This is a genomic window from Planctopirus hydrillae (genome assembly GCF_001707835.1).
Taxonomy (GTDB): domain Bacteria; phylum Planctomycetota; class Planctomycetia; order Planctomycetales; family Planctomycetaceae; genus Planctopirus; species Planctopirus hydrillae.
Window position 1 is genome coordinate 403,701 of record NZ_LYDR01000063.1, and the last position, 115,343, is coordinate 519,043.

The window sequence follows — 115,343 nt, forward strand, 5'->3', positions numbered from 1 at the left end:
CCGGCTTGACCGTAAGGGCAATCTCGCAAACAATCTGGAAATGTTCGTAAGAAAAATCCGTGAGGAAACTTCACGCTCTTGAGAGCCTGGGTTCCTCCCCATCAGACTGTGACCATCTTCCAGGAAATTGTTTCATGAGTGTTAAGCTGGCAGGCGACCTGCAGTCGGGCAATGTGGTGATCGTCGAAGGAAATCCCCTTGTTGTTTTGAAAGCCCAGTACAACAAGTCAGGTCGCAATGCTGCCGTTGTCAAACTGCGGATGAAGAACCTGTTGACAGGTCGCGTCTCAGAAACGGTCGTCAAAGCCGACGAGAAAATGGAACAGATCATTCTGGACAAGAAAGAATGCACCTATTCCTACTCAGCACCACCGGTTCACGTGTTCGTCGATGGCGACTACAACCAGTACGAGATCGATGCCGAAACAATGGCTGATGTTGAAAAATACCTCATGCCAGAAATGACCGATGTCGTCGAAGTGACCTTCTACGAAAGTAAGCCCATTTCTGTGGTCTTCCCGAAGGTCATCATTCGCGAAGTCGAATACACCGAACCAGTGACGCGTGGCGATACTTCTGGAAAGATTACCAAGGCCGCGGTTCTCAAGCACTCAAAGTACGAGCTACAGGTTTCCGCCTTCGTAGAAATTGGCGATAAGATTGAAATTGATACGGAGACCGGCGAGTTCCGCCGCCGCTGCTAATCGATACATCTCGCAAAAGAATCGTTTTGTCGGGTGTCATGACTGCGTGTTTCGACAAAGCGGGATTCGGCCTTTCGGCGAAAAACAAAAAACTCGATCTGCCATGGCGGGTCGAGTTTTTTTGTGGATCGATCGTTCCGAGTCATTCTTGAGTGAACTGCCATTCAAACTTACTTGGCGACAGGGAAACCTTCTTTGACAAGCTCTTTGTAACCCTGCTGAAGTGGCCTGACGTCGTACCCATAATCCTTCAGCACGCCGGCGGCTCCGAGCGATCGGGCTCCCACTGCGCAGTGCGTGTAAATGATCTGATTTTTGGGCAATACTTTCTCGACATCGGCCTGCGTCATCCCTTTTTGCAGTTTACGAAAGGGGACCAGCAAGGCTCCTTCGAGATGCCCACGATCCCACTCCGCCTGATCACGTACATCGACCAGCAAGGCTTTCTTTTCCTGAATCTGCTGTTTGACCACAACAAGGGAGTCAGTTGTGTAATCGGCACCCTGCGCATGGCTGTCGATCGCAACGAACATGGCCACAACGACCAGAAAACTTGTGACAATCTGATTCATATCGACTTTCCTTTCGCTACGCTCCAAGAAACGCTCAGGAAGCCACCTCAGACGAAGTGGGTTCCTCCAATCCAGCAGACCGGCGACCAATTCCCACCAGCCAGACGAGGCTCATCAGCAGCTTGAGAGTCACCCCCACAACATATAGCAGCGTGAGAAATGCCCAGAAACCTCCAAAAAAGACGCTGAACTTCCAATTGGCGGGCAGAAAAAGCCACTTCGAATCTGTCTGGTTGTGGTTGATAAAGTTCTCGACCTGAGTTTTGGCTCCCTCAATACTGACAGGAGAAACGGATATCGAAAAGGAACTTTCTCCTGCGCCGACAAACGTGAGTGTTCCTTCGCCATCAATCTGGCCCCGCCCCTGATTGTGTCGACGCCGCTCTTCAGGAGTTCTTTCCCGTGCAGCCCGCACTCTGGTTTCGACAGCCAGCAAAGGATCAATCACGGCTGTGTGAAAGGGGATCACAAAGAGCAGACACGTCGATGCCCGCGCGACGGGCCGTCCTTCCCGGTTCTCCAGAATCACATACGAAACAGGCGCAATCATCGTGATGAGCGTCGGCACAATCACAAATCCGATAACTCCAATCAGATGACTGATCCAATTTCCTTGATGACCTGCAGCTTGTTTCGACATCATTACAAATCCTGCAATTCTGAGGTTCCCCTCAGATCAATCACGACAGTTCATGAATTCTTTGCCAGCATGACTCAAAAAAGCGCGCAGATCGAGCGATAACTCAAGACCTTGATCGGCAGCGTCTTCGAATACCCAGTTGGCAGTGAGTTTTCTCTGCTTGTTTACCACAATTTAATGGCCGAAGTGAATTCATGGCTGCACCCACTGTCGAACTCGTCTCGGGAGATCTTCTCAAACAACCGGTGGATGTGATTGTCAATTCGTGGAATCGAAACTTCATTCCCTGGTGGCTGCTTTTACCTCAAGGTGTGTCTGGTGCCATCAAACGTCAGGCCGGGAAAGCACCATTCCGTGAGCTCAGCCGTGCTGGAATCATGCCCCTGGGCTCGGCAGTCTTAACGTCGGCTGGGCGTCTGCACTTTCGAGGCATCATTCATGTTGCGGGGATCAACCTGTGCTGGCTGGCGAGTGAGTATTCCATCCGCCAATCGACTCGTAATGCCGTACAGCTCGCAGAACAGCAGGGCTTTGGCTCGATGGCCATCCCCCTGATAGGTGCCGGATCTGGAGGTTTTCCTGCCGATAAAGCTCGTCGCCTGATTCTCGATGAGCTGGCAAAGCTCGACTTGAAGAGCCCCCTCCTGGTGAAAGTGGTGACATTCGCTGCGGAAAAATGACGAATCGTGCCACATAAATCTGGTGGCAGAGCATTGATTCAGAATCTGAAGAGAGGATTCTTCGACAGTCTTCTACGACGACCTGTTTCTCTGAAAGAAAACAAGTTGATTGTTAAGAAACAATGAGAATCGTTATTTTTGTATGGTCGTCGACATCAAAGCGTGGGTAGAGTTTCGTCCATCCCTTGAACCTTAACCACAGCTCTGAACGAAATTCTTGTGTCAAACGCCGCTTCTTCAATGCGAACCTCACGAAGTCCCTGGCAGGAATTCTTCTGGGGTCTCTGGACCGTCGTGGCTGCCTTTGGTTGTTACTTTTCCATGTATGCCTTTCGCAAACCATTCACTGCCGGGAGTTTCAATGAGCCGTTGTTGGCTCAGATGGACTTCAAAAGCGTGCTGGTGATCTCGCAAGTCTTTGGCTACATGCTCTCCAAGTTCATTGGCATAAAAGTCATTGCCGAAACTCCGCCACATCGCCGGGTGCTGGGCATCCTGATTCTCATCGCTCTCGCACAACTGAGTCTGATTGGCTTTGGTTTAACACCACGCCCGTGGAATCTGGTCTTCATGTTTTTCAATGGCCTGCCACTGGGCATGGTTTTTGGACTGGTGCTGGGCTGTCTTGAAGGTCGTCGTTCGAGCGAAGCACTCACCGCCGGTCTTTGTGCCAGTTTTATCCTCGCTGGAGGAGTCATGAAGTCTGTAGGAACCTGGCTGCTCAGGGATCGCGGCATAAGTGAAGACTGGATGCCCGCAGCGGCCGGGGGGTTATTTACAATTCCCCTGGGAATCTGCCTCGTCATGCTCGCTCTGGTTCCTCCACCATCGATCGAAGATATCGCCGCACGAACCGAGCGGAGCACCATGAGTGGCCAGGATCGCTGGGCGTTCTTCAGCCGCTATGCGCCGGGTCTGCTGCCCATCATTGTCTTCTATCTGCTGGTCACGATTCTGCGGAGCCTGCGTGATGACTTTCAGCCGGAGATCTGGAAGACTTTGGGGAGCACTTTCACATCCTCGACATTCACCAAATCCGAGACTCTCGTGACGCTGGGAGTGATCGCTGTGAATGGAACAGCGGTATTGATCCGCAATAATCGGCTGGCATTTTTTACCGCCTTAGGAACCTGTGGTGTCGGACTGGGGCTTCTTGCTGGCTCGCTGATTGGGCATCACCTGGACCTGATGAACGATTTCACATTCATTGTCCTTCTAGGGCTGGGGCTGTACCTCCCCTATGTGGCCTTTCACACCACCGTCTTCGAACGCCTGATTGCGATGACTCGCGATAAAGGGACTGTCGGATTCCTGATGTATGTCGTCGATGCCATCGGGTATTTGGGCTTTGTCGGGATTGTGCTCCTGAAGAACTATATCTCGCGAAGCACGAACGTTGTAGAACTGCTGATCATTTCCAGTTGGGCAAGTGTGGTCATTTCAACAATTGCCCTGGTGATCAGTTGGGTCTACTTTTCAAAAGTTCAACCTCGTCAGTCAAAATTGACCGAACTCGAAGTTCGCATCTCCAGTTGATGATGCCCGGAACTTCTTTATCACTTTTTGAGTGTTCGAATCATGCCCACGACATCACCCAGTTCCTCTCGAGATAGCAGCGGTCGCATGGAACGATTGCGGCTGAGTGAAGCTTTTCTCCCTACAGCCTGCACTGCCGCCGTTTTCTCTGGTGAGACGCACCATCTCGAACTGAATCAGATACCGCTTCCCATGTTGGGTGCCGGGGAAATTCTGGTGAAGGTCACGGCCTGCACGCTCTGCGGGAGTGATCTCCATAGCGTGGAAGGCCGTCGCAAAGTCCCGGTACCAACAATTCTCGGGCACGAAATCGTCGGGCAGATTGCAGCGATTGGCGGAGATTTTACTCCCGCGGATCTCGCCAATGCTCCACTCCATGTGGGAGATCTCGTGACGTGGGCCGTCGTGGCCAACTGCGGCAAATGCTTTTACTGCGAACGCGATCTTCCCCAAAAATGCCTCCATTCGGTCAAGTATGGTCACGAAGCATTTCGTCCTGGCAAAGAACTCCTGGGAGGGTTGGCCGAATACTGCCTGCTGGTCCCTGGGACAGCCATCATCAAATTGCCACCCCATTTACCCACTTCGGTGGCGTGCCCAGCCAGTTGTGCGACCTCGACAATTGCCGCAGTTCTCGAAGCGGCTCAACCGCTTAAGGGCCGCAGTATCTGCATTCTTGGAGCCGGGATGCTGGGACTGACGGCCTGTGCGATGTCCAGATCGCTGGGGGCCACCCATGTCATTTGCGTTGATCCTCAACCCTACCGGCGAGAGTTGGCCTTGAATTTCGGGGCCACCCACACGTCCGATTCGATGCAACTGGCAGAGACTCTCCGTTCGGCTGGTCTTCCACATGGGGTTGATGCCGTTGCTGAACTCTCTGGGAACAATGCCGCCTTTGAAAGTGTCTGGCCTCTCGTGCGACTGGGCGGCACGATTGTTCTGGCTGGTTCCGTCTTCCCGTCACCTGCGATTGGTATGGCACTCGAACAGCTTGTCCGTCGTCAGATTACCATGCGGGGTGTTCACAACTATGGCCCCAGGCATTTGCGAACTGCAATCGAATTTCTGGCCAGCGAACATCAGAACTACCCCTTTGAGTCGCTGGTCAAGCAGTGGTTTCCTCTGGAACAAATCAGCGAAGCCATGACGGCAGGCAAAGAACCCTCGGCAATCCGCATCGGGATCACCATGACTCAGAAGTAGCTTAACAAATTTCAAAGTAACGGTTGACGCAGGATGAACTGACTGACTGAATCATCCTGCAAGATTTACCCTTCCACCAGCTCTGGCAAAACGCCCCAGCGCCATGAGAGGGAAGTAGAGGGGGTAATAGTGGTATCGCAGGTAAAAGACCCGGGGAAAGCCCGTCCCTGTGAATTCTTCTTCGTCCCATATGCCGTTAATTTTCTGATTTTTGAGCAGGAATTCCACGCCCCGCTGGCATTCGATCGAGTTCTGCTCACCGGCTGCAATCAAACCGAGTACAGCCCATGCCGTTTGTGAGGCAGTCGGCGTGCCTTGTCCCCTGAGGGACGGGTGATCATAAGTAGCGGGAGTTTCACCCCAGCCGCCACAGGCCTGCTGCTTGCTTTTAAGCCAACCCGCCGCACGTACCAGGCGAGGATCATGGGCAGGAATACCAATGGCAGTCAGGCCCACCAGAACCTGCCATGTTCCGTAGATGTAATTGACGCCCCAGCGACCATACCAGGCATGATCGTACTCCTGATCATTCCAGATGAACTCCAGCGCTCTTTGCACAGAAGGATCATTGAAACTGATCCCCACGGCTGCATACGCTTCGAGGACTCGAGCCGAAATATCGGCATTCGTCTCATCGAGCATGGCGTTATGGTCAGCGAAAGGAACTTTTGTCAGTAGTTCCTTGTTGATATCCGAATCGAAAGCTCCCCATCCGCCATCCCTCGACTGAAGTGCTTTAAGCCACTGCACACCTCGCCCCATGGCTTCCAGAACAGGTCGATGACATTCCAGTTGCTTAAGTGCCTGTTCGCGAGAGTTACTTTCTGCGCTCCAGCCTGTCTGGACAGGAAGAACTCCGTTGGAAATCGCTAAGGGTGTCGCCTCTTCTGGTAATGTAGAAGCCAGAGCGATCAGCACCATCGCGGTATCATCAACATCGGGATAAAACTCGTTATTGAACTCGAAATACCATCCTGAGACAGGAGTCTCGGGATGAGCTTTCGACCAGTCACCGGCATGGCGGACTTCTTTACTCAGCAGCCAGTTCCTCGCTTTACCAAGAGCAGGATGATCGGGTTCGACTCCCGACTCCCGCAAGGCAATGATCGAAATTGCGGTATCCCATACGGGAGACAAGCAAGGCTGCAGGCGTAACGAATCCCGCTCGCGGAGCATCAGTCGATTCAATTCGTCCCGCTGTTTTTGAACCATTGGATGCTGATCGTCAAACCCGGCACATTTGAGCCCGATCAACGTCCAGACGATCGGAGGAAAGATCGCTCCCAATCCATCGCTCATCTCCTGCCGATCCAGGATCCACTGCACACACTTGCGGACTGCGCGCGACCGCAAAGGTTTGATTCCATAACTTTCGATGGACTTCAGGCATTGATCGGCAAAAAAGAAAAATCGACTCCAGTTCATCCAGCCTTTGGAGTTCGACTCATGATTCACACCGCGAATAAAGCGGGGTAACTGCTTCTCCTTCGAAGCATACAATTCATCGATGGTGATCTGATGGCCGCCCGCGTCTTTCAATTCCACGGCAGGTTGAAAGGCCCAGAGTAAACTCAGTGGGACAACAATTGTCCGCGACCAGGCCGACATTTGTGAAAGACTGATCGGAAACCAATCGGGTAACAAGACGACTTCTGGCGGAACAGCCGGGCACATCGAATAAGGAATGAGCCCCAGCATCGCAAGATAGAATCTCGTGAAACTGTTCACACGCTCAACGCCACCTGCCTTGAGAATTGCTTCACGAGCCCTGATTAAGGCGGGTTCATCGGCTGCATGACCTGTAATTCGCAGGGCCAGATAAGCTTTGACAGCACAACTGACATCGATGGGGCCACCAGGAAAATTGCTCCAACTGCCATCTTCATTCTGCTGGGCCAGCAGATAGTTCGCCGCGGCCTGTGCATCAGAAGATTGCCCTTCATTCAGAAAGGCCAGCAGGAGGATGTACTCCGATTCGAGGATCGTATCTCCTTCAAGTTCAGCAACGAAAAATCCTTCGGAATGTTGCTGATCGAGAAGATACTGGCGAGTTCTCGCGATCGCGGTCTGTAGTCCCACACAGGTTTCCCGCGTTTTTTCGACAGGCGCCGAATGTTCGAATGCTGCCAGCAGGTCGACTCGTTTCGCACCAAAAGTACCTGAAGTCATTTCAGGAGCCCCTCCATCCCTGGGCAGATCCTAGTCATTGTGAATTGAATATCTGGTCTGGATTCTCCAGTGCCGGCTATCCTAAGCCACTGCATCCAATGCCGCAAGAAAACTTGAGCATGTTCCACAAACCACTCAGGACTTTGGCTCGACTTCTTGCTGGGCACAACTGGATTTCGCTTGTTCTTACGGCATATCAACTCACCAGAGTGGCGATTGACGCGTGGAAGGCCATAATCCCAGAGTAATCCTCTACTGTTTCGGCCTTCGCGGAACCTGACTCATCGACTGACTTGTGCAACTCGTGAGTTCGTTGTTGCGCAGACTTCTGGTAAAGCAGTAGCGCTCCATGATCCATCCTGCGGAAAGACAGACTTTCATGAACCAGCCTTACGATGCTTTGTTGATCGTTTCCTTTGGAGGCCCGGATCGTCCCGAAGATGTCCTGCCGTTCCTGGAAAATGTGCTTCGAGGCAAACCTGTTCCCAGAGAACGCATGCTGGAAGTTGCCGAACATTACTATCACTTTGGTGGCAAAAGCCCGATTAATGACCAGGTGCGGGAGCTAATCTCTGCTTTGAAAATTGAGTTCCAGAAATCTGGTATCGATCTCCCCATTTATTGGGGTAATCGCAACTGGCACCCGATGCTGACTGACACAGTTCGTGAAATGGCTGAGCAGGGGGTGCAGCGTGCGTTGGCATTCTTTACCTCGGGCTACAGCTGTTACTCCGGCTGCCGGCAGTACCGGGAGAACATCATTGCCGCCCGAGAAGCCGTTGGACCTTCGGCACCTCTTATCGAAAAAACGAGAATGTTCTACAACCATCCCCTCTTCATCGAGGCGAATGCCGATCGGCTACGAACTGCGATATCTGCCTGGAGTGATGAGGAGCGTCAGCAGGCCCATCTGACATTCACCGCTCACAGTATCCCGATGTCGATGGCGGATCGATCCAACTACACGTTGCAACTGACTGAAACCTGTCGGTTGATTGCGAACGCCCTGGGATTCGAAAGGGACCGCTGGTCACTGGTCTATCAGAGCCGGAGTGGACGTCCTCAGGATCCCTGGCTGGAACCAGATATTCTTGATCATCTGAAATCCCTCAACGAACGAAACATCCGAAATGTCGCGGTCGCCCCGGTGGGTTTTCTCTCGGATCACATGGAAGTCCTTTATGACCTCGATGAAGAAGCCAGCCTGCTCGCTAAACAACTCGGTTTGAACTTTGTTCGGTCCGGAACTGTGGGGACTCATCCTCAGTTTATTTCGATGATTCGAGAACTTGTCGAAGAAAGGATCGGCCGACGAAGCTGCCGCCAGGCGATTGGCCACTTCGGACCCAGCCACGATGTCTGCCCGCCACACTGTTGTGAATACCCGACAGGCCGACCAACAGCCGCGGCAAACATTTCCAGTCGTGACGGTTCCAACGGATCGACAGCACGACAGATCTGACAACCACGACAGTAAAACACTCAAAAACTGATTTTGATCCTCCAGCACGCAATCCATCGGCTCAATCTGCCGATAGTTCCCATGAAGCAGTGCTGACCGCTGGGCCACATACCGTTTGACAGCTCTTCGCGACTGTCAAGCTCTTGTGCTGCTCCGGTCTGATTTCGTCTGCCAAACTGGTCTGCCCGATCTGGTTCATCTCAGATTTATGCGGGCATTCCAGGCAGATGCCTTCAAGCATGCTTCGCTCGGACTATCGAAGCCAGTGTGCAGGGGGTTCAAACATAATGGACGAGGATATTCTGCAGGAGTTCCTGGCAGAGAGCTGGGAGAACCTGGCCCAACTCGACACTGAAGTGGTCGCTCTCGAAAAGGAACCCAGCAACAGTCCACTCCTCGCCAGTATTTTCCGCACAATTCATACAATTAAAGGAACCTGCGGCTTCCTGGGTTTTGAACATCTGGGAAAAGTCGCCCACGCCACGGAAAACGTCCTTGGCAAAATGCGTGACGGTGAACTTGACGTCACAAACGAGGCGATCTCTCTCGTGCTGGATGGTGTCGACACAATCAAGCACCTGCTGGAAACGATCGAAAAGACTCAGGCCGAACCTGAGCTCGACACCTCGGCACTGATTCATAAACTCGATTTACTCGCCTCATTGAGTTCCCCGGTCAGTCAGCCACGACATGCTCCGGCTCTAACTTCTACACAACCTCACGCCCTGTCTGGGGAATCCACTTCCAACCAGCCGGTGAACTTCCAACGTCCAGAATCGACCGGTGAACGGAACACGGAATCAATGAGCCCGGCCAACGCCGTGACTTCATCAGCCCCTGTTGTTTCTGCAAACACCTCTAAAGCCGCGGAAGTTGACCCAGGTTCAAATCGAACCGGCAAGCCAGCAACTTTGGCGACAGCTTCAAATGGTACGAATGGAGAAAGTGATTCCGAATCCGAAGGACGACGCTCTGCTGCCGTTGACCTGTCGATTCGAGTGAATGTTGAAGTTCTCGATAAACTGATGAACCTGGTCGGTGAATTGGTTCTGACTCGTAATCAGCTATTACAGATGGTTCGCGGCGAAGACGAGTCGCGCTTCCAGGTGCCAGTCACGCACCTCAACCGAGTGACAACCGACCTACAGGAAGGGGTGATGAAAACCCGCATGCAGCCGATTGGCAATGCATGGAGTAAGCTCCCCAGACTCGTTCGCGATCTCTCGCAAGTGACATCGAAGCAGATCGAACTTGAAATGCACGGCGCGGAGACGGAACTTGATCGCACCGTTCTCGATGCAATTAAAGATCCTCTAACGCATATGGTGCGAAACTCGGCCGACCATGGTATCGAGAAGGCCGAAATTCGCCGTAAACAGGGTAAAGCAGAGTCGGGCACCATTCGACTGAAGGCCTTTCACGAAGGGGGCCATGTCATCATTCATGTTGAAGATGATGGCGCTGGCATTCATGTCGAACGAGTACGACAGAAAGTCCTTGAAAAGGGTCTGGCGACTGAATCCGATCTGGCGCATCTTTCGGAAGAAGAGATCCTTCAGTTCATCTTTCTGCCTGGCTTTTCCACAGCCGAGACCGTCACGAGTGTCTCGGGTCGTGGCGTGGGCATGGACGTTGTCCGTACAGCGATTGAGCGTATTGGTGGAACAGTCGAACTCCGCTCTCAATGGGGGCAGGGGACAACGATTCGCATCAAGATTCCACTGACACTGGCCATCATCTCGGCTTTGGTCGTCTCGAGTTCCGGGCAGTCGTTCGCGATTCCACAACTAGGAATCGTTGAACTCGTAAGACTTTCAGTCGACGATCTCATCCGCATTGAAAAAATTCACGACCAGCGAATTTTCCGCCTGCGTGACCGATTGCTGCCTCTTTTACGACTCAGCGATGCACTCAAACTTCCTTCTTTGCCACCAGACAACGAAGGAGACATGAGTATTGTCGTTGTACAAGTGGGAGATGAGCAGTTTGGCCTGATTGTTGACGAAGTTTTCGATACGCAAGAGATCGTCGTCAAACCCCTCGGGAGCATTCTGAAAGATCTGCGAGTCTACCAGGGAACGACCATTCTCGGTGATGGTCGAGTCATTATGATCCTGGATGTCGCGGGGACAGCAGCAGCTTTGGGTGGAACTGCCAGCAGAACCCAGAGAGAGCTGCGGAATCTTCAGCAGGATGCTGCCAATGGAGAAAATGACAAAACCAGCCTGCTCTTATTCTCGACACCTCATCAGGAAACTATGGCCGTACCACTCGGCCTGGTGGCGCGGCTGGAAGAATTTTCCCTCAAACAGATTGAGCAGGTCGGCGAGCAACTGGTTGTTCAGTATCGCGGAGATCTCTTGCCGCTGATCCCGATTCGTGGAAACAGCCGTGATGTCCAGAGGCTCGATCCTCAACCGGTGGTTGTCTTCAGCGATAACTCACGCATGATGGGTCTGATGGTCAACAAGATCGAAGATATCATCGAAGAGACCATCACCATTCGTATGCAAGGGAAACGCCCCGGAGTTTTTGGCACAACGGTCGTCGGTGGCAAAGCAACCGAGATTATTGATATTCAGCACTATCTCACCCAGGCCAATCCTCATTGGTTTCATCGAGAAGATGAGCGAAACCGCCTGCGTGTTCTGGCCATTGACGATTCCCCATTTTTCCGTCAACTGCTGCAAACCGCGATTGAAGCCGACGGCCATAAGATCATTACGGCCTCTGGGGGTCATCAGGCGCAACAGATCATCGAGCGGGGTGAACAGTTTGATGTCATTATCTGCGATATTGAAATGCCCGAGATGACGGGTTGCGAGTTTGCGCAGTGGTACTGCAGGCGAGATCAGCAGAAACAATCTTCACTGATTGCGATGACTTCTCTTCTGGGCGAAGAACATCGCCAGCGGATTCTGAAGTCGGGCTTTGATCATTTTCTCGCCAAGTTTAATCCCCAGGAATTGAGTTCTTCGATGGCACAAATCTGCAGGATGCAGCCTCATTCGGGAGTTTCCGCATGATTGCTCCAGTTGATGGAACTCCCACCGTCGAATCACACGCCTTGAATCAGAAGCAGTTCGTCACCTTCTGGGTGAACGAGCAACTCATGGGCATTCCCGTAGGTATTGTGCAGGAGGTTCTGAACCCCCAGACAATCGCTTCCGTGCCTTTGGCACCACGGGAAATAGCCGGGCTGTTGAATCTCCGCGGCCAGATTGTCACTGCCATCAACCTGAGGCGGCGTCTGGGACTTCCTGATTATTCGCAATCGGAGGGAAGCATGAATGTGGTGCTCCGCTACCGAGGCGAATCCTTCAGCCTGCTGGTCGACAGTGTGGGCGATGTGCTGGATATCGCCGAGATGCCTATTGAAGCTCCACCACGCACGATTTCATCCACCTGGAAAGCTTATACCGAAGGTGTGGTCCGCCTGGAAAAGAATCTGCTGCTATTACTCAACGTGACGGCCATTCTGGCAATTGGCGGGCCGCTGAAATCGGAACATTCGCCGATGGAACCACGACCTTGACGAATGGATGACCGCCTCGCTTTTCAAACTCAATACTCAAACTCGTCTGTTTCGAACTCAGAATTTTTGAATATCGAATTATTGACCTCAGTGGCTCCCCATGAATCGTCCTCAAGTTCTGGCATATCCTGTCGCGCAGGTCGAGCAGAACGTTGATGCGAAAGCAGTTGCCAGCGTCTTCCCGCAGCATCTGCAATCCGTCTGGACAGCAGGTAATGGGATCATTGCAGGAATCCAACCCGAGCTTCTCAAGAATGCCCTCGAAAAAGGCATTCCGCTGTTATCTCGTGTGATACTCGATGAAACACTGTTCGAAGCGTTTGCCAACGATCTTAGGGAACAAACACGGCAGATCCCGTGGACAGCCACAGAACTTTTCGCCATTCAGACAGCCCTCCTGAGATCGCTGGCTGAGGTGGAGGCCCATCGCTGGAATGCCTTCCGGCAAAAAACCTGGGAACTGGCCTTGCATCGGCTCAGCCAGATATTGCTGCAATCTTCGGGTGCTGCAATGCCATGCCTGGGTCCCGACAGGCCGGCGCATGCTGATCAAAGGGATGGCATACAGACTCAAAACCCCACAAAAGAAGTAACTTCCAACGGCGCGATTCCTTACACATCACTCACCAATCCATTGACTGATTCCACCTCTCATCAATCCGAACTGAAGCTCCAGGATCCGACCATGACGACTGCACAAATTCTCGATCAGATCGCTCATTCAACCAATGGCATTGCCCCTCATGATCTGGCTCGTACAGAATCGAGTCGTATGCTCGTTGAAGCCGCACCGATGGGCCTCATGCATATCAGCAAGAGTGGGCAGATCATTACGATGAATCATCGCTGCCTCGAAATTCTGCGATCGATTGCTGCGGATCTACAGCTTGTTCCCGATGAACTGCTCGGCGGCCCGGCAGCAGTTTTATACGAGAGGTTGCCGCAATTGGGACAGCTCTCGGCCAATCTTTACTCTGCCCAGCGATTCATCCACCGAACTTCAACAAAGTTGATTCAGGTCGATATTCACCCTGCCACTGTCCCTGGTGGTATCCGCGATGGTCAGGTTGTCAGCTTTCAGGATGTCACTGAAAAGAGACGACTTGAACTTGCGGCTGCGGAAGCTCAGGAGAATCAGGTTGCGACCAATCGCGTCCTGGTTGAACTGCAGACAGCGGAAAGCCCGGAAGATGCCGCTCGAAAGGCACTTGAAGCCGTTCAGAAGGGTTTTGGCTGGGCCTACGGTTCGTACTGGGCCATGGATCGAAATGCGAATCTACTGCGATTCGCTCAGGAATCGGGTACTGTGAATCCCGAATTTGCCAGTCTGACACAGATCACCACGTTTGCTGAAGGCGCGGGGCTTTGCGGACGTGCCTGGCGGCAACGGGAATTGATCTTCGTTCGCGATCTGGCACAGGTTCCAGACTGTGTGCGTGGCCCGGTAGCGATGCGTGCCGGTGTCAAATCGGGTGTGTGCTTTCCGCTGATTGTCGACGATCAGGTCGTCGGCACAATGGATTTCTTTGCCACGGAAGAACTGGAACTTTCGACGGCGAGAATTGAGACTTTGCGATCCGTCGGCCGGATGGTCTCTAACCAGATCCAGCGATTGAAAACAGCCTCAATCCAGGCCGAAATCGCCAAAAATGTCGAAGCGACAAATCGCGTTCAATTGGCTCTATCGCACTCGAATTCACCGGCGGAAGCTGTCCAGATCGCCTTGAAATCTGTCAAAGATGTCTTTGGTTGGGAGTATGGCTCTTACTGGATGATCGACAACAAAGACCAGCTTTTGAAATTCTCTGCCGAAGATGGAACCGTCTCGCAGGAGTTCCGCCGTGTGACGGAGACCTCCAGTTTTGCTCGCGGCGTGGGCTTAAATGGTAAGGCGTGGCTGAACAAAGATCTGGTTTTCGTTCCGAACCTGGCGACTGTGACAGATTGCGTCCGCGCACCATCTGCTCAAGTTGCAGGTGTCAAGTCGGGCGTGGCTTTACCTATCACTATGTATGGGGAAGTGATTGGCACAATCGACTTCTTTGTCACTCGTGAAATCACATTGACTAAAGAACGTGCCGAAGCCCTGCGGGCTGTCGCTCGTGCACTCTCCAGCACGTTGCAGCAACTGGATGCTTTCCGCATGAAATGCATGGTCGAATCCATGCCTTCCAACATGATTCTGGCAGATTCCAATTTCAAGATCACTTACCTGAATCCTGCATCGATCAATCTCCTGCGCACTTTAGAAAAATATCTGCCAGTTAAGGCCGATGCAATTCTCGGGCAAAGCATTGATATCTTCCATAAAGATCCGGCCTACCAGAGAAACATCCTGAATAACCTGGGTGGAAAGTCGCGCCAGGCCCAGATTCAGGTCGGGCCGGAATGGCTCAATCTGGTCATCAGCCCCGTAACAGATGCTTTAGGTAAAGCTGTCGGCTCAATGATTACCTGGGATGTCGTGACCGAGAAACTTCGCATGGAAAACGAAGTCACCCGCATTCAGAACATGATGGAAAACATGCCCATCAATGTCCTGATGGCCAGCAGTGAAGGGGTGCTGGAATACTTCAATCCCGCTGCATCTCAAAATCTCAAGCGGCTCGAGAATCAACTTCCGCGAAAGGTCAACGAACTCAAAGGCAAGCCTTTCGATCTCTTTTCCCGACAGACGGAACTGCAGTCACGTATTCTCGGGAACCCAGGGAATCTGCCCTTTACCACCAGAGTTCAACTTGGCACAGATCATCTCGATGTCCAGGTGAACGCGATTTACGACAAAAAAGGGGACTATGTCGGGCCAATGGTGACCTTTACCATCATCACCGAGCAGGTTCAGATGGCGGACACCTTCGAGAAAGATATTCGCGGGATTGTCGAAATCGTGACTTCATCAGCGACAGAAATGCAGGCCAGTGCCAAGTCTCTCGCTGCCACATCTGACGAAACGGCACGACAGGCACAGGTTGTTGCTGCTGCCAGTGAAGAAGCCACCCGAAACGTCGAAACCGTTTCTTCGGCCTCAGAAGAACTCAGCAAATCAATTTCTGAAATCGCCAGACATGTTCAGGATGCATCAAAAATGACAGCCACCGCTGTCCATGATGCCGAGAAGACAAACGCCACCATTCGCGATCTGGGAGTGTCGAGTAACGAAATCGGGCAGGTTGTGAAAGTGATCACATCGATTGCTCAACAAACCAATCTGCTCGCGTTGAACGCGACGATCGAAGCGGCCCGTGCAGGAGAAGCAGGCAAGGGCTTCGCTGTGGTGGCCAATGAAGTCAAAGAACTGGCACGACAGACAGCCAAGGCCACTGAGGAAATCAGCCAGAAGATCAACGCCATTCAAAATGCAACGGGTGTAGCGATCACTGCGATTGGCTCAATTGGAGAATCGATTCGGAAAATCAACGAGATCAGCACCACGATTGCCAGCGCGGTTGAAGAACAATCGGCCGCAACCAACGAAATTTCCCGTAATGTCTCAGAAGCAGCCCGTGGAACAGCCGAAGTCTCATCTAATATCGCCGGGGTTTCACAAGCTGCCGACGAAGGTGGTAAGGGAGCCGGAGATATCCTGACTGCGGCTGAAGGTCTGGCGATCGAGTCGAATCGGCTGGATCAGGCCACGACTCAATTCCTCCAGAAATTGCGGTCCCACTAACAGCAGTCAACTGCCGGGAACATTCTCACTCAAACTCTGAGAATGTTCTCTGGCGGTTCTGACTGACTTGGAAAACTTGCATACGTCGATGACCACGAGATTGAAATTCAGGCTTATCCAGAAAAACGGGATGCTTGCTGCCCTGAAAAGGTCTGCTCTATGAAAACCTTGCTTCTAGTCGATGATTCGCGTGCCGTTCGTCTGGCAACCAAACGCATGGTGACTCCATTGGGGGTTAACATTCTTGAGGCAGAAGATGGCAGTCAGGCCTGGGAGCGCGTGCAGAGTCATCCGGAAATTGATGCCATTCTGCTCGACTGGAATATGCCCGTCATGGATGGCATCACGTTCCTGCGTAAACTGCGCGAAGACAAATCGCAGCCTCAACCGGCCGTGATCATGTGTACGACTGAAAACGATCTGCCACGGATTCTGGAAGCCATGCAGGCGGGTGCTAACGAATACATCATGAAACCGTTCACGGAAGAAATCGTGCGCGAAAAACTTGCCGGAACAGGGATTCTATGAGTTTACGTCCAGTGAAAATTCTGGTCGTGGATGACTCCGCCGTGATCCGTGGCCTGATGGCCAAAGTCATTGAATCGACCGAGGGTTTGCAGCTTGCTGGAACAGCGATGCATGGCGAAGCCGCCCTGGCATTTCTGAAACGCAATCCTGTAGACATTGTAGTCCTCGATGTCGAAATGCCTGTGATGAATGGACTCGACGCCCTGCGTCAGATCCAGATTCAGTTTCCCGGCACACATGTGATCATGGCCAGTGCTCTCACGACGGCCGGCGCGAAAGTGACGGTTGAAGCCTTGGCGCAAGGCGCTGCAGGCTGTGTCGCGAAACCGCAGGCAAAATCGGCCTCGGATGCGATCCAGCAGGTCGGAGCCGAACTTGTACCACTGATCCGGGCACTGACGAACAAACCGGAGGTAAACAGTCCGGATGGGGCGATTGTTGCCGAAACCGAGATTCGTTCACACTCCGAAACCAACGTACCTCGCACGAACATTGCTTACCCGACTCCGTTGAAAACCGAGACGGCCACTCGATCAACCGGCAGTTCGGTACTACGCAGAATGCCTCGGCCTGTGCAGGCCATTGTGATTGGCACCAGCACAGGTGGCCCCAAAGCTCTCAGTCAGATCATGTCGAGCATTGATGACACAATCTGGCAACCCATACTGATCGTTCAGCACATGCCAGCGGCATTTACGCCGATGCTGGCCAAACATCTGGGAAGTGATTCGCGAAGAGTCTGTGTCGAAGCACAGACGGGCATGCCGATTCTCCCCAGGCAAATTTATGTAGCTCCTGGTGATTATCATCTGGAAGTTGTTCGCAAAGGGGCGGATATCGTCGCCCAACTTCATCAGGCAGCACCGGAACATTATTGTCGCCCATCGGTGAATCCGCTCTTTCGGACAGCAGCCGATGTCTGGGGAAAGCATCTGGCAGCAGTCATGTTGACTGGCATGGGTGATGACGGAATTGAAGGGACACAGGCCGTCCATCAGGCGGGTGGTTACATCTTGGCACAGGATGCTGTCTCGAGCGTGGTTTGGGGAATGCCGGGAGCTGTCGTGAAAGCAGGCCTTCACGATGAGATGCTCTCGCTGTCCGAGATTGCAGGTCGTCTCCGGCAGATTGCATTGTGGAAAGGGGCAGCATGACCATTGATTCCAACGACTATGATTTCCTATCGGCTCTGGTCGCCAGACGATCAGGCTTGGCCCTGGGAAGCGGAAAAGAGTATCTCCTCGAAGCGCGTCTCATTCCCATTGCCAATTCGCTGGGTATGCCCAGCCTCGTTGAGCTGGTTCGTCATCTCAGAGTTCGCCGGGATGAAAGTCTCGAGGCCACCATCACGGAAGCGATGACGACGAATGAGACATTATTCTTTCGAGATAAGACACCTTTTGAGGAACTCAAAGAGCAGATTCTTCCTGAGTTGATTGCTAATCGGCAAACCAGCCGCAGGCTGCGGATCTGGTCAGCGGCAGCTTCCACTGGCCAGGAAGCTTATTCGCTCCTGATGACGATTCGCGAGTCCTTTCCACAATTGTCGACATGGCGTATCGAAGTCATTGGAACCGATATCAGTCAGCAAGCGTTGTCCAAAGCCAGGCAAGGAATCTACTCGCAGTTCGAAGTTCAGCGAGGTCTACCCATTCAACTGCTGGTCAAGTATTTCCAGCAGGTACCAGAAGGTTGGCAGATCTCCCAAGAACTGCGAAATGCCGTCACCTTCAAGCCGCTCAACCTGCTGGAGAATCTCTCTTCGCTGGGTGAATTTGACATTATCTTCTGCCGCAACGTTCTCATCTATTTTGAACAAGCCAATAAGACCACCATTCTCGACCGTATGGAACGACAACTCCGGCCGGATGGTTACCTGGTCCTTGGTGCTGCCGAGACTGTCCTGGGTGTGACGAATCGATTTCAGCGAGTCCGAAGCTGTAAATCTGCCGTGTATGCACCGACCAGACAGTTTCAGACCGTTTAATCGCCGTTCAAATTGGTGGAACTCTGAGTGATCGCGGTGGAGTTTTCCCCACACATCTCGCAGATGATGTTGGCTGAACGCATTGCTTGCCACCTGTGTATGAGGCACGCGAGTCAGCGTGTCATCGGCACGTTCACACGTTCTGAAGAAGCAGGAAACTGGCTGAGTGACAGTTGACGCTGCTATCACCTCGAACGGTTTGCTCGTTAGTTCTCGAATGGAGAATTCACCACGAAGGTCGCGAAGAGCACGAGGGTGATGGTTTTCTCAACACGAGGTTAATGCCTGAGTCAGTCACCCGCGGCTCAATCCTGTAGTGGCGCTAAATTCTAATGTGCTCTCGATTCACTTTTTCGAGAAGTTTGCCATGCAAATATTCCACAAAGTCGGATACTCTAATATGAGTTGTTTGCGATTATTCGTGGTTCAGTAAAAGGGTGATTCGTGGCTGTTCCTGAACGTGTGGTGGTTCTCGGAGCAAGCAGCGAGCAGCACGAGCAGATTCTGCAGCATTTGCGTGGCTTCCCGGTGGATGTTCTCCCACCCGCGACACCATTTTCCCATCTCTCGAAGGATGATCTACCCGATGGAGTGCTGGTCATCGGCACAATGGCTTCGCTGGCCATGCGGCTGAATGAAATTAACGCTCTGGTTCAGCATCTTCCCGACGGGCTCGTGGTACTCAATCATCAGCAACAGGTTCTCTGGTGGAATCGCCGGATCGAAGAGCTGGCTGGAACGAACGATCTTTCGGGGCGGGATTTTTTTGGAGTTTTACAAAACCCGCAAATTGAAGGGCCCGATTTCTCACCCCTTAATCAGGCTCTGGCCACCAGTGAAACCACTCGAACAAAGCTGCGGTTGAGCGACAAGCAGTATCTTGAAATTCTCGTTTCACCGGTCCTTGACGATCATAATGAGCTTCCTCTGGGACTGGTCGTTACGGTTCATGACATCTCGAACGATGTCCTCGAACGCGAAAAACTCAATGCAATCCACCAGGCTGGTCGAGAACTGGGCGATCTTTCTGCCGAAGAACTCATCGAGATGTCGGTGGAGGACCGCATTGAACTTCTCAAACAGAAGATCATTCAATTCACGCAGGATACGCTCAATTACGAAACGATCGAGATCCGTCTGCTGGATCGGAACACGAAATCGTTAGATCCATTGCTCCATGTCGGGATGACTGAAGAGGCTGCTCACCGGAAACTTTTTGCCAATGCGACGAATAACGGAGTGACAGGTTTCGTTGCCGCTACCGGGAGCAGCTATCTTTGCGAAGAAACATCGAGCGATCCTTTGTACTTGCCCGGTGCGCTGGGAGCCCGTAGTTCGCTCACAGTGCCCTTGATTCTGCACGATGAAGTGCTGGGAACCTTCAATGTCGAAAGCTCGAAAGCAGGAGCATTCTCCCATCGCGATCTGCAGTTTCTGGAGCTGTTTGCACGCGAAATCGCGATCTCGCTGAATACACTGGAGTTATTCGCCGTTGAGAAAATGACGGCACAAAGCGAGAGTATGAATCTGGTCCTGAGAGAGATTCATCGTCCGCTCTCTGAAATTCTGGGTGATGCCAACTGGATTCTCGATGGGTTTATTGGTCACCAGCCCGAGATCTGTGAGCGATTGCAGCGGGTGATCAATCACACCCGTGGTATTCGTGATCTGATCATGAAGATCGGAGAAGCGGCTCAACCGGCACTTCCTCACGCACCAGTGGCCTATCAACCGGCCGCCCAAAGAGCACGCATTCGCGGCAAGAGAATTCTTGTTGTCGACCAGGATGATACGATTCGCCAGGCCGCAAATGATCTTCTTGTTCGGTTTGGTTGCGTGGTGGAAGCTGCCAGCAGCGGCATTGAAGCTGAACGACTCGTGCGTGGATATCATTATGACGCTACCATTATTGATATCCGTCTGCCTGACATGACAGGGTTCGACTGCTTCGTGCGAATTCGACAGTTGAATGAGCATCTGCCCGTCATCCTGATGACAGGCTTCGGCTATGACCCTTCACATTCGATCGTCAAAGCCAGACAGATGGGTTTGAAATCAGCACTCTACAAACCATTCCGCCTGGAACAGCTTTTGAGCGAACTGGAAAAGGTGATGACTCCTCCAGCCGAACCCACCGCTTAATGATGGTGGATCGTTTGGCAGGTTGAAGTTTTAAATCCTCGATGTTCCAAATTTACACGTACTGAATGAAAAACACCCGGCAAGCCATGGCTCACCGGGTAATCTGATTATCAGTACTCAAAACTCATCGTTAAGAGTCAATTCGGGTTAGTAGTTCCACTCGACACCGAAACTCCAGGCTTGTGTCCAGAACGTGCTTCGGCTGTCACCAATCGTGGTCTGGAGTGGGGCACCCCGCCAGACGATGTTCTCTTCTGGCCGGTAAACTTCTCCCAGCATGGTGAAGGTATAACCAAACTGGAACTGAGCCTGCTCGAAGAACGCCATGCGTTTAATCAGTGGAACATAACTGAGAAGTGGTGCTCTCAGCAGGACAGATTGTTCGAGCATGGGCGAGACAATGGTGGTCGTATCGGAATCATTGAAGACCTGATCCACACCTGTCGCCGGAGGCACGTTCCCTGAACCTGTCTGATTAAAAATATTTTTATACTCGATCGACCGCTTCGAATGGTTGGCCAGAAGACCAAACTTCGTATTCGAGATGATTTTGAATTTGTCTTTTCCCAGATCAATCCGGAAACCGACTTCAGGACCCGCGAACTGCGATTGAACGACCGACCGGAGAGTTGAGTCGAGCAGCAGAACATCTGTGGGGTTGTCTGGAGCGATAATCGCTGCTGGGCGCGGTCTGCCAGTGGTGGTCACAACCGCCAGGTCAGTCGTACCTACTGTGTAGTTCAGACCGCTGTCGACACCATGAAAACCAAATGTTTCACGTAAACCGAAGTAGCGAATCCCGTAAGTGGGCCGGATACGGAATCCATCTCCCTCTTTCCAGGGATTGGCCATACCACCAACATTCGCTCCGTAGAACTGACTGGTGTGGTTGATCTCGAACAACAGATCGTACTTTTGGACACCGGTATTATTGGCGTTATCAAGGTTGGTATCACCGTCAAACAACGGGAGAGCACCCACAATCTGCAATCTTTGCGTGATGGGAATTGTATAGCTGGGTGTTGTGGTCACAGAAGTGGGCGTTGGAGTAGCGATTCGCTGTTCGCCAGTCGCACCTTCATCTAAAAAGAAACCCGACAACGTCCAACCACTTTCGTCGGCCTGCTCGCCTTCAAGAGTCAAGCGAATGCCACCCGAAGTTGCGTCATTCAGAACGCCAGTGTAGGTGAATGGAGTGATGTTGCTCGTCGTCGCATTGGTTCCGGTTCCTGTACCAGTTCCCGTCCCGGCAGTTGTTGTGGGACGGTAGATTGGCAGAATACCTTCAGAACCCATCAGTCGATTATTAGGCTTCTTGTAGACCCCATAGAGCCCTTCGACTGTGAAGGACATCTGTGATGGACCCCACTTTGAGTTATCGAACCAGAAGCCGTTTTCCTGCTGAATCTGCTGGAAAGGGGGCCCCTCGAATGGAGAGACTGCGGGCCATGGGTTCATCCCCGGCTGGAACGATGGAGGTGCCATTCCCGGTCCATACCCTTCCGGCGCATATCCTCCAGGCGTGGGCTGATAGCCTGCCGAAGGATAGTAGCCGCTCAAATCCGGGTTCATAGGACCATCTTGTCCCATGGTGACCGAGCCCGACGCCAGCATCAGCCCGCCAAGCAGGTATTTGAAGCCGCGAAGTTTGTTAAACCAGTGCCGTGTCTGCATCAGATCGTCCCTGACGATGCACCGTAAATTGAAGCGAGGCAACCACCGTTGCTTCCGCTGCTCATCGGCGAATGCCGCCGATAATGAACCATCGCGCTGGATGGGCCTGCCGGTAGTATCGGTTCGGCAACTTGGCAGACTGTATCGATTGTGACTTTGGTAGCGGGAAAAGCGGTTCTGTCGCGTTTAACGACCAGCAACTTTCGCCATTCGAGCGGGGAATCCCTGAGGTTGATCACCCTCAGGCGACTTTTACCGGTATCTCACAACGCCTGCTCATATCGACTTGAAGGACGTCCTCTCCGGAAATCGCTGGATGCGAAGCATGCCCAGAGGCGGGAAGAAACGGGACTTTCCTGTCTGATGAGCGGATTTACGACATCATCAGATGACGTTCGAAGCTGATGCCGAACTTCTTCATCTTTTTGTAGAGCGTGGTGCGGTTGATTCCTAAGGCTTCAGCCGTCAATTGCCGGTTCCACCCATGAGATTCCAGCGCATCGATAATGAGCTGCTTTTCCGGAGAGGCCAGCGCCGTTTTCAGGCTTGATCCCGCAGAGACATTTGTGACGACCCCCAGCAAGGCAGCCGGTTCGTCGCGACGCATGTTTTCTGGCAGATCCTGCAGGCCAATCACAGAGCCCTTACACAGAACCACAGCACGTTCGACGACATTCACAAGTTCTCGAACATTCCCGGGCCAACGATAACGGGCCATCGCAGAGAGTGCCTGCTCGCTGAAACCGGTCACGTTCTTACCTGTCTGTGAGACAAATTCCTTCAGGTAATGCTCGGCCAACAGCGGGATATCGCTGATTCGTTCGCGCAACGAAGGCTGTGTCAAAGTCACCACATTGATTCGATAGTAGAGATCCTGTCGGAACTCACCCTTGGCGACAGCCTCTTCGAGATCAACATTGGTCGCCAGAATCAGCCGCACATCGACTTTGTGGGTTTTGTTGCCACCGACGGCTTCAAACTCGCGGTCCTGGAGCACGCGCAAAAGTTTGACCTGCAAACTCGGCGATGCCGTCGCAATTTCATCGAGGAACAATGTTCCTCCATTCGCCTGCAGGAATTTCCCTGCTCGATCGTGCGAGGCCCCGGTAAATGCACCTGCCACGTGGCCGAAGAGTTCGCTCTCCAGCAGAGTATCGGGCAGTGCCCCACACGCGACTTCCACAAAGGGCTTGTCTCGACGATTACTGAGTTGATGAATGGCTCGGGCAGTGAGTGTCTTTCCTGTTCCGCTTTCGCCAAGCACCAGCACGGTCGTTCGCGTGTCGGCGACGCTCTCAATAATGTCGTACATCTTGAGCATGCGGTAATCATGCCCCACAATGTTCGACAAGCCGAATCGATCATTCAGTTGCTGCTTGAGCTGCCGGTTCTCAGCGACAATCTCTCGCTTGCCCAGTGCCCGCTGAATGGAGAAGTTCAACTCTTCATCGATTACAGGCTTGGTGAGATAATCAAATGCCCCCAGCCGAATCGCATCGACAGCGCTTTCAATCGTGCCATAGCCTGTCAATAGAATGATTTCTGTATCCGGGACAGCTTTGTTGGCCCATTCAAGGACAGCAAAGCCATCTTCATCGGGAAGATTGACATCACAGATCACGATGTCGAAGCGATACTCCTTCATACGGGCCATGGCATCCCGTGCGGTGAATGAAGTCTCAGTCCGATGTCCCAGACTGCGCAGATAATCGGCCATCGATTCCGCGAGCTGACGGTCATCATCCACGACAAGCAGGGATCCTTGAGTCATCGACATTCTCTACTCCAGCACTCTATCTCAAAAGGAGGCATGGCTTCATCAGGAAGAATGCTCGCTGCATTTTCAGCGAACACGTCACCTGCCGGAAGCTGGTTGGTGGATTCAAACATCAGTCGAGAGCGGAGCATGTCGAGGGTATGCAAACCTAGGTTACAGGTTGTACAGCGTCAACAAATTCTCACGTCACTCAGTCGCTTTCACGAAACAAACCACTCGATTTTCCAACAAGCAAGGCCACAGATGCACCCACAAGTCACCATTCGTACCAGGGGTACCACATGATTGATCAACGTCTGGTTGCTTCCGCATTACCAATCACGGCTTATTGAGCAGTTGATCCATCATCTTGATGGCAGCAGGGCCGACCAGCACGACGAAGATGCCTGGGAAAATGAAAATCACCATGGGGAACAGCATTTGTACGGCTGTTTTTTGAGCTTTCTCTTCGGCGATCTGACGCCGCTTAACACGCATGGAATCTGACTGCACGCGTAACGCCTGGGCGATTGAAGAACCAAACTTATCGGCCTGTATCATGATGGCCACAAGTGCCTTCACGTCATCGACACCAGTCCGCACACCCAGATCATGCAGCATGTCCCGACGGTTTCGTCCCATCTGAAGCTGCAGATTACACATCGCCAGTTCACCGCAAATCTCCGGCGCCGTATCCTTCAATTCTTCGGCCACACGCCGCAATCCGGCATCCAATCCCAGACCGGCCTCGACGCAGACGACCAACAAATCCAACACATCGGGCAGTTGCAGAAATATCGCCTGTTTCCGCTTACTGATGAGATAAGCCAGAACACCTTCCGGGAGATAAAAGCCGGCGCCAGCAGCAATGATTAATGTCGTCAAACCGGCTTGAGTTGTCCCGTAGCGGTACATTCCCAACCCACCACCCAAAACCAGACCCGCGACCAGGCATACGGTCTTGATAGCGAGGTAAATCATGGGTGCCTGAGGGGAATGAAAACCCGCATTCGCCAGGCGAATTTTCAGTTGGCTTTGCTCCAGCTCCGACTTAGGTTCCAACGCCTTCGACAGAGCCGGTGCGGCTTTCTCAAGAAGATTGGACATGCCATTTTTCTGGCCGCGCTGCTGTTCTCTCAATAAAGGATTGTTGAACTCATCCAGTCGCTGGCTGGCACGGCTCTGCTCCCGGCTGAACAACTGGAGAGCCGCAAACACAGCCAACGTGATCGAGGCAAAGATTGCCAACGGGACAATCGTAGCGAAATCAATCATCATGATTGGCAAACCTCAAACGGGGCTCGAACAGAACTTCTTGAGTGACAAAATCCGACAAAATGACCACTGGCTGATGGAGGACTCTCCAGATAACCAGGAACGAGTTACACCTTGATATCGATAATTTTCTTGATGGCGACGGCACCCAGAATCTGCATCACGATCCCGACAGCAATCATCTTCTTGCCCAGATCTGTGGTGAAGAGCACCATGACGTAGTTGGGATTCAGGTAATAGACCGCAAAGAAGATGGCAATCGGCATGGCCATCAGCACGGCACCACTCAAGCGGCCTTCGCCAGTCAGCGCCTGTACGGTGCCCAGAATTTTGAATCGCTCGCGAATCACTTCACTGATCTTGTCGAGAATCTCAGCCAGGTCGCCACCGGTTTGCCGCTGGATTGCCACGGCTGTCACAAAAAATTTGTAATCCAGGTTGGGCATTTTCTTGAGGGACTCTTTCAAGGCACTTTCGACGGGAACGCCAAGATTCTGAGTTTCATAAGCACTGCGAAAGACTTGTGAAATCGGTGGAGGCATTTCATCGCAGACCAGATGCAGACCTGATGCCAGGCTGTGACCTGATCGCAATGCCCGGCCCATCAATTCCATGGCATCGGGGAGCTGTTTCGCAAACTGCTTGAATCGCTTCTTGCGACGAAACGACAGCCAGATGAACGGAAAGGTGGCTGTCAGCAAGCCAAACAGCGGGAGGAGTGGGGTGGGTGCATTGCCAATCAATCCCAGAGCGGCACCTACAATTCCACAGGAAACACTGATCAGCAGAAATGATCTCAAACCGATTGGAGAATCGGCCTGTTCAAAGAAAAGACCGATCCCGCGAAATCGCTCCATCAGCAAACCCAGAGCACCGTCAATGGTCTGAGAGCTGAGTTTAACAAGTTCATCCTTGGTGATTCTCGTTTGCTCTTCGCTGGTTTTCAGACCGGCAAGTACATCGAGACGGTCTTCTGCACGTTTGGAATTTCCCCCCATGAGCAGTGAAGCGATAGCACCCACGAAGGCAGAAACACCCACGAAAACAGTCAGCGATATCATTAGTGGGCTCATGAAACAATTCCCTCGGAGAAACTCAATCACGCACGAAGTGGGCCGACAAACCTTTGTTCAACAACCTGGATCGAAGCTTGTTCAAGACAGTCCATTTTTTCAGTCGTGCCAATCACGGCCTCACTGGCGGAATCATTCCTGATGATTAGCGCCCGCCGAGTGCTCTCTGCTGGAAAATGTTGGCTGGCAAACGAATACCAGCCTGCTCCAGTCGAGACATGAACGATGGCCTGACTCCCGTAGATTCAAAGTGGCCAAAAGCTCGACCCGTCTCGTCTATTCCATCCTGTACGAAAACGAAAATGTCCTGCATCACCACGGTGTCCTGCTCCATATTGAGGACTTCTGTGATGTGTGTAATCTTGCGTGGGCCGCCCTGCAGACGATTCGTCTGAATAATCAGATCGACTGCCGCTGCAAATTGCTGGCGGAGTGCTCGCAGAGGAATTTCGACACCACCCATTGCGATCATCGTTTCCAGTCGTGAGACAGCATCGCGCGGTGTATTGGCATGGATCGTCGTCAGCGATCCTTCGTGGCCAGTATTCATGGCCTGGAGCATGTCGAGAGCTTCGGCTCCACGGCATTCCCCGATAATCACTCGGTCCGGACGCATACGCAGTGCGTTTTTCACAAGATCTGTTGCCGTGATTCGTCCCTTACCTTCGATATTGGCAGGACGTGTTTCGAGCCTCAGCACATGTTCCTGCTGAAGCTGAATTTCAGCAGCGTCTTCAATCGTGATGACACGCTGATCATTCGGAATAAAGCTCGACAAAGTATTGAGTAGTGTGGTTTTACCAGAGCCTGTACCACCACTGATGATGCAGTTGAGACGAGCCTTCATGGCTCCTTCCAAAAGCATGACCATCTCGGGTGTGAAGGCACCAAACTTCAGCAGGTCTTCCAGAGCCAGTGGCTTGGAACCAAATCGACGAATCGTGAGCGATGGGCCATCCAGGGCCAGTGGAGGAATGACGGCGTTGAGTCGCGAACCATCCGGAAGACGGGCATCGACCATCGGGCAGGTTTCATCCACACGTCGCCCCACGCGGGAAACAATGCGGTCGAGAATCTGCAGCAGATGATCGTTATCGCGGAAGGTGACTTCCGACTTCTGAATCCGTCCACCCTTTTCGATAAAAACATTCTTCGGGCCGTTGATCATGATGTCAGCGACGCCGGGTTCTTTGAGAAGAATCTCCAGCGGACCAAAGCCAAAGGTTTCATCAAGAACTTCTTCAATCAGCCGTTCACGTTCGGAACGATTGAGCAAGGGGTTCTCGGTGTCGCACAGGTGTTCGACAACCAGTCGGATTTCTCGGCGCAGAGTATCACCCTCGAGGTCTCCCAGGCGGGAAAGATCGAGTTTTTCCACGAGCTTGCCGTGGATTAATCGCTTGAGTGCTTCAAAATCCTGCTCCGAGGATAAACCGCTGCGGTTGCGTGGGGGATTGAAAGTGGCAGGGGGCATTTGACGCATCACTCCGAAATCAAGAGACAGTTTCCCAAGATTGGCAGACTGATCCGACCATCAGTCATAGGAAACTTAGCTCAGAAATTCCGTGTGTGACGATCAGTTGCCAGAAATCATCAAATGCTGTCTTTCAGAGACAGATCCATCACCATTTGATGGCGAATTCCATCACTTGAAAAAGTGGAAGCCCATCGAAGCTCTACCAAAAAGAACAGCAGGTCTTGAGACAAAGCTGTCTTAAGACCTGCTGATGGAGAATCGATCGATGGCGAGCAAGACAATTTCGAGTGGTTGTGCTCAGCTTGTGAAAACCGTTACCACCCGAAGAATCGATAACTTCGTGCGATCCGGATCAAACCGTCAGTGACATAGAGACTGGTCGCCTGGCGTTTTCTTCATGCAATGCACGGGCATGGGCTACTGACGTATCGATGGACAGTCTCAATTCGACTGACCAGCAGCCATCAGCCGGAGCAAAGAACTCCCAATGAGGTACAACGGATGTACTCTGGTGGACGAGTTCGAAGCCTCCTTCCGATTGACTGACGGTTTGTACTGGCATGATCCAGAACTCGGCTGGCATCGTCGTATCCAGATTGACATCGATCCCGAGCCACTCATCGACCAGACCCATCGATTTTCCCGCCTGCAAACTGTGAGTTGAATCGAGAGTACCAATTGATCGACCAGCGGCATCGTACAGGTAGCGATCGGGTGCCGACCCCGCAAGCCCGGCAAAGTTGAACTCCACGCCAAAATGCAATGGCAGATTCAACGGGAGATTTGAAAGTTCATAACGAATCTGAATTTCACCTGGGCATGATTCATTCATCGCAATGATTTTGCGGACAGTGGCCTGATGTGGACCAACGTGTCCGTCACGCGTCATGACCGCTTCCACATGGGAATCGGATCGTCGCACAATCGCTTTATAGGCACCCTGGGCAAAGTCCCCTACGATCCCTTCGCCACTGGCGAACGATTCGACAGCCAAACCTGGTTGCAGAAAGTGATCGACCAATGACTTGCGAGCCCACTGATCGTATTGCAGCTTCTGATCCAGCCCCGCCTGCTTGAAGCTCACACCGCCATTGGGATCAACCCCACCACCATGCTCTGTCACATGGGCTGAACCTGCACACTGTCGAATTTTATGATGATAGGGCTCGAAACGACGATTTAATGTCGAAAGCAGATTATGTCGAACAGCCGTGACATCAAGTTCGTACATCTGACCACCTTGCGCAGGTGCCAGAAAAGCCTTGAGCTTGTCACTCTTCAGACTGATCTCAAATCTTGAATCGCAGTTGTAATCGTCAATGGTCACTTCCACCCACGGATGTGATTTCCCGGCAATCTGGTCGAGTTTGTGATCGGCAGCAATCAGATGGCTATAGACGGCATTACGCAGATGGGGCAGGTAAAGACCGCCAAACGCACCATGCCAGTAAGGACAATTGCACTGGGCTCGATAAAGATCAGCGCGGGCGGCTCGAAGATCCGCCACATGTTCCTTATCGCCGTAAAGTTCTTCGTACTCGGCTAATCGTTGACTGACCCCGAGCATGCGTGTGTACATTTCGTTGGTTTCGGGATATTTCACCAGAAAGTTTCGCCAGAAACCGGCCCTGACAAATGAACCCAGTTGTGGCCAGTCGTGATGCTGGCGATAGCCGTTCATGGCGTTGTGGTATTGAACCTGACGCTCAGCAGGGAGTGCCCATTCCATCATCTCGCGATAACTTCCATCGGGAAGATATGTTCGCCCCAGCGGAGAAACATTGCGGACTGTTTCATCCATCGTGGTCACTTTCAGCCAGCTCGATTGCTCTCTGAGTGCCGTGAAGAAGCGCCGCATCCAGCCATTGGTGTAAACGTGATCCCACGAGCCGGGCCAGACACCAAATTTTTCGCCATCGTCGCCAAATGTCAGCACAGCTCCAGGATGTTTCTCCGCAACCTGACGGCAGTGCTCGATGATCTCATGAGGATCGGCATAGGGGAGCAGGTAACGTAAACGCTCACTTCCAGGGAACAGACAAAGCTTTCGACCGGCATCTTCCGTGAAGTAGTAGCCATGCAGATCGTCATTCGAGATCCCGGCAGCCCGGAAATGGGCATCATCGAGCAGTATGTACTCGACACCGGCATCGATCAGGTCGGCAGCAAAGGATTGCTCCCAGACTCGCTCAGGGATCCAGGCACCACGCACGGGTGCATCGAAGCGTCGTTCCAGAAACTTCTTGTAACTGGCGGTTTGACCAACCCGATCTCGCCTCGGAATTGCGGCCAGAATGGGTTCAAAGTATGGCCCACCCAGCAATTCAATCTGCCCGTTATCCACGAAAGCCGCCAGTCGCTCGATATAGCCGGGCTCATGCTTCATCAGCCAGTCGATCAGACTTCCCGAGTTATGCAGGACAACTGCAATCTCCGGGAATTCTTCCAGCAGATCGAGTAACGGGAAATAGGCCTTCTCACAGGCGTGCCTGATGACATGATCAAAGTTACCAACCGGCTGGTGATTGTGAATGGCGAGAATCAGACGGGTACTGACAGGCATGAAGTGCTCCAGGCGATGGAGAGATGACGGCGGGAACAGCAGCGAGAGATTCATCGATCGATGTCTAATCGACTGCCGTTGTGTGTGCGGAATCTCTCTGGAATCATGCTTTGCGGTCAAGACCGTCTCATGCGCGATTGATTCAAAGTGGCTCAGTCAAGCCGGTTAAGGCGGCATATTCTGCTGGAGTATTGACATTGAACCATGGAGGAAGATCACCAGCGGCGAAATCAGCCAGAGATTCGAGGATCAATTTCCCCTCGACAACAACTTTCGGACGAAACCGCAGTGCCCGAAAGAGAGACCTTTCTCCTTCCTTGACCAGGTGCGGAAGGCCGTTCAAAAACCGGCTCGAAATCAGGGCAGGGAAGGGGGCTATCTCATTTCGATCCAGCGAACCGGGCAGGCGATAGCCAATCGCTTCCACTTCATCAAAGCGATCGCTCATTCGCGCAGCACCGATTTGCCACAATATTTTCACAAACCGTTCATCCACCAGTGGAGTATCACAACCGACCACAAAGACCCAGGCACCTGGTGGGAGCGGATGACGGGAAACATGCCCACACAGTGCCATCAGCGGCCCTGCAAACGACTGCTCGTCGTAATCCACATCATGCGAGCATGGTTTACCAGAGGCTGATAAAACTGAACTGGGGGCCTCATTCGCCAATACCCAGATGGGTACACCTAAGGGCGACAACGTACGAGTTAATCGTTCCAGAAAAGTCTCACCATGGAAAACCAGGTTCGCCTTGGCAACACCCATGCGCGATGACTTCCCCCCAGCCAGAATGATGATTCGATGTAAACGGGAAGTCAGTTCCAGCATAGGGGCACATACTCCTGAGAATAATCACCATGGGAACTGTTCTTATACTTGAAGACGACTGAAAAGAATCAGAAAAGACGAAAAGAGCCGCTCATCTTGAGGATGAACGGCTCCTTCCAAACTTACTCATTCATTTGACCAGAAATCTTGAGACATGTGCCAAAGCGAGGCTTGGGAACACAGTCTCGTGATCGCTGGCAAAATACTGCGGCTACTTGATGAAGAGCATTTCCTGATAGGTTGGCAGTGGCCAGTGGTCGTCAGCGACATAGGTTTCGAGCTCGTCGACAATGCCACGCAGTTCCACCATCAGCGGAATGACGTTGTTCTTCAGGTAGAAGGCGGTTTCCTTCGGATTCGCCACGCCGTGACCACCACCTCCACCATGGGAAGCAGCTTCTTCCAGCTTGGCGACTGTCGCGACCAGCGATTTGTTGAGAGCCACAACCTTGTTCAGCAGTGTGGCGTCGAACTCGACTCCCACAGCTTTCAAGCTGGCACCGGAAGCAGCGAGTTCACCGGCATAGCGGGTTGATGCGGGGTAGATGACCGTCTTGGCGATCTCAGCCATCAGGTTGGCTTCGACGTTGATCGTCAGGCAGTACTGCTCGTAGTAGATCTCCTGGCGGCTGACGACTTCTTCCTTCGTCAGGACAGCGTACTTCTCGAACATAGCGATGTTTTCAGGTGTCGCGATGTATTCGAGAGCGTCGACAGTCTGCTTCAGGTTGGGCAGACCACGCTTTTCAGCTTCCTGATGCCAGGCTTCGGAATAGCCGTCGCCATTGAAGATCACGGCGCCATGCTTCTCGACAATGCTCTTGAGGAGCGTCTGGGCGGCAGGAGCGAGCTTGGCTGGATCGCCACCAGTGGCCTTTTCCAGTTCTGTGGCGATGTAGTCGATCGACTCGGCCACAATGGTGTTGAGAGCCACCAGCGGGCCGGAAAGTGACTGACTGGAACCCACAGCACGGAATTCGAACTTGTTGCCAGTGAATGCGAAGGGGCTGGTACGGTTGCGGTCACCAGCATCTTTGGGCAACTGTGGGAGCGTATCAACACCGACGGTGAGAGTCCCCTTACCCTTGGACGATGTTGGGGCGCCACTCTTCTTAATCTGCTCGAAGACATCGGCCAGCATATCGCCAAGGAAGATCGAGATGATGGCTGGAGGAGCTTCGTTGGCCCCCAGTCGGTGATCATTCCCTGCATGAGCAATCACTGCACGGAGCAGGGTCGAGTGGAGATGAACCGCGCGAATCACAGCACCACAGAACAACAGGAACTGCATGTTCTGGTGAGGTGTTTCGCCTGGATCAAGCAGGTTGCCCTGAGCTGAGTTGCCCAAAGACCAGTTGAGATGCTTGCCCGAACCGTTGACCCCGGCAAATGGCTTTTCGTGCAGCAGGCAAGACATGCCGTACTTTGAAGCGACATTCTTGAGAATCATCATGAGCAGTTGCTGGTGGTCAGCGGCGACGTTGGCGTTCTCATAGATGGGAGCCACTTCGTACTGGCTGGGAGCCACTTCGTTGTGACGGGTCTTGACGGGAATACCGAGCTTGTAGAACTCACGTTCGCACTCGAGCATGTAAGCCAGAACGCGTTCGGGAATCGCACCGAAATACTGATCGCAAAATTCCTGCCCCTTGGGTGGCTTGGCGCCGAAGAGTGTCCGCCCGGCATTCACCAGATCGGGACGGGCGAAGAAGAAATTCCGGTCAATGAGGAAATATTCCTGCTCTGGCCCACATGTGGCTGTGACCATAGGAATATCTTTGTGACCCAAGAGTTTCAGCAGACGCTGAGCCTGAATATTGAGTGCTTTCATCGAGCGGAGAACCGGGGTCTTTTTGTCGAGAGCCGGGCCGGTCCACGAGACGAACGCAGTGGGAATACACAGGGTGGTGCCGTTTGGATTTTCGAGAATGTAAGCCGGGCTGGTCACGTCCCAGGCGGTATATCCACGAGCTTCGAACGTGGAACGCAAACCACCGGACGGGAAGCTGGAGGCGTCGGGCTCGCCTTGAATCAATTGAGCACCAGAAAACTCGGCAATTGCTCCACCCTTGTTGTCGGGTGAGAGGAAGCTGTCATGCTTCTCAGCCGTGATACCAGTCAGAGGATAGAAGACGTGGGCGTAGTGCGTAGCACCCTTGGAAATTGCCCAATCCATCATGGCAGCGGCGACAACGTCAGCAATGGAGTTATCGAGAGGTTCACCACGCTCGATGGTTCGCTTGACGGACTTGAACACCTGCTTGGGCAGACGCTTCTCCATCTCAGTAATGCTGAAGACATTGCAACCGTAGATGTCGGCGGCTGGTGTCTCGTCGAAATTGAGAGGGGGAGAAATGGGCTTGTAATTCAAAACAGCGGAAATGGCCTGCTGACGAGCCTGGCTGCCACTCATAAGTCTCGATTCCTCTTTTAACACAAACAGTTTTGGAGCGACTGGGAAATTCCCATTGAGATACGCTGCAATCGGTGTACCGAATCTGTATAGACTGCACAAGGGGCGGCATTCTCTTCTCGCTGCTCGGGAGTGCTCAACCCTGTTGCACAGCAGCCCGCTTTTTAGGCACAGTCAGGTGCGGAACTTTCTGCCTCCGGATCGGTTCAAGATTCTGACGTTTCAAAGCAGAAATATTGCCAGCGAGATCGCCTCAACGCCATTCTTCAAAATCGAATGCCTTTTCGATGCGCAAATATTGCGTACGGAAGCATGAAAATAAAAAACTTACAAAAAAAGATGTACCTTCTGTGAAAATTTTGGAAGATTAGCGACTTGCCGTTCATCAATATCAGGCGTCGAGTAGCTCAAGTCCCAATTAACGTCATCCCATCAATTGCACCTCTTCGACGGGATGCCATCTGTTATTGCAAATCGCAGCCGGGCGGAGAGTTGAGATCAGCCCCTTGAGTTTGAAGGGATTTCATGACTGCGCTGGCCCGCACAATTCTCTGGATTCTGGCCTTTGGTGGCTTATGTGTTGTCGCGGGATCTTCTGCTCAGTGGTGGGAAAAGAACGTCCGGCTGGTGGGCGCAGATGAGCTGGAGCCACAACGGTTTTTCTCTCTCGAAGTCTCTCCAACCACTCCGCCTTCACTCCCCGCTCAAAAACGAGTGACTGTCACGTACTGTGAAAGATCCACGGGATCTCTTCTGGCCGATATTCACGTTCCCACTCGGCTTCAATGCCCATCAACAGGCTGGCCAGTGATCATTTCCTTTCACAGTGGCGGTTGGCGGAATGGTCATCGCGGTCATGCTCCGATTGCCGAACTGGTTGACCGCGGTTTTGCTGTAGTGTCGCATGACTTCCGCAGCTCGGATGTCGCAATTTTTCCGGCACAGCTTGAGGACAGCATCGCACTGTTAAAATGGCTGGAAGAACATGCCGGCGAACACCACCTCGATCATCAACGGATCGCATTATTCGGCGCTTCCTCTGGCGGACATCTGGCTTTGCTCACCGGCCTCTGTCCAGAAGTTTCGTCTCAGGTTCAGGCAGTCTGCTCCCTTTACGCACCGACCGATTTTCAGTCCCTGGAATCAGGCGCAGGATCTCAGGATGAGATGAATCACTTTGCCTTATGGGCACCAGAATCACTGCTGCTCGGCGGGCCAATTCCGGAACATCCGGCGGAAGCTCAGTCAGCCAGTCCCTTGTGGCAAGCTGCACAAATCAAAAAATCGCCTCCCATTCTGCTGATGCACGGAGTGGATGACGATCAGATTCCGTTTGAACAATCGTTGAGTTTGAGTCGGCTGCTGCAGGAGAAGCATCAACCGGTCACCTTGTGGAAAATTCGATCTTTGCCGCATGGCACCTGGCCGACGAGTCGCATTCAGTCGGGAGTCTACAAGTTTTTCTCAAAGCATCTGGGAGTGACGACGAAGCTGGATCAACAGCCGCAAATCGCCAGGTATCGTGCGATCATTAACGAGCCAACTCCTCCCTGCAGCCCCATGCGCTAGTAACCTCTTGAAGGTTCATCTGAGTGCAAAGTTTATTCTCCAGACAAGCACACCACTCGACTGATTGGCCTAATCAAATCCTTTCAGCAGACTGCTGAATAAAACGAAATTCTTCGAAATTACGACCGTGATTGTCTATCCTTTTCAAGACGCCGCCAACGTGGGATGATCGAAACAGCTTCGAACTGACAATTCTCCCATTGGCTGAATCTATGCATAGCTGGCTTTATCTTCTGGCGGTTATCGCGGGGGCTGCAACTGCCGTTCAAGCGGCAGTCAACACGCAATTAAAGGGGCACGTTCCTGTCCCGATGCAGGCCACGCTCATCTCATTTTCCACAGGTGCAGTCGTGTCCCTCTTGTACTGCCTGTTGACACGCGCCCCAACACCCGACTGGTCGCGGCTTTCCCAAGCCCCCTGGTGGGCCTGGACCGGTGGTACTCTGGGCACGTTGTTTGTGTGGTCAAGTATGACAGTCGCACCTCGACTGGGAATTGCCCAGATGGTTACGATCGTCCTCTTCGGCCAGATGCTGACAGCACTGCTTGTCGATCATTTTGGCCTCCTGGGCATGCAGGCGATTCCTTTGAGTTTCACTCGCATTCTGGGAGCCGTGTTTGTCCTCTCTGGTATGGCGCTCTTCACCTGGCGTTGATCCCGTCCCGTCCTCAATTCAAAGATCGCATTCAAATGAACAACTTCCAGACGCTCAACATGACACAATTTCGACTCCGTATTCTCGCATTCATCACATCGAACGTGACGATGGCTTTGCTCATTGGAAGTCTTGTTCTCAGTCCGTTTTCAGCCAGAGCCGGTGGGATTGATGATCAACCTCGAATCATTCTCTGGCCTGAAGGAGCACCTGAAGCCAAAGCAGGGGCTCCAGCCGACATCCCTTACTTGTCCGTTTATAAAGCTGACCCCTCTAAAGCGACTCGATGTGCTATTGTCGTCTGTCCTGGCGGGGGGTATGGCGGGCTCGCCAAATCCCACGAAGGTCACGAAATTGGCCAGTGGCTGAATGAACTGGGAATCAGTGCTTACGTCCTCACCTACAGGCACGCCCCGGCTTACAAAGATCCTGTCCCACGCCTGGATGTCCAGAGAGCGATTCGTCTGGTTCGATCTTTGAACTCTCCACAAGCTGGAATGCACGATGCCGATAAAGTGGGAGTGTTGGGTTTTTCTGCCGGTGGACATCTGGCGTCGACCGCTGCCACCCAGTTTGATCTGGGGCTATCGGATTCCCCGGATTCGATTGACCGGCTGAGTTCACGGCCTGATTTTGCCATCTTGTGCTATCCTGTGATTTCGATGGAACAGGGTGTCACTCATGGCGGTTCACGAAGAAATCTCCTGGGCGAATCCCCTTCCGATGAAGATGTGCTCCGGATGTCCAACGACTTGCGGGTCACGTCACAGACACCACCGACTTTCCTCTGGCATACTCAGGAGGATGCAGCAGTTCTTCCTGAAAACAGCCTGCGATTCTACTCTGCAATGGTGAAACACCGCGTCCCCGGCGAACTTCACATTTTCCAGAAAGGCCGCCATGGGATTGGCCTCGGGAAGGGGCAGGGAACCGCTGCCGCCTGGCCGGAACTTTGCGCCAACTGGCTAAATTCACTGGGCATGCTCAAAAAGTAATTGCTTGATTCACCATCCTGGCCTCGAACAGGTTCAAGGCCAAGAAATCTCTTGATGACAGTGGACTGACGAAAATGCTTTGTCAGTCCACTGTTTCATTTCACTCTTGCTGAGGCGGCCGTTCTGGATCGATATTCAAAGCCACGGCACCATAAGCCAGCAGGCTATCCCTATGAGCAGCCACATCATGGATCCTGAGAAAATCGACTCCCAATTGTGCCAGAGCCAGACTGACACCTAACGTTCCGTATTCTCTCTCGTTGACCTCGCGCCCGGTGAGTTGCTTGAGAAACCTTTTGCGAGAATGCCCCACCAGCACTGGTCGCCCCAGTTTTCGAAAGTGCGGTATGGCTCGCAGCAGCGAGAGATTATGTGCCGCGGTTTTGCCAAACCCGATCCCGGGGTCCAGACAGATCGACTCGGCTGAAATCCCGCTATCGATCAACTGGTGGATTCTTCGTTCAAAAAACTCAAAGACTTCCTGCACAACATCTGTGTAGACCGGATTGTGCTGCATGGTTTGCGGAGTGCCTTGAATGTGATTGATGATCACGCCGGCCTTAAAATCTCGGGCAACGGCCACCATCTCCGCATCGAACGCTAACCCGGAAATGTCGTTGATGATCCAGGCACCGGCTTCAAGGGCTTTCCTCGCCACCTGAGCTTTGGTTGTATCAACAGAAATTGCCTGCGGGGAATGCTTTCGAACTTCGCGAATCACTGGAATGACGCGTCGGATCTCCTCGTCCTCGGCGACGGATAATGAACCGGGGCGTGTCGATTCACCCCCAATATCCAGTATGTCCGCACCTTGACTGGCGAGAGATAGAGCCTGCTGAACCGCCGTTTCTGTCGAGAAAAATGCTCCACCATCAGAAAAACTGTCGGGAGTGACATTCACAATTCCCATCAGTCGAGGCTGACAACTTTTTTCGAAGACGTGCTCGCAACAACACCATCGCATGTCAGGAGAGGTGTACATATCCATCGCTTCCATGATTCAAACAGGCCTAAGAGGGCCAACTAGCGTCAACTCACAGTTGATTATAACAGTCTGTCAATTCGACACTTGCGCGATTTTCTGGGAAATCTCGAACGATCTCGAATCATCATTGTCCCAGTCCCTCTGGTGTGCCCAAAAAAATTGTCATCAACGGCACGACAATATCATCCCAGACAATGCGTACCTCCCATTCATCCCAAACATGTTTTTCGGTTCATTTCATTTGACATCCGTATCCTTCCCGCTATCCTGCTTTGGCGTAACCGGAAGAGTTATCCAAAGTTACTCAATGTAAAAATGTTTCGCTCGAAAAGTCATTGATTGGCAGATTTTGCCGATCGACGGGCGAGTCACCAGGGGGGTCGGGGCTGTCTGCACCGACAAATCTCGTTCAACGTCTGAGGAGGTCTGTGAAGATGGCTGGTATGTTCAAGTCTATGGCGGCTGCTGCCGTCGCTGTTGTCCTGTGTTGTGCAAGCGCTGCCGACGCCGGTCTGTTCCGTCGCTCAAGCGATTGCTGTGCTCCAGCTCCTAGCTGTGCTGCACCTGCTCCAAGCTGTGCAGCTCCTGCTGCATGTGCACCAAGCTGCGCTGCTCCAGTTGCTTGCGCTCCTGCTTGCGAACCAACCCCTTGCTGCAAAGTGAAGAAGGTTCGTTGCAAGAAGAAGCGTTCCAGCTGCTGCCCAAGCGAATGTGCACCAAGCTGTGCAGCTCCTAGCTGCGCCGCTCCAGTCGCCTGTGCTCCTACATGTGCCGCTCCTGCTCCAGCTGCTTGTGCTCCAGCACCAGTCGCTTGTGCACCAGCTGCTCCAACATGTGCTGCACCAGCTCCTGCCGCCTGTGCACCAGCTCCATGTGCTCCAACATGTGCAGCTCCTGCTGTTGCATGTGCACCTGCTGCTGCTCCATGTGCTCCAGTGGCTCCTGCTGCCCCAGTGGCTCCATGTGCTCCAACATGTGCTGCACCAGCCGCTCCTGTTGAAGCTGCTCCAGCTGCCCCTGTTGCTCCAGCTCCACCAGCCGAAGCACCAGCACCAGCTGCTAACTAAATTTGTGTTGATAGGTCGATCTGTAAAGACCGCCAATTCACATGAATTGATCATCGAGTGGGGAGTCGCAATGACTCCCCACTCTTTTTTTATGCCAGCCAAGACCCTGAAGCATGAGATGCAATGACGACTGTTCCGGCAGCGAATCACAATTCTTTGTTCAATTTCAATGTTGAAAGTGAACAGAATCTGATTGCCCTTAGCAGCGCAAAGTTCGGCACTCACCACTCTCAATCAGACGAGAGCGAGTCCTCTCAATGACTCACTCGCAAACCGGCACGAGAACTTTCTGGCCGGTAAATGACTGATGGTGGTCGTCGACGAATGCGACTTCTTGCGACGAGGGCCTCATCAAGGCGATGCTCTGCGTGATCCTGCTAGAAACCGCTGAAGATCGGCCTCACGAGCCATAATCGTCCGACAAAAGCCAGTCGGGGTTCGATCATACCGAACCTGAGTTGCCTCCGAAGCATGTTCGTGCAACCACGAGATGAACTCAGGCGTGGCAAAATCACCGGGTAAAGCGATCTCGTCGCTCTTGACGGTGCGGATTTCTGTCACAAGAGAATCCAGCCGGCTGTCAAAGCCATTCGGACTAGGCATGACAACCTGCCGCTGCTTTCTCAGGGGTTACACAGGTCGAAGCTCCCTCGCAGCAACTGGTTTTGGGCTGACCTTCCTGCACGGCCTTCCACGCGAGAAAAGAGTCATGATCACCGATCACGACTTCCATCCCCAGGTCAGCGACCATCTTGAAATCATCTTCAGCCGGCTGACCTTTGGTCGTGAGATAATCGCTGACGAACATACTGTTGGCAGCATACAGGCTCATTGCCTGCATCGACCTCAGATTCACTTCGCGTCCGCCGGAAACTCTCAGTTCCACAGCCGGATTGGCAAAGCGGAACAGACACAAAGCTCTCAAGCACTGGCGGGGATTCAATTCCTGGCGTGCTTCGAGAGGAGTTCCATCAATGGCATGCAGAAAATTGACCGGAGTCGATTCCACACCCAATTCCCGCAGTTCAAAGGCGACATCGACCAGATCGTTCAGGGTTTCGCCCATGCCGACAATCAGACCACTGCACAGTTCCATGCCGGCTTCGCGAACCACCTTCAGCGTTTCCAGCCTGTCATCATAGGTATGAGTCGTGCAGATCTTGTCGTAAAACTCGCGACCTGTGTTGAGGTTATGGTTGATCCGATCGACCCCGGCTTCCGCCAATGTTCGGGCCTGATCGGGCGATAACAGCCCCAGGCAGCAGCAGATATGCAGCCCATAGGTCTCTTTGATTTTCTTGACAACGCTCGCCACATGCCCCACCTCCCGGTTGGATGGACCGCGTCCCGAAGCCACGATGCAATAGGTTCTGGCCTTGGCTTCAACGGCTCGCGCTGCTCCTTCCATGAGCTTGGCTTCATTCAGCATGGCGTACTTAGGAATCTCAGTTTCTGCAATCTTGGATTGAGAGCAGTAACCGCAATCCTCCGGGCAGAGACCACTCTTGGCATTTTTCAGGAAGTAAAGCTGAACTTTATTCCCAAAATACTTACGCCGCACTTTGTAAGCAGCTGCCAGCAGTTCCACGATCTCATCGTCTTCTGAATCGAGAATTGATAGAGCCTCCTCACGGGTCAGCACGTGCCCGCCGATGACTTTGTCAGCCAGATCACTCCAGCCAATCTTTGTGGAGCAGATTTCTTTCGAAGACTCAGTTGCAGACATGGAGACACTCTCGACAGCGGACATACTGATTACCCGTCTCCGGAACACTCGCCGGCTGGCGACACTGACCAGTCGATGAAGACTTCCCGAGCCTGTTGTGATTGTTGAATGATGATCAATTCAGCCGATCCTCACGAGGATCAAGCTGACGAAGCTCGCCAATGGCGAACTCGCCCTTCACATTTTCCATCAGAGTGTAACTGGTTGCTCTCAGACAATGAATCCACGAACCAGTCCGGCTGGCACTGTCGTTCATTTTGACGGGCTGCGGCTCGATTCGCGAATGGCGTAAAGGTTGGAAAACGTTCTCAAATATAGAGTTCCGTTCGAAATCACTGGTGAAGATGAAATCGATTCCGGGATCTCGTTCTCAGCAACAACTTCAAATTTCCGGCCTGTTTTTACGACGGTCACTTTGCCATCGCGTGCCGTGAGATAGATATGGCCGTCGGCATACACAGGTGATGCCCGGTGTCTTTGGCGATGTGTTCGCTCAAAGTAGACCTCCTTGCCCGTATCCGCTTCCAGCACATTGAGATTCCCGTCGTGCATGCAGAGGTAAACCAACCCATCCAGAATCAGCGGTGAAGGGACATCAGGAGTTCTTTCCCATTGCCACAAATGGGCTTCGGTTTTGAAGAGGTCTTTGCCGGGCTTGGGCTTAATGCCCATCACGGGCCCTCGTTTTGCCGTGGGAATCACCAGCAGATCGCCAGCAGCAACGGGAGATGCTACAAACCGGAGTGTGCGATCATATTTCGCAGTCGGGTTCAGTCCGCTCATCCGCCAGACTTCACTCCCATCCGTCAGCCGGTGCCCGACGGTGTAGTCGGCTCCGTGGGTCACGAGGATGGTTTCATCACCCTCGCCGAAGAATACAGGCGAGGCATAGGAATGTTCGTTTTCATCACTGCCATCACTCGGGCGATCGACAGCCCATTTTTCTTGACCAGTCAGTGCATCCATGGCCACGACGCGTGCTTCACGGGTTTTCGGATCCCCATCACCATGCAGCAGTTGGAGGTAAAGCACACCATTTCGTAAGAGTGGTGTGGAACTCATGCCAAATTGAATGTTGAATTTGCCATATCGATCCTGGACATTGAATTTCCAGACTTCCTTGCCATCCACAGTCAGGCAGGCCAGCGTTCCATCACCAAAAAATGCCCAGACATGCTGGCCATCAGTCACGGGAGAAGGAGAGGCTGCGTTCCCTTCATCTCCACGTGCTGTCAGAGTGCTGTTGGAGACCGTCTTCACCCATTGCACAGCACCATCTTTGGCACTCAGACCCAAGACCTGAAGATCTCCACTCTCGGTGACCGTGGTCAAAAAAATCTGATTGCCCCAGACGACCGGTGTCGAACCCGCAGGCCCTGGCAAGGGAGTTTTCCACAAGACGTTCTTGTCCGCAGACCAGGTGATCGCGATATCTTTTTCGGAAGAAATTCCGTTATTGAGAGGCCCACGCCAATTCGGCCAGTCTTCTGCAACAACTGCAGCACCGCTCAGCAGCAGGGCAACACTTGCCAGAGCGCCGAGTTTTGCCATGGAGGAAGATCCAACTTGCGAAAAAAATGACAGGAGCCCACGATCAGTTTTGACGTACTTCACAGCAGAACCTTCTTCGAAGTGACAACATTTCGGCGCCATGCGTGTCCTCACAAATATCTCAGATCTTTTTGCTATTCGATACATCAGAACGAGAATTCCCCTCAGATGAAAGCCGTCACTTCGCTGCCAGAAAGGAGATTGCCTCCTGATGGCCTTCCGTGAACAAGTGACTTTTGTTTCGTTGATGACGACGAGCGAGTTTTTTGATGATCATCTTGCACTTGAGCACATTTGCCGGCTTGCGAGATCTTCAGGAAAAACCGAGGCAGTCATCGGTGTTTTGAGCACTGATTCATTTGAGCACTGAATGGTTTCTGAGCAAATTCTTCACGGCTCCATAACTTTTTCTCAATCGGAACGACCGCTGCGATCGATACATGCCCTACGGGGCGGGAATGGAGTGAGAGCATCGATGAACAGGTTCAAAATCCTGTCTGGCGGCAGAAGAAGGATGGAATCGCATGAGTCCCTGCCAAAACTGCCATGCCGGCTGCTGTCGCAGTTTTGCAGTTTCCATCACGGGAGCGGATATCATCCGCATCGAACGTGAGCTCAAACTCAATTTCTGGGATTTCGTCTGTCGCTGGGAAGATCGCGAAGGGCTGATCACAAGGGGACAGGCTCCTCAGTTTTATTTTGACGATGAGCCAGAGGTTCCTTTTGCCATCTGCCTGATGCACAGCCAGAGCCAGTTTTTCCCACAATCGACCAAGTGTCGATTTCTCATGGAAGGCGCACCGGATCGAGATTTCCCTCTCGGTGAAGCCCGATGTGGCATCTATGGCTCTCGACCATCGGCCTGCCGTATTTTTCCGACGAGACTGAGCTCCTCGGGACAGATCGCGGAAATTTACGACATCCCCTCTCATGGTCGTCACGAACAGTTGCCCATTTACGAGCTGTGTCCACGCCCATGGATTCCTGCCGATCTTGACCCGGTTCAAACCGTGGAAGATCTGGTCGTTGCTCGCTTTGAACAGCTCTTTTTCCAGCAACTGGCCAGAGTCTGGAATAAATCTCCACAAAGCTGGGCCTCGTTTCCGGATTTCATTCGCTTTGTATACGAGAAACGACTGATCCGGAAAACGGCCGACGAACTGGAAGCCGAAATTCCCGCCACGATCCCTTTCTTCCGGGCGGCGTAATTCATCAACTTCGCACCGGCAGGCGGCCCTTTCGTGCTGATTACTGCCGTATTGGGCTCACGCAGCCGCAGCGGACTTATTCTCTCCAGTTGATGATTTCACTTCCTGTGGCATGACAAAGCGCGACATGTTGCAGGCCGGTATCGAAAATGTCATCCTTCCCGAATCTCAATTCCATCAAAGGGAAGCGGACATGCCAACACATCGATTTCGAATGATTCCTGCGTTTCTCGTGGCAATCGTGATGGGACTGACAGGTGTCAGCCCACTTTTTGCAGAAGAACTTTCCAGCGAAGAAGAGTGCCGTCAGGCCGTTCAACTCGCTATGAATGCTCTGCAGGAAGGCAATGTCCGTGAGTTTATTGCTGCTATTGAAAATTCCACTGGTGAAGTGAACGAAGAAAAACGACTTCGATTTGACGCCCTCACACAAAAGATCCATCAGGAAAAGATCAAATACGCGGCACGTTATGGCGAACCACTTGGTAAAGTCGAGTTGCTGAAGACTGAGAAAATCTCTGATCGATTCATCCGCTACACAGTGCTCGAATATCACGAACGCTCAGCAGCGGTCTTTCGCATCACTTACTACCGACCACGCGAAAACTGGACATTTCATTTCCTGAACTGGACGGACGATCTCAACCCGCTCTTCGAGAAGGCGCCCTGAGCTTTTCGCCCCATATGAATGATGTTGGTGAGTACGACGAAAGCCTTTCATGGCCTGTGGTTGACCATCGGAATACGGCCAATCTTTCAACAGCCAATTGAACGGCAATACAAGTTCTGTTTACATATGAGATTCGTTCACGTTGACGCTCAACACGAACTCGAAGAACTCAATCTCCACAATCACATCTGATTTTTAAGGGATATCGCATGGGCGGAGGCGCACCTGCTGCTGCAGCCAAGTACAGCACAATTCGTCTGGGTGCTGGCGTCATCAAGGATTTCCCGATCAACAAACTGTTCCGGGCCATGATTGATCTCGGTGGTTCGGATTTGCACCTCCAGGTGGGTAAGCCCGCGATTCTACGTATCAAAGGGGCACTCAAACCTCTCGACATGCCACCCATCACAGAAGAGCAGATGAAGGAACTCTGCTGGCCACTGATGGATGAACGCAACAAAGACATTTTCATGAACACAGGGGGTGCCGACTACGCACATGTGGTGGAGCATAAAGGTGAGCCCTGGCGTTTTCGTGTGAATCTCTTCATCCAGACTGGCAAAGTCGGGATGGTCAGTCGAAAAATCGAAAGGTCGATTCCCAACTTTGAAGGACTCTACCTGCCAGCCATCATGGAAGAGTTGTGCAAGTACGACCAGGGCATGGTCTTGCTGGCCGGTGTGACAGGCTCAGGAAAGTCCACCACCATTGCTTCGATGCTCGACTGGATCAATCACAATTACGGCAAACACATCCTCACAATCGAAGATCCTGTGGAATTCGTTTACACGGCCGACAAAAGCCTGATCAATCAGCGTGAAATCGGGCCTGATGTTTCCGACTTCCACACCGCGATGAAGCATGCCGTGCGACAAGACCCTGATATCATGCTGGTCGGTGAGTTGCGCGACCGGGATACTTTCGAAACCGCCATTCATGCGGCCGAAACCGGCCACCTCGTGTACGGCACGATCCACGCGTCATCGGCTCCATCAACAATTGGCCGTATTCTGGACCTGTTTCCGCAAAGCATGCACTCGGCGATCCGCTCGTCGATGGGCTTCAACATGAAGGCAATTGTGGCCCAGAAGCTGCTTCCCACGATTCGCGATAAACCCAAGCGCGTGCCGATCTGCGAAGTCATGCTCTTCAACGGCACCGTCCGCAAGCTGATTCTCGAAGAGCAGGATGAAAAACTTCCCGCCGCTATTCGAATTGGTAAGGCCGAAGGGATGCAGCAGTTCAACGATAGCCTGTATCACTTCATCACCAAGGAGTTTGTGAGCCGGGCCGAGGCCTTTGAAATCAGCCCGAACGTGGAAGAACTCAAAATGATGCTCAAGGGGATCGACGTGAAGGGCCCCGGGATTCTGTAGGATCGCTATCAAAGGAGAAAGGCAGATATCGCCAACGTCGTCAAAGCCTTCCCTTAAACTCTGCAGGCGATTTTTGCGTTTCGACCGGTTCAGGCCCTGGCGAGCTCTTGCGATTTCTGTGGAGTCGATTTTGATAGATCCAAAGCCGACGGAAGTCACCCTTGAGACAGATCCTCGCTTTGCCTTTGGTGCCAACTGGTGGAGATTTCTCTCTCGCCTGACCGAACCGCAGATTGCCACTGCTGAACAATCGATTCAAAAGCTGTTCCATCGTGAACGGCTCGATGGTCTGACGTTTCTCGACGTTGGCTCGGGGAGTGGGCTGTTCAGTCTGGCTGCGAACCGCTTAGGGGCAATTGTCACCTCCATCGACTTTGATCCTCAGAGTGTGGCCTGTGCCGAGGAATTGAGACGCCGGTATGGTTCAGGCAACGGGTGGACGATTCAGCAGGGCTCGGCTCGCGACCAGAAAATGATGGCCAGCCTCGGGCAGTTCGACATCGTTTACTCCTGGGGTGTACTGCATCACACAGGAGATATGTGGTCAGCCATTGCGATCACGGCTCAGGCCACGAGGCCCGGTGGTCACTTCTGCCTGTCAATCTACAACGATCAAGGAGCTGCCAGTGACCGCTGGAAGACTGTAAAAAAGCTCTATGTGGCTTCACCGTCTTTCATCAGGCTGTTGATCGTCCTGGCAGTGGTCCTCGCCTACGAATGTTATGCCATTCCCGTGAACCTCTTCCGCAGCCTGATGCTGGTGATCCGCTTCAGGAATCCACTCCCGATCTGGCAAGCCTGGTTCCAATCGCGGTTCGGCCAAAAGGAGCGTGGCATGTACTACTGGACCGACATGGTCGATTGGGTGGGAGGCTGGCCTTTCGAAGTGGCCAAACCCGAGGAAATCTTCCGGTTTTTGCGCGATCGAGGCTTCACTCTGTTTGAGATGAGGACTGTGGGCGGCCGGCTGGGCTGCAATGAGTTTGTCTTTCGCCGCGATGACTCAACCGATTGAATCCACATTCGCTGGTCAGTCCCGAGATCACTCCTGAAAATCCGACAGCCGGCGGCGGAGTTCCTGCGGCACCAGATGTCCGGCGTTGAGATCGTCAAGGTAAGCCGCAGCGTTGGCTGCCAGCTCATCGTCTTCACAGGCACTCACCAGTTTGGCGAAGCCACTCTCTTCTTTGAGATAGGCGTGTGCCCATGCTGATTCCAACTGCACTTCCATCTCGGGATGCTGATCAGCCAGTTTAAAAAGTGCAGGGCGGTAGGACGCACTGATAAACGGAATGGCACTGGCAGCCGCCTTCCCAGCGACACTTCGACTTTCCAAAGGTGCTGCGGCATCCAGCCATTCCGAAAGTCGCTGGATTCCTTCTGGCGAATCATAAGGATGCGTCAGAATCTGATCGGCTCTTGCCAGTTGATTTAGCCAGAACAAACTGGCGACAGCGGCTGTATCCTCTGTCGACTTTGGGGAGAGAAGTTTGACGAGCTTCGGGATAATCGGATCCTGTTCTCTCGGCCACTGAATAAAGCCATCCCAAACCCAGAGATTGCAAAGCCTGGCATCACCACTCGCTGCCACAATGGCATCCCAGCCTTCGGAGGTTCCGAAGCGGGAAAAGAGCATCAGCAGATAACCGAGCAGGTCATCATCGGAAGGAATCTTCTCAGAGATTTTTTCAAAAATATCAAGGAGGTGGGGCATTGCATGCCGGGCAAGGTACATGAAAGCCTGAGTCGTCTCGATCCGCTCGAAAGCTACCAGCAGGGCTCGCACATCACCAAATTCAATCAATTGATCTTTCAGCCATTGTGCCTGCCGCTCCAGCAATGAAACCACCAGGGCTGCATCTGCAATCGTGGTGATTGCCGCTTCCGCAATTTCGGCTGCCGGGAATTCACCGCCATCATCCAGCCATTCATTGCAAAGTGCCTGCCACGTTGGCCTAGACATCATTCCACCCCCGCATCTCTTCCACCCTTTGGGTCATTGTCGAGCCCGCCCGGATGAATTCTTACTTGAAAACCTGAACAGGACAATCGCGGTTGTGGAGGATACTTGGCATAAGCCACATCTTGCTGATGGCGAGTGCAGAGCCAGAAGACAGATTGTCTCCCGGAAACGATCTTTCGAACATGCTCACAGTCGTGACATAAACTCTTCAAAATTCAGCAGTCTCCCACTCAGGACTGGCGAACCCATCGATTTTGAACCGTAATTGGAACCGAACGCCGCATTACGATCTACCGACTGCACAAATTTCATGTCGAAAAATGACAAACCTTTTTAGCAGATGACCTTTGGCTCGAGTTGTGACGATGTTCATAATCTATGTGTGAGGGATGCCCATTTTCTCTGCAAAACTCATATCATTCATGCTCAACTTCATCGATCAGTCAGTCTCGGAGCATCTGTTGACCAGCCCGGAACAAGCATCAGATAAAGAACGCATTGCCCTCGCAATTCAACAGCCCTGGGCCGAACTGATTCTTCAGGGGAAGAAAACCATTGAAATCCGCTCGACCATGACGAATCAGCGAGGTCGCATCTACGTCTATGCATCCCGAAAACCTTCTCAGCTTCCTTGCGCTCTGGTCGCAGCCGCCGAACACCATCTTGAGATCGAACAACTCCCGAAAGGGGTAATCCTCGGGACAGTCGAATTGATCGATGCTCGACCAGCGACAGCCGCCGACGCCGTCGCTGCCTGCGTCACACCTGAGCTTCTCGTGGACCGACAAGCCTGGATTCTGCAACATCCGGCCCGGTTCCCTCAAGAACTTTCACCGCGATTTCTCCCTTATGGCATCTGGTTCTACCCTTTCCAAAGGAAGCCGGCAGCGGGAGACTCATTGCTATAGAATTCTCACCGAGTTGGTCATGATGCGTACTGAATGACATCAACAGAATTAACATAAATTTCCGATGGGCTGACTCTCGAAATGAACTCTCCGACCTTCGCTGTCAATACACCCATCGCCTGGCTGAATGGCGAATATCTTCTCGAATCATCCGCTGCGCTTCCCGTAACGGACCTGGGTGTTGTCGGTGGTCTGGCGGTTTCCGAAATGTCGCGAACTTTTGCCGGTCAGATTTTTCGATTGACCGATCACCTCGAACGATTGCGGCAATCTTTGAAACTCGTTGACATTGCGTTGCCTTATTCTGAGAGTCAAATCTGCGAGACCTGCACGCAGGTGGTCACTCACAACTTCAAGGTCGTTAACACTCCAGAAGTCATCGATTCAAAAGAGATTCCGCAGGAATTAGGGGTCGTGATCTTTGTCACCGCCGGGCCAAATCCCACCTACATGGGACAGGAGTATGCCAGGCAACATGGCCCGAGTGTAGGTATCCACACCTTCTGCCTGAGGCGACAGGCTTACCACGCGATGTACCGGGATGGGGTCTCCCTCGTCTGCCCGCCAGTTCAGGCATTACCTGCCGAGATTGTTCCCCGAACGATTAAATCAAGAAGCCGTATGCACTGGCGGATGGGTGAACTTGCTGCGCGAAAAATTGATCCGCACGCTTTCAGTATTCTTGCTGATGATGATGGTTCATTAACCGAAACTGCTGCCGGGAATCTGGTGATCATTCAAGACAATTGTGCCATCTCTCCACCCGAAGGCCAGGCACTCGAAGGGATCAGCCTGAAAGCCACACTCGAGTTTTGCCACCATGCTGGGCTTACAGTCGAACGTCGGAGAATCTGGCCCAAGGATCTCATGATGGCTCAGGAGGCGTGGCTCACCAGCACTCCCTTTGGCATGGTTCCCGTCACGCGATTTGATCGGCATACGGTCGGCGCAGGACCAAAAGGCCCGTGGTACCGGAAGATTCTCCATCAATGGAGCGAAGCCACAGGATGCGACCTTGCCCAGTGGCTGGGTAGCGAAAACCAAACTGAATTTGAAAGTTAAGTTGACGCCAGCTTCTGCTTCCAGCGAGCAACCTGCTGGGCGACAGAAGCCGTTCCCCCCGAACCTTCACTGCGGAAACGGCGGACGGCATTCACCACACCCAACGCTTCAAAAACATCCTGCTGAACCTGTGGTGCAATCGATTGAAAATCAGCCAGAGGTAATTGTGCCAGTGTGCAAGCCTTCGATTCAGCGAGTCTGACCAGCTTGCCCACAGTCTCATGGCCTGTCCGCATGGGCACACCCTTCTGGATCAGATACTCCATGAGTGTCGTTGCATCCAGAAAACCTTCTTCTATGCGAGCCGAAATCGTCTCTTTTTTCAGCTCGGCATGCTCGACAATAGCAGCCGCCAGTTCGAGACTGGTTTCGACCTGATCGAGAGCATCGAACAAGGCCACCTTATCTTCCTGCAGATCGCGATTGTAGGCCAAGGGCAGCCCCTTGATGAGCACGAGGACATGCTGCAGATCACCCACCACTCGACCCGCTTTCCCACGAATCAGCTCCAGGACATCGGGATTTCGCTTTTGAGGCATGATCGACGAGCCGGTCGTATAGGCGTTCGGCAATTTGATAAAGCCAAACTCGGTCGTACACCACAGAATCCATTCTTCTGCCCAGTTGCTCAAATGCGTGGCGATCAATGTGAGATCAAAGACCGTCTCGGCGACAAAATCACGATCGCTGGAAACATCAAGGCTGTTCGCTGCGGGCCGGTCGAATCCCAAAAGTTCGGCTGTCCGCTGACGGTTGATTGGCAACGTCGTGCCAGCGAGAGCAGCGGCCCCCAGCGGAGATTCATTGAGGCGCACGCGAGCATCCCGCAGGCGAGTTCGATCACGCTCAAATTTCTCGCACCAGGCACACCAATACTGTGAGGCGAGGACTGGTTGAGCACGCTGCAGATGCGTGTAGCCGGGCAAAATCACCCCCTCATCATGCTCCGCACGCCCAATAAAGGCTCGCTGCAATTCAACGAGCAATCCATCAAGCCGATCAATTGCGTCTCGGACATAGAGCTTAAGATCGGTCGCCACCTGATCATTGCGACTTCGGCCCGTATGCAGCTTGCGACCGGTATCTCCTAACCGTTCGATCAAAGCCGACTCAATATGCATGTGAATGTCTTCGAGCTCGATTCGAAAGGGGAACTTCCCTGCGAGAATCGTGGCCAGAATCTCATCGAGTGCCGCATGAATCTGGTCTTTTTCCTGCTCGCTGATCAGGCCGACTTCCGAGAGCATCTGCGAGTGAGCCTTCGAGCCGCGAACATCGACCTCTGCCAGCCGGGCGTCGAAGCTGATCGATTCGGTGAAACGTTCCACGCGAGGATCCGTCTGCCCATCAAATGCACCACCCCAAGCTTTAGCTGCCACGTTCGCTTCTTTCGACTGCCAGAATGAGTATTGAAAACCTGAGCCTGCTGGTGAACCTTCAAATGGGGTTCACGGCAAGCGACCGATTTGGTGAAGTGGATTCACTTCTCAGGTTCATTTGCCATCTTAGCGGGTGACAAGGCACTTTTCCCCTCGGATGACCCGGCACATTCGAGCCACAACCGCGGATCCAAAGCCGCTCAATTCCTGACCTGATGTGGCAAAAAATCAACGGAAAACCCGTTCCGTCAGAATTTCTGGCTCCCCAACAGATGTGACAATGGGTAATTTAGATGAAATGTATTTGACAAACTGCTGAACATCATTTCGTGAGCGGATCTCCACCAAATGTATCATAAACTTCTGTGCTGCATAACTTTGTGCACGACGACACTTCTCTGGGCACAGCTTCCAGCTCAGGAAATCGCTCCCGAAATCACTCCCCAGCCTGTCGTGGCACCACTCACTCCGGCTCCCGTGCTGGTCGCACCGGTTTTGCCTGACTCGATTTCATCACCACCAGCAGCCACCCCAAATTTACCGGCCGTTGCTCCAGAATATCGACCCGCAGCCACTCATGAGAATCTGGCGGCCCCGCCATCAAAAGAAATGTCCCCAACGAACATTGTCACGGTGAACTACACACCAGATGGTTCTGCCGTCCATACGTTCGGAGCAGGGACTGCTTCCGCCTGGACAGTCACCATAACTCCAGGATTCCCATCGACTTCTGGATTGTCATCCCTCCCGGGCCGACTTGCTCCGAATATGCTGATTCCCCCAGCACCTGCAGCTCAATCGACACCTGCTACAGCCGAAAATTCTCCGACGGTTGCCGACCATCCCTGTCTGAACTGTGACATGCCTCATCCAGGGACCGGCGCGCTGACGGGCGTGATGCGAGCCCATCACTACACCGAAGTGTACAATCAGATTCCCTTCAGCCGCTCGGAATACGATGCCAATCCTGCGTATCGCCATGATGCCACCATGGAACTGCTGCTGGGCCAGATCCGGCCAGTCACCTACCAGACAACCAATGTGAACGTCGCCACGGGCGGTTGGAGTCCATGGATCAATTATTACCGAGGTTTCTGGGGTTACCCTTGGGGTTATCAGCCTTTCGGTTACTATGCACCCAGATATCGGACATACGTCCGCTGGTAGACTGCAAAGTGATCGAAGGATCTCGGGATGGTTCTCGGTAATCAGGAAGCAACAACTTCCTCTCCACAAAAAATATCGCCACCCTGTGTGGTGCTGGTGAGTGGTGGGCTCGATTCCGCCACAATTCTCGCCATGGCCAAAGCCCAGGGGTTTTCTCCCTTTGCGATCTCATTTGATTACGGCCAGAGACATCGCTTCGAACTCGAGGCGGCCAAAAAAGTCTGCGAAGCACAAGGCGTCGCCCGGCATGTCATCATCCCACTCGATCTCCGATCGATTGGCGGATCGGCACTGACGGCCAACATCGACGTTCCCAAAGATCGTACAGATGCCGAATTGACCAGCGGCATTCCCATCACCTACGTCCCCGCTCGAAACACAGTATTCCTCTCGATTGCCTTGGGCTGGGCCGAAGTGATCGGGGCACAGGATCTATTTGTAGGTGTTAATGCCGTGGATTACAGCGGCTACCCCGATTGCCGACCGGAGTTTGTCGCTGCTTTTGAGAAGCTGGCGAACCTCGCCACCCAAACGGGTGTCGAAGGCCAGCCCTGGAAAATCCATGCACCATTAATTCACCTCACGAAGGCCGAAATCATCCGGCAGGGAGTCGCCCTGGGTGTCGATTACTCTTTAACTCATAGCTGCTATGATCCGACTTCTACAGGACTTTCCTGCGGCCACTGTGACTCCTGTCTGATTCGCAAGAAGGGGTTCCTCGAAGCACACATTCCAGATCCCACCCGTTATGCCGACTGATCTATCCACTCTTCCTTCTGCTAAAAAAACAGGTCGCAGTTCTGTGAGCCTGCGTATTGCCGAAACCTTTCTTTCGGTGCAGGGGGAGGGTGCGCTGACGGGGGTGAGATCGTTTTTTATCCGCACGACGGGCTGCAACCTGCGCTGCTGGTTTTGCGATACTCCATATACCTCGTGGTCAGCCGAGGGAAACTGGCAAAGCGTTGATGAGTTGCTCTCGCAGGCCATCTCCAGTGGAGTGGAGCACGTCATTCTGACTGGAGGTGAACCACTCCTTCAGCCGGCGATTGTGGAACTCAGCTACGCGATGAAGGCTGCCGGGCTGCATATCACTGTGGAGACAGCGGGAACGGTCGACCGTCCCGTGATGGCAGACCTGATGTCGATCAGCCCGAAGCTGGCGAATTCTGATCCTGCCTATGCCCCCAATTTCACTGTGAATCCGACAGCCGGGAGGGGCGGCAGCGGCGCGGTCGCTCGCAGACACTCTGAGCTGCGATGGAACATCGCCACGCTCACGCGTCTGACCACTGACTACCCGTATCAGCTCAAATTTGTGATCGATACTCCCGCAGATCTCGATGCACTTTCAGAGGCTCTTGCCGAACTGCCGCACGTTCCGCCGGAACATATCTGGCTGATGCCCCAGGGGATCACACAGGAAGAACTGGCCATGCGTGGCGCCTGGCTCAAACCACTGGCCGAATCGCAAGGCTACAACTTCTGCCCCCGCCTCCACATCGAATGGTTCGGCCACCGCCGCGGCGTGTGACATTTCTCGACGGGTAGGGCACTTATTCCAACAAAATCCTCTCGTGCTGCTGGCACACAGGTCGCTCAAACACCAGCAACCTGTGCCAACCCACGGGCTGCTTCACGGCACATCCGCGACCTGGTAACCACACGCCTTTAGCTCTTTGAGGACATCGAGCTTCCACGCTTCATTTGAATCAAGTGGAACATACACGACTCCGCTGATGTCATTCGGTGTCTCGATTTCACCCTGTACGAGCGCGCAGACGTTCTCCCGACCAAGTTTTGCCATAAGGTATCCGTGCTCGAAGACAACATTCTGGCGAGCGCGATTCTTCGGGGGAATCTTGGTTTCATGCACGCCTCGGCCATGGTCACACGCGGTGTATAGGACGAGCGCGAAGTCGGCATCATTCGAGTAGTGTTCGATCTTCTCGATGATTGTCATCCCCGAGCTTGCCTGTTCGTGCAGTATAATCGCCTCGATTCCTTGACGCTCAATGAAACGTGTAACTTCTTGCTTGACCTCATTGTTACGGCCGTGGACTATAAAAACCTTGCGTTTGTTTCGGGTGACAGAACTCTTCTGCTGTTGCCTGCGCAAGTTCGTGGCGTTTTCGAGCGACTTCCGGTCGTTAAACTCAAGCGAGTCAAGCAGTGGCGTGAACTGCTCGGACAAGTACGTGCGACGCTCAGCGTACGAACTGAACTTCGGCCGAATGAAGTCCCAGAACGAGTCTAGGTTTCGGTGCGTTTTGAGCCACGCTGGAAGCACGTCTGCAATCGCTGGGTTAGAGAGAAGCTGATGCCTAAGGGTCTCATACTCGCTCGATTCGGCAGACCTTCCCGTCGCGCGCGCAACCAGCAGGTTGACGAGGTAACTCACCTTCTCGAAATCCGTCGTGAGAAACTCAATGCTCATAGTTGTGTGTTTGTAGTACATCGCATGGTGCACGGGTTGACTGTACGCGGTCCACCTGGGTGGCCACGCCATAAGAGGTTAGCGAGATTGAGATGAGCTTGCCAAAAGTTTTTAACCCCTTGGCAGAGTGATCAAGTCTAAAACTCTGCTTACTGACGGGATGGTTAAGCCAAAGAAGAGCACTGGCAAAGCCACAACTCGTGCAACACCCCACCTGAGATCCCAAGGAACTCGCAGGGCACTTCTTCGTGCAAAAACCTCGTCTGCCGCTGGCACACAGCTCGCTCGAAGACGAACCACCTGTGCCACCCTGCGTTCTTTGTCAATTGACTATCAAGTATTCGTCTGACTATCAAGTATTCGTCCACTGCTTGATGTAATCTTCAGGCCAGTACTTCATGGGGACAATCGTTGCCACATATGGTTCGTTTGGATAAACGATCAAAGGTAGAACTTTAGAGCAGATTCTTTGCTCGGGCATATGCTTGCGAACAAACATGATCGTTGAAATCTGAAAATGATATCTAGGATAAATTTCACGTGGCACAGGAAGCCCGAACACTCGGATACGTTGGTTTGTAAGGTAATCCGCAATCTCTTTAGAATCGCTTTTTTGGGGGCTGGCTCCTTTGAGTTTAAACAATCTCTTCGCAACCTCTAGAAGATCATCGTCTGTGACCCATTCCGCATCCATTAGTGAGTAGACGACTTCTCCCGGAACGTCGAAACTCTCCTTTTCCCAGGCATATTGATTGGCTTGAATCACGCAACCCATCACGACTTTTCCGTATCGGAATGTGCGCGGCAGCCAACGAAAGTACGTCTTCAACTCATCAGCAGGCCTTTCCCTCAACCAGTCGGGGGGAGGGACATGGAGATAAGTCCAGCGATTCCACAACGAGAATCGACGTGGCGAAAGACCCATCGCCTCTTCAATCTCAGATACTGGACTCATGAATCACAGCTCCAACTCGTTCTTTTCAAATACAATTCATAAGTTTCCGTAGGGCAGGCTCCCGCCTGCCTGTTCAACTACATTACACGTACGACACCAAATCACCCACGCCCGTCATCTCACTTCAAACCAATCAGTTAATCGCCATCACCAGCCAACCCGTCATCCTCCGATAACGGAACTACCCGCCATTCCTTCAGGAAGTAGCAATATCCCGAAGGATGCCAGTGCATATTCACACGGCCACCAATCAACAATCGCTGCCATAACGTCATCTGGCGGGTTCCCCACTTGGGATACCATACACGAAGCAAACGACCTTCCAGCCTCAGGCGATCAACTCCCATGTATCCCGCAAGTCGCTTGCATTCATTGGTGGAGCCCGCAGGACAAATGAAAGTCCCATCGTTGAGTCGCAATCGGTATCCGAGCTGCGGATCATCGTCCAACACACCCTGCACGATCACGTTACCACCTTCGCAACCGATAACCATATCACCGCTCTCCGTGCGGGGCAGGAGAGTTTGATCCAAGCTACCAAACCCGGTATGCACGACATTCGCCAATTCATCGGCATTCCCCGTGCAATCCACCGTCCGATACTTCAATCGCCAAGACTCCATCGCCAGACTGCGCTGCCAATTCAGGAACTGAACTTGAACAACGCGCAGAACCAGACAACAGCAGATCGCGACCACCAGTTTGATTACGAGCCTGCGGCTGACAATGGCCGGCGGGTTTCGTCCTCGCCTCAGAGAGATGAACATGGCGAAGCCCCAGGAAATGACATGAGCCGCATAATGAATCTACATAATCGATATTTCACAAAACGCAGCTTCGAACAACAAGCACTATGCCTGACAAAGAGAGACTTCTCTGACCTTTTCAGCCAGACGTTCTGTAAACTCGCGAACCGTTGTGGGACACCAATAAGGATCGTGTCGATTCCAGCCCGAGGACGAGCCTTCGAAAGCACAACGCAAGATCTCTTCCCTTGTGAGTCGCCCCTTCAAATGGTTTTTTTGAAGAGCAATGCAGAATACCAATGGGGTCAAATCATCGAACGGCCCCCACCACAGGAGGAACAGTGGATCGTCGGGATGCAGATATGCGGTTTCGATCCACTTCTCCTCACAGATCGCCTTCGACAATGCCTTAACGATCTCCATCTCCACCGGATTGTTGGGCCATGCCGGATGTGGCGAAGTTCGAGCCTTCAATTGCTCGACAATTTGAACCAGCAAACCTTCGAGCAATGTGTCATGCGGACTCCCCGTGAAAATGCTTCGCAACAATCCACCCAGCAGAGGAATCCGATCAAAGCGGTCGCGTTCCCGCACCGGCGGCGGCCAGAGCGTCGGATACTTCAACGACTCCATTCCCATCACCCCCGCTTCAACCATGAATCTCCCGCCACTTCCGCTTTCCCACTGGAAAGAAAGTCGCTTCAGCCCATCTAACTATACCTGCACACTAACCAACTCCCAACATTCCATCAATTTCTGAATTGTCGTATTGTCCAACTCCCGAATTCCCGATAACTTCATCAACACAGTCGATTCGGAAACTGCTCTTCCGCCGTCGGCTTTGTTCAAGGGAGGCAGCCAACATGCGGAATTCGAGTTCACTCCTCACGAGTTGTTTACTCCTTTTGCTCACAGCTCCCTGGATACACCCGCAGGTCCAGCAACTCGCAGCCTTCTGGGGCACTGCGGACGATTCTGCGAACTACCTTTTCATCCGGCCTGAGCCTGCTCCCGAGAATCCTGCTCTCTTCCAGCTCTTCGCGACTTCATCTCTCATTGCCTCAGCCTCGAATACCTATGGCCGGGAACCTGCCGAGCTGGTCCATGATCATCAGCAGGGAAAGGTTCGATTTGAACTCTGGGGGTTTGATCCGGCGACTCAAACGACCCGTCAAGTTCGGGCCATTGTTCAATCACATGACGTCTCTTTGTGCCTGAGCCCCCTCGAGGTACTTCCTGATGATGTTCATTACGAAGCCAGACTTTTCTGGAGCAAACTGGTGGACGGGCAGATGTCAGTTCCTCTCCAGTTCGATTTTCCACGTTTTGCGCCCCATGAGCTGCGATTCTAACGAGACTTCAGCGGCCAATTGATCGCGAAAGCCCGTGGCCTCCCGATTGTGCCGGGAAAACGGTAAGTTAATTGTCAGGGTTTTTCGTACTTGATGCCGCAAGACATCTCCCCTGGACAACGACTTATCAGACCGGGCCAGATTCGCATGACGATTGAATTTTTGTGCGTCCACTGCCAAGCGCACATCCGCGTCCCTGATCGCGCCGGAGGGCGTGGTGGTGAATGCCCGCGTTGCCGCAAAAAGATCAAGGTTCCGAAAAAGTCGACGCTCCCGGCTGCTCCACCAGAAGCAGCACCTGCTCCAGTTGCCGCGGCAGGCCCTGCCACAAAATCCTCAGCTGCGACCAGAACGAGTTCGTCAGCCATACCTGCCGCTGCAAAAGTCGCATCCATCCCCAAGCCCAACGAGCACGACGAACTCGAAGTCGAGTTCTCATCGGTCGATGAAGCAACCGGCGAAGAAGTTTCCCCCACTGCTTTCAGGCATGCGGCACCATCCAGCGCGAGCAGCGCTGTCTCACCAGTCGAGGTCACACAGACAGCTTCCAAGAAACCGAGAACAGTCAAAGTTCGTCGTCGCGGCGACAGCACTGGTCTGCTCATGGGGGTTGTGGCTGTCATTCTGGTGACCTGCCTGGGTGGAGCGGGCTATTGGTGGTCGACTCAAAAATCGATCTTGAAAGAACAGGTCAAAGCCTACGCACAAGCGCCCGAATCTATCCCGAAGGTCTCTGTTCGCTCGACATCACTCATGGTGGATGAAGCGACTCGCGAGAAGGTGTTCAGCGCTCTGGAGCGAAACCAGCTCCCGCTGTTGAGTTCCGTCATGGAAATCTACATCTCCGCCAAAGGGGATGAACTCGACATTGCTGTCAATCGAGGCAAGCAGACTCAATTTGTCGCCGTCGAAATTCCGATACAGTCTCCCATTCGAGAGTTTCTTAAGATGAACTTCGAGTCGCTGGCCAAGCCTCAACTGGACCTGCTGAAGACTTCCGGCAGCGAATTCATCGAAGCGTATGGCCGTCAGCTATCTGGCAAGGGAACACCCGGCGAAATTCCCCGCTTTCGAGATTCTTTCGCTTTGCCACAACTTGTGGGGCCACTGGGGTTCCATCTCGTGGCGAAAACCGGCGATGGCAACTCTTACCGCTGTGTGGCCGAGCAGGGGCCGCTCCTCTGGTTCCTCCTCCCGTCTGGTGTGAAAAATTTTATTGTCGAAGGCCGCCCGATTGGCAATCAAACGCTATTGCCTGTGCAACTGCAGGTCACCGTGACCTCTGATCCTCTTCCTGATTCCGCTGCTGACCCAGTCAATCCTCCGGATGCAGCGCAGCCCGCGCCTGGGAACATGGAAATGAAAGACGACACGAAGGGAATGAACGAACCCCAGGAGAAGCCCGAGAAACAGGGGATGAATATGGAGATGAAGTCCGATCCGGAAATGAAGCCCTAAGCGGAAATGCAGGCACTTTCCAGGACGACTGCGGACAAATGAACTTTCGTTGGCGATGAGAATCTTGCGTCTTCTCCTCTCGCTCTTGAACTCACCTCGGGATAAACTCTGCCAGCAAACTCAACCTATTCACCGCAAGTTTCCACACTCAGGGAACCAGTTCCTGTTTACGAACTTGCGGACGACACGGATCCTGAGCAGGTCAATCTCACGTTATGATTCCTTTGTATGATTCGATCTCGGCTCGTCGTCTGAGTGTGACCAATTACGGAATCATTGCAGCCTGCGCTGCCGTGTTTCTCATTCAGTTTTGTGCCGCTGGTCGCGATCAACAGATTATTGAAGACTTCGGTCTCATGCCGATCCGTGTGACGTCCGGGAATCAGGCTTACGTCGCCCGGCTGACCCCATTGACTGCGAATTCCACGGATGCGATCGGTTCAACTCCCAAGCCCGATCTCGCCCCGATTGTGCTGACAATCGAGCCATCGCCTGTTTCTCCACTGGCAACTCTGGTCACGAGCCTTTTTCTGCATGCGGGCTGGCTGCAACTACTCATCAATCTGTGGTTTCTGGCGATTTTTGGAGATAACGTCGAAGACCGGTTCGGGCATGTGGGCTATCTCTGCTTCTACCTGTTGTGCGGTGTTTTTTCGGGGCTGCTGGTTCTGTTTATGGGAAGTGAGTCTGTTCAGATCACAATTGGTGCTGCAGGTGCTGTGGCAGGTGTGATTGGCGCCTACATGGTGATTTTTCCGAGTGCCCAGATTGTGACTCTCACACCCTTTGGCAAGATGTTTCGCCGCATTCAGGTCCCAGCGATTTATCTCGTGATTGTATGGATCATTCTACAATGGGCTCTCTCTCGTATCGGGCACTTTCCGCTGATTGAAATGACATGGTGGACTCACCTGGGTGGTCTTGTAAGTGGGATCATTCTGGCTGCGGTTCTGCGTGCGTTTGGCTGGCTGCAAGCCGGCGAACTCCACGATCCATTCGCAGAACGCGGTTACTATTAAAGCTGTAGAACATGGCTCATCCGCCTCCTCTCATTCTGGCCAGCACATCAAAGTACCGGCGAGAACTCCTCGAACGCCTGCGGATTCCCTTCACCTGCGAGCCACCGGGAGTTGATGAATCTCGATGGAAAGAGCAGCGTCTTGAGGCCTCTCGCCTGGCTCAGGAACTGGCGACTGCAAAATCACAGGCGGTGTGGCAGAAACATCCCGATTCGATCGTCATTGGCAGTGATCAAGTCGCAGAAATCTCGGGCGAGATCCTCGATAAGCCGGGAAGCTTTGATCGAGCTGCCCAACAACTCCAAAGGCTGGCTGGCCAGACTCATTCCCTATGGACCGCAGTGGCCATTTCCTCTCCCGAAGGTTGTCAAAGTTTCCTCGACCAGACGCTCCTCACGATGAGGGCACTTACGCAGGATGAGATTCACCGGTATCTCACCGCAGATAAGCCTTTTGATTGTGCGGGCAGCTACAAACTGGAATCGCTGGGAATCAGCCTGTTCGAAAAGATCATCTCTGCTGACCAGACAGCCATTATCGGGCTGCCTCTCATGGCGACGGCGCATCATCTGCGCCGACGGGGTTATCAAATCCCCTGAAGTCTACGGGATTGCCCCAGAACGATTGTCCTCGAACTTTTTTCTGGCGATTAGCCGATAATTGCAGCAGTGAGCTTATCGAACTCTTCGACTTTTGCCGCGAGGACATCAATGCTGCGCGACCAGAATTCTGGCTGGGTGAGATCGAATCCGAACGAGATTTTGACGGCGTCTTCAGCATCCATGCTTCCCGTACACTCCAGGAACTTCACAAAGTCCGCAGCGAATGCTGGTCCCCGGCTTTTTCCTTCCGAAAAGAGACCCAGCGAGAGCAGATATCCGAAAGTGTAGGGGAAGTTGTAAAACGGAATACCCGTGAAATAGAAATGGAGCTTCGAGGCCCAAAAACGAGGATTCCAGCCATCTTCTGCCAGGGCATCCAGGTAAGCTTCTTTCTGAGCAGCGACCATCAACTGGCTCAAATCATCGGCAGAGAGTTCGCCGTTTCGTCGGGCTTTGTGGAAGTTGTCTTCAAAGATAAACCTGGCGTGAATGTTCATCAGAAAGGCCACACCATCAGCCAGAGCCGCATCGAGTTGGCACAACCTGTCGTACGGATGTTGAGCCTGCTGCATGCGGGCATCGGCAAGGACAGCTTCAGCAAACGTACTGGCTGTTTCGGCGAGATTCATCGGGTAATCAGCGAGCAGATATGGGACATCTTTCAGCACATACGAGTGATAAGCATGACCCAGTTCATGGGCCAGAGTCGACATACTATCGGCCGTCTCTGTGTATGTCATAAACATTCGGGATTGCCCCGCCGCCCGATATCCCGTGCAGAAAGCACCTTGCCGCTTACCAGCTCGATTGACGGCTTCCGACCAGCCATCTCTGAGTGCCATCTGGGCAAAGTCCTGCATGTGCGGACTGAATGAGCCAAACGCACTCACGATCTGCTCACAGGCCGATTGATAAGGCAATTTTTCCGGCATCTGCCCCGGTTGACGAGGCAATGGAGCCGTCAGGTCGTACCACGCCAGCTTTTCCAAACCCATGAGACGGGCTTTGGCCCGCAGATATTTGAGGAGAACAGACTTCTTTTGAGTAATCACGCTCCACATCTGATTCAACGTGGCCCGGCTCATTCGATTCCACATCAGCGGCGAAACCAGATGGTCTTCAACACCCAACTGGTCATAGATCGTCAAGCGTGTTCCCGCGATATGGTTGATCGCCTCAGCGCAGAGATTCTCAATCGATTTCCACGCCACGTCGGCAGCAAAGTAATTTGACTGACGCTCAGCACGATCAGGACTGTCGAACTGAACCTGGCTGCATGATTTTTCGACCAGCCGCCCCTTTTCGAGCAACTGAATCTTCAGTGCTCCCGAAATGCGATCGTACAGGCGACCCCAGGCATGGAGTCCATCGACTGCCAGTTGATTGGCGAGATTCTCTTGAGCTTCCGGCAACCGCATACGAGCCGCCCGCTGACGCAGTTTCCACGCATAGGTTCGCTCAAAAAGCCAGGGCTCCTTCGCCACAAAAGCAATCAGATCCTCCTCGCTGAGCGTTCGAAAAGCCGCTTCAATCAACGCTCCCACCTGCTCACGCAAGGGAGCCAGCGATGAGAGTTCTGCTTCAATTCTTTGAAACTGGGCATTTGTCGCATCGCTCGCACAGTAGCATTCGACGTGAGACCTGAGATCCGAAATGGTGGTTTCCATGTCTTCAAACTGCGCCAGCAGTTGGCACCACACGTGGGCAGCATCGGGAGCGATCTCTGGTACGGCTGTCAGTTGTGCCACAAGGCCTTCGAGACCTTTCTTTGCGCTGACAAGTTTCTGCTGAAATTCAGCCGTTCCTAAAGCTGGCAGCAGAGAATCCAGATCCCAGACTTCACTGTAAACCACTGTCTCTGAGCCCGACATTATGGATGTACCCCAAGGTGGTGATGGCTGTTCATTATCTGCTTTGATCGAACGCGTGAATCGCAGCCGCTCCTGCTCAACATATTGTGGACAGAAACAGATCGAGCTGCCAGTGATCCCAACCAGAACTCGAGTCGACCTTTCGTTTGAGGAAGATCTGCAGCAATTTCCCCGCACAGCTTTCGACGGCTGTTGAGTGGCACCGGCCCCCGGAATCAGACTACTCTTCGTCTCAGCGACTACAGAAACTCGCTGACTCTCTTCGAATTCCACTGTTCTCCACCGGATCTAAAGTTCTCCATACAATGCCAACTGAAACCTTCACTGACTCACCGCCCGACAAAAAGAGCTCTCGCTCTGCACTCGGACTCGTCTTTCTGACGGTCTTCATCGATCTCCTCGGCTTCGGGATCGTGCTGCCACTTATGCCCAGGTACGCTAGACATTTCGAGGCAACCTTCTTCCAGCTTTCGATACTTTCGACCTGTTTTTCAGCGATGCAGTTTCTTTTTTCACCGCTCTGGGGCCGGCTGTCCGACCGAATCGGCCGCAGACCTGTAATAGTTTTAGGCCTTGCCAGCACCGCCTTTTTCTATCTCTTGTTTGGCCTCGTCACTCAATGGGGTGTGCATGGGACAATTCTTGGTCTTTCACCACTGATCTGGCTTTTCATTACTCGCAGTGGTGCCGGGATTTCAAGTGCCACAATTTCCACCGCCCAGGCTTATATTGCCGACTGCACAGGCAAAGCCGAGCGTGGCAAAGGAATGGCTCTGATTGGACTCGCCTTCGGGATGGGATTTACATTTGGCCCACTCCTGGGTGCCATGTTTGTGAGCAGTGATCCTCAAAGCACACCGACTCCAGCCCCCGCATTTGTTGCCGCATCGCTGTCATTTATCGCGTTTTTGGCCGCTCTGTTTCTGCTTCCGGAATCACTACCACGGGCTGACCGCATCAATCATCTCGAAGCGACCGAGATCATCCCACTCTCCAAACGATTAACAGCAGTTCTGGCTCAACCCGTCATTTTAATTCTGCTGCTGACCAGTTTCATCGCGAACTTTGCATTTTCCATCTTTGAGGCCACTCTCTCGTTACTCACGAAGCAGCTGGGGTATTCTGACCAGGGAAACTTCTTTATTTTCGCATACGTGGGGATCACTCTCACACTGGCACAGGGACTTCTCGTAAGGAGGCTGTTGCCGCGTGTGGGCGAAGTTCGCATGACGATTGCCGGAATTCTTCTCATGGGTCTGGGCCTTGCGGGAGTTGCCTTGAGTGGCCTGATCAGTCAACAAAGTCTGCTCTGGGTTGCTATTCCGATCGCCATGATTGGCTTTGCCGCGACAACACCTTCAATCCAATCGCTACTTTCACTTTCCGCTTCGAAAACAGAGCAGGGGGGAACCTTGGGTTTGGGTCAAAGTGCCTCTGCCCTGGCTCGCATCTGCGGGCCCTTTTTGGGCTTCCCACTCATCGAAATGAACATCTCTTCGCCTTACTTCGCTTCGACGTTGCTCCTCACCTTGAGCCTGTTCATCTTCCTGCTGATTGCCTCGCGTTTACCGGACAGCACAGGTCAAAGTTCCACTGTTACCGCTCACTGACATGAGGACTTGGCGTGACATCAATCACGATCATGGATCGGGATGAGATCAAAACCTAAGGAGAAACCTCGCACTTATCCCAGCGATCTCTGGTGAAAAGCCTGAAACTGAAGCAAGAGGAACTGAGATCCCGGGCACATCATTTGAGACTCTTCTCTCAACAAAAATGTGGCTCAATACAAAAAGAAGGCTCGACCATCGATGGCCGAGCCTTCCTCATCAAGAAATTTCCGCTGGCAATTACTGCTTGATCGATTCCAGATAAGCAATCAATGAGGCCAGATCTTTCACCGTCAGCTTGCTCACCAGATCGACAGGCATCATCGAGAGTTCCAATCGGGTTCGCTCGTCGATATCTGCTTTCTGAACGACCGTTGGGACTCCGGTAATGCTGCGCAGCTCGAGGTCATCGCCACCTTCTCTGGTAACGAAACCACTTAACGTTCGACCGTCTGTCAGAAGGAATGACTGCGTCTCAAACCCTTGAGCAATTTTCTTACTGGGGAGAATGATCGATTCCGCAAGCTCGGCTCGGTTGTAACGAGCGGTGATTCCCGCGAGGAGCGGGCCCTTGATCGTCTCTTTACTCGAAACCGAATGGCAGGCGATGCATCCCTGGCGTTTGAAAAGCCGGGCTCCCAGCTTGGCATCGCCTTTGTGCTTCTCCAAACCGGCAACCACGTCTTCCAGCGAAAGTGTGCCCACGAGAGGCTCATTGGGATCGACAGGCCGATCCAACTCCATCTTCTCAGAGGCAAATCGTGCTGCAGCCGCAATGGCTCCATTCTCATTGGTTGTGAATTGCCGCACCTGAATCGCCTGAGACTCAGCCTGTGTGCGAGCCACTGCTTTCAGCAATGGCACAATGGATTGAGGCGAAGCATACGCCCGCTGAAAAGTCGCCAGAATCTGATCCCGTACAACCGCTGGTGTTCGCGAAGCTTCGACCAGCGAAAGAAGTACCGACCAGGCCACTTCCTGATCACCAGGCGAAGCATCAAACGCTCTTTCCGTCAGCAGAGGGACATTCTCGACGTGCCGGGCATCCTGCAGATACTCTGTCCACAAGTTTGCCTGATCGTTGGGGAGCTCATCACTGGGAACTGTCTTACCAAAGCTTGCCAGCAAGCCCTTGGCAGCCTGCGGATCAGGAAGCCGGGTCATCAGGCCACGAATCGCTGCTGATCGCGTTGCCCAGTCATTTGACTCAGAAAGTGCAGCCGCCGCAAGCAGATCCAACGTAGGACTTGTTCGATCATCGGTGGATGCCAGAAGTCGAATGGCCTGCGAATAAAAGTTGCGATCAGACTGAGCCAGTTTCAGCAGAGCTGGCACAATTTTTGGGGAAGGGACTCGATGGCGCCTTAACTCTTTCACCAGATGCTTCAGCGTATCTCCCGTATCGGTTTCGAGGGCGCTCTCAAGTGCGATTCGAATCTGATCACTTTGAGACCAGGTGACAGGCTTAAAGTAAGGCCCCGTCGTATCGGGACGCGTTCCCCACCATTTTTTATCCCAGGGGGCTTCCTGGAAGTACAACCGACACAGAGCCGTCCGCACGAGCTGTTGCTGTTGTTCAGTCCCACTCGACACGAGTTCGAGAAGCCGATTGACAATCCGTGGATCGTGTAACCTTTTGGCCACGTCAATCACACCGGCAAACACTTGGGCATCACGAGTCCCGAGAGCGTTGACGATCACTTCAATCGGGCTCAGCGAGACCAGAACTTCCTTCGCCACATGGGCCACGACGGCATCATCATTCGCCAGCACAGGAATGATCTGAGGAGCTGCCGCTGTCCATTGTTGCCGGCCAATAGCCGTCAGTGCTGCCCTGATGACTCGAGGATGACTCGACGACAAACCAGCCACCACGAATCCCTGATTCGCCTTGGGCGAATCACCCAGGGCCAACATTACGGCCTCCTGGCATTCTTCCTGAGTGTACAGCTCTTCCAGAGCCTTGACGGCCTCAATCGTGTCGATCTGACCAAGTGTAAAAACTGCCGCCAGCCGGCCAGTTTTAGGCACGCTGCCAACTTGTAACGCCAGGTTTTTCAGTGCAGCCACCTGCTGTGAAGCATCCGGACGCCGGAGCAGTTCACGCTGGGCAGCCAGACGAGTCACTCCTTGTTCATGGCCAACAAGAGCGACGAGTTCTTTCATCGAGAGTTTGCTGAAGTCGACCGACTGATCGCTTCGCTGTGTGCCTCGCGGAGTCAGCAGCAGCACATAGCCCACATCAGGTTTATCAAAGTCAAAACCACCATTTCTCCAACTGGCAATGTAGATCCTTCCTGAAGCATCAATCTCCATATCTGTCGGGCGAGGAACATGCACAAATGGCTCTTGTTCCGCCTTGAAAGTGGAGCCTGCCGGTGTCAACGGATGTCGGAAAATGATGCTGCGGCCCCAATCGCAGGTGTAGAAGCTGCGACCCAGCGGTGAGGGGAGGGAGGGATCATCAATGTAAACCGAACCACAGGGCGAACCACCCCCGAAATCGGCCAGACAATCGACACGGTCTTCGGGGAAGTTGATGAACTGTGAGGGATAGCCGTAGTTTCCAAACGGAACGACGTGCGAAAGTCTGACATTCCAGCCGCCGCCATCATTCGTATTGTCTCGGGTGAGCAGATTCATCTCTGGGTCGATGGCCACGTCATAAATGTTCCGCTGACCGCGCGAGACAATCTCCAGATCTGTGCCATCCGGCTTCACCCTGACCACACCGCCACCATGCAGTTGCAAGGTTTTGCCATCTTTGGTTTTGGCTTCATAAAAGCCATAATCACCCACGGCAATGTAAAGGTAACCATCAATTCCCATCTGCATGCCATTGGTGGTATGGTCTGCACCGCGGAACTTCAGATCAAAGCCAATCCCGTCAACCAGCACCTCACTCTTTTCAGACTTTCCATCACCATCGCGATCATGGAAGGCCGTCACAAAAGGAGGATGCTGCACATACAACGTGCCATCATCCCACACGAGGCCACGCGGGCTGTCGAGTTCACAGAAGGTGATGAATTCGTCGGCCTTGCCATCGCCATTGGTATCGCGGCAGCGAACAATCTTGCCCTTTTGAGGCTTGGCACCCAACGAACCATTCAAATCCACACCGACAAACACCAACCCGTCAGGTGATGTCGTCAAACAGGTGGGATAGGAAATCTCTGGAGGTGCAGCAAAGATCGTCGCTTCAAACGATGGTGGCACTTTGACCCCACTGAGCAGGGGATCTCCCGACACAGCCTTAGGTTTAAGATCCACCACCGCATCGACAGTCTGCTCAATCATTTTTCCGGAGTGAACTTCGAATTCCCAGAAGCTCCCCCAGCCCCCATGAGTGCTGCCCAGATAGACCAGCCTGACGTACTTGACCTGGTCTGCCGACACCTGATAGCTGGCATCGCTGCCAGGAACAGCCTTTTGACTCTGATCAACCAGAGGTGACCACACTTTTCCATCGACCGAAGTCTCGACTCGAAACTTGTAGCCCCCTTCAGGGCTTTCCCAGGCAATGCGAATACCAGCAATCGATTTCGGCTCTCCCAGATCCACCTGCCAGGTGTAACCTGATCCCCCATTGGGAGCACACCAGCGTGTCTCTTCATCGCCGTCGACAGCAAACTTCGGATCACGCTCTTCCTGTGAACCCGATGCAGTGGCCGTCTTCCCCAAGGCCAGATTCTCTGGCACCTTGATCACTCGGGGCGAGGATTGCGAGATCAGGTAATCATCATTGAGCTTATCGGCCGACCATAAGAGTCCCCGTGTCACGTAATTGAGAAATACGGGATCCTGCATTTCTTCGGCATAGTGACCCACCGTTGTGCCGAAAACACGTGTTTTCTTGTCGCCATACTCATTGACCCAGATGACACATTCGTCTTTTTTGGCAGAGCTTTTGCCATAGGCCAATGGGGTTGTGGTCTCACCAATTTTGGCGATGTTGTACAGTTCGCCCTTGGGAGTCATCCACTTGTTACCAAACCCTTTCATAATGGGATGTTCTGGTACGGCATTAACGACCTCAAAGGCGTAGTGAGCGCCATGCCCGTGAGATGTCACTCCTAGAAACTTGAACCACTCATCGGTTTTATCGCGGTAGCAGTGCATGGCACAGTGAATCACCACCGCCGGCAGACCGGCCTTGTGCGGCGCGAGAATCTTCTGCGTCCAACTCGCATCAGGGATGTCGGCAAAGCATTCGTTGTGAACGACGACGTCGAAGCCCTTAGCCCAGTCAGGATTTTCGTACAGTGGAATCTTGGCGTTGGTACTGCTGCCCCCCTGATGGACAATCTCCCATTGCACATTGGCGCGGGCCGAGATGCCTTCCGTCAGAATCTTTTTCTGGCGCTGGTAGTCGTGGCAACACCCACCCGTGACCAGCAAAGCCTTGAGAGTTTTGGCGGCCTTGGGTGCGGTCGTCTGGGGGATTTCCTCAGCGAATGCGCATCCCCTGGATGTCCGATATTGATTGGCATCAAGGGCCATCGGCACAATCAGAATGGAAAGCGCCCACCAGAAAGTTTTTCTCATCACGTTGTTCATCAAGCCCGATACCCTTCAAAAGATCAATACCACCTCATACTGCAAGTGCCGATGCTCAAGCAGATTTGCAGGATGCAAATTCTCGCTGGAAGCAGTTCCAGTGACCATCGGAAGAGAGCCCTGCATGGAAGCCTTTAAGATAGTGTTTTCTTCACTCAGAGGCGAGAGTCTTCTGGGAGTCACATCCAACCGATACAGCGTGCCTGAGGCTCAGGGGGCTGATCAAACGAAGCTCACATCACCTTTGGGGTGTTCATTGCTTTTGTTTTGTACCCGAAGACAAGCCACTGAAAGCTGTGGATTTGTCTCTGATTGCACGATACTTTTCTGAAATCAATGACTTGAATTGAACGTTCTGAATGCTTCCGGACCACTGTGATTGAGTTTGACCACTGTGATTGAATTTTAACAACTGTGATTGAATTCGAAGGTTATGTCATTGTGAAAGAGTTGTCGTTAGACTCCCTTGGCAACAAGTGACAGCAGACATCATCCGGATTTTGACCTGTCTGTTATCCTGTCCACGTCCAGCTTCCCGTCGATCATCTCCAATCGATTATCCAGACATGAGGCCGATATGAGCCTGGCAAACTATATTGAACGCGACATCGAATCGAGAATCCGCAATCACCGGGAATTGCCCTGCGCCATGACATTGCAGTGTCTGGCAACACACTACAACGTCAGTTTGACACCCGTACGAGAAGCGACTGAGTCTTTGCTGCAGCGCGGGTTGCTCGTCAAAATGGGGAACCGCCGTTTAGCAGTCAGCAGTCACCTGGCCGACGTGCCACTGGATTCCGAAGATCATCTCGCACCACCCCCGCCAATTGACTGGGATCAGGTCATCACGCGCCACATTCTCCTGCTGAGTTTGCGTGGCGAAGCGATTTTCATGCGTGAAGAAGCTTTAGCCGAGCGGCTCGAAATCGGTCGTACATTGCTCAGGCAAGTCTTCAGTCGCCTCGCGGGTGCTGGCATTATTGATCATGTCCCCCGCCGGGGATGGCGGGTTCGACCTCTGAACGAAGCAGACCTGGCCGCTTATCTGGATGTCCGCATCACTCTCGAAAAACGGGCTCTTGAACTTGCCATTCCGCGACTGGTGAAAGCCGATCTGGAGACAATGCTGGCTGGCAACTTGCCTCTCGACGGATCGTCAACGCCCCGGCTCGACAATCAGTTGCACCAATATTTTATCGAGAAAAGTGAGAATCGTTATATCCGGGATTTCTTTGCCAGACATGGTGGATATTACCGGGCACTTTTTGATTACGCGGCTCTGGGTGCTGACGTCATCGCGGAAATGGCAACACAGCACAGGCAGATTCTTTCGGATCTGATCAAGGGTGAAAACGAACGGGCAATTTCAGGGCTGGCCGAGCATATCCGCAGTCAGCAGCCAGCGGTGAAACAAGTCATCACCCATCTGGAATCCCAGGCGATGAAAATGGAGAAATCGCAATCTCCCTCAATGATTTCATCACTCCGGGAACATTCGAGGACCACAGCCTCAGAAGTTGCTGAAGCCAACCCCGCCTTAGAGAAAAGCTTCCAGAAATCTCCCGATTACCAACAGGCTTACACCGAATAGAAGCATGGTAATGGCCCTCATTCCTGGAAGATCAATCCCACTTTAAGTGGCTCTGGAATGACTTGCCCATCTTTGGGCCGAAATGAAGTTTTCGAGCTTCAATGTTCCCAGGACGAGGCTGGAAACACTCTTTTCACGAGCGACAAACTCGACAGCCAGTTGAGGATCAAGCTGCCCGGAAGCCAGCCCTTTTTTGACGAGCACAATGACCCCGGCCTCATGAGCTTCCCGCATGACATCCAGATGACTGACATTCTGCTGATGGAACTCCACCATCAGTGCATCGGCCCAGCCAAGTGCCAGCTTCGCTCCGGCCGGAGTCTTGCCCGAGAGTCCGATTCGCAGGACATCACCTCGTTTTCGAAATCTACAAAGCGTTTCAACCACGGGTGTTTGAGTTAAAAGCTCTTCATCATTCCCGGGTGAGTGAATCAGCACCAGATCAAGAGCCTCCGTTTGGAGACGACGAAGACTTTGTTCGATCGACCGCTCGACTGCTTTCTGCGAAAAATCGTAGGTTGAAACACCAGCGGCAAAAGATTCGCCAACTTTTGTCGAAAGGAGAAATTCCTTCCGGCGATGGGCCAGATGCCTGCCGATGCGCTCTTCACTCAGCCCGTAGGCAGGTGCCGTATCGATGGCCTGGCAACCATGATCCAGCAGCTCATTCAACAATCGGCCCGCCGCTGCGTCGTCGGGGAGATCATATCCTTGCGGATACTTCGCCCCTTCATTGCGTCCGAGCTTAAATGCACCAAAGCTGATGAATGGCCAGGACAACGGCTGATCAGGCAACATGACGCACCGGCGACGATACGGGATAATCCAGCCAATCAGACTGCGACTCCCAGATGGGTTTCGCCACGCATGGGCGCTGCCAATCTGCGAGAGAGGAGGGGTCAAAGCGATGCTCGGGCTCGTGAGATTGAATCGCTTGCGACAACTCTTCAGCCAGAACAGGAGCCAGCACCAGTTTGGTTGGCCAGCCTGTGGTCACATTCCCTGCAAAGAGCAACTGAATATTCTCGGGGCGTGAACCACCAGAAACGGCCCCTTCCGCACGATCAACACGATAGGTGGACCACTGCGTGTTTTTGAGTGACACACCGGGGAGAACATCTGTGATTTCCGAAATCGTGTGAGCCACCAGATCGACGGGCTCCATACCCACACCATCTTCAGCCACCTGCCCACCAATCTGCCAGACACGCTCGCCCTGAGAAGTCAGGTCAGAGGTGATCGTCACACGGGTCTTTGCGCCATCCACACAATGCCCGTTCAGTTCTGGCAGGTCACCACGTGCCAGCACCATGTGCAAGGGGCGTCTCTGCATTGCCGAAGTTGACAATCCGGCACGCGCCCGGAGTTCGGCATTGCCAGCTCCGGCCGCCAGCACCACATGCCCGGGCCTCAATCGCAATTCGTTCCCCGATTGCGGATCAACCACTCGGATGGCTTTAATTTCTCCGGGAGAATCCAGTTCAAATTCTAAATGGTCAGTATCACACTTCAGGATTCGATCCCGGTACTGATGGAAGAGATCCTGAATCATCGAACAGGGAGAAATCACCTGCTCACCCAGGCGAGCCACACCACCGGGGACCTGTGCCAGGCAATCCGGCCTCTCGTGGGCTGCGAGTTTTTCAGGAGTCACCGCGAGGCCCACTCGGGCTCCAAGCATCCCGACTCTCGATGACAGGCTCTGCGTATGCCACAGGTAACAGAACTCGCTGCGAACGGTCGTGTTTTTCAGCGAAGGTAAGCCTGGAGCGCCTTGAAGAGCTTTTCGCCAGAGACCGGGCATCTCACGAATCTGACTCGCTGATCGAGTCAAAATGCCTTGCAAAGTGTATTTCAGGCCACCATGCAGAATTCCCTGTGAAGCAATCGTCTGACCCGATCCCAGTTCATGGGCCTCAAACAGGACAACGTGCTGCCCTCTTCGCGAGAGCACATCCAGCAGCCAAAGGCCTGCAACACCGCCCCCAAAAATGACTGTATCAAGCTTCATCACCACGCTCCGCGTGCCACGACCGTCTCCCAGACGGATCTCAATATGTTCAGTTGTAATCACTTTCCCAGAATGTGCAAAGATCGAACATTTGCTGACGAAATTGCCATTTCAGTGGCCGGGAACGCACCTCAATGAATCTGAGGAATACTTCCCGGCTCGGCGTACGACTCAGACATCTTCCCATGCGGATCACGCCCGGAATGGCTATGATATGCGCGTCAGTTATGATCGAATCAGTTGACGGGATGAACAGATTTTTAAATCGACCAGGCAAAGCGATTGCCTGTGACTCTTCAGATCTGGATAAACAATTCCATGGCGAAATGTCTCGTAACGGGTGGTGCCGGCTTCATCGGCAGCCACATGACCAGAGCGTTGTTGAATGCCGGGCACGATGTCACCATTCTCGATAATCTTTCGACCGGGCAGGAAGTAAATCTACGCCCGTTTCGTGACCATCCGCGATTCAAACTGGCCATTGGTTCGATTACTGATTCTGTGCTCCTCTCCGAAGTCATGCTCGGCCAGGAGATTGTCTTTCATCTGGCGGCTGCCGTGGGAGTCAAACTGGTCGCTGACGACCCCGTCCGCACGATTCAGACCAACATCTACCCGACTGAGGAATTGCTGCGGCTGGCTGTTCAGAACAGATGCCGGGTCTTTATGGCTTCCACCAGTGAAGTCTATGGCAAGAATCCTAAAGAGCGTTGGACCGAAGAAGACGATCTCCAGTTCGGCCCCACCTCCAAACCACGCTGGGCTTATGGCTGCTCTAAAGCCATTGATGAGTTTCTGTCGCTGGCTTACCACCGAAAGTACGACCTGCCTGTCGTGATTGGCCGTTTTTTTAACGTCGTTGGGCCACATCAGATTGGGCATTATGGCATGGTTGTGCCTCGCTTTGTCGATCAGGCACTCAAGGGTGGCCCGATTGTCATTTATGACGATGGGTCACAGGTTCGCTGTTTTGGCCATGTCGAAGAAGTTGTTCGCAGCGTGATCGACTTAATGCATACGCCGGCAGCCTTTGGAAAAGTTTTCAATATCGGTAGCGATCAGCCAGTGAGTGTCCGTCAACTGGCGGAGAGAGTGATCGCCCTTGTTGGCCGACCTTGCGAAATCAAGCACATTCCCTACACAGAAGCTTACGGGGCCGACTTTGAAGATGTTCAACGTCGTGTTCCAGACCTGACGCGACTGGAATCCACGTTGGGCAGAAAACCTGTCCGTACACTGGATGATATCCTCAAGGACATCATCCAGTGGAAGCGGAGTAGTGAACCAGGTTCTGCCTGACCAAAAACGTCAGATAATGGATTGGCCCTCGCCCGCGAGCGAGGAACTCCTGACATGGTTCTGCTCTGATAATGGCGGCTCATGTCACGACCGATGACCCGGCAAACAGGAAATGCATGACGTCATTGCCACCCCTTGATCGACCCAAGGCCAGCGGTTCCGGTGAATTCAACACCCCAGCCGAACCTTACCTGTTTGATGCAGCGGAAGATCTGTCACCGCTCCTCAAACAGGGTCGCTCGATTGAGCCACTTGTCATGGCGATTGCCTTTCTGGCACTTCTACAACCTCTCTCATTGGCATCTCCCGATGTGGAAGGTTCTGCCTGGATGCTCAGAGCGGTCTCGTTAGCGAATTCAGAAAATTCGAGCGAGTGGCTCATTCCCGGAATATCCGAAAAACTTCCAGCTCGCTTTTTGCCCCCCGGAATCACCTGGCTGCAGGCCTGTTTTCTGAAACAGTTCGGGGTGCAGAACTACTGGTATCTGCCACTCATCTCGTACCTGGCTGGTGCCTGCGGTATCTGGTGGAGTTGGCGTCTCGTTCGACTTCTGGCCGATTCCCGCATGGCGCTGATCATGGTCGTCATGCTATCGGTGCATGGCCAGCTTTTCCGGATTGTAGGAAGCGCTGCTCCCTGGGCACTTTGCTGGGCATTAACGATTGCCGCTCTTTTGCTATTCAGCCTGCATTTGAAAAAGTCACCCACGTTCTGGTCATGGCGGTTGGTGGCCTCAGGAGTGCTGGTGGGTGTTGCCATCTTGTGCGGAGGCATCCTGCCACTGGCACTGATTGGCCCTGTGGGTCTGGCTTGCGGGCTGCTTAACCAGATTCCTGATCCCAGATCGGCTTATACCGCTTCACCGCCAGCGCCTACGCTGGCCACTCGCGGAGTCTGGGGAACGGCCGTGGTGCTGTTGATTGCGGGGATGCTCGGCGGCTGGTGGATTTTATTCACCACGATTTCCTGGGGGTGGCCTGCATTTCAAAGCTGGTTCACAGGACAATTCGTTCATACAGAGACAACCTCAGAACTCCTGAATCTTCATGATTTTGTGGCCACTTCTGCCCGCTTAAAAGCCCGGCACACGTGGCTGGTATGGACGGCCCCTTTAATTGGCTGGCAGATTCTCGGGGTGCTGGTCCTCGTGAACTGGAAAGGGCATCGCTGGCCCGAGTCTATGACACAGTTCGTGAGACCCTGGTTGATCATGACGATGGCGATTGGCCTGGCAGGCTGGGGGTTCGTGATTATTCAGGATAACGAGCAGCAACTCTCACTGAACATGTGGCAAACGATTCTGCTGTTTTCCACCACTATGCTGGCCGTGATTGGGTTGGAGTCCATTCTCCGGCGCGAAACACGGGGCAGGGCACTGGCGATGCTCTCGATCCTGACCGCCATGTGGTGCGTCTGGGGGATTTACCAGAATCGGCATATTCGATTCACCATGGCGACTGCCTCTCTGTTTCTGCTGTTCTTCGCGGTGGCGGCAGGTCTCATCTGGTGGCGCACGATTCAGTTGCATTACGAAGCCCAGCGAAGGCGAGTCATTAAAGTTGTGATCGCATCACTTCTGGCAATTCAGTTTGTGTGGGGTTATGTCATGCTGGAACGTCCTCAGGAAGATGTCGCATGCCTGCAGGCGTTCACAAAGGTTCTGAGTTCAGCGGCTGCGGCGGATTCCGTCTGCATTGTTTCGCCTCAAGGTGTCGTCCCACCTCAAATCGAGCTGGCGGCTCGAGTGGCACAACCTCAAGCCAGAATTTCCATTCAGGCTGAGGCTTGTGAGTTCACGGACAGCTCACCCACGGCCAGCCACCTCGTTGTGGAATGGAGTCGTCGCGATCGCAAAGGTGTCTTCCGCGGTCCGACCGGGCATATGGTGGAATCCATTAACGAACCACTTCGCTTCCGTGGTCGCAGGCTTCTCATCTGGCAGATCCGTCCTCAGAATTCAGGGGTTTCACAGACAACAACCCGATTGGAATAGGACGAGATGGTTCTGTTCAACGAAAAAAACAGATAAGCATCAATGTGACCTGAGGATTTTCATCGCTGCGGAGGACACCTGCTGAACTGTGACATCACGAAAGCAGGCCAGATGGTTATCACCGGTCATCGGGCAATGTTTGTGATAGCCCGCCCGGCAGGAAAGTTTCGTGGAGATCAACTCATGGATGCTTCCCGGTGGGCCGGACTGCACGGGATCTGTACAAGTGAAAACCGCTGCGACCGGTGTCTGCATTTCCGCAGCCAGATGCATCGGCCCGGAGTCATTACAGACGAGAACATTCAGTTGCGACAGTAAACTCGCCAGTTGTGGCAGACTCGATTTCCCCCCCAGATCGATCACCTTCACGTGAGGGTTGACTGAGCGTATCAATTCAAAGCACTTCCCCGTCAGTTGAGTTTCGTCAGGAGCACCCAGAATCACGAGACTGCCCTGCGTCTGTTCAGCCAGTTCGATGGCCACCTGAGCAAAGCTCTCGACGGGCCACGATTTTGTGACCCATCGAGTCCCTGGTTGAATGCCAATCAGCGGCCTGGGCAAACTCTCCAGCCAGCTCTCGACGAGTTGCTGATCACTCTGCGGAACCACAATTGAGGGAGTCGTATAACGAGTCGAAACTCCCCAGGCCTCGGCAATTTTCCAATAACGGGCATGTGCCGGGATCTGACGAGAGGTTTGATCAACCATCGCATGATAAGCCCAGGAAGAGCCTTCGCGACTCGTCTGCAGGCCGATCCGGTTGGCAGAACCTGTGGCCAGAGTCATGACTCCCGTACGGAGTAGACCTTGAAGATCGATGACCGTATCAAAATCCCGTGTGCGCAGTTCACGGCATAACTTCAGAAACGCCCAGAGCCCGGCCCCACGATGAAATTCATAAATCTCATCAATCCACGGAGAAAGCTGCACCACACGGCGTAAACCAGCGGCAATCACCCAGCCAATCGTCACATCGGGCCAGCGTGCTTTGGCAGCCTGCGCTAACGGCAAGGCCTGAACGACGTCTCCCAGAGCACTGGGTTTGATGAACAGCAAACGGCGAGGTGGTTGTTGTTCCCAGAAATCGTCAGCAAGCAACCTCACATTATGGCCTTTATTCGCCACCGAACTGAATAATTACCAGCAGACCGGACTAAGAAGGATTCAGGTTGGACGCCACATCGGTCCGATAGGCGGAGACAGCCGGAATATACCCGACAATCACACCTAAAATCGCCAGTGCAGGGAGTAGCAGCCATTCCATGGGCTGGAAGGCAAATCCATTGATCAGAATTCCCGTCCTGGCTGTCACCACGGGGGCTGCCCCCAGAACCAGCAGGTGACCAAGAATCAGTCCCGCAATACCGCCCAACAGGCAGAGGAGAAGTGACTCGGTAATGATGATGCCAAAGATCGTTTCCCGTCGAGCACCCAGGGCCCGCATGATGGCAATTTCTCGCCGGCGTTCCTGAAGCGATGAGTAAATACTGACGAATATCCCCACTCCGGAAACCACGATAATCAGTCCGGTCAGGACCATGAGAAGGACACGGATATTGCCGAGGATATCCGTCAAGAGCTGGTTCATGGGTCGAATAGGATTCGTCGCCTGAGCCTTGAATCCTTTCTTGAACTCACCTTCCATGAGACCTGCCGCCATGAGAGTTTTCGTGGTGACAAGAATGGCTGTTACTTCTTTCTGAATCATGGGAACATCATGAAAGTGCTCTTCACCAGGGGCATGATTGTGGTGATCGTGCCCGCCATAACGTTTTTCAAGTTTGCGGACTTCTTCGGCCAGCGCTTCAGGTTCTAAAGGTGCCAGTCCATAAAATTCCCGCTCTCGTTTAATGGCTTCATCAAAGGGTTTGTCGTGCCCTTGAATCTGATAGAAGCCATCGAGATTCACGAAGACCGAGCGGTCATTCGGTGTGCCTGTCGGTGCCAGAATTCCGACGACAGTAAACTTTTCGTCATGAACATGCCCGGTATCAGCCCCCCCATGGATCATGCGGAATTGAGAGCCTTCTTTCCAGCCGTTAGTCGCTGCGACTTTGGCCCCAATCACCGCATCGAAAGGCTTGCGGAGAAACGTTCCACGGACGGCGAACTCTCGATTATTCGCAAAGGGAATTGAAAAGTACTCAGGGATTGTGCCAACAATCGGGAAGGACCCTTCTTCTGTGGTATCCCCTAAGGCAATCGGGATAGCCTGTTCGACACGTGGGTCTTTCTGCAGATCTTTGTAGAAGCGGAAGGGCAGGTTCTCAATAGGAGGGCTGACTCGATAGATTGAACTGAGAACGAGTTGCAGTGGGCTCCCTTTCGGCCCGACCACCAGATCGTATCCAATCGACGACTGCTGAAAGGTCGAAGCGATGACTCCATAAAGAATCATGACGGCCACCATCAGCATGACACCCAACGCCACTGATAAGCCCGTGAGAAACGAAGCCAGTGAACGCTGACTCAGACTCTTCCAGGCAATCTGAAAGATGCTCATCAGTTGACTCCCATGCTGTACGGTGTCGATGTCGAGGTTGCGGCCTGATTAAAACTGGCAAGTCGTTCGACGCGGCTGAACTGGCTGGCAACTTCTGACGTATGTGTCACCAGCAGCAAAGTCACATTGTTTTCGCGGCAAGTGGTTTGCATCAGTTCCAGAATGGCCTGCTGATTGGGCCCATCGACATTGGCTGTCGGTTCGTCTGCCAGGAGCAGCCGCGGCGTTTTTGCCAACGCACGAGCCACTGAAACCCGCTGCTGCTGACCTACAGAAAGCTGCGAAGGCCGGTAATGCAGCCGATCTCCCAACCCGACGCGCCCCAGTAACTCGATCGCCAGATGACGATTGGCAGGCTGGGAGGAAAAACTCATTCCCAATAGAACATTTTCGAGGGCGGTGAAGGCTCCCAAAAGATTAAATGTCTGGAAGACATAACCAATCCGTTCCGATCGAAAACGATCCCGAACTGGTTCGAGCATTCGGGTAATCTCAACCCCACCGACAGTGACCGTTCCTGAATCGGGTGTCGTAATGCCGGCAGCCACATTCAGCAGAGTCGTCTTGCCACTGCCACTCGTCCCGACCAGTGCCACCTGTTCTCCCTGATCCAGCGAAAAGGCTGGAATGTCGAGAATCACTTGCTCGGCACCTGTGGGCGTGACATACGCCTTGCGAATCTGGTTGAGAATCAGCGACATGGCCAACCTTTGCAAAGTCGATTCGAGTCTCGATCAGAGATCATCATTATCTCAAGCAGTGAATCGTTGAATCTGTGGATTATGCAATCGTTTTCATGAAGACAAGGCCTGAAATCCACCACGACATGAAGTCTCAGGTCGTGAGAAGATCTTTTTCAGAAACGTACTCTCCAACACACGCATTTACCATCATCAACGGGCGACTTTCACGCTCATCAGCCATAGCAGGCCAATGATTCAGAAATCTGTATTGCAGAATTTGTAATACAGAAGGCCGAATCGATCTCAGACCGATGAGACGGGTTCAACTTCCAGGACAGTCACTGGTGGTGTGTGAATGGAAGCATGGCCAGCGCCACCCACCAGATCAGGTTCAACCACTCTCATCGATTTCCATTTCCCCCCCAGGAATCGAAACATGAAGCCTAAACCCATCACCATGATGTACACCGAGCAATACGCCCAGCACATCGACAACGTGGGTTTGTACCAGCCAAAAAGAATCACTGTGGGAGCAATCAACAATGCCAGGACGCAGATCAAAGTGAAGATCATCGAAAATCGAGTATCTCCCGCACCACGAATGGCAGATCCAAACACAATTGCCAGCGTGTCGAAAAATGAATAAGCCGCCACAAACCACAGCAGTTGAATGACGACAACTTTCACTTCGGCAAAGTCCTCCCCATGAGCCTTCCATTCGTAGGGTGCCAAGAGAAGCTGGGGAAGAAACAGATAGATTACGCTGCAAAAGAGGATATATCCCACAGAAAGGCCCACCGCGAGCCACGTGGTTCTGGCTGCGAGATCCGGCCGACCTTCGGTAATCCGCATGCCGACCAAAGTCGAAACAGCAATCCCCAGGCCAATCACCGGTATAAAAGCCAGCGTGTTCAGATTGAAAGCCAGATTGGTTGCCACCTGCTCGGCTTTCCCCAGCCAGCCAATCGCATTCATAAAGAAAGCCCAGCCTGAGACGTCGATCAGGAGCAGCAAGCCGACTGGAAATCCGTAATAAATCATGCGGAGAGTCAACTCTCGATCAAATCCGTGATGCTTCCAGAACTGATAGCGACTGGCAATAGAAGGCCAGAACAATAACCCGCCCAGCGCCAAACAGGTTGTCACGTTGGCAATGACATCTGTCAGAGCTCCACCAGCGATCCCCATTTCTGGAATCGGGCCCCAGCCAAAGATAAACGCATAATCGAGCACCGCGTTAAAGGCGACACTGACGACGTTGACAAACATGACGACAGTCGTCTTGCCGCGACCTGTGAAAAAAGTCCCCAGAATCGTCGCCAGAACGGTCGGAACTCCTCCCAGCAGAAGTATCGACAGATAGGTCGATTCATGCCTTTGAATATCAACATCATGACCAACCATCGCGAAGAACATGCCCGAAAATGGAGCGAGCAGCATCAGCAATCCGCCGCTGATCAAAGCAAAATAAAACCCCTGCCACATGGTGGCGGCGACACGATCCGGCCTGACAGCACCTTCGTACTGCGCCACGAATGTATTCACATACGAACCCATACCATGAAAAATCGAGAGGACTGCCCAGAAGATGATCCCTGCAGGAAGCGCCGCTGCCACCTCATCAACGTGGTGCCACGTTAAATAGATGCGGTCGATGATGTGCATCAGCGATTGAGAACCGGCACTGATCACCATCGGGATGGCAATCGTCAACAGTTCGCGCAGGGAGCCGGGCTGAGGCTGATTGACCACACGTTCGGTGCTGGCCACTCGCTGCTCTTCACTCTTCGCTCGATGGCCCTCAAGTGGGTTTGTCATACTGTCCGTGGTTGTCGCCATGAAGATGATTACTCAGGAAAATCTGCTTTTAGAAGTACGGCATAGGGGACGGACTGACAAGGTTGCCGTCCTTTGGTTCGATCAGATCTGAAAAAAGCTCATCATTTTCTTAGAATCTTGTTCTTCAAATCGAGCCAGACTTCGACCTTGCCTGAAGAGTTCAATTGTCAGACGATCTGAAGAGAAGGATCTCGTCTGCGTGTTCGTCCAGTTGTGTGTTCGTCCAGAACTGCGCCATCATGAACAGATGAGACTCATGTTTCATCGTGAGTATTCAATCCCTTTTGTGAAAGCATTTCCTGCGATGAACCCCTTTGGCGAATTCTGGCTGATCACACTTTGTCTGGCGATCGCGACATTAATCTGCCTGATTGTCTGGACTCGACATCGGGGAAAAATCGCCTTTTCGCTGGCTTTAATCCTTGGCGTGCTGACAGTCATCGTTCTGGCCATCGATTTGTCGATCACCACAGAAAATGAAGTCGTTGCCAGACGACTTACCCAGCTAACGAGCCTCTTTGAGGCCAAAAGTCCAGAAACTCTCGCGATGATCTCAGCCCAATCGCCCGATCTTCGAGAAATGGTCAATGCCGGGATGAAGATTGCGACAGTACGCGATCTTCGAATCTCGGATCTCACCACCCGCTTCACGACCGATGGGAGTCGGGCCATGGTCGAGTTCCGCATTTCGGGAGACATGGATCTGGTTGGCTTCGGGAATGTGGGTCGTCAGCCCGCTAAGTTCGACACAGTCTGGGTGAAAGAGGAGGGGCTCTGGAAACTTTTGAGAGTCGTTCGCAAGAACCCTTTGAATGACAGTCCCATGGAACTGATGCGTCCTTCGGCTTCATAGTTTTTCAATGAACAGCCAACATCGTGACGTCACATTGAGCGATCAAGAGACGATTGATCTTGGCGGCCCGAATTCAAAAAGTTACTTTTGAGAAGATTGAATAACGGGGCCTTGAGCAGGTGTGACCGTTCTCACACGTCCGAAGGTTTGGCAGGGAGGCTGAACATCATGCAGGAAATAATCGTTGTCGGTTCTGAGACAATGGTCGGTCATAACTGGCTCAAAGGATCAAAGATTCATGATCCTGAGGGATCCCATGAAGTCTCCGTAGTGGGCCTGCCATTAAATGCTCCTGCCAGCCGCCTGCAGGAAATCATCCGCGAGAGCAATTCGCGAAAGCCCGGGACAAGTATCGTTCGGCGTGTCGTGCATTGTGGTGGTGCGGGAGAAAATGGCTGGGCAATTGGCACCTGCACTCCGTTCATCAGCACACGTCATGTCAGTGACTGGGCCAGAACCTGTCATGAGCAGCATCTCCCGATGACCTTGATCTCATCAGATGCCATTTTCACGGGCCCGTGGATGTTTCACCCGGAAAATAGTGAGTCGGTTTGCCCGTCACCAGCGGCAACTCATCTGCGTGAATTGGAAGCCGCCGTCCTCGACGCATCAGCCGGCCACCTGGTCGTACGCACGCATCCCTTTGGGTGGCACCATGAAAAGGGGTGGCTGGAACAATCCCTGCGGGCATTATCGAAGCAGTCTCCCATCGACATGGAAACCACAAGACATGCCTCGCCGATCTATGTCCGCGATCTGATCTCGATGATTCAGCGTGCCTGGGCTGGCGGACTGAGTGGGATTTACCATATTTCCGGAGCCGAACGGATCAGTTGTGCCCAGTTTATCCATCGGTTGGCACAAGTCTTCCACCTGGAAGCGCACCGCATGCGGCCACTCCATCCGCTGGAAGTTCGCATATCGCGATTTGCCGCTGGCGAGACTTCCCTGCAGACGCGAAAAATTCGTCGGGCACTGGGAATCTCCATGCCTATGTTCATGGACAGCCTTTATGCCCTTCGTGAGGAAGCAGAAGCTCAGAATTTCCTGAATCAGGAAATGATTGCCGCCTGAAAACCAGACGCCGGTCCTGATTGCCCGAGGCCGATTGATCTTTAAGGAAAACGGCGACTTTTCACGATGATTCAGCGGAGAACCTGCCAAAATCACTTCGAGGCGAACTCCCCTCTTTCCATCGTCTCCAGTGACCAGTAAGCTGCATGGGTGGGAGGGACATCCAGTGCAGTATTACAAGCGTTACCGCATGGAACTGGATCTGGTTCAGCAGCCAGTTGAATCACCGGTGCTGCCAGAGAATTATCTATGGCTGCCGTGGCAGGCTGATCGACTTGAAATCCATGCCAGTGTGAAGTCGCAATCTTTTCGACATGAGGTCGACTCTCACGTTTTCCCTTGCCTGGCAGATTATTACGGCTGCCTGCGGCTGATGCAGGAGATCGCCCTTCAACGAACTTTCTGCCCTCAGGCAACATGGCTGGTCGGTTACCAAACGGCCGATCACGGGATTATCGAATGCGGGACGATTCAGGGAATCTGCCCTTCAGATTATCTGGGTTCGATTCAGAATGTCGGAGTGATCCCCGGACATCGCCGCCTGGGGATTGGCAAAGCTCTGGTACTCAAGAGTATTGAAGGCTTTCGCGTAGCGGGTCGTAAACGCGCGACTCTGGAAGTGACTGCCACCAATTTCTCTGCAGTCGAGCTTTATCGTTCTCTGGGCTTTTGTATCACTCGCACGATGTATCGAGAAGCTATCGACGACTCTCTCTTGAGCACCTGACGATGGATCGTCGTACTTCAGGAAAGTGCCTCGCGATATTGAGCAGCAGCGATTTCCGGGGGAACAGCGTTGATAAATGCGCCAGTTCCCCATTCAAAGCCCGCAATCCCACCAATACGCGGCAAAATTTCGAGCCTCCAGTGAAAATCTGACGGCTCCTGCTCACGAAGTGGTGCCGTATGAATCACCAGATTGTAATCCGGATCATGTGCCACGGTTTCCAGCGCAATCAATAATCCTTTGAGCAGGGTCGCAAGTTCCTCGCAGTCATCATCGGTGATGGAACTGAAATGTGCCTGCGCCTTGAGAGGCAAAACACGCAGTTCAAACGGAAAGCGACTGGCATATGGCGTTACCGCCAAAAATCGTGAGGTTTTCTGAACCACACGCAACTTGAGCAACTCTTCCTGCTCGATCAACTGGCTCCATAATGAGTCTCGACATGTCTTATAAGCGACTCGACAGGCGTTGAACTCGTGCAGCAATCGAGGTGGCACGAAAGGCAGTGCCATCATCTGGGAGTGACTATGGGGCAGCGATGCCCCCGCAAGTCGTCCATGATTTTTGAAGATCAAACCGTACTGCCAGTGGTGCTCATCCTGCATGTAAGCACTCAATCGATCTCTCCAGAGACTGATCACCAGTCCGATTTGGTCAATCGAGAGCCTGCTCAAATGCGTTTCATCATGAGGACATTCGACAACCACATCGTGCAGGCCAATTCCGGCGAGTGGAGCTTGCCTCGCTCGATCCAGATCACTGTTAGACCCCACTATCGATAACAGTTCTTCCCCCTGAGGAATTTGATTCCAAAACTCCTGCCATGGGAAAACAGCCGGGTAACGATTGGAAATGCAACGAACGAGCCACCCTGGTGTATTGGGGAGACTTCCCTCCATACGGATCGCCAGCGACTCTGACTCTGTCAGTTGCTCATTTCCTTCCAGAAACGGATCTGTTGAGTCGCTTGATGGCTTTGAATGGCGACTGATCGGAGCCGAAACCGCTTGAAGATGAACTGGTCGCTCACTGCGAACGGGCGAAATCAGAACCACATCGTTCGTTATGGGATCGACTCGAAGTTCACTTTTCATACCTCCGCACCAGCCGCCGTTTCTCATTGAACGATGCCATTCCGATGTTCGAAATTCAGCTCTTACGGATGTGCTGCACCATGGGCCGAGCTTGAGCCGTGAGCGGCCGCATCCTGCTTCAGACTGGCCAGGTAAGCGACAAGGTCTCTTAAATCTCGGCGGGAGATCTTGCCCGCAAGATCTTCGGGCATGCCGGATTTGCCGACAGAGCGTTCTTCGATTTCCGCCACATTGACCGTGATGGGTTGCCCTTCAGCAGGTTGCAGAATCAGTTTTCCATTACTTTCAGACTTGATAATTCCCACCAGCACACGGCCGTCTTCCATGCCAAGAATGGCTGTTTCAAAGCCTTTGGCAATCACTCGATTGGGATCGACGATTGCTTCGAGCAGATACTCGGGTGATTTTTCGGCGCCAATTTTTGTAAGAACAGGCCCCACCTCACCACCTTGAGAACCGACTTTGTGGCAGCGCTGGCAACTCACTTCGCTGCGATTGAAGAAAATATCTCGACCACGTTCGATATCACCACCAGCCACAAGCTCACGATGTTTCGAGAGATGATCGTTCGCATCTCGCGAAGATTCAAAACTGGCGAGTGCCTTTTTCGAGACTTCCGATTTTTTCTTCTGAGCCGCTTCAATTAAGTCCAGCCAGACTTCTGGCGGTGACGACCGATCTGCCAGTCGAAGAAACCAGGCATCCAGGGTTTTCTGTGCTGGTTCATCAGACAGACTTGCCAACGTGGCGATTCCCTGTTGCACCTCGACGGAGGGGGATTGGGGCGTCAAGGTTTCCAAGTATTTCAAAGATCGAGGACCATCCAGTTTGACAAGGACAGCAGCAGCGCCGGCTCGAACCTCCGGGTTCGCATCATCAATCAGCTTCGAAGCGATTTCTGTCAGTTGAGAATCCTTTAATGATTTCAAGGCGGCCAGTGCTGCCAATCGTTCGGAACTTTCGGCTTTCACCGAGAGAGCCGCTTCTCGCAGAATGGGCTGAACTTCCTCAATGCCATACTTGGCAGCGAGCTTTGTGGCTGCTTCTCGAACTTTGGTCGGGCTGGCCAGCATCGACGTCAGAAGTGGTCTGATGGCGTCAGCAATCTCCACATTTCGAGTTGCCAGTGGGCGATAATCACCCAGGACACGATCTAGAACGGCAGGGCTGTTCCAGTTGAGCAACTCTTCAATCGCCTCGATCCGCAGTGATTCTGATATCGAAGAATTCGCCGCGACCTGTGCCACCCGTAGAGCTGATTCAACGTTCCCCAGGCGATAATTCGCATTCAGAATCCGGCGGGCCAGCGCGTCAGAAGTCGAACCAGTGATGGGCAGAGCCGCCAGCTTTTCCAGATGAGTCGTTGTCGGGAGATCATGGATGGCTCTGGCCGCTTCGAGCACAATGAGAGGATCGGCATCAGAGAGGGCAATCCCCAACTCGACAGATTCCATACGCCTTAATGCCACCACGGCAGCCAGGCGGACGGCAGGGGAAGGATTCTTTAGAAGTGCCGCAATCTGCTGGGGATCACTGACACCTGTCAGACCTACAACCAAAGCATGTCGCAAGAACGGATCTGTGTTGTTGCAGACTGCCAGAGCTTCGACCAAAGCTTTTTCCTGACCGTGCCCTTTCAACTGGCCCAGGGCAATGGCTGCCTGCGCCTGGACATGAGCATCTGCATCTTTCAGCAGTTTTGCCAACTGGGCAGCAGCAGGTTGGTAGCGAAGATCACCTAAAACCACGCAAGTGGCTTCCCGCACTTCGGCTGAAGGATCCAACAGGAGCGGTAGGAGCAGTTCTGCGGTCGGAAGTTTCTGTCGCGCCAGTTGCCCCAGGCCCCAGATGGCATGCAGTCTGGCAAACAGGGACGAGTTCTTCGTCGCCTGCTGAGCCAGCACCTGGGTGGCTTGCCTGGAAACGAGGGCAAACTGTGCTCGCTGCCGCACGCGATAATCAGCGTGAGACAACAGCTTTGTCAGATCCTCGATGGATCGATCTGCAAAACCTTCGCGGAAGAGTTTTGCGACTTCACCACCGGTGGTATTTGCAGTATCGGCAAATCGATAGACGCGGCCTTTACCCAGACCTTCCCAACCGTTGACCCAGTCAGTGACATAGAGATTGCTGTCGTATCCGAAATCGACATCTGTCGCGAGAATGCCCCAGATGAACATCTCGGATTCAGCCAGTTCGAAACCAGCCCCCTTGGGCTTATTCACCATTGCGCGGATCCCACTGATGGCAGGTGTCCCGCGAAAATCTGCCAGAAAAAACCAGTCGTCATACTTGGCAGGCAGGCCGGTTCCTGGATTATGAGTCAATCCTGATGGCCCGTCGGAAAAGTTCAAGATGGGGGGAACAATGTATGCCGCCTGTTCCGGATGAGCCGGGTGCCAGAGCTTTTCACGATTCCAGGGGCCACGATCGTTGAGATACTGATAGTTCATGCGCCAACCGGTATCGCTCTGACGCATGACGTATGTCCAACGGGCTTTGTCGCCACCATCTGAGTTGTTGTCACCAGTGAAAAGGCGGCCGCGATTATCAAACGCCAGTTCCTGAGGATTGCGTAATCCTGTGGCGAAGACTTCAAGGTGGCTGCCGTCAGGTTCGCATCGAAAAACGGCCCCACGATCGGGATTAACGAGTTTGCCTTCTGGAGTCGTAATGTTGTAGCCGCGGTCACCAATGCTGAAATAGAGCCTGCCATCGGGACCGATGGCTAAGCCGTGGGAATCGTGCCCACGAAAAGCGAACCTGACCCCATAGCCTTCGCTGAGCACTTTTTTCTGATCAGCTACGCCATCGCCGTTGGTATCGGTGAGCATCCAGAGTTTGGGGATGCAGGTGTAATAGACGTTTCCATTCCATGCGAGTATGCCAGCACCTGTGCCGTCGGCGATATCGTTGAACCCATCAGCAAAGACAGTGGCTGTTTCGTAGACACCATCACCATCGCGATCTTCGAGTTTTCGAATGCGGTCGTGTTCTTTGGTGTAGCGCTTGTCAGCATCGGCAATGTGCTTCCGCATGTAGGCCACGCGATCAGCAACAGTCTGGGCAGAAAGGTCATCCTGGAGCCAGTTCATATGGCTGCGATTGTCTTCCACGCCTTTGCTTTGGCGGAATGTCTCAGCCACATAGAGATTTCCCTGTTCGTCGAAACAGAAAGCGACAGGGTTGGCAAGTTCCGGCTCTGAAGCCGCCAGCTTGACTTCTACACCTTTGGGAAATTTGAATCGAGATTTCGCCAGTTCCGCTTCATCTGACTTTTCGCTGATCGGTGGCGAATAGCTGTCCTGACCAAACGATCCCTGAAGCATGGGGAATGCTGCGGCCAAAGCCAGCACAGCGACTCGAAAACTCAATCGATCCATATCGTAGATTCTCATTAAAAACGCTCATTATCGAGAAAACACATGTGAATCAGTCTAATGTCAGTTGATCGAAAAGACACACCATTCTCCGTTCAACCGAAGTGTTGCATTATGCAACAGCGAATGAGTGTGTACTCTTTTGAAACAGCCATCAATGAACCGTAAATGTTCGAAAACAGGACTTCATGGAAGAAATCCATCCAGAATGCTGGACTCCAGTACTTTTCAATCACCTGACCAGAAAACCACAACACAACATAAGTCTCTGAAATAAAATACTTTATAGAACAAAGGAAACCACAACCCTCCTTTTCTCAACGGTATCGGCACACTGAATGCTCAATTGTAGTCACAGAGTCAGCAAACTTACTTGATTCGAGAAGGGATGATCGAATGCTTGTTCTCACCCGCAAGACCAATGAAACCATCCAACTGGGTGGCTCCCAGATTACAATTACTGTTGTGAACGTCGGCGGCGGGCGAGTGAGACTGGGAATTCAGGCACCATCTGAAGTACGGATTGAGCGACTGGAAAAAACCTCCACTCGTCAGCTCTCCGAAGTCACTTGCAAGTAAATCCCCCACAATGCCGCCGGCCCGGTGAATTCCACGACGGCCATAGGTGGTCGTGAAATGTGGAGCAGAGAATCTTTGCCACAGCACATCTTCTCTCATTCATCGAGCGTCCGCAAAGTGCCAGCCATATTTGTAAATCCTGGCCGTTGAGGAGTCGGACAGAATCGGCGTTCTTTCAAGGGACCTTTCACCCTCGCAGGCTTGCTGAGAGTCGTTCTGTCCTGGAGAAATACACCGCAGCACATCGGGCCATCGACCACAATTCGCAGGATTCACCTTCCTTAGAGATTGCGTCCCTGCGTGCGGGTCCGTATGAATAGCAGTTGATGTGTTGCCGGAGCAATTTGACCTGTCGCTCCGCCGTTGTATTCACTCGCCCTTTCTGACTCGAATCAACATCTGAGGCATTCATGCGTAATGTTGTGTCTGTAATTCTTGGTGGTGGCAAAGGGACTCGCCTTTACCCTCTGACCAAAGACCGTTCCAAGCCAGCAGTTCCATTGGGCGGAAAATATCGCCTGATCGACATCCCGATTTCCAACTGCCTGAACAGCGGGTTGAATCGAATCTATCTGCTGACACAGTTCAACTCCGTGAGTCTTCATAAACACATTCGCCAGACGTATCGCTTCGACCGGTTTGATGGCGGATTTGTCGAGATCATGGCGGCCCAGCAGACCATGGAAGGAGAAGCCTGGTACCAGGGGACTGCCGACGCTGTTCGCAAAAATATGCGACATCTCGAACAGAAGGGGATTGATTACGTTCTCATCCTTTCCGGCGACCAACTCTATCGCATGGACTTCCAGGAAATGATCGCGACACATCAGGCTGCAAAAGCCGATGTGACGATCGCCGGATTACCTGTCACCAGAGAAGCTGCCCGTGGCTTCGGTGTTATGCGTCTGGACGACACTGGCAAGGTGCTCGGCTTCCTGGAAAAGCCCCAGACCGACGAGGAAATCGATCTCGTCAAAATGGACCCCAAATGGATCGACGCCCAGGGGATTGAGAGCAAAGGCCGAGATTGCCTCGCCAGCATGGGGATTTACCTCTTCAATCGCGACGTACTCGTCGATCTGCTGTCCCGCAGCGACTACCACGACTTCGGGAAAGAGATTTTTCCCATGTCGATCCGCACCCATAAAGTTCAGGTGCATCTGTTCGATGGTTACTGGGAAGATATTGGAACCATCCGTTCGTTCTACGATGCCAATCTCGATCTGGCCAAGTCGAGTCCGCCTTTCAGCCTCGCAGATGCGAAACGCCCGATCTTTACTCACGCCCGATTTTTGCCACCAGTCCGTCTCGAAGGGGCGACCGCCACTCAGACTCTCATTGCTGATGGAGTCGCTGTCGGGACGGGAACAGTTCTCGAGAATTGCGTGATCGGGTTGCGTTGCCGGATTGGTAAGAAATCGACAATTCGCAACACGATCATTATGGGTGCCGACTCATACGAAACTGAAGCCGAACTGGCGGCCAACCGTAAGCTGGGTATTCCTCCCATGGGGATTGGCGACGGTTGCATTATCGACGGCGCCATCATTGATAAAGATTGCCGCATTGGGAACAACGTGAAGATCACCAACTGCCAGACGGGGACACTCCCCAAAGACAGTCCACTCGTGCTGCAGGATGGTGTGCTCGTCGTTCCCAAAGGCACCACCTTGCCCGACGGATGGTCTCTGGAAGCACTCGGGGCATCACGCTGAATTTCGTCTGCTCCACAACCGGTTTTGCCTGCCACAGACTGATCTGTGGCAATCAGGTATCGATTCCGAACTCTGTTGATAGACACACTGGGAGGGCCGTTTCATGTTCCCTGCAAATCAATCGACTTTTCGCTTCCTGACAAGTTTCACTCCAGCGATCTACTCGTTCATTGGAACATTGTGCCTGACAGCAAGTTTCGCAACATCCTGCCTTAACGCTGCCGAAGACTATGTTGTCTACGAAGGCTCAGCCGGCCCAGGTCAGGGAAAACACATTGTGTTCCTGGCAGGCGATGAAGAATATCGTTCGGAGGAATGCCTTCCCCAACTGGCAAAAATTCTGGCAGCCCGCCATGGCTTCAAATGCACAGTACTCTTCTCCATTGATGAGAGCACAGGGGATATCAATCCTCAAAACGGCAAGTCTCTCAGTCATCCCGAAGCTATCGATACCGCTGATGCATTTGTGATGCTGCTGCGATTTCGTCAATGGCCCGATGAAACCATGGCTCGATTCATCAAGGCTGTCGAAGCTGGCAAACCAGTGATTGCGCTGCGTACCAGCACACACGCTTTCAACTATGGCGGTAACTCAGACAGCCCCTTTGCTAAATATGGCTGGAACTATTCGAAAGCTCCCGAATGGAAAGGTGGCTTTGGTAAGCAGATTCTGGGAGAAACATGGGTGGCACATCATGGTCATCACAAAGTGGAAGGAACCCGAGGCATTATCGAGCCCTCACAAGCCGAGCACCCGATTCTGCGAGGCGTGAAAGATGTCTTTGGCGACACCGATGTTTACACAGCCAATCCACCAGCCGATGCCACTATTCTGATGCGTGGAGAAGTGACCAAAACTCTGGAACCAGATTCACCCGCCGTGGAAGGGAAGAAGAACAACCCCATGCAGCCAATAGCCTGGACTCGTGACCACAAACATGAAACCGGCGCCACCAGTCGCATTTTCACGACCACGATGGGCTCAGCCACCGACATTCAAAACGAAGGTGTCCGCAGGATGATCATCAATGCGGTCTATTGGGGACTGGGGCAGGAAGCTGCCATTAGTCCTTCCTCAAATGTGGCTTTTGTCGGCGAATTTGTACCGACCATGTATGGCTTTGGTTCCTACAAAAAGGGGATTAAACCCGCCGATCTGAAGATGTCACCCGCCGAACTTCAACAGGCGGCCAGTCGTTAGTTTCGACTTGCTTTCCCTGCCAGCCAGCGTTTGCAGGATCGAAATCGGCTTCGTCGACAAGACTTCGAGAAACCCCGTCAGCATCGATTGTTGGCGGGGTGATTTTATGGAGTGAGAATGGTCGCCGGACGTAAAGTAGAAAGGCGTAAATCCACGCCCTTTCGCAGGGCCTTCAGGGTCGTGCCACACAAGACCACGGTAAGTATTGTGACAGGGCATTCGCATGCCGCGGCTTCTTGTCGATGTGCAAAGCCACAACGACCCGGCCACGAGTTGGCCGGGCCACCCCTGGGTGACAGTTGTGTGTAGGAGACAGCCCAGAGCTGCAAGGATGGCACGCAGAGCGCTTGTGTCTCATGGAAAACGATGGTTTCAGATCGCCTGCCATAGGCCATCTGGCTGAGGTGTAAGGTGAGCCAGAGCCTGCTTGATACCACGACAATGGCTCGTGATAGGCCACAGAACTTTTGACAAGCTCCGCTTCGTCAGTCACTGGATGACACTGCATGCTCGTTGAGTTCGTCGAGTGTCACAAATTCGAGTGTCGAGATATGGGTTGCTTCAAGAACCACGGGAGGAGCGACGCCGTGTTCGAGCGCCTCTTTCCAACGGACAACACACAGACACCAGCGGTCTCCGGGCTTTAATCCCGGAAAATTCCATTGAGGAACCGGCGTCACGAGATCATTACCACGCGCCTTGGAAAACTGCAGAAATTCTTCGGTGACTTCTGAACAAACCAGATGCAGGCCCGTGTCGTCACCCCCGGTATTGCAGCAGCCGTCTCGATAGAAGCCCGTCAAAGGGTCAAAACCACAGGGGATCAGTGGAGTACCCAGGACATTACTGGCTGTTCTCATGACGAATACTCCTCCATTGGAACCAAAGGACAGTTCTGCCGGAGCTTTCATTACCTGGCGATCCGATCAACTGCATGCAGCATTGCTAAAGAGTTCGTCTGATGCAACTGCCAGAAATGGACCTGAATCAAAATCGTGATCACTCACCAGATGTTTTTGACTCGATACGGGGTTCTGCGACATCGAGGCAGAGCAGGGTGTCTTCATCCCGCAGATACAATTGACCATTGGCAAGAACTGGCGCCACCCACGTGGGATAACTGAGATCTTCCCATCCAGCACGACTCACCTCTCGATACCCCTGTCGAGAGAGTTCCCCCAGCATGAGAGTGCCACGTTCACTCCATAAGATGTACCGATCTCCTATGCGAATCTTTGAGCCTCGCCCAAAAAATGGCCAGGGAACCTCTTCACCCGTATCGCGGCGTTTTAATCGACCTGTCTGCGAACTTCTCTCCAGAAGTTCGGCATCAATATTCAAGCCAGATTCTTCCCACAAAAGCTCGCCCGATTCAGCATCGACCGCCTGAAGCATCGCACCGTTTTCATGCCGGCCAGAAAATCCATAGATCACACCTTGATCATAAAAGGGAGTTGACCAGTGGGCCTGCAATTGATCGGGTTTCTTCCAGACCTCTTTAACACCCGTCCCGCCAGGTTGAAGTTCCAGCAGCACAGATCCGGCTTCATAAGCCGCGACTAAAAGAATTTTTCGATCCCAGACGACAGGCCGGGCCGCATTCACCGATTCATGGACTCTCGCGCGGAACCAGTAGTGAAATCGTTCCTTGCCGGTCTCTGGATCGAGCGAGACCAATCCTTGCCGCATCAGGCAAAGTAAATGCCGTCTGCCTTCGACTTCATGAATGACAGGCGAAGAGTAACTGACAACCATTTCTTCGCCGGTCCAGCGGTATGGCTTTCCTGTTGAAGTCACACAACCATCCCAGGTCGATTTTCCCACGGCTTCCCAAAGGACGTTTCCTGTGGCGAGATCAAAGGCCACGACACCCGAATTCGGTTGTCCGCCTACGAGGACAATCAAACGCTGGCCATCAATGATCGGGCTGCAGCCAAATCCAAAGAAATGCTCGGGCACCCGCCATTTTCTGGCACAATCCACTTCCCACTTCCGTTGGCCATGTTCGAGATCCAGGCAGATCAGTCGACCCTCTGGTCCAAAGGTGATCACCAGACCTTGGGCAATCAGCGGAGTGGCTCTCGGGCCGCCATTGTATCCATAAGGATCGACATACGACGTGGTGGTCTCATATCGCCAGAGCCTTTCGCCAGTGGTGGCTTTCAGGCAATCGACAAACTCCTGTTTTCTGATCCGGTGATGAATGATCACTCGATCGCCGACAACAGAAGGTGCCGAATAGCCTTCACCAATCGTGGCTTTCCATAAAACGGGAGGCCCTGAAGCAGGCCATTTCTTCGCAAGATTTTTCTCATGGGAGATTCCGAGATGTGTCGAACCCAGAAACCATGGCCAATCTTCGGCCTGAGTCGAATCACCCGGAGCTGACAAAATCAAGCCCATCAGCAGCAGCACACCTGGCACCGATGCAATGGCTCGTCCTGCTCGACGTGCTGCAGAGATTGTCATGTGAAAAGCCCTATTCAAAGAATCGCCTGCCGGAGAAGCCTTTGGTAATTATGATAAGACAATGGTCTGCCATAAGCTCGGATCAGCATCCACGGGAAACTCCAGCCCCACTGTCAGAAACTGATCAGGAATTCCATGGTGGATCCATCGATAGTAAAAGCTGAGTCGTGGACTGCCGATGGGATCAAACCCTTCAAGCTTTCCAGCCGGTAGCCAGACTTCCAGGTCATATCCGTGGGCATCGACTCGACTGCGACAGGGAATTTCATCGGGATTGGCCAGCGTTTGCTCATCTTTTGCGCGAGCAATCGGCTGCTGAATCACCACTCCCTTTTGCGCCCCTTTTGTCGTTGTGGGGAGGCAACAAAAGTGGTGGCAGAACCGGGAAGCACGATGAATGTTCTGGGTATTTCGCGTATCGATCCAGATCTGCAGGCCATCGGTCGAACTCGCCTGCAATGGGTTCGAGACTGGTCGATCTGGGAGATTCCCAGCGAGACAGCGAACACCCAATCCCTCAGCATTCCAGCCAAGATAAACTTCGAGCGAGTTTCGCGCGGTCTTAGAGTCCAGCTCAATTCTCTGCAATCGATGCTGAGCGTCGATGGGAACCCAGTTCGCAGAATCTCTCTTCCACGGCTCAAGCCTGGGGACTGGCCATTCAAATCGAAATGCAAATAACGCAGGAATCACTTGGCAAATTTCCATGTGAAGAAACTGAATTGCATCATCTCTTCTTGAATCATGGAACTCCCGGCCAGTTTTCGCAAATCCACCTGCTATCAATTGTCCCAACTCAAGGGACAGGTGCTTTCAGCGGCAGGTCTTCCTGGGGAATGACGATGGGTGGAGGAACCAGAGGCAAGCCTCCCACTTCTGTCACAGGCACGATTGCCTCGACATTCGCCGGATCAACTGGCGGAGGAGGTGGTGGCAATCCGATCACAGAGAGACCTGAGTTGGAAATGAGTGTGGTTGGATCGGTCGGCAGAACAGTGGGTGGCCCGCCCGTCAGTTGCAAATACCACCGGGCCAACTCGCTGTCAGATTCTTTCAATTTCTCAATTGAGTTCCCAACCCAGAATCGCTCTCGTCCGGCAGCATTTGTTCGGGGTTGCCAACTGACTGCAATCGTGCCATCGACATCATCCCGAATATCAATGCGCCCGCCATGAATATCGGCCTGGATCTGCCGTGGCTGAGATTCACTTGAAGGCCACGCTGCACTTGACTGGGGAACAACCACTGGCAACCTGGCAATTTCACGGATGCGGATCGGTTCTGGCTGAGCCACCCGCTCCGCTTCGGGTTGAGCAGGTATTTCCTGGATAAGTCCATCCGGATGGTCTTCGACAGGCAATCCCTCCTGTTCCCGTTTTTGTCTCTCACGGGCTAAGCCGCGCTGCCTGGCGCGGTTGGCCACTTCTCCTTTGAGAAACTCAACAAAAATTTCATACCCCTCAGGCTGATTCGATTTCAGATCGGGCAGACTCCTTGCCCTCCAGATGCGGGAAGATGTTCCTTCAGGAGAATTAACCGAGAGTGAGATATGAATTTCACCGCTGGGATCGCGACTGACTTTGATCACCCGCGACGGGGCAGGGGTACTACCCGCAACTTCCGCAGTCGGCACTGGTGAGGCATGGCCATCCACGGGTACGGCGATCCTGGGATTCGCGACGGGATCCTGATCCGCCGCAAAGCCTTCGGGCATCATCACCAGAGAAGATGATGACAAGAAACAGATCGCGAAGAGATGACGATAACCGGCCATGATTTGACCCCATCCGTGGGAAATGTGCCAACATCGTACAACTGGCAATCCCCATCGAACAGAGCAGATTTTCGGAACGGCAATTTTTGCCAGACATTCATGATGAACGGACAAAACTATTTGCTGGCAGCACTGCGTTTGCCTTCGGCCTCTTTCCAGAGTGGGCCATAAACTTCCTTATCAAAGGGCGGGCAACCCGTGGCGTACTGTCCCCAGGGGTGATCTTTGGTACGCATCAGATTTGTGCAATAAGAAAACGTTCGACAGACAGTCTTCCGGTTCAAAGCCCCGCTCTTTGCCAGATGGATCGCAAAATCCGGCTGAGAGAGTGAACCTCTCCCCAGCCCCACAAACTGACAACTGCCTTGCTTCACATTGGCAGCCCCGATCTCAAAAGCGTAATCCTGCAGCCAACTGTACCCACTCCCCACCACTGGAACTGCACCGGCTGCCTTCTGCACCTCTTTTGTCACTTCAAAGTGCCGCAATACCCCCAGCAGTGGATGTTCGGGGGCGTGATAACCATCCACTGGTGGCTGTTCAGCGGGACGCACATAATGCGGGCAGGCATAAGGGTTCCCGACCGAAACATTCAACAGCGAAATTCCTGCATCCACCAACCGCCGTACCACTTCCAAAGGCTCTGTCAGGTCGAACTGCAAGGGATCGGTGGCACAGGCACCAAAGCTGGTTTCAATAGGGAACGTGACTGGAATCGGCTGCCCGATGAACTCTTCACCTTGCCCTTTGAACGGAATGCCATCGAAGACATTCATGCGAGTTGCCAGAATCAGGTCCGGGACTTCTGTTCGAATGGCTTTGATCACATCGAGAACCAGCCGCATGCGATTTTCGAGACAACCGCCATAACTTCCCGGCCGAATTCGGGCTGCCAGAAGCTCGGATAACAGATATCGGTGGCACTGCTTGATATCGATGAAATCGCAACCGATCTGATAAGCCCGGCGGGCCGCCAGAACATAAAGCTCGCCAATCTGTTCTAACTCAGCATCCGTCAGCACGGGCTTGTCGGCAGCAACGAGTTGCCCTGTTTGCTTATCGATGGTCACCAGATCCAGAATCGGGTCTCGCATGGCCATAAGTGGCGTGCGGTAGCTGTAGCGTCCGGAATGCGTCAATTGCAGACCGAGTAGCAGATCGTCTGTCGAGAAGCCCGCCTCTCGATGAGCCAGACGACAATCGTTGAGCATCTTTTCCAGCGAGGGCATCGTTTCTTCAGAAATCAGGAGTTGCCGCGGATTCATCCGCCCGCGTTCTTCAATCGCCGTCGCCTCACCCCAGATCAGTTTTGCACCACCAGCTCCAAAGCGTACGTATCGCCTGAAAGTCAGCTCATCAGGAAAACCTGCCGGCGTTCCATCACAACCTTCCATCGGCTGAATACACAATCGGTTACCGACCTGCCGACCACCAACCGGCATCGATTGAAACAGTGGCGATAAATCCTTGCTGGCTTCAAGGCGATGCCCCAACCGGGCGGCATCGGCAATCACGTCGTCTGAAGATTTGTATTTGAAATAGCGTGCCAAGTTTCACCTCAAAAGCTGTCGATCTTTATCACTCAGTTAAACGATACGTCTGGTACAATCATCAGAACGAAGCGACACCCTTTGCACAGTTCATGATTTCCGGGGCCGGAAAGCCACGAGTCTTTCGGGACGAGTGTCGAAGACTGGGCCGCCAATCAATTCAATGCAGTAAGGAACCGCTGCAAAAACCCCATCGAGACATTCACGAATGGCGCGTGGTTGTCCTGGGAGATTGATCATCAATGAACGACCACGAATCCCGGCCGTCTGTCGCGAAAGGATGGCTGTAGGAACTTTCTCCAGCGAAACCTTCCGCATCAACTCTCCAAATCCCGGGAGAAGCTTCGTGCAGACAGTGGTTGTGGCTTCGGGAGTCACGTCCCGCAGGGCTGGCCCGGTGCCTCCAGTCGTCACAATCAAGCTGCAGTTTGATTGATCCGCAAGTTCAATCAGCGTCGCTTCAATCAGCGGCTGCTCATCAGCAATCAGGCGGTAATCGACCTCATACTCACACGCAAGAACATCATCGAGGTATTCTCTGATGGCAGGGCCGCCTCGATCTTCGTAAACGCCCTGACTGGCACGATCAGAGATTGTCACGATCCCGACTCGCAGCATCTCACTTCCTCAGATGAACACAACTTCCTGTTAACTCTTGCGACGGCAGAAGTATTGAGGAATCCAGATGATATCAGGGTTCCTATCGCTGGGGAGTGCTCGGACTGACATTTGTCGTGGAAGAATCCCAGAGGAGTGATGCCGGCTATTCATCAGCACCCAGATAAGAGCGATCCATCCCGAGGAGAATCCGCAGTGAGGTGGCCGCCACACCCAGAGCAATTCCAATCACAATGGCTCTCTGCCCGGAGGTATTGATGACACTCATGATCACAAAATCGGTCAACGCGGCGAAAGAATAGGCATCGCCAACGGGTGCTGACAAGATTGTGCCGGCATAAGATCGCCCCAGCAATACGATGAGAGCCGTCACCAGCAGCAGAGCCGCTTCAGTGCTTTTTGCGCGAAAGGCACGAAAGGCCGCGGAAGCCACAAAAAAAGACAGCAATGCGAACATGGTGCTTGTCGATGGCTTGATGATGTACTCATACAGCCACCAGATCACTCCGGGCTGTTCTTCAAAACTTCCAGCCCACGCATGTTCCGGAAACTGAGGAGTCAGCGGCACACCCAGTTTCAAGAGACCGGCCACGAGAGTGATTAGAAAACCAGCCAGAGTGAGAGCGGAGTATCCCCAGCCGGGCTTCTGGTTGTAGATCAGGTTTGAATGATGCATGAAGAGATTGGCCCCACCCAGCAGCATGGCAATGGCTGCCAGGATCAGGAACCACGACTCCACAACGGCACTCATCCACTCCAGTCTGGGTGAGAAAAATGAAACCACCATGATGAGTCCGGTCAACATGGCAATCAGCATTGGTATTTGCCGTTTGAACATCAGTCGCTGGATCTTCCCGAAATAGGACTTACCGAAGGAACTACAAATCAAGGATTCAGAGGATGCGGGTTGAAAGCCTTCATTCAACGGAGGCTTTTCGAGCAAAAATCATCGCAATTTGCCGTTGAAATCAATCTCTCCCCAGAATCTGATGATACAGCACATCATAGGCCATTTGGGGGAAGGGCCCTAATCCTTCAAACTGCACCAGAGTGACGAGCAGGCATCCTGCCAATAGCAAAGTCACTGCCAGTGCTTTTCCCAGATCCTGTCCCTGCAAACTCCCAAGTTGCTGTGGCTCACCCGAAAGATAGGCCGAAGCGGCAAACAATTCTTCTCCTAGAAGTGTGTAATCACACGATGCCACAAAAAACGGAAGTTGGGAGGATTCCGCAGTACCGGCGACTTGAATCGCGCCGACTGAATTTCCATTTTCGGCCAGCAGAAGTGATTCCGCAAAGAACTGACCCATATAAAAGCACGCCGCTGGCTTTTCCCGTTGTGTCCAGCCGCAAACTTCAGCCACATAAGCAAACTGTTCATCAGTGATGTATCGAACCGAGTCATCGTTATAGACATCCGGTTTTCCAGCTTCGATACATGCCGCCTGAACCACTTCACGAGCAGCCGTCATCACCAGTGACCTGGCTGTCGGGACATGAACATTGTTCTCGTAGGCTGCCGATTCTTTAGCCACTGACGAAAGGACACTCAGACCGGCCACGGTCTGCAATTCATTCAAATCCATAATTCCGGGGACGAACAACACAGGACGCCCCATTTCGGTTGCCCTCCCCACGGCTTCTTCAATGGCCTTCAAACCGGCAATCGGTCGGACATAAACTTTGGCACCCATTCTTGCGCGGAAGGTACAGATCAACACGCTGAAACAGACCGCCAGCACCAGAATCAGCGACCAGAACCTTTTCTCCGAGAATAGCTTCGAGGCCGTATCTTCCACGGGATTATCTGCGGCTGCATTGGCAGCAGGCGTGGCCATCTCTGCTGAAGGAGTAACCACATCGGAAGAGGATTTCTTCTGAACATCAGACGGAGCCGTGGAGGGGACTCCTTGAGATTCCTGGAGGGCGATTGTTTCGGACGCTTGCGATACTGCTGCCAAAGGAAACGAACAAATCGCCAAGACCCACATCATGGCCAATAAACCAATCGACCATCTCCCAACGGAACGCGACGCGTTACCGGTTGAGGAATACACTCTGCCTGACAGCCATTCAACATGTGACGATCCCATCTGTCAGGTCTCCAGCAATTCAACGTTTGCGCGGGGTACTGTCACATGACGACCATCGGCCAGAGCCACAATCAATACACGTGCTTTCGCACCCGAATCGAGCAGCAGTGGCTCATGCGGTAACTTCAAAACCTTACCAATCACACCGAACCACGGATCTCGGATGATGCGTACTGCTGCACCATCGGTCAAAAACACCGGTTCCTGTGATCGACCTGTTTCTACCGAGATCGCCAAATTGTTCTGTTCAACTTCCGGAATCACGACTTCAGGCCGCATCACACCAGCACGAATTTGAGTGGCCCCATTGCAGGAGGCGTAGGAACCAACTTTTGATTTGAAAAGTTCAAAAGTTCGTCTGGCCATCGGGATCTCACCAAATCCTTCGGTGATGACCAGAGTCGTACCAAGTTTTTCCGTACCGGTGATCGCGACTCCCAGATCATACCCCAGAATCTCGCGCAAGTCGGAATCATCAATCCCTCCCGAAACCAGAGCTGAGATTCCCAGATCAGCCGCTTTACGAACAGATCCTTCCGTCATGCGACCGCCACCAACGACAATCTTCCCACGGTGGCTGCTGTTCAAGCGATCTTCTGTCAAAGTCTCCTCGGGTGACTGGCCAGCGAGCACAATTTCGCCATACGCTTCAGATCCGATTCCAAAAATCCCCTGGACAACAGCAGCTCGACTGGTGACCACCACGCCTTCTTGAGGAACGACTTCGGTCACGACTCCACTCAAATAGGCAGCCACCTCGATGATTTGTGGTTCACTGCGAATGAGGACCTGCCCGGTAATGGGAGAGATCGATTCGACAACACCGCCACAGGGAGCACAGACACTGCGAGGCGACCACCCGAAAAGTCCACCGGTCCATGCCAATTCCTCATCCATCGAAATCGGGTCGCCCAACTTCTTCAGCAGGAACTTGGGGACATCGCTGGGAGAAACCTGCAGCAGGCGGGCGATGTTGACCGGGTACGGTTCACCCGGGAGCTGAGCTCGAGCCACTCCCTGACGAGCACTGACAACATCTCCTACAGAAGCCAGTACTTCGCCAGGAATCGGCAGTAATCGCTTCGAATGCCAGACGGTCTGGCGGCTGATTGTCAGTCCTGGGACGTAGGCTTTCGCCATGCTGAACTTTCTGTTGGAAACCTGGCAATGTTCTACAGAACTTGCCACAAGCTCACAAATCAAAAATTGCCTCTATGACCAAAGTGAGATTCGGCAAACCGTCTCTCGACTTGATCATTAAGACCGACCCCTTGAATTTTCAGGGCATTGAGCGGCTGGTTACGTTAAGCTTTCAGATGTTGATCACAGAGATCGAGTGTCGATTTCCCAAATCGATTCCAGCCCAGTAGCACCGTCGAAATGGTCTGATGATCTGATATGAATTCTCAAGTTGATCCCCTCCAGATACAGCCCCCGATGAACGAAGTGATCATACGCACTCGCGAAAATGGCCCGCTGGTCATTACTGGCCCGGTGACAATCATTGATCATCAATACTCGCGGTTTGACCTGCCCCCGGGAAAGAACATCGCTCTGTGTCGCTGTGGGGCCAGCCAGAACAAGCCTTTCTGTGACGGGGCACATCGACAGTGCGGCTTCATCGCCACAGAACTTGCCACGGGCCGCAACTCACCAGATGCTTCAACTTGAAATGCTCTGACCTGTTCCCATTCCATCAAACCAGACAACTTGAATGACACTTCTTCGAGAAACCACTATGGATTTGAATGCTCATACCGGATGGATCACTTTTTCAGACTTGTGGCGAATGAGTTGCTCCTCCCGCTGGAGTCATGGCCTTGGAGGTTGTGGTTTGCTGGTGTTGAACCTCATCTGCATAAACCCGCTGGCAGCGCAATCAACAACGACAAACGCGCCTCTTCTCGCCCAGGTGACGACCAGAAAAACTCCACCCGAACCGATCGATCCGGCATCACTGACGAGTATCGAAGAAATCCAGAAGCTGCGACAGGTCAGCGAACTCAAGGATTTAGAACTCCCCCGACCTGCCCAGCCTGCAGACATCCAGGTGTTTCCCAAAGCCATTGACTGGGCTTTGCGTCATGAGGAAATTCGCAACAGCACCCAACGTGATGCACTTCTTCGAGTCACCAGACAAGGGCTGAATCGAGTCGCTGCCGCTGAGAAAAAACAAGCGCCCTGGACGGCTCCCGGTGGACAGCATGTTCTGGGTTATGTCTCGGAAGTCGATGAATCGATCCAGCCTTATTCGCTCTGGATTCCCGAAGGTTATCAGCAGGAAAGCACGGATCGATGGCCACTCGAAGTTGTGCTTCATGGCCGGGACAATGATTTGAACGAAGTGAAATTCATTGACCAGCATGAAGGAAAGACTCTAAAGCAGTCGCCAAAACATTTTCGTCTGGAAGTCTTTGGACGAGGAAACAACGCCTATCGCTGGGCCGGAGAGACAGATGTCTTTGAAGCGATCCGGGATGTGACCAGGCGATTTCGCATAGATGATCAGAGAATCAACCTGTGGGGATTCTCCATGGGTGGTGCCGGCGCCTGGCATCTGGGTGTCCATCATCCGGATCGATGGTCTTCTGTGGGAGCTGGTGCCGGCTTTGCAGACACGATTGCCTATCAGAAGCTCAAAGAGCCCATCGAATCTCCGCGTCGAGAGCTGTTGCGTATCTACGATGCGGTCGACTATGCCCCCAATGCGGGATTAGTTCCCATGATTGGCTACGGTGGATCGGAGGATCCTCAACTGGCGGCCGCACAGACCATGCAGAAAGCGGCTCGTGAAGCGGGAGTGGAAATCCCGGTATTGATCGGGCAGGGGGTGGCTCACAAGTGGCATCCTGAATCCGAGCAGGAATTTCAGGCTTTTCATGATCGATATCGCCAATCGGGGCGCGTCCGTTTTCCACTGAATCCAAAGATTCGCTTCACGACCTGGACAGTCAAATACCCCGAGGCCGACTGGCTGAAAGTCATTCGACAGGAGTTCCCATACCAGCTTTCGACGATTGATGCCGAAATTAAAAACGACGCTGACCTTGTCGAAGTCTCGACGAAAAACGTGGCGATCCTGAGTGTGGATCGCCAGGCTGCCGAGTCGATCCGGATTGATGGCAGCGAGGTTTTGCCTCTCCGAAATGCAGCCGAAGGCTTGCTTCCCGATGTGTATTACGAACTTCGTGGCAATGGTTGGAAGCAACTGGAGTACAAAGCCTCGCGCGATGTCGAAATTAATGACATGAGGCATAAGCATCATCGCCTGCAGGGCCCGATTGATGATGCCTTCACTCAACCATTCGTCAACGTGACGGGGAGCGGGCGGGCATGGAATAGTGGTCACGAGGCCTACACGAACTGGTCTCTCAAGAGAAGTCAGCAGGAGTTTGATCGGTGGCTGCGCGGGAGACCGCCGGCAATTGTGGATAACGGTCTGAGTGATGAGATTCTCATGGACAAGAATCTGGTCCTGTGGGGAGATCCCGGATCGAACACAGTGATCGCTCGAATTATCGATCAACTTCCGATCGAATGGACAAAAGACAAAATTGTCGTGAACGGCAAAGAGTTTTCACCTCAGAACCATGCCATCGCGATGATTGTGCCGAATCCCCTGAACTCGCTGAAATACGTTGTGATCAACAGTGGTCACACATTCCATGAAGCTGAGTTCAAAGGTTCCAACGCGCAGCTATATCCTCGTCTGGGAGATCTGGCAGTCATTCGTTTTGAGCAGCAGGAAAACGGCAGTTTCCGGGAAGATATTGTGGAGAATCTGATCCTCGACAGCCGGTGGCAAATTCCTCAGCAACAGTCCGTTGAAAATCAGAAATGATGACATTTCGACGACAGCTTGGATGATGCTCCCAAGAGACAGCTTCGTGCATATGCTCATGACTCAACGCCATCAGTGAGGGCGATGAGTCATGAGCGCCGAGCGATTTTCAGTGGGAGAAAACACATGTGGCATTGAGTTGCTGCAAGCCAGCTACCCAATGCCACATGAAGATATCTCACGAAACGGATTCACATGAACCCGCAATCAGCCAATGAACTCTAACTCGACCGGATGCGGAATGAGTTTATGTTCAAAAGCTCTCGCGAGGAGCAATCTCACGGCTTCACGGCCTCGATCTCCAAAGTCGATCGTCCAGTCATTCACGTACATGCCGACAAAGACATCGGCCTTGTGGTCATCGAGATCTCGGCCGTACTTCTTGGCGTGGCCCAACGCTTCCTGGCGATGTTCAAGGCCATAGACAATACTCTGCTTGAGCAGAGCAGTGACTTCTTCCATCGCTTTGCGGCCCAGATCACGCCGGATGGCATTGCCTCCCAGCGGCAGGGGAAGCCCGGTCTTCTGCAGCCACCATTTCCCCAGATCGACCACCAGACTTAAACCTTGGGTGGCATAGGTCAACTGGCCTTCGTGAATGATCAGCCCTGCATCGACTTCACCACGCTCGACCACATTCAAAATTTCGTCAAAGGGATAAAGAACGGGAGTAAAACGATCTCCGAGCAGTAATCGCAAAGACAAAACGGCTGTGGTCAACTTTCCTGGAATGGCAATCCTCTTGCCAATCAGATCGTCAATTTCCATCGGCTGACGAGCAACAACCATGGGACCATAATTATCTCCCATGCTGCAGCCACAGGCACACAAAGCGTATTTGTCTGTCAAATAGGCGTAACCATGCAGACTGACTGCAGAAAGCTCTAACTCTCCACGGAACGCCCGCTGGTTGAGCGTCTCGATATCTTGGAGTTCGTGAGTGAAAACGTACTGGCCCGTTGGAATTTTATCGTTCGCCAATGCATGAAACATGAAGGCGTCATCAGGATCAGGGCTATGGCCAACACGAATAAGGGTTCGATTATCCACGGATCGCACTTTCACAGCAGTTAACAGACAAATTTCAGCCATGCACCCTGAAGAGGTGATTTCAGTAATTTCAATCAACCTTGCGTTTCGCTTTACGAGAACGTCGGTTGAGTTATAGTCATTTTTTGGTTTAACCGCACACGTCCCGGGCGATTAACATCTGTTGAGCACCAATGGTTCACTGGGATTGAAAACACAGTGTGTGAGAAATCGACTGGTCCATTCCTGCGATGGGATGACAGAGTTGACGGGAACAACTGTGGCTTCAATGGGGAGTCGAATTCGATTGTCTGAGCCGGCGCAACCTTCTGTGGATCTTCCTTCGACCGTGATTCCCGCAATTGGTGAACCCATTATCAGGCAACTCGTGCACGCGTTCTACCAGCGTGTTCGGCATGATGTGCTTGTCGGTGGCATGTATCCTCCCGACGAGTGGGAAGCTGCCGAAACCCGCCTGGCAGACTTTCTGGTCTATCGACTGGGAGGAGCACAGGACTACCTCACGAGGCGGGGCGCACCACGGCTGCGCATGAGACATGCCAGCTTCGCGATCACACCAGCGGCCAGAAATCGGTGGATGGAGCTGATGACCGAAGCACTTGCTGAAGTCCCGCTCCCACAGCCTTATGTGAACATTGTCACGCAGTTTCTTTCTGAGACAGCCACGTTTCTCATCAACCGACCTCAATCCCGCTAAAAAAAATCGCAGCGATCGGTTGTTTGAAAACTGAAAACCTCCTGACAAGCGAAGTCCCTCATTGTCAGTTGGAGCAATTTCCAGAGGCCAGCTCATGTTTTGCCAACAGATACTGGTCGATATCTGAAGTTTTGAGTGCTGTCAGAACTTTCTGCAGGCAACTCTGCTGTCGCAAGGTGACGGGAATCATGACGTCTGGTGCAGGGCCACGACGCATGAGTCGACGCGCCAGTATGTCCAGCAGTGGCATAATGCCTTGAGATGTCACTGTCGAAATGGGCAGGGCGTCTGGCCATTGTTGCAACACGTCGCGGTCCATGGGGAGATCGCACTTGTTGAGGAGCACCACCACATCGCGAAACTGGCGGGAAAGCTGTACGTCAGCCATTTGCAATGATTGACTAGCATCGACCACATAAATCACCAGATCCGCCTGCCCGGCAGTGGCCATCGTCTTCTGGATACCTTCCGCTTCGAGCGGGTCTTCACTTTCGCGAACACCTGCGGTATCGGCCAGATGAACCAGCCAGCCACCGATCGCAGTCGAAGCCCGTACAATATCGCGCGTGGTCCCGGGTTGATCAATCACGATAGAACGCTCGTATCCCAGCAGTCGATTGATCAGGCTCGATTTTCCGGCATTGGGCAAACCCACAATCGATACCACCCAGCCTTCTGTCAGACGTCGACCAGTCTCCCACCATTTGAGACTCAACTCCACTGATCGGATCGCTTCATTTCGCGATTGGTCATCTGCGGGCCAATTAATATCTGCCGCGAATTCCGGGAGTTTTTCGAGACTGTGGGCCAGAATCAATTGAGCCGATCTGACAGTCACGGCCCGAGTGAGCACCTCTGTGCATTCGGCAACCAGATAGTTTTTGCGGGAGGCCAGTTGCTGCTGCCACGACTGCACAATTACGCCAACTCCCTGCAGCGAAGTCAAAAGGTTTTCGACCGCAGCAGTTCCTCCATGGCAGGAGATTTCCAGAACATCCTTTTCAATCTGAGTCAGGACAACCCCTTCAACATGTCCCAATCCCCAGTGGCCATAATGCACACTTTTCTCGGGAAGACTGGTCCAGTTGACCTGCCCGGCCGAGTGAAACAATTGTTGGGCCGATGAACTCAGACGACTTAAATCGCCATAAACGCGAACCAGCGCAATCGCAGAACGTCCAGCCGGTGACCACTGTGCTGCGGTAATCGGCATGGCACTCATTTTTTGAGAACCGAGCTGGACAACATTCTGCTGCCTGCCCTCGGCGAGCGGTGCCTGATGTGAGCGTTCCTGGTTCACGAAAACTCCCATCCTGTGTAGAAACGAGGCTCATCCCGTAGTAAGGCAGGGCACGCGAACATCATGTTGGTTACTGAATCGTTTGCTTCGAGAATAACAACTCAGATTAAAACAGCCCTGCTTTGGGGCGAGGAGAGTTATTTTCAGATCTCATCAAATCTTCTGAAGAAAGTTGTTCAGTGCCGCGGCCTGGATCAACATCAACTTGTGTATCATCAACTTGTGTATCAAAAGGTGCCTCCGGCTCTGTGGCTGGAACACGGCTCAAGGCAACCACTGTGCCATCTGACGACATCGGCGGAGCCTTCTCGAGGCTGGAATCCAAGGTACTTTTAATGATGGAATCGACGGGAATGGCCTCTGGCCCGGATCCTTTCAGTTGCGACTGCAGCATCTCAACTTTCGATTCAGCATTCTCCAGAATTTCGCTGCAAACCCGATACAGATGAATGCCCCGCTCAAACCCTTGAAGAGCGTCATTCAGTGGTAACTGGCCTTCATCCAACTGATCAACAATCCCTTGAAGTTCCTCAAGGGCCTCTTCAAAAGAGGGGCCTTCCGTTGATGATGACGATTTTTTGCGAGCCATGTTCATCCTGTCGATTCCGAGGGATTCCATCTGATTTCAAGTGTAACAACCCAACGGAAAAATCAGAGTGACTGATGCTTGAATGCATGATCTCATCACGTTTTAGTTCTTAACTTTCAGGTGGAATCTGCCGACCTTGAGGGTCCTGATCAGGTCGCATCAGATCGTTCGAAAGCTCATGACGCAGTTCCGAAGAAATGTAATGTTCCGCTCGGCTGGCATTATCGTGCCATTGCTCAGGGCGCAAACCCAATCTCTGAGCCAGAAATGTCTCCCAGAGTCGATGTGCACGCACAATCTGCCGCCCTCCCTGACGGCCAATCTCAGTCAGCACATAATGATGATCTTCGTAGGACATGGCTCCTCTCCTGATCAATTGCCGACTGGCGGCCCAGATTCTCCAGGCGGGCTGTCCGGTTGATTCCGCCACGAGAGAAGACAGATCTTTCGTCGAAACCTGTCGACCGGCCTCTTCTAGTCGATAGAGGACCGCCAGCAGGTCTTCTTCAGCAATTCGCATCTGGGTACGCATCTGCTGACCCAGCCGGCTTAACGCTCCATATTCAGGACTCAACAGGAGTGCCAGCAGCAGGTATCCACTGGCCACCAGCACCATCATGCCACTCGTACTGACAGCTTCAATCCCGTCCACACCAATCGAAGCCAGCAGTGGACCAACGAGACTGATCGCCAGGATGTGCCCCATCACAGCCGAAAACAATCCAATTCCCATCGACAGCAGTATCATCGATGGAAAATGGTATGTCAGCAGCCTCGCTGTGGCAGGGGGAATCACCAGCATCCCCAAAACCAGCAGACTTCCCACCGTTTGAAACGCCCCCACAATTGTCACCGCCACCAGCACCGCCAGCAGGAGTTGAACACGGGAAGCGGCAATTCCTATCGACTCGGCAAATACGGTATCAAACGTCGAGATCAGCAGTTCTTTGTAAAAGAGCCATAGACAGGTCAGATTGAGAACCAAAGTCACCAGGGCCACAACAACACCAATGGGCAGACTGGTTCCTGCAAAAGTCTCAACGACGGCAACCTCCAGATTGCCAAACACAATACAAGCCGGATCGAGATGAATTCGATCGGCCAGTGTTCTTAACAGCAGCAGGCCCACAGCAAACAATGTGGTAAAAACAATGCCCAAAGCGGTATCTGCGTGGATCGTTCGCAATCTCTTCAACTGCTCAATCAGGATGGAAGCCAATATTCCTGAGACTGCAGCTCCCGCCAAAAGAATGACCACACTCCAGCCACTTCCGGCTGGTAATAATCCACTCAAGAGAAATGCCACGACGACGCCCGGCAAAGCGGCATGACTTACACCATCGGCCAGCAAAGACTGCCTGCGCAAAACCAGAAATGAGCCGGGAATAGCACAAGCCATGGCCACCAATGCAGCCATCACCACCATCCAGGTATCAATCAGGCACCAGGTGGAAAGCGCCTGCAGAATTTGTGTCAGTAACTCCATGGATTCAATTCATGTCACAATCAAGGTTGGCAATGTCGTCACTGGTGCCATTAAGGAGCAACTTCACGAACTGAAGTTGCTTCCAGGGGATGGGGGCTGCGAATGACCCCTTGCCCAAAGTCAATTCGAAGCAGAATTTTCAGTTCATCAACCGTATGTGGCCCGAGGGCATGTTCCAGTAAGTCGGCAGTACGATCACCTTGAGCGGGAGGAAATTCAGCATGCTCAATCAAATACAATTCCAGCAGGCGATGCCGCAAAACAACAGCTTTCGCTTTCTGCCAGCCCAGTTCGGTCATTCGCCATTGACCCGCACTATCGATTCTTAAGTAGCCTCGATTCACTGCCAGTTGTTTGAGAAGCGAAAGATCTTTCGTGGGTATTGATTTCGGGAAGCAAACCGCCTGATTCAACCAGAATTCGTCCGGGGCGACGGTCAATGGATGAACACCACTCAAACGATTGTCCAACGCCAGTTGAGGTAAGTCTGCGTGACCAGTTTGTGCCGGAGCCATTGTTGCTGATTGGAGTTTCGCCGTTGCCGCTTCGAATTCTTCGTAGGTACTTCGCAACAGGTCGTCCAGTAACTGCTCCTGCTTCAACAATCGCTGACTCCACCACTGGTAGATGAAGCCATGTGACGAACCAAAACAGACACTGATTGCAAAAAACATGGTGGCACAGAGGACAATCGCCGGCCCTGTCGGAACGTACTCCAGTTGACCACTGATCAGTGTTCCCAGCCCAGCAGATACCATCCCCAGCACTACGGAAACCGGGATCATCAGTCCCAGTCGATCCGACCAGAAGCGTGCCGCTGCAGCGGGTGTCACCATCAATGCCACCACCAGTAAAAAACCCACCATCGGCAGAGCCAGCACACAAATGGCAGCTGTCATTCCAGTCAGCAACGTATCCAGCAAAGCGACAGGCAGCCCCTGAGCAATGGCAAATTCCCGATCAAAAGCGATCAGCAGCAATTCTTTTCGTAACAGCAGACAGACAATCACGACGATCCCTGCCAACCCACCCAGCAGGAGCACATCGGTACTCGAAAGAGCAGCCGCTCTTCCAAAGAGCAGTCCTTCAAGTCCAGCGGCATTTCCTGAAGGAACCTGCTGAATGATCGAGAAGAAGACAACGCCCAGTGCGAGAAATCCACCCAGTGGAATGCCAAAAGCCGCTTCTCCCCAGAGTGGTTTGACCTGCTGCAGTGCAAAACAGATCAGGACGGCAACCCCCGAAGCAAACATCGATCCACCGACCAGCCAGGGAAGTGTGCCTGCTTTCTCGGGGGCCAGCCATAATCCCAAAAGGAACGCCATCGCCACACCGGGTAAAGCGGCATGGCTGATCACATCACTCAGCAGAACCTGACGCCGCAACGTCAAGAAAACGCCCATCAATCCGCACGACGCCCCTAAGAGCATTGTGCCCGAAAGCACCAGCAGAGCGTTGTAACTCATGGAAAACATCGTCTTGAAAATCACCGTTCTGGCTGAAGCAAAATCAAAGAACTGATCGATCAACTGGAATTGATCCCATGGGACTCAATCGCCTCGAAATTCTAACTGGTCACGGATTGTCTCGCTGACATCCGCTGGCCAACAGCATCCAGGATGGAAAGCTGACCACCGTACGTCGCCTTCAGATTTTGAGGCGTCAGCACCTCGGAAACCGTTCCTGCGGCAATCAGCCGCAGGTTCAGTAACAGCACTTCGTCAAAATATTCCGAGACAGTCTGCAGATCATGATGCACGACAATCGTCGTCTTGCCTCGATCTCTCAATGCCTGCAACATGGAGACAATCGACTGCTCTGTCGTGGCATCGACGGCAGCAAACGGCTCATCCATCAGATAAAGGTCGGCATCCTGAGCCAGGGCTCTGGCAAGAAACACACGCTGCTGCTGGCCTCCGGAAAGTTGCCCAATCTGACGTCTGGCCACGTCTCCCAGACCCACCTGTTCGAGAGCAGCCAGCGCTGTGTTTTTGGCGTCACGATTCACAGAGCGAAACCACCCCACGCGTCCGTAACAACCCATGGCCGCCACTTCGAGGGCACTGATCGGGAAGTCCCAGTCGACACTGGATCGCTGCGGGACATAGGCCACTCTTTGTCGTACTGCCTGATAAGGCTGGCCAAAAAACAGAGCCTCTCCATTCTGCCTGGGGATCAAACCCAAAGCGGCCTTCAACAGGGTACTTTTGCCAGCCCCATTGGGCCCGACAATTGCGATCAGCTTTTGACTGGGTGAGACATAGTCAACATTCCAGAGTACAGGCTTTCGGCCGTAAGCCACCGTCATATCACGAATGACAAGCGGCGAATCTGGTGGAGAATTCTCGGCATTCATGATCAGCGGTCTACCTCGCACATATTCATCGCCGGGCTCAGGGGTTTGAGCTCAGGGGTTTGAAAAGACCCCGGGAGCTGCTGTGAGTATTGCCAGATGATTGAGTCCAGTGATCGAGGGGAGTTGTTGATCCTCCAAGAATGGACGCCATCTGAAGGGCATTTTCCAGCATCATGCCCACATAGGTATCTGCCGGGGAACCTGGCTCTCCCAAGGCATCTGTATAAAGCGGCCCAGCGAGAATCAGTTCATGCCCCCGAGCCTTGACGCCTTCAACAACCGCCCGCAAACCACGATCATTCACGCTGGATTCTGTAAAAATCGCCGGTAGTTTACGGCTGCAAATGATGTCAACGAGACGATCAATGTCTGCCACGCCTGGTTCAGAATCTGTCGTCACGCCCTGAATCGATTCGACAGGGATGTGATATCTTCTGGAAAAATAGGCAAAGGCATCGTGCGAGGTGACCAGCAATCGCTGAGGTTCCGGGATCGAGGCCACCATTTCCTCGACTGTTTTGTCGAGACGGGCGAGCACGTCGGAAAGTTGGGCTTCTCGCCCAACAATTTCATCCTGAGCCTGTGGAAAAACATCCTTTAAAGTTCGAGCAATCAGCCCCAGAGTTGCTCGCCACAGGCTCACATCCATCCACAAATGAGGATCTGGACGGCCCGAGTGGTCATCGGGATAAATGATCTGGTCTTTGGGGATGTCGCTCGTGATGGCAATTGACGGGCGACCCGGTCGATCCGCTCGCTCGAACAGGGCATCCATTCTCCCTTCAAGATGCAGCCCCGAACTGAAAATCACACGTGCATTCAGCACCTTCAGTAAGTCAGCCCGGGTGGGTCGATACAGGTGTGGATCGACGCCAGGGCGAATCAATGTGGTGACTTCCCCCAGAGAGGGCGGAACCAGTTCACGAACCAGATCACCCACCATTCCCGTAGAAGCCACAAGACTGGCAGGTCGATTGAATGGTGGACTGCTGATCCCTGTCGAACACCCTGAAAGCACCGCCAGCCAGGTGAAAAATTCTCGGCGGGAAAGAGTCGAACGGACGGACATAGCCACTTCACGACGTTTTTGATTAATCAAAACATTATTTTTAATATGCTCAGATACAAGCAGAACGTCAAGTCACATTTTCTGCATCATTGACGTGCAAGAGCTTTCTGCTCCTAATCTTTGGGAAATCCGGAAGGGATAGTCCCCAGACTCTGAAAGAGCTCGACTTTATGATTCCTTACAACCCGCATCGCTGGACAAGCCATTTGTTCGATGTTCGCGGCTCAATGGTCCAGGAGATTCTGGGGAGGGTGGCTGTTTGCGTCCTCTGGTCGACAGTGGTCACCATGGCCCACTACCGATTCCCTGAATGGTTTCGTGGTTTCGAATTTCCAGCCACAGGGCATACTTTACTAGGCGTTGTTGTCGGTCTTCTGTTGGTCTTCCGCACCAATTCTTCCTATGACCGCTTCTGGGAGGGACGGAAACTCTGGGGATCGCTGATTAACGAATCCCGGAATCTGGGCAGGCTCAATCAATCATTACTGCAGTCGACTCCAGAAATTCAGCAGCGTTTGAGTTTATGGACATCCGCCTTTTCGTGGGCCACCATGTATCGGCTGAGAAATGAACGCAGCCTGGGCCCCATTGCTCAAGAACTTCCGCCCGATGATGTGCATGCTGCCATCAGTGCTCTTCATCCCCCGATGTTTGTTGCCGGCCAAATGACGAATCTCGTCAACGAGGCCCACAGAGCGGGGCACATTGACAGCATTCAGCAGGGGTTTTTCGACCATAACATGACGCTGCTGGTGGATTACCTCGGGGGATGTGAGCGAATTCGCAATACCCCTGCGCCTTTTGCGTATACCGTTCATTTGAGGCGAGTTCTGATGGTTTACTGCTTTACTTTACCTCTGGCTCTCGTCAATGACTTTGGCTGGCAGACGATTGTGGCGACCCTCATCATCGCCTACACCATGTTCGGTATTGAAGAAATCGGGGTTGAAATTGAAGATCCGTTCGGAGTCGATTCCAACGACTTGCCTCTCGAAGACTTCTGCCGAACAATTCAGTCCAATCTGGCTGAATTCACGAGTGCCCAACGCTCTGCCACTGAACCAGTTCATGGGCCACTCATTCAAAATTGATTCACAGAGATCCGTCTCGAATTCTATTGTCAGGCGCATTTCGAGACATTCAGAGCCTCGCCGATTGGCGAACTTACCTGCCGAATTATAATTTATTGTTCATCAATCCAGACATTAAGTGCGCTCGCCCGGAAAGGCTGTGGATCGTGACTCATCCGATTTCTCCCGAGCATCTTCATCAAGCACTTCAATGGCGGTATGCGGTCAAAAAATTCGACAGCCATAAGAAAATCCCTGATCGCACGTGGAAGGTTCTCGAGGAGTCTCTCGTTCTCACACCTTCATCTTTTGGCCTGCAGCCCTGGCGCTTTTATGTGGTGACAGATATGACTGTCAAAAGCCAGTTGCCAGCCATCTCGTGGGGACAGACTCAAGTTCGTGATGCGTCGCACATCGTGGTGCTGACCGCAAAAAGCGAACTGACAACAGAAGATGTCGAACGATACATTCATTCCATCTCCACAACGCGGCAGGTTCCTGTTGAATCGCTGGCCGGCCTGAAAAATGTCATCATCAACTCACTTCAGAATCCACCTGCGGGGATGACCGTACGCGAATGGAACATTCGACAGGTCTATATTGCCCTGGGAAATCTGATGACGTCCGCAGCGACCCTGGGCATCGATACCTGCCCGATGGAAGGGATTATTCCTGCCAAATACGACGAGATTCTCGATTGTCGCAAAGATGGCTACGAGACTGTCGTTGTTTGCACACTCGGATATCGTGCTGAAGACGACAAATATGCCGCTGCAGCGAAAGTTCGATATCCCTCAGAACAACTGATCTTTCACATCGAGCAGTAACTCACAACAGCTCACATCTGGATGACCAGAATCGAATCATCCCGCCAGTTAAGTTTCAAATTGGCAAACCTCAAATTGGGCCGCCAGTTGTTGTAAAGGCAGTCGTGGCGTAGCCCCTCGATGACTCGCAACCAGGCCACCCAACGTATTGGCAAATCGAGCAGTTTTTTCGAGTGGCCACTGTTGCAAATGTCCATAGATCAAACCGGCGGAAGTTGCATCGCCAGCACCGACAGTATCGACCACTTGAATCGATTGCCCGCCCACTTTAACCCACTCCCCGCGACGACAGAGACTCAATCCCGCCTTACCCTGAGTCATACAAATCCACTGTAAATCAGGGAATTTCTCAAAGACCAGTTCGGCCGAAGCTTTCTCGAATGTGGTCGATGGAAACCCCTGAGGCGAACTCTCCAGCATGCCCATCAATAGAGGCCACTCATCCTCATTCAGCTTCAAGGCTGACGTCAGTCGCAACGAGGCAACGATCGCCTCACGATCGATATGAGGCGTTCTGAGATTGATATCAAACAGGCGGCAAGCTGCTGGTGATCTTTCACGGGAGACTTCGAGGCAGGACAAGATCGTCTGATGAGAGTGCTTGCCGCGCTGGGCCAACGATCCAAAGCAGATCGACCGGGCTGAGGCACACGCTTCGAGCCAGAGTGGCGACTGCTCAAGAGCATCCCAGGCACAGTCCGGAGTGAAGACATATTTTGCAGACCCGGTTTGATCGAGTTCCACAGTGACGAGGCTCGTCGGTCTGTGAGCATCAACCTGTATCAGATGGGTGGGCAGCCCGATGGATTTGACCTGCTGCAACAGTTCACGTCCCGGGAGATCGTCTCCTATTCGTGTTGCCAGTGCAGCATTCAGCCCGAGTTGCCGGGCATGAAACACCACATTCCCAGGTGCTCCACCCATAACCCGGCCTTCTGGCAAACAATCCCATAACAATTCACCGAGACCAACAAGGTCATAGCTCATGGAGAAACTCCTTTTCGAGAAGTGCAGCACCACCTTGAAGTCGAGGTTGCGGTATCGATAGTATTCAAGCGGATTGGTCTGGCGTGGTTTTCGCCACTCGATTCGATCCGTAACCAGTCACATCCCACTCGTTCTCACCCAAGGTTCTATCATGGGGCTCTTTGACAAACTTCGCGCTGAACTGATCGACATTATCGAGTGGCTGGATGATAACCGCACGACACTGGTCTGGCGATTT

The 115,343-nt window shown here is 52.9% G+C and carries 94 protein-coding genes (2 of these 94 cut by a window edge); 45 read left to right on the top strand and 49 right to left on the bottom strand.

Going from position 1 to position 115,343, the window contains the following annotated elements; genetic code table 11:
* Positions 1-82, top strand: partial view of an elongation factor P maturation arginine rhamnosyltransferase EarP gene (earP, locus tag A6X21_RS09025; RefSeq protein ID WP_068847241.1) — the end only. The gene continues 1,151 nt to the left of window position 1, outside the view; the window shows 82 of its 1,233 coding nt (coding positions 1,152-1,233); the start codon falls outside the window, past its left edge; the stop codon is at positions 80-82.
* A gap of 52 nt (positions 83-134) precedes the next feature.
* On the top strand, positions 135-704 hold the full coding sequence (locus A6X21_RS09030; protein ID WP_013110159.1) for an elongation factor P: 570 nt from the start codon (positions 135-137) through the stop codon (positions 702-704).
* A gap of 170 nt (positions 705-874) precedes the next feature.
* Here the strand turns inward: A6X21_RS09030 and A6X21_RS09035 are convergent, their stop codons facing one another.
* Both A6X21_RS09035 and A6X21_RS09040 read right to left on the bottom strand, forming a co-directional pair.
* On the bottom strand, positions 875-1,276 hold the full coding sequence (locus A6X21_RS09035; RefSeq protein ID WP_068847242.1) for a rhodanese-like domain-containing protein: 402 nt from the start codon (positions 1,274-1,276) through the stop codon (positions 875-877).
* A gap of 34 nt (positions 1,277-1,310) precedes the next feature.
* Positions 1,311-1,916: a hypothetical protein gene (locus A6X21_RS09040; RefSeq protein WP_068847243.1), complete on the bottom strand. Its 606-nt coding sequence runs from the start codon at positions 1,914-1,916 to the stop codon at positions 1,311-1,313.
* Between the two features lie 194 nt (positions 1,917-2,110).
* Between A6X21_RS09040 and A6X21_RS09045 the strand changes: the two genes are divergently transcribed.
* The 3 genes from A6X21_RS09045 (at position 2,111) to A6X21_RS09055 (ending at position 5,338) form a co-directional block, all read left to right on the top strand.
* A complete protein-coding gene (locus A6X21_RS09045; protein ID WP_068847244.1) occupies positions 2,111-2,596 on the top strand; it encodes a macro domain-containing protein in 486 nt (161 codons plus the stop codon).
* A 219-nt stretch (positions 2,597-2,815) separates the two neighbouring features.
* The gene (locus A6X21_RS09050) at positions 2,816-4,132 is read left to right on the top strand and encodes a DUF5690 family protein (RefSeq protein WP_240490211.1); all 1,317 of its coding nucleotides are present in this window, start codon (positions 2,816-2,818) and stop codon (positions 4,130-4,132) included.
* Positions 4,133-4,174: 42 nt separating this feature from the next.
* Positions 4,175-5,338 carry a zinc-binding dehydrogenase gene (locus A6X21_RS09055; RefSeq protein ID WP_068847246.1) on the top strand — a complete coding sequence of 388 codons (1,164 nt, stop codon included), beginning with the start codon at positions 4,175-4,177 and terminating at the stop codon, positions 5,336-5,338.
* Positions 5,339-5,389: 51 nt separating this feature from the next.
* Here A6X21_RS09055 and A6X21_RS09060 read toward each other — a convergent pair whose 3' ends face one another.
* A complete protein-coding gene (locus A6X21_RS09060) occupies positions 5,390-7,507 on the bottom strand; it encodes a terpene cyclase/mutase family protein (protein WP_068847247.1) in 2,118 nt (705 codons plus the stop codon).
* A 379-nt stretch (positions 7,508-7,886) separates the two neighbouring features.
* Here A6X21_RS09060 and A6X21_RS09065 point away from each other — a divergent pair, with 379 nt between their 5' ends.
* The 8 genes from A6X21_RS09065 (at position 7,887) to A6X21_RS09100 (ending at position 20,831) form a co-directional block, all read left to right on the top strand.
* Positions 7,887-8,969, top strand: coding sequence for a ferrochelatase (locus tag A6X21_RS09065; RefSeq protein ID WP_068847248.1), 1,083 nt, complete (start codon positions 7,887-7,889; stop codon positions 8,967-8,969).
* 287 nt (positions 8,970-9,256) lie between these two features.
* Positions 9,257-11,995, top strand: coding sequence for a hybrid sensor histidine kinase/response regulator (locus A6X21_RS09070; RefSeq protein WP_068847249.1), 2,739 nt, complete (start codon positions 9,257-9,259; stop codon positions 11,993-11,995).
* Positions 11,992-12,504 (top strand): chemotaxis protein CheW, encoded by a 513-nt coding sequence (locus tag A6X21_RS09075; RefSeq protein ID WP_068847250.1) that lies wholly within the window; start codon positions 11,992-11,994, stop codon positions 12,502-12,504. Before A6X21_RS09070 ends, A6X21_RS09075 begins: the two co-directional genes overlap by 4 nt.
* Positions 12,505-12,604: 100 nt before the next feature.
* Positions 12,605-16,174 (top strand): GAF domain-containing protein, encoded by a 3,570-nt coding sequence (locus A6X21_RS09080; RefSeq protein ID WP_068847251.1) that lies wholly within the window; start codon positions 12,605-12,607, stop codon positions 16,172-16,174.
* 159 nt (positions 16,175-16,333) lie between these two features.
* Positions 16,334-16,702, top strand: coding sequence for a response regulator (locus A6X21_RS09085; protein ID WP_068847252.1), 369 nt, complete (start codon positions 16,334-16,336; stop codon positions 16,700-16,702).
* Positions 16,699-17,856 carry a chemotaxis-specific protein-glutamate methyltransferase CheB gene (cheB, locus tag A6X21_RS09090; protein WP_068847253.1) on the top strand — a complete coding sequence of 386 codons (1,158 nt, stop codon included), beginning with the start codon at positions 16,699-16,701 and terminating at the stop codon, positions 17,854-17,856. Before A6X21_RS09085 ends, cheB begins: the two co-directional genes overlap by 4 nt.
* Complete coding sequence (locus tag A6X21_RS09095) at positions 17,853-18,689, top strand: CheR family methyltransferase (protein ID WP_068847254.1); 837 nt, start codon at positions 17,853-17,855, stop codon at positions 18,687-18,689. The genes cheB and A6X21_RS09095 overlap by 4 nt, the downstream gene beginning before the upstream one ends.
* Positions 18,690-19,133: 444 nt before the next feature.
* Positions 19,134-20,831 (top strand): response regulator, encoded by a 1,698-nt coding sequence (locus A6X21_RS09100; protein ID WP_068847255.1) that lies wholly within the window; start codon positions 19,134-19,136, stop codon positions 20,829-20,831.
* Between the two features lie 147 nt (positions 20,832-20,978).
* On the opposite strand, the gene A6X21_RS09105 is transcribed toward A6X21_RS09100, so the two are convergent.
* The 8 genes from A6X21_RS09105 to A6X21_RS09140 form a co-directional block, all read right to left on the bottom strand.
* Positions 20,979-22,505 (bottom strand): hypothetical protein, encoded by a 1,527-nt coding sequence (locus A6X21_RS09105; RefSeq protein ID WP_068847256.1) that lies wholly within the window; start codon positions 22,503-22,505, stop codon positions 20,979-20,981.
* Between the two features lie 373 nt (positions 22,506-22,878).
* Positions 22,879-24,282, bottom strand: a complete 1,404-nt coding sequence (locus A6X21_RS09110) for a sigma-54-dependent transcriptional regulator (RefSeq protein WP_068847257.1) — start codon at positions 24,280-24,282, stop codon at positions 22,879-22,881.
* A gap of 318 nt (positions 24,283-24,600) precedes the next feature.
* Complete coding sequence (locus A6X21_RS09115; RefSeq protein ID WP_083233480.1) at positions 24,601-25,539, bottom strand: type II secretion system F family protein; 939 nt, start codon at positions 25,537-25,539, stop codon at positions 24,601-24,603.
* 104 nt (positions 25,540-25,643) lie between these two features.
* Positions 25,644-26,609, bottom strand: a complete 966-nt coding sequence (locus tag A6X21_RS09120; protein WP_068847259.1) for a type II secretion system F family protein — start codon at positions 26,607-26,609, stop codon at positions 25,644-25,646.
* A gap of 145 nt (positions 26,610-26,754) precedes the next feature.
* A complete protein-coding gene (locus tag A6X21_RS09125) occupies positions 26,755-28,083 on the bottom strand; it encodes a TadA family conjugal transfer-associated ATPase (RefSeq protein ID WP_110766446.1) in 1,329 nt (442 codons plus the stop codon).
* Between the two features lie 355 nt (positions 28,084-28,438).
* Positions 28,439-30,649, bottom strand: a complete 2,211-nt coding sequence (locus tag A6X21_RS09130) for an alpha-amylase/4-alpha-glucanotransferase domain-containing protein (protein WP_068847499.1) — start codon at positions 30,647-30,649, stop codon at positions 28,439-28,441.
* Positions 30,650-30,791: 142 nt separating this feature from the next.
* Positions 30,792-31,481 (bottom strand): molybdenum cofactor guanylyltransferase, encoded by a 690-nt coding sequence (gene mobA, locus A6X21_RS09135; RefSeq protein WP_068847263.1) that lies wholly within the window; start codon positions 31,479-31,481, stop codon positions 30,792-30,794.
* Between the two features lie 211 nt (positions 31,482-31,692).
* On the bottom strand, positions 31,693-33,894 hold the full coding sequence (locus A6X21_RS09140; RefSeq protein WP_068847265.1) for a glutamine synthetase III family protein: 2,202 nt from the start codon (positions 33,892-33,894) through the stop codon (positions 31,693-31,695).
* 525 nt (positions 33,895-34,419) lie between these two features.
* Between A6X21_RS09140 and A6X21_RS09145 the strand changes: the two genes are divergently transcribed.
* The 3 genes from A6X21_RS09145 (at position 34,420) to A6X21_RS09155 (ending at position 37,114) form a co-directional block, all read left to right on the top strand.
* Positions 34,420-35,463, top strand: coding sequence for an alpha/beta hydrolase fold domain-containing protein (locus A6X21_RS09145; RefSeq protein ID WP_068847267.1), 1,044 nt, complete (start codon positions 34,420-34,422; stop codon positions 35,461-35,463).
* A gap of 212 nt (positions 35,464-35,675) precedes the next feature.
* Positions 35,676-36,119 carry a DMT family transporter gene (locus A6X21_RS09150; protein ID WP_068847501.1) on the top strand — a complete coding sequence of 148 codons (444 nt, stop codon included), beginning with the start codon at positions 35,676-35,678 and terminating at the stop codon, positions 36,117-36,119.
* A gap of 59 nt (positions 36,120-36,178) precedes the next feature.
* Complete coding sequence (locus tag A6X21_RS09155; protein ID WP_240490213.1) at positions 36,179-37,114, top strand: alpha/beta hydrolase; 936 nt, start codon at positions 36,179-36,181, stop codon at positions 37,112-37,114.
* A 100-nt stretch (positions 37,115-37,214) separates the two neighbouring features.
* Here A6X21_RS09155 and folP read toward each other — a convergent pair whose 3' ends face one another.
* The 5 genes from folP to A6X21_RS09180 all read right to left on the bottom strand — a co-directional run bounded on the left by folP (position 37,215) and on the right by A6X21_RS09180 (position 42,443).
* Positions 37,215-38,096 carry a dihydropteroate synthase gene (folP, locus tag A6X21_RS09160; protein ID WP_083233509.1) on the bottom strand — a complete coding sequence of 294 codons (882 nt, stop codon included), beginning with the start codon at positions 38,094-38,096 and terminating at the stop codon, positions 37,215-37,217.
* Between the two features lie 765 nt (positions 38,097-38,861).
* Positions 38,862-39,134, bottom strand: coding sequence for a hypothetical protein (locus A6X21_RS09165; protein WP_131818261.1), 273 nt, complete (start codon positions 39,132-39,134; stop codon positions 38,862-38,864).
* A gap of 383 nt (positions 39,135-39,517) precedes the next feature.
* The gene (locus A6X21_RS09170) at positions 39,518-39,769 is read right to left on the bottom strand and encodes a hypothetical protein (RefSeq protein WP_068847271.1); all 252 of its coding nucleotides are present in this window, start codon (positions 39,767-39,769) and stop codon (positions 39,518-39,520) included.
* Positions 39,762-40,892 (bottom strand): biotin synthase BioB, encoded by a 1,131-nt coding sequence (gene bioB / locus A6X21_RS09175; RefSeq protein WP_068847273.1) that lies wholly within the window; start codon positions 40,890-40,892, stop codon positions 39,762-39,764. Before bioB ends, A6X21_RS09170 begins: the two co-directional genes overlap by 8 nt.
* 252 nt (positions 40,893-41,144) lie before the next feature.
* Positions 41,145-42,443: an outer membrane protein assembly factor BamB family protein gene (locus A6X21_RS09180; RefSeq protein ID WP_068847507.1), complete on the bottom strand. Its 1,299-nt coding sequence runs from the start codon at positions 42,441-42,443 to the stop codon at positions 41,145-41,147.
* A gap of 524 nt (positions 42,444-42,967) precedes the next feature.
* Between A6X21_RS09180 and A6X21_RS09185 the strand changes: the two genes are divergently transcribed.
* The 4 genes from A6X21_RS09185 (at position 42,968) to A6X21_RS09200 (ending at position 46,712) form a co-directional block, all read left to right on the top strand.
* Positions 42,968-43,651 (top strand): YkgJ family cysteine cluster protein, encoded by a 684-nt coding sequence (locus tag A6X21_RS09185; protein WP_068847276.1) that lies wholly within the window; start codon positions 42,968-42,970, stop codon positions 43,649-43,651.
* 193 nt (positions 43,652-43,844) lie between these two features.
* Positions 43,845-44,321 (top strand): hypothetical protein, encoded by a 477-nt coding sequence (locus A6X21_RS09190; protein WP_131818262.1) that lies wholly within the window; start codon positions 43,845-43,847, stop codon positions 44,319-44,321.
* A 209-nt stretch (positions 44,322-44,530) separates the two neighbouring features.
* A complete protein-coding gene (locus A6X21_RS09195; protein ID WP_068847281.1) occupies positions 44,531-45,697 on the top strand; it encodes a type IV pilus twitching motility protein PilT in 1,167 nt (388 codons plus the stop codon).
* A 130-nt stretch (positions 45,698-45,827) separates the two neighbouring features.
* Positions 45,828-46,712, top strand: coding sequence for a class I SAM-dependent methyltransferase (locus A6X21_RS09200; protein ID WP_205847420.1), 885 nt, complete (start codon positions 45,828-45,830; stop codon positions 46,710-46,712).
* Positions 46,713-46,739: 27 nt separating this feature from the next.
* On the opposite strand, the gene A6X21_RS09205 is transcribed toward A6X21_RS09200, so the two are convergent.
* The gene (locus A6X21_RS09205; protein ID WP_068847284.1) at positions 46,740-47,660 is read right to left on the bottom strand and encodes a hypothetical protein; all 921 of its coding nucleotides are present in this window, start codon (positions 47,658-47,660) and stop codon (positions 46,740-46,742) included.
* A gap of 422 nt (positions 47,661-48,082) precedes the next feature.
* Between A6X21_RS09205 and A6X21_RS09210 the strand changes: the two genes are divergently transcribed.
* Positions 48,083-48,568 (top strand): ASCH domain-containing protein, encoded by a 486-nt coding sequence (locus tag A6X21_RS09210; protein ID WP_068847286.1) that lies wholly within the window; start codon positions 48,083-48,085, stop codon positions 48,566-48,568.
* 81 nt (positions 48,569-48,649) lie between these two features.
* Positions 48,650-49,630, top strand: a complete 981-nt coding sequence (locus A6X21_RS09215) for an aminotransferase class IV (RefSeq protein WP_068847287.1) — start codon at positions 48,650-48,652, stop codon at positions 49,628-49,630.
* Here the strand turns inward: A6X21_RS09215 and argH are convergent.
* Entirely contained in the window at positions 49,627-51,009 is a 1,383-nt protein-coding gene (gene argH, locus A6X21_RS09220) for an argininosuccinate lyase (RefSeq protein WP_068847288.1), read from the bottom strand. The two genes, A6X21_RS09215 and argH, sit on opposite strands and share 4 nt — an antisense overlap.
* A 348-nt stretch (positions 51,010-51,357) precedes the next feature.
* Between argH and A6X21_RS09225 the strand changes: the two genes are divergently transcribed.
* Genes A6X21_RS09225 through A6X21_RS09235 form a run of 3 tightly spaced genes read left to right on the top strand, consistent with a single transcriptional unit; the run spans position 51,358 to position 53,707 of the window.
* Positions 51,358-52,176 (top strand): hypothetical protein, encoded by an 819-nt coding sequence (locus A6X21_RS09225; RefSeq protein ID WP_068847289.1) that lies wholly within the window; start codon positions 51,358-51,360, stop codon positions 52,174-52,176.
* Between the two features lie 27 nt (positions 52,177-52,203).
* The gene (gene queC, locus A6X21_RS09230; protein WP_068847290.1) at positions 52,204-52,935 is read left to right on the top strand and encodes a 7-cyano-7-deazaguanine synthase QueC; all 732 of its coding nucleotides are present in this window, start codon (positions 52,204-52,206) and stop codon (positions 52,933-52,935) included.
* Complete coding sequence (locus A6X21_RS09235) at positions 52,925-53,707, top strand: 7-carboxy-7-deazaguanine synthase QueE (RefSeq protein WP_083233484.1); 783 nt, start codon at positions 52,925-52,927, stop codon at positions 53,705-53,707. The genes queC and A6X21_RS09235 overlap by 11 nt, the downstream gene beginning before the upstream one ends.
* A 102-nt stretch (positions 53,708-53,809) precedes the next feature.
* Here A6X21_RS09235 and A6X21_RS09240 read toward each other — a convergent pair whose 3' ends face one another.
* The 4 genes from A6X21_RS09240 to A6X21_RS09255 all read right to left on the bottom strand — a co-directional run bounded on the left by A6X21_RS09240 (position 53,810) and on the right by A6X21_RS09255 (position 56,968).
* Complete coding sequence (locus A6X21_RS09240) at positions 53,810-54,610, bottom strand: TIR domain-containing protein (RefSeq protein WP_068847513.1); 801 nt, start codon at positions 54,608-54,610, stop codon at positions 53,810-53,812.
* Between the two features lie 352 nt (positions 54,611-54,962).
* Positions 54,963-55,376 (bottom strand): hypothetical protein, encoded by a 414-nt coding sequence (locus A6X21_RS09245; protein WP_131818263.1) that lies wholly within the window; start codon positions 55,374-55,376, stop codon positions 54,963-54,965.
* Positions 55,377-55,702: 326 nt separating this feature from the next.
* A complete protein-coding gene (locus A6X21_RS09250; RefSeq protein ID WP_068847293.1) occupies positions 55,703-56,332 on the bottom strand; it encodes a hypothetical protein in 630 nt (209 codons plus the stop codon).
* An 84-nt stretch (positions 56,333-56,416) separates the two neighbouring features.
* The gene (locus A6X21_RS09255; protein ID WP_068847295.1) at positions 56,417-56,968 is read right to left on the bottom strand and encodes a hypothetical protein; all 552 of its coding nucleotides are present in this window, start codon (positions 56,966-56,968) and stop codon (positions 56,417-56,419) included.
* 206 nt (positions 56,969-57,174) lie between these two features.
* Between A6X21_RS09255 and A6X21_RS09260 the strand changes: the two genes are divergently transcribed.
* From A6X21_RS09260 to A6X21_RS09275, 4 genes are all read left to right on the top strand, one after another.
* Positions 57,175-57,663 (top strand): hypothetical protein, encoded by a 489-nt coding sequence (locus tag A6X21_RS09260; RefSeq protein WP_068847296.1) that lies wholly within the window; start codon positions 57,175-57,177, stop codon positions 57,661-57,663.
* Positions 57,664-57,810: 147 nt separating this feature from the next.
* Positions 57,811-59,121, top strand: a complete 1,311-nt coding sequence (locus tag A6X21_RS09265; RefSeq protein WP_131818264.1) for a hypothetical protein — start codon at positions 57,811-57,813, stop codon at positions 59,119-59,121.
* Between the two features lie 215 nt (positions 59,122-59,336).
* Positions 59,337-60,140 (top strand): rhomboid family intramembrane serine protease, encoded by an 804-nt coding sequence (locus tag A6X21_RS09270; RefSeq protein ID WP_068847301.1) that lies wholly within the window; start codon positions 59,337-59,339, stop codon positions 60,138-60,140.
* Positions 60,141-60,151: 11 nt separating this feature from the next.
* Positions 60,152-60,739, top strand: coding sequence for a Maf family protein (locus tag A6X21_RS09275; protein WP_068847303.1), 588 nt, complete (start codon positions 60,152-60,154; stop codon positions 60,737-60,739).
* 50 nt (positions 60,740-60,789) lie between these two features.
* On the opposite strand, the gene A6X21_RS09280 is transcribed toward A6X21_RS09275, so the two are convergent.
* Positions 60,790-62,613 carry a M3 family oligoendopeptidase gene (locus A6X21_RS09280; RefSeq protein ID WP_068847305.1) on the bottom strand — a complete coding sequence of 608 codons (1,824 nt, stop codon included), beginning with the start codon at positions 62,611-62,613 and terminating at the stop codon, positions 60,790-60,792.
* 305 nt (positions 62,614-62,918) lie between these two features.
* On the opposite strand from A6X21_RS09280, the gene A6X21_RS09290 reads away from it, so the two are divergent.
* The gene (locus A6X21_RS09290; protein ID WP_068847308.1) at positions 62,919-64,223 is read left to right on the top strand and encodes an MFS transporter; all 1,305 of its coding nucleotides are present in this window, start codon (positions 62,919-62,921) and stop codon (positions 64,221-64,223) included.
* 240 nt (positions 64,224-64,463) lie between these two features.
* On the opposite strand, the gene A6X21_RS09295 is transcribed toward A6X21_RS09290, so the two are convergent.
* Complete coding sequence (locus tag A6X21_RS09295) at positions 64,464-68,771, bottom strand: DUF7133 domain-containing protein (RefSeq protein WP_165603737.1); 4,308 nt, start codon at positions 68,769-68,771, stop codon at positions 64,464-64,466.
* Positions 68,772-69,360: 589 nt separating this feature from the next.
* On the opposite strand from A6X21_RS09295, the gene A6X21_RS09300 reads away from it, so the two are divergent.
* Complete coding sequence (locus tag A6X21_RS09300; RefSeq protein WP_068847310.1) at positions 69,361-70,377, top strand: GntR family transcriptional regulator; 1,017 nt, start codon at positions 69,361-69,363, stop codon at positions 70,375-70,377.
* A 42-nt stretch (positions 70,378-70,419) separates the two neighbouring features.
* On the opposite strand, the gene A6X21_RS09305 is transcribed toward A6X21_RS09300, so the two are convergent.
* Positions 70,420-71,175 (bottom strand): aldo/keto reductase, encoded by a 756-nt coding sequence (locus A6X21_RS09305; RefSeq protein ID WP_068847312.1) that lies wholly within the window; start codon positions 71,173-71,175, stop codon positions 70,420-70,422.
* On the bottom strand, positions 71,165-72,388 hold the full coding sequence (locus A6X21_RS09310; protein WP_068847517.1) for an FAD-dependent oxidoreductase: 1,224 nt from the start codon (positions 72,386-72,388) through the stop codon (positions 71,165-71,167). The genes A6X21_RS09305 and A6X21_RS09310 overlap by 11 nt, the downstream gene beginning before the upstream one ends.
* 318 nt (positions 72,389-72,706) lie before the next feature.
* On the opposite strand from A6X21_RS09310, the gene A6X21_RS09315 reads away from it, so the two are divergent.
* Together A6X21_RS09315 and A6X21_RS09320 are read left to right on the top strand one after the other, a co-directional pair.
* Positions 72,707-73,687 carry an NAD-dependent epimerase/dehydratase family protein gene (locus tag A6X21_RS09315; protein WP_068847313.1) on the top strand — a complete coding sequence of 327 codons (981 nt, stop codon included), beginning with the start codon at positions 72,707-72,709 and terminating at the stop codon, positions 73,685-73,687.
* Positions 73,688-73,803: 116 nt separating this feature from the next.
* The gene (locus A6X21_RS09320) at positions 73,804-75,681 is read left to right on the top strand and encodes an ArnT family glycosyltransferase (RefSeq protein ID WP_068847315.1); all 1,878 of its coding nucleotides are present in this window, start codon (positions 73,804-73,806) and stop codon (positions 75,679-75,681) included.
* 39 nt (positions 75,682-75,720) lie between these two features.
* On the opposite strand, the gene A6X21_RS09325 is transcribed toward A6X21_RS09320, so the two are convergent.
* From A6X21_RS09325 to A6X21_RS09340, 4 genes are all read right to left on the bottom strand, one after another.
* Positions 75,721-76,779, bottom strand: a complete 1,059-nt coding sequence (locus tag A6X21_RS09325; RefSeq protein ID WP_165603738.1) for a glycosyltransferase family 9 protein — start codon at positions 76,777-76,779, stop codon at positions 75,721-75,723.
* Between the two features lie 55 nt (positions 76,780-76,834).
* Positions 76,835-78,184 (bottom strand): ABC transporter permease, encoded by a 1,350-nt coding sequence (locus tag A6X21_RS09330; RefSeq protein WP_068847321.1) that lies wholly within the window; start codon positions 78,182-78,184, stop codon positions 76,835-76,837.
* Positions 78,184-78,885 (bottom strand): ABC transporter ATP-binding protein, encoded by a 702-nt coding sequence (locus A6X21_RS09335; RefSeq protein ID WP_068847322.1) that lies wholly within the window; start codon positions 78,883-78,885, stop codon positions 78,184-78,186. Before A6X21_RS09335 ends, A6X21_RS09330 begins: the two co-directional genes overlap by 1 nt.
* Positions 78,886-79,170: 285 nt before the next feature.
* Positions 79,171-80,706: an MATE family efflux transporter gene (locus tag A6X21_RS09340; protein ID WP_240490214.1), complete on the bottom strand. Its 1,536-nt coding sequence runs from the start codon at positions 80,704-80,706 to the stop codon at positions 79,171-79,173.
* A 256-nt stretch (positions 80,707-80,962) separates the two neighbouring features.
* On the opposite strand from A6X21_RS09340, the gene A6X21_RS09345 reads away from it, so the two are divergent.
* The 3 genes from A6X21_RS09345 (at position 80,963) to A6X21_RS09355 (ending at position 83,360) form a co-directional block, all read left to right on the top strand.
* The gene (locus A6X21_RS09345) at positions 80,963-81,559 is read left to right on the top strand and encodes a nuclear transport factor 2 family protein (protein ID WP_068847325.1); all 597 of its coding nucleotides are present in this window, start codon (positions 80,963-80,965) and stop codon (positions 81,557-81,559) included.
* Between the two features lie 168 nt (positions 81,560-81,727).
* On the top strand, positions 81,728-82,633 hold the full coding sequence (locus A6X21_RS09350) for a sugar nucleotide-binding protein (protein ID WP_083233488.1): 906 nt from the start codon (positions 81,728-81,730) through the stop codon (positions 82,631-82,633).
* Between the two features lie 166 nt (positions 82,634-82,799).
* A complete protein-coding gene (locus A6X21_RS09355; protein ID WP_083233489.1) occupies positions 82,800-83,360 on the top strand; it encodes a GNAT family N-acetyltransferase in 561 nt (186 codons plus the stop codon).
* Between the two features lie 17 nt (positions 83,361-83,377).
* On the opposite strand, the gene A6X21_RS09360 is transcribed toward A6X21_RS09355, so the two are convergent.
* Positions 83,378-84,454: a galactose-1-phosphate uridylyltransferase gene (locus tag A6X21_RS09360; protein WP_068847333.1), complete on the bottom strand. Its 1,077-nt coding sequence runs from the start codon at positions 84,452-84,454 to the stop codon at positions 83,378-83,380.
* A gap of 62 nt (positions 84,455-84,516) precedes the next feature.
* Positions 84,517-87,852 carry a PVC-type heme-binding CxxCH protein gene (locus tag A6X21_RS09365; RefSeq protein ID WP_240490215.1) on the bottom strand — a complete coding sequence of 1,112 codons (3,336 nt, stop codon included), beginning with the start codon at positions 87,850-87,852 and terminating at the stop codon, positions 84,517-84,519.
* A 378-nt stretch (positions 87,853-88,230) separates the two neighbouring features.
* On the opposite strand from A6X21_RS09365, the gene A6X21_RS09370 reads away from it, so the two are divergent.
* The 3 genes from A6X21_RS09370 to A6X21_RS09380 all read left to right on the top strand — a co-directional run bounded on the left by A6X21_RS09370 (position 88,231) and on the right by A6X21_RS09380 (position 91,329).
* Positions 88,231-88,413, top strand: coding sequence for a carbon storage regulator (locus A6X21_RS09370; RefSeq protein ID WP_068847337.1), 183 nt, complete (start codon positions 88,231-88,233; stop codon positions 88,411-88,413).
* A 410-nt stretch (positions 88,414-88,823) separates the two neighbouring features.
* Positions 88,824-90,128, top strand: coding sequence for a glucose-1-phosphate adenylyltransferase (locus A6X21_RS09375; protein ID WP_068847339.1), 1,305 nt, complete (start codon positions 88,824-88,826; stop codon positions 90,126-90,128).
* A 103-nt stretch (positions 90,129-90,231) separates the two neighbouring features.
* The gene (locus tag A6X21_RS09380) at positions 90,232-91,329 is read left to right on the top strand and encodes a ThuA domain-containing protein (protein ID WP_083233491.1); all 1,098 of its coding nucleotides are present in this window, start codon (positions 90,232-90,234) and stop codon (positions 91,327-91,329) included.
* Positions 91,330-91,814: 485 nt separating this feature from the next.
* Here A6X21_RS09380 and A6X21_RS09385 read toward each other — a convergent pair whose 3' ends face one another.
* The 9 genes from A6X21_RS09385 to A6X21_RS09425 all read right to left on the bottom strand — a co-directional run bounded on the left by A6X21_RS09385 (position 91,815) and on the right by A6X21_RS09425 (position 100,973).
* Complete coding sequence (locus A6X21_RS09385) at positions 91,815-92,189, bottom strand: DUF2237 family protein (RefSeq protein WP_068847523.1); 375 nt, start codon at positions 92,187-92,189, stop codon at positions 91,815-91,817.
* Positions 92,190-92,328: 139 nt separating this feature from the next.
* A complete protein-coding gene (locus tag A6X21_RS09390) occupies positions 92,329-93,798 on the bottom strand; it encodes an outer membrane protein assembly factor BamB family protein (protein ID WP_068847340.1) in 1,470 nt (489 codons plus the stop codon).
* A 48-nt stretch (positions 93,799-93,846) separates the two neighbouring features.
* The gene (locus tag A6X21_RS09395; protein ID WP_068847342.1) at positions 93,847-94,491 is read right to left on the bottom strand and encodes a DOMON domain-containing protein; all 645 of its coding nucleotides are present in this window, start codon (positions 94,489-94,491) and stop codon (positions 93,847-93,849) included.
* A 103-nt stretch (positions 94,492-94,594) separates the two neighbouring features.
* Positions 94,595-95,572, bottom strand: coding sequence for a hypothetical protein (locus tag A6X21_RS09400; RefSeq protein ID WP_068847344.1), 978 nt, complete (start codon positions 95,570-95,572; stop codon positions 94,595-94,597).
* 116 nt (positions 95,573-95,688) lie between these two features.
* Entirely contained in the window at positions 95,689-97,122 is a 1,434-nt protein-coding gene (locus A6X21_RS09405; RefSeq protein ID WP_068847346.1) for an oxidoreductase, read from the bottom strand.
* A 90-nt stretch (positions 97,123-97,212) separates the two neighbouring features.
* The gene (gene mog, locus A6X21_RS09410; protein ID WP_068847348.1) at positions 97,213-97,740 is read right to left on the bottom strand and encodes a molybdopterin adenylyltransferase; all 528 of its coding nucleotides are present in this window, start codon (positions 97,738-97,740) and stop codon (positions 97,213-97,215) included.
* A 145-nt stretch (positions 97,741-97,885) separates the two neighbouring features.
* Positions 97,886-98,578 (bottom strand): hypothetical protein, encoded by a 693-nt coding sequence (locus A6X21_RS09415; RefSeq protein WP_240490216.1) that lies wholly within the window; start codon positions 98,576-98,578, stop codon positions 97,886-97,888.
* A 130-nt stretch (positions 98,579-98,708) separates the two neighbouring features.
* Entirely contained in the window at positions 98,709-99,734 is a 1,026-nt protein-coding gene (locus A6X21_RS09420; protein WP_240490217.1) for a DUF6754 domain-containing protein, read from the bottom strand.
* Between the two features lie 102 nt (positions 99,735-99,836).
* A complete protein-coding gene (locus A6X21_RS09425; protein WP_068847352.1) occupies positions 99,837-100,973 on the bottom strand; it encodes a hypothetical protein in 1,137 nt (378 codons plus the stop codon).
* A gap of 258 nt (positions 100,974-101,231) precedes the next feature.
* Here A6X21_RS09425 and A6X21_RS09430 point away from each other — a divergent pair, with 258 nt between their 5' ends.
* Together A6X21_RS09430 and A6X21_RS09435 are read left to right on the top strand one after the other, a co-directional pair.
* Positions 101,232-101,504 (top strand): CDGSH iron-sulfur domain-containing protein, encoded by a 273-nt coding sequence (locus tag A6X21_RS09430; protein ID WP_083233493.1) that lies wholly within the window; start codon positions 101,232-101,234, stop codon positions 101,502-101,504.
* A 118-nt stretch (positions 101,505-101,622) separates the two neighbouring features.
* Positions 101,623-103,674 (top strand): alpha/beta hydrolase-fold protein, encoded by a 2,052-nt coding sequence (locus A6X21_RS09435; RefSeq protein ID WP_165603739.1) that lies wholly within the window; start codon positions 101,623-101,625, stop codon positions 103,672-103,674.
* Between the two features lie 207 nt (positions 103,675-103,881).
* Here the strand turns inward: A6X21_RS09435 and A6X21_RS09440 are convergent, their stop codons facing one another.
* Positions 103,882-104,724: a menaquinone biosynthesis family protein gene (locus A6X21_RS09440; protein ID WP_110766450.1), complete on the bottom strand. Its 843-nt coding sequence runs from the start codon at positions 104,722-104,724 to the stop codon at positions 103,882-103,884.
* A 286-nt stretch (positions 104,725-105,010) separates the two neighbouring features.
* On the opposite strand from A6X21_RS09440, the gene A6X21_RS09445 reads away from it, so the two are divergent.
* Positions 105,011-105,421, top strand: a complete 411-nt coding sequence (locus A6X21_RS09445; protein ID WP_068847529.1) for a globin domain-containing protein — start codon at positions 105,011-105,013, stop codon at positions 105,419-105,421.
* A 64-nt stretch (positions 105,422-105,485) separates the two neighbouring features.
* Here A6X21_RS09445 and A6X21_RS09450 read toward each other — a convergent pair whose 3' ends face one another.
* The 6 genes from A6X21_RS09450 to A6X21_RS09475 all read right to left on the bottom strand — a co-directional run bounded on the left by A6X21_RS09450 (position 105,486) and on the right by A6X21_RS09475 (position 112,221).
* On the bottom strand, positions 105,486-106,721 hold the full coding sequence (locus A6X21_RS09450; RefSeq protein WP_165603740.1) for a GTPase: 1,236 nt from the start codon (positions 106,719-106,721) through the stop codon (positions 105,486-105,488).
* A gap of 106 nt (positions 106,722-106,827) precedes the next feature.
* Positions 106,828-107,310, bottom strand: coding sequence for an exodeoxyribonuclease VII small subunit (xseB, locus tag A6X21_RS25750; protein WP_083233510.1), 483 nt, complete (start codon positions 107,308-107,310; stop codon positions 106,828-106,830).
* A 109-nt stretch (positions 107,311-107,419) separates the two neighbouring features.
* Positions 107,420-108,796: a metal ABC transporter permease gene (locus A6X21_RS09460; protein WP_068847363.1), complete on the bottom strand. Its 1,377-nt coding sequence runs from the start codon at positions 108,794-108,796 to the stop codon at positions 107,420-107,422.
* A gap of 50 nt (positions 108,797-108,846) precedes the next feature.
* A complete protein-coding gene (locus tag A6X21_RS09465; RefSeq protein WP_165603741.1) occupies positions 108,847-110,262 on the bottom strand; it encodes a metal ABC transporter permease in 1,416 nt (471 codons plus the stop codon).
* 101 nt (positions 110,263-110,363) lie between these two features.
* Positions 110,364-111,152 (bottom strand): metal ABC transporter ATP-binding protein, encoded by a 789-nt coding sequence (locus A6X21_RS09470; RefSeq protein ID WP_068847367.1) that lies wholly within the window; start codon positions 111,150-111,152, stop codon positions 110,364-110,366.
* A gap of 37 nt (positions 111,153-111,189) precedes the next feature.
* On the bottom strand, positions 111,190-112,221 hold the full coding sequence (locus tag A6X21_RS09475; RefSeq protein WP_068847369.1) for a metal ABC transporter solute-binding protein, Zn/Mn family: 1,032 nt from the start codon (positions 112,219-112,221) through the stop codon (positions 111,190-111,192).
* 170 nt (positions 112,222-112,391) lie between these two features.
* Here A6X21_RS09475 and A6X21_RS09480 point away from each other — a divergent pair, with 170 nt between their 5' ends.
* Positions 112,392-113,312, top strand: coding sequence for a bestrophin family protein (locus tag A6X21_RS09480; protein ID WP_068847371.1), 921 nt, complete (start codon positions 112,392-112,394; stop codon positions 113,310-113,312).
* Between the two features lie 146 nt (positions 113,313-113,458).
* Entirely contained in the window at positions 113,459-114,118 is a 660-nt protein-coding gene (locus A6X21_RS09485; RefSeq protein ID WP_083233511.1) for an NAD(P)H-dependent oxidoreductase, read from the top strand.
* A gap of 48 nt (positions 114,119-114,166) precedes the next feature.
* Here the strand turns inward: A6X21_RS09485 and A6X21_RS09490 are convergent, their stop codons facing one another.
* Entirely contained in the window at positions 114,167-115,105 is a 939-nt protein-coding gene (locus A6X21_RS09490; RefSeq protein WP_068847374.1) for a carbohydrate kinase family protein, read from the bottom strand.
* A gap of 151 nt (positions 115,106-115,256) precedes the next feature.
* Here A6X21_RS09490 and A6X21_RS09495 point away from each other — a divergent pair, with 151 nt between their 5' ends.
* On the top strand, positions 115,257-115,343 hold the 5' portion of the coding sequence (locus A6X21_RS09495) for an SPFH domain-containing protein (protein WP_068847376.1). 1,041 nt of this gene lie beyond the right edge of the window; only the first 87 of its 1,128 coding nucleotides appear in the window; the start codon lies at positions 115,257-115,259; the stop codon falls past the right edge of the window.

Bases quoted from the DNA above. Each gene is read 5' to 3' on its own strand.
- bioB (WP_068847273.1), bottom strand. From the start codon at position 40,892: ATGTCTGCAACTGAGTCTTCGAAAGAAATCTGCTCCACAAAGATTGGC.
- A6X21_RS09085 (WP_068847252.1), top strand. From the start codon at position 16,334: ATGAAAACCTTGCTTCTAGTCGATGATTCGCGTGCCGTTCGTCTGGCA.
- A6X21_RS09115 (WP_083233480.1), bottom strand. From the start codon at position 25,539: ATGATGATTGATTTCGCTACGATTGTCCCGTTGGCAATCTTTGCCTCG.
- A6X21_RS09155 (WP_240490213.1), top strand. From the start codon at position 36,179: ATGACACAATTTCGACTCCGTATTCTCGCATTCATCACATCGAACGTG.
- A6X21_RS09215 (WP_068847287.1), top strand. From the start codon at position 48,650: ATGAACTCTCCGACCTTCGCTGTCAATACACCCATCGCCTGGCTGAAT.
- A6X21_RS09080 (WP_068847251.1), top strand. From the start codon at position 12,605: ATGAATCGTCCTCAAGTTCTGGCATATCCTGTCGCGCAGGTCGAGCAG.
- A6X21_RS09130 (WP_068847499.1), bottom strand. From the start codon at position 30,649: ATGCCTGTCAGTACCCGTCTGATTCTCGCCATTCACAATCACCAGCCG.
- A6X21_RS09140 (WP_068847265.1), bottom strand. From the start codon at position 33,894: ATGAGTGGCAGCCAGGCTCGTCAGCAGGCCATTTCCGCTGTTTTGAAT.
- A6X21_RS09490 (WP_068847374.1), bottom strand. From the start codon at position 115,105: ATGAGCTATGACCTTGTTGGTCTCGGTGAATTGTTATGGGATTGTTTG.
- A6X21_RS09255 (WP_068847295.1), bottom strand. From the start codon at position 56,968: ATGGTTGAAGCGGGGGTGATGGGAATGGAGTCGTTGAAGTATCCGACG.
- folP (WP_083233509.1), bottom strand. From the start codon at position 38,096: ATGTACACCTCTCCTGACATGCGATGGTGTTGTTGCGAGCACGTCTTC.
- A6X21_RS09360 (WP_068847333.1), bottom strand. From the start codon at position 84,454: ATGAAAAGTGAACTTCGAGTCGATCCCATAACGAACGATGTGGTTCTG.
- A6X21_RS09300 (WP_068847310.1), top strand. From the start codon at position 69,361: ATGAGCCTGGCAAACTATATTGAACGCGACATCGAATCGAGAATCCGC.
- A6X21_RS09235 (WP_083233484.1), top strand. From the start codon at position 52,925: ATGCCGACTGATCTATCCACTCTTCCTTCTGCTAAAAAAACAGGTCGC.
- A6X21_RS09240 (WP_068847513.1), bottom strand. From the start codon at position 54,610: ATGAGCATTGAGTTTCTCACGACGGATTTCGAGAAGGTGAGTTACCTC.
- A6X21_RS09210 (WP_068847286.1), top strand. From the start codon at position 48,083: ATGCTCAACTTCATCGATCAGTCAGTCTCGGAGCATCTGTTGACCAGC.
- A6X21_RS09060 (WP_068847247.1), bottom strand. From the start codon at position 7,507: ATGACTTCAGGTACTTTTGGTGCGAAACGAGTCGACCTGCTGGCAGCA.
- A6X21_RS09260 (WP_068847296.1), top strand. From the start codon at position 57,175: ATGCGGAATTCGAGTTCACTCCTCACGAGTTGTTTACTCCTTTTGCTC.
- A6X21_RS09310 (WP_068847517.1), bottom strand. From the start codon at position 72,388: ATGAAGCTTGATACAGTCATTTTTGGGGGCGGTGTTGCAGGCCTTTGG.
- A6X21_RS09195 (WP_068847281.1), top strand. From the start codon at position 44,531: ATGGGCGGAGGCGCACCTGCTGCTGCAGCCAAGTACAGCACAATTCGT.
- A6X21_RS09290 (WP_068847308.1), top strand. From the start codon at position 62,919: ATGCCAACTGAAACCTTCACTGACTCACCGCCCGACAAAAAGAGCTCT.
- A6X21_RS09375 (WP_068847339.1), top strand. From the start codon at position 88,824: ATGCGTAATGTTGTGTCTGTAATTCTTGGTGGTGGCAAAGGGACTCGC.
- A6X21_RS09380 (WP_083233491.1), top strand. From the start codon at position 90,232: ATGTTCCCTGCAAATCAATCGACTTTTCGCTTCCTGACAAGTTTCACT.
- A6X21_RS09390 (WP_068847340.1), bottom strand. From the start codon at position 93,798: ATGACAATCTCTGCAGCACGTCGAGCAGGACGAGCCATTGCATCGGTG.
- queC (WP_068847290.1), top strand. From the start codon at position 52,204: ATGGTTCTCGGTAATCAGGAAGCAACAACTTCCTCTCCACAAAAAATA.
- A6X21_RS09275 (WP_068847303.1), top strand. From the start codon at position 60,152: ATGGCTCATCCGCCTCCTCTCATTCTGGCCAGCACATCAAAGTACCGG.
- A6X21_RS09150 (WP_068847501.1), top strand. From the start codon at position 35,676: ATGCATAGCTGGCTTTATCTTCTGGCGGTTATCGCGGGGGCTGCAACT.
- A6X21_RS09070 (WP_068847249.1), top strand. From the start codon at position 9,257: ATGGACGAGGATATTCTGCAGGAGTTCCTGGCAGAGAGCTGGGAGAAC.
- A6X21_RS09045 (WP_068847244.1), top strand. From the start codon at position 2,111: ATGGCTGCACCCACTGTCGAACTCGTCTCGGGAGATCTTCTCAAACAA.
- A6X21_RS09315 (WP_068847313.1), top strand. From the start codon at position 72,707: ATGGCGAAATGTCTCGTAACGGGTGGTGCCGGCTTCATCGGCAGCCAC.
- A6X21_RS09265 (WP_131818264.1), top strand. From the start codon at position 57,811: ATGACGATTGAATTTTTGTGCGTCCACTGCCAAGCGCACATCCGCGTC.
- A6X21_RS09305 (WP_068847312.1), bottom strand. From the start codon at position 71,175: ATGTTGCCTGATCAGCCGTTGTCCTGGCCATTCATCAGCTTTGGTGCA.
- A6X21_RS09040 (WP_068847243.1), bottom strand. From the start codon at position 1,916: ATGTCGAAACAAGCTGCAGGTCATCAAGGAAATTGGATCAGTCATCTG.
- A6X21_RS09125 (WP_110766446.1), bottom strand. From the start codon at position 28,083: ATGCCCCCTGCCACTTTCAATCCCCCACGCAACCGCAGCGGTTTATCC.
- A6X21_RS09055 (WP_068847246.1), top strand. From the start codon at position 4,175: ATGCCCACGACATCACCCAGTTCCTCTCGAGATAGCAGCGGTCGCATG.
- A6X21_RS09340 (WP_240490214.1), bottom strand. From the start codon at position 80,706: ATGGCGACAACCACGGACAGTATGACAAACCCACTTGAGGGCCATCGA.
- A6X21_RS09430 (WP_083233493.1), top strand. From the start codon at position 101,232: ATGAATTCTCAAGTTGATCCCCTCCAGATACAGCCCCCGATGAACGAA.
- A6X21_RS09270 (WP_068847301.1), top strand. From the start codon at position 59,337: ATGATTCCTTTGTATGATTCGATCTCGGCTCGTCGTCTGAGTGTGACC.
- A6X21_RS09365 (WP_240490215.1), bottom strand. From the start codon at position 87,852: ATGAGAATCTACGATATGGATCGATTGAGTTTTCGAGTCGCTGTGCTG.
- A6X21_RS09075 (WP_068847250.1), top strand. From the start codon at position 11,992: ATGATTGCTCCAGTTGATGGAACTCCCACCGTCGAATCACACGCCTTG.
- mobA (WP_068847263.1), bottom strand. From the start codon at position 31,481: ATGCTGGAACTGACTTCCCGTTTACATCGAATCATCATTCTGGCTGGG.
- A6X21_RS09170 (WP_068847271.1), bottom strand. From the start codon at position 39,769: ATGCCTAGTCCGAATGGCTTTGACAGCCGGCTGGATTCTCTTGTGACA.
- A6X21_RS09030 (WP_013110159.1), top strand. From the start codon at position 135: ATGAGTGTTAAGCTGGCAGGCGACCTGCAGTCGGGCAATGTGGTGATC.
- A6X21_RS09350 (WP_083233488.1), top strand. From the start codon at position 81,728: ATGCAGGAAATAATCGTTGTCGGTTCTGAGACAATGGTCGGTCATAAC.
- A6X21_RS09110 (WP_068847257.1), bottom strand. From the start codon at position 24,282: ATGTCGATGACTCAAGGATCCCTGCTTGTCGTGGATGATGACCGTCAG.
- A6X21_RS09205 (WP_068847284.1), bottom strand. From the start codon at position 47,660: ATGTCTAGGCCAACGTGGCAGGCACTTTGCAATGAATGGCTGGATGAT.
- A6X21_RS09105 (WP_068847256.1), bottom strand. From the start codon at position 22,505: ATGCAGACACGGCACTGGTTTAACAAACTTCGCGGCTTCAAATACCTG.
- A6X21_RS09225 (WP_068847289.1), top strand. From the start codon at position 51,358: ATGTATCATAAACTTCTGTGCTGCATAACTTTGTGCACGACGACACTT.
- A6X21_RS09475 (WP_068847369.1), bottom strand. From the start codon at position 112,221: ATGTCCGTCCGTTCGACTCTTTCCCGCCGAGAATTTTTCACCTGGCTG.
- A6X21_RS09460 (WP_068847363.1), bottom strand. From the start codon at position 108,796: ATGGAGTTACTGACACAAATTCTGCAGGCGCTTTCCACCTGGTGCCTG.
- A6X21_RS09400 (WP_068847344.1), bottom strand. From the start codon at position 95,572: ATGGCCGGTTATCGTCATCTCTTCGCGATCTGTTTCTTGTCATCATCT.
- A6X21_RS09345 (WP_068847325.1), top strand. From the start codon at position 80,963: ATGTTTCATCGTGAGTATTCAATCCCTTTTGTGAAAGCATTTCCTGCG.
- A6X21_RS09420 (WP_240490217.1), bottom strand. From the start codon at position 99,734: ATGATGTGGGTCTTGGCGATTTGTTCGTTTCCTTTGGCAGCAGTATCG.
- A6X21_RS09425 (WP_068847352.1), bottom strand. From the start codon at position 100,973: ATGGCGAAAGCCTACGTCCCAGGACTGACAATCAGCCGCCAGACCGTC.
- A6X21_RS09120 (WP_068847259.1), bottom strand. From the start codon at position 26,609: ATGAGCCCACTAATGATATCGCTGACTGTTTTCGTGGGTGTTTCTGCC.
- A6X21_RS09465 (WP_165603741.1), bottom strand. From the start codon at position 110,262: ATGAGTTACAACGCTCTGCTGGTGCTTTCGGGCACAATGCTCTTAGGG.
- A6X21_RS09250 (WP_068847293.1), bottom strand. From the start codon at position 56,332: ATGTTCATCTCTCTGAGGCGAGGACGAAACCCGCCGGCCATTGTCAGC.
- A6X21_RS09190 (WP_131818262.1), top strand. From the start codon at position 43,845: ATGCCAACACATCGATTTCGAATGATTCCTGCGTTTCTCGTGGCAATC.
- A6X21_RS09095 (WP_068847254.1), top strand. From the start codon at position 17,853: ATGACCATTGATTCCAACGACTATGATTTCCTATCGGCTCTGGTCGCC.
- A6X21_RS09480 (WP_068847371.1), top strand. From the start codon at position 112,392: ATGATTCCTTACAACCCGCATCGCTGGACAAGCCATTTGTTCGATGTT.
- A6X21_RS09330 (WP_068847321.1), bottom strand. From the start codon at position 78,184: ATGAGCATCTTTCAGATTGCCTGGAAGAGTCTGAGTCAGCGTTCACTG.
- A6X21_RS09145 (WP_068847267.1), top strand. From the start codon at position 34,420: ATGACTGCGCTGGCCCGCACAATTCTCTGGATTCTGGCCTTTGGTGGC.
- A6X21_RS09320 (WP_068847315.1), top strand. From the start codon at position 73,804: ATGACGTCATTGCCACCCCTTGATCGACCCAAGGCCAGCGGTTCCGGT.
- A6X21_RS09470 (WP_068847367.1), bottom strand. From the start codon at position 111,152: ATGAATGCCGAGAATTCTCCACCAGATTCGCCGCTTGTCATTCGTGAT.
- A6X21_RS09435 (WP_165603739.1), top strand. From the start codon at position 101,623: ATGAGTTGCTCCTCCCGCTGGAGTCATGGCCTTGGAGGTTGTGGTTTG.
- A6X21_RS09035 (WP_068847242.1), bottom strand. From the start codon at position 1,276: ATGAATCAGATTGTCACAAGTTTTCTGGTCGTTGTGGCCATGTTCGTT.
- mog (WP_068847348.1), bottom strand. From the start codon at position 97,740: ATGCTGCGAGTCGGGATCGTGACAATCTCTGATCGTGCCAGTCAGGGC.
- A6X21_RS09180 (WP_068847507.1), bottom strand. From the start codon at position 42,443: ATGGCAAAACTCGGCGCTCTGGCAAGTGTTGCCCTGCTGCTGAGCGGT.
- cheB (WP_068847253.1), top strand. From the start codon at position 16,699: ATGAGTTTACGTCCAGTGAAAATTCTGGTCGTGGATGACTCCGCCGTG.
- xseB (WP_083233510.1), bottom strand. From the start codon at position 107,310: ATGGCTCGCAAAAAATCGTCATCATCAACGGAAGGCCCCTCTTTTGAA.
- A6X21_RS09370 (WP_068847337.1), top strand. From the start codon at position 88,231: ATGCTTGTTCTCACCCGCAAGACCAATGAAACCATCCAACTGGGTGGC.
- A6X21_RS09280 (WP_068847305.1), bottom strand. From the start codon at position 62,613: ATGTCGGGCTCAGAGACAGTGGTTTACAGTGAAGTCTGGGATCTGGAT.
- A6X21_RS09065 (WP_068847248.1), top strand. From the start codon at position 7,887: ATGAACCAGCCTTACGATGCTTTGTTGATCGTTTCCTTTGGAGGCCCG.
- A6X21_RS09295 (WP_165603737.1), bottom strand. From the start codon at position 68,771: ATGAGAAAAACTTTCTGGTGGGCGCTTTCCATTCTGATTGTGCCGATG.
- A6X21_RS09385 (WP_068847523.1), bottom strand. From the start codon at position 92,189: ATGAGAACAGCCAGTAATGTCCTGGGTACTCCACTGATCCCCTGTGGT.
- A6X21_RS09415 (WP_240490216.1), bottom strand. From the start codon at position 98,578: ATGTTCAAACGGCAAATACCAATGCTGATTGCCATGTTGACCGGACTC.
- A6X21_RS09185 (WP_068847276.1), top strand. From the start codon at position 42,968: ATGAGTCCCTGCCAAAACTGCCATGCCGGCTGCTGTCGCAGTTTTGCA.
- A6X21_RS09335 (WP_068847322.1), bottom strand. From the start codon at position 78,885: ATGTCGCTGATTCTCAACCAGATTCGCAAGGCGTATGTCACGCCCACA.